This window comes from Pseudomonas sp. NFACC46-3 (assembly GCF_900114515.1).
In the GTDB taxonomy this organism is placed as follows: Bacteria; Pseudomonadota; Gammaproteobacteria; order Pseudomonadales; family Pseudomonadaceae; genus Aquipseudomonas; species Aquipseudomonas fluorescens_Q.
Window position 1 is genome coordinate 123,129 of sequence record NZ_FOTH01000006.1, and the last position, 86,594, is coordinate 209,722.

Annotated in this window: 98 protein-coding genes and 1 pseudogene (1 of these 99 only partly in view); 47 read left to right on the plus strand and 52 right to left on the minus strand. The window is 58.4% G+C overall.

Translation table 11 applies throughout. The features are described 5' to 3' along the window. From BM300_RS09400 to BM300_RS09455, 12 genes are all read right to left on the minus strand, one after another. Positions 1 to 109 carry the 5' portion of a phage tail tape measure protein gene (locus BM300_RS09400; RefSeq protein WP_092462638.1) on the minus strand. Its footprint begins 2,435 nt before the window's first position, so only the first 109 of its 2,544 coding nucleotides appear in the window; it begins with the start codon at positions 107 to 109; the stop codon falls past the left edge of the window. Beyond that, positions 99 to 218 (minus strand): GpE family phage tail protein, encoded by a 120-nt coding sequence (locus BM300_RS09405; protein WP_072344080.1) that lies wholly within the window; start codon positions 216 to 218, stop codon positions 99 to 101. The genes BM300_RS09400 and BM300_RS09405 overlap by 11 nt, the downstream gene beginning before the upstream one ends. Positions 219 to 226: 8 nt before the next feature. Next, complete coding sequence (locus tag BM300_RS09410) at positions 227 to 556, minus strand: phage tail assembly protein (protein WP_060741291.1); 330 nt, start codon at positions 554 to 556, stop codon at positions 227 to 229. 26 nt (positions 557 to 582) lie between these two features. Further along, entirely contained in the window at positions 583 to 1,098 is a 516-nt protein-coding gene (locus BM300_RS09415) for a phage major tail tube protein (protein WP_092462640.1), read from the minus strand. A gap of 23 nt (positions 1,099 to 1,121) precedes the next feature. Further along, a complete protein-coding gene (locus BM300_RS09420; protein ID WP_092462642.1) occupies positions 1,122 to 2,291 on the minus strand; it encodes a phage tail sheath protein in 1,170 nt (389 codons plus the stop codon). A 129-nt stretch (positions 2,292 to 2,420) separates the two neighbouring features. Beyond that, positions 2,421 to 2,780: a DUF6124 family protein gene (locus tag BM300_RS09425; protein WP_060741294.1), complete on the minus strand. Its 360-nt coding sequence runs from the start codon at positions 2,778 to 2,780 to the stop codon at positions 2,421 to 2,423. A gap of 401 nt (positions 2,781 to 3,181) precedes the next feature. Beyond that, positions 3,182 to 3,610, minus strand: coding sequence for a tail fiber assembly protein (locus BM300_RS09430; RefSeq protein ID WP_092147467.1), 429 nt, complete (start codon positions 3,608 to 3,610; stop codon positions 3,182 to 3,184). Between the two features lie 2 nt (positions 3,611 to 3,612). Then, positions 3,613 to 4,842, minus strand: coding sequence for a phage tail protein (locus tag BM300_RS31345; RefSeq protein ID WP_256575817.1), 1,230 nt, complete (start codon positions 4,840 to 4,842; stop codon positions 3,613 to 3,615). Then, complete coding sequence (locus tag BM300_RS09440; RefSeq protein ID WP_092462644.1) at positions 4,820 to 5,449, minus strand: phage tail protein I; 630 nt, start codon at positions 5,447 to 5,449, stop codon at positions 4,820 to 4,822. Before BM300_RS09440 ends, BM300_RS31345 begins: the two co-directional genes overlap by 23 nt. After that, the gene (locus tag BM300_RS09445) at positions 5,446 to 6,357 is read right to left on the minus strand and encodes a baseplate J/gp47 family protein (protein WP_092462646.1); all 912 of its coding nucleotides are present in this window, start codon (positions 6,355 to 6,357) and stop codon (positions 5,446 to 5,448) included. Before BM300_RS09445 ends, BM300_RS09440 begins: the two co-directional genes overlap by 4 nt. Beyond that, on the minus strand, positions 6,354 to 6,698 hold the full coding sequence (locus tag BM300_RS09450; RefSeq protein ID WP_092462648.1) for a GPW/gp25 family protein: 345 nt from the start codon (positions 6,696 to 6,698) through the stop codon (positions 6,354 to 6,356). The genes BM300_RS09445 and BM300_RS09450 overlap by 4 nt, the downstream gene beginning before the upstream one ends. After that, complete coding sequence (locus tag BM300_RS09455) at positions 6,695 to 7,267, minus strand: phage baseplate assembly protein V (RefSeq protein ID WP_092462650.1); 573 nt, start codon at positions 7,265 to 7,267, stop codon at positions 6,695 to 6,697. The genes BM300_RS09450 and BM300_RS09455 overlap by 4 nt, the downstream gene beginning before the upstream one ends. A 144-nt stretch (positions 7,268 to 7,411) precedes the next feature. Here BM300_RS09455 and BM300_RS09460 point away from each other — a divergent pair, with 144 nt between their 5' ends. Both BM300_RS09460 and BM300_RS09465 read left to right on the plus strand, forming a co-directional pair. Then, on the plus strand, positions 7,412 to 8,110 hold the full coding sequence (locus BM300_RS09460; protein ID WP_092147272.1) for a hypothetical protein: 699 nt from the start codon (positions 7,412 to 7,414) through the stop codon (positions 8,108 to 8,110). A gap of 545 nt (positions 8,111 to 8,655) precedes the next feature. Continuing rightward, on the plus strand, positions 8,656 to 10,065 hold the full coding sequence (locus BM300_RS09465; RefSeq protein ID WP_139232350.1) for a hypothetical protein: 1,410 nt from the start codon (positions 8,656 to 8,658) through the stop codon (positions 10,063 to 10,065). Between the two features lie 16 nt (positions 10,066 to 10,081). Here the strand turns inward: BM300_RS09465 and BM300_RS09470 are convergent, their stop codons facing one another. From BM300_RS09470 to BM300_RS09500, 7 genes are all read right to left on the minus strand, one after another. Continuing rightward, complete coding sequence (locus BM300_RS09470; protein WP_092462704.1) at positions 10,082 to 10,540, minus strand: phage virion morphogenesis protein; 459 nt, start codon at positions 10,538 to 10,540, stop codon at positions 10,082 to 10,084. Next, the gene (locus BM300_RS09475; RefSeq protein WP_092147276.1) at positions 10,537 to 11,013 is read right to left on the minus strand and encodes a phage tail protein; all 477 of its coding nucleotides are present in this window, start codon (positions 11,011 to 11,013) and stop codon (positions 10,537 to 10,539) included. Before BM300_RS09475 ends, BM300_RS09470 begins: the two co-directional genes overlap by 4 nt. Positions 11,014 to 11,037: 24 nt before the next feature. Continuing rightward, positions 11,038 to 11,250, minus strand: a complete 213-nt coding sequence (locus tag BM300_RS09480; RefSeq protein WP_092462654.1) for a tail protein X — start codon at positions 11,248 to 11,250, stop codon at positions 11,038 to 11,040. Next, a complete protein-coding gene (locus BM300_RS09485; RefSeq protein ID WP_092462656.1) occupies positions 11,250 to 11,711 on the minus strand; it encodes a head completion/stabilization protein in 462 nt (153 codons plus the stop codon). The genes BM300_RS09480 and BM300_RS09485 overlap by 1 nt, the downstream gene beginning before the upstream one ends. 104 nt (positions 11,712 to 11,815) lie before the next feature. After that, on the minus strand, positions 11,816 to 12,514 hold the full coding sequence (locus BM300_RS09490; RefSeq protein ID WP_092462658.1) for a phage terminase small subunit: 699 nt from the start codon (positions 12,512 to 12,514) through the stop codon (positions 11,816 to 11,818). Between the two features lie 10 nt (positions 12,515 to 12,524). Beyond that, the gene (locus tag BM300_RS09495; protein ID WP_092462660.1) at positions 12,525 to 13,532 is read right to left on the minus strand and encodes a phage major capsid protein, P2 family; all 1,008 of its coding nucleotides are present in this window, start codon (positions 13,530 to 13,532) and stop codon (positions 12,525 to 12,527) included. Between the two features lie 19 nt (positions 13,533 to 13,551). Continuing rightward, complete coding sequence (locus tag BM300_RS09500) at positions 13,552 to 14,382, minus strand: GPO family capsid scaffolding protein (RefSeq protein WP_092462662.1); 831 nt, start codon at positions 14,380 to 14,382, stop codon at positions 13,552 to 13,554. A gap of 138 nt (positions 14,383 to 14,520) precedes the next feature. Between BM300_RS09500 and BM300_RS09505 the strand changes: the two genes are divergently transcribed. Both BM300_RS09505 and BM300_RS09510 read left to right on the plus strand, forming a co-directional pair. Beyond that, positions 14,521 to 16,275: a terminase ATPase subunit family protein gene (locus tag BM300_RS09505; RefSeq protein WP_092462664.1), complete on the plus strand. Its 1,755-nt coding sequence runs from the start codon at positions 14,521 to 14,523 to the stop codon at positions 16,273 to 16,275. Next, positions 16,275 to 17,297, plus strand: a complete 1,023-nt coding sequence (locus BM300_RS09510; protein ID WP_092462666.1) for a phage portal protein — start codon at positions 16,275 to 16,277, stop codon at positions 17,295 to 17,297. Before BM300_RS09505 ends, BM300_RS09510 begins: the two co-directional genes overlap by 1 nt. 307 nt (positions 17,298 to 17,604) lie before the next feature. On the opposite strand, the gene BM300_RS30125 is transcribed toward BM300_RS09510, so the two are convergent. Both BM300_RS30125 and BM300_RS31040 read right to left on the minus strand, forming a co-directional pair. After that, positions 17,605 to 20,508: a TrlF family AAA-like ATPase gene (locus BM300_RS30125; RefSeq protein WP_139232351.1), complete on the minus strand. Its 2,904-nt coding sequence runs from the start codon at positions 20,506 to 20,508 to the stop codon at positions 17,605 to 17,607. Positions 20,509 to 20,680: 172 nt separating this feature from the next. Continuing rightward, the gene (locus BM300_RS31040) at positions 20,681 to 20,830 is read right to left on the minus strand and encodes a hypothetical protein (RefSeq protein ID WP_170862039.1); all 150 of its coding nucleotides are present in this window, start codon (positions 20,828 to 20,830) and stop codon (positions 20,681 to 20,683) included. Positions 20,831 to 21,752: 922 nt separating this feature from the next. On the opposite strand from BM300_RS31040, the gene BM300_RS09525 reads away from it, so the two are divergent. From BM300_RS09525 to BM300_RS09535, 3 genes are all read left to right on the plus strand, one after another. Further along, positions 21,753 to 22,952, plus strand: a complete 1,200-nt coding sequence (locus BM300_RS09525) for an MFS transporter (protein ID WP_092462672.1) — start codon at positions 21,753 to 21,755, stop codon at positions 22,950 to 22,952. 258 nt (positions 22,953 to 23,210) lie between these two features. Beyond that, on the plus strand, positions 23,211 to 23,693 hold the full coding sequence (locus BM300_RS09530) for a nuclear transport factor 2 family protein (protein ID WP_092348526.1): 483 nt from the start codon (positions 23,211 to 23,213) through the stop codon (positions 23,691 to 23,693). A 140-nt stretch (positions 23,694 to 23,833) separates the two neighbouring features. Then, a complete protein-coding gene (locus BM300_RS09535) occupies positions 23,834 to 24,061 on the plus strand; it encodes a zinc ribbon domain-containing protein (RefSeq protein WP_092225085.1) in 228 nt (75 codons plus the stop codon). Between the two features lie 13 nt (positions 24,062 to 24,074). On the opposite strand, the pseudogene BM300_RS09540 reads toward BM300_RS09535, so the two are convergent. Beyond that, a pseudogene (locus BM300_RS09540) lies at positions 24,075 to 24,353 on the minus strand (GNAT family N-acetyltransferase); the annotation flags it as partial. A gap of 280 nt (positions 24,354 to 24,633) precedes the next feature. Here BM300_RS09540 and BM300_RS09545 point away from each other — a divergent pair. Further along, the gene (locus tag BM300_RS09545) at positions 24,634 to 25,263 is read left to right on the plus strand and encodes a hypothetical protein (protein ID WP_092462674.1); all 630 of its coding nucleotides are present in this window, start codon (positions 24,634 to 24,636) and stop codon (positions 25,261 to 25,263) included. A gap of 74 nt (positions 25,264 to 25,337) precedes the next feature. Here BM300_RS09545 and BM300_RS09550 read toward each other — a convergent pair whose 3' ends face one another. Then, positions 25,338 to 26,270, minus strand: a complete 933-nt coding sequence (locus BM300_RS09550; protein ID WP_092462676.1) for a helix-turn-helix transcriptional regulator — start codon at positions 26,268 to 26,270, stop codon at positions 25,338 to 25,340. 564 nt (positions 26,271 to 26,834) lie between these two features. On the opposite strand from BM300_RS09550, the gene BM300_RS09555 reads away from it, so the two are divergent. From BM300_RS09555 to BM300_RS09600, 10 genes are all read left to right on the plus strand, one after another. Continuing rightward, a complete protein-coding gene (locus BM300_RS09555) occupies positions 26,835 to 28,166 on the plus strand; it encodes an MFS transporter (protein ID WP_063324965.1) in 1,332 nt (443 codons plus the stop codon). 102 nt (positions 28,167 to 28,268) lie between these two features. Then, positions 28,269 to 28,967, plus strand: coding sequence for a fumarylacetoacetate hydrolase family protein (locus BM300_RS09560; protein ID WP_092462678.1), 699 nt, complete (start codon positions 28,269 to 28,271; stop codon positions 28,965 to 28,967). A gap of 21 nt (positions 28,968 to 28,988) precedes the next feature. After that, positions 28,989 to 29,747: an SDR family oxidoreductase gene (locus BM300_RS09565; RefSeq protein WP_063324967.1), complete on the plus strand. Its 759-nt coding sequence runs from the start codon at positions 28,989 to 28,991 to the stop codon at positions 29,745 to 29,747. Positions 29,748 to 29,941: 194 nt separating this feature from the next. After that, entirely contained in the window at positions 29,942 to 30,898 is a 957-nt protein-coding gene (locus BM300_RS09570) for a 2-hydroxyacid dehydrogenase (protein ID WP_092348517.1), read from the plus strand. Positions 30,899 to 31,042: 144 nt separating this feature from the next. Next, positions 31,043 to 31,330, plus strand: coding sequence for a type II toxin-antitoxin system Phd/YefM family antitoxin (locus BM300_RS09575; protein ID WP_092462679.1), 288 nt, complete (start codon positions 31,043 to 31,045; stop codon positions 31,328 to 31,330). Beyond that, on the plus strand, positions 31,320 to 31,631 hold the full coding sequence (locus BM300_RS09580; RefSeq protein ID WP_063324970.1) for a type II toxin-antitoxin system RelE family toxin: 312 nt from the start codon (positions 31,320 to 31,322) through the stop codon (positions 31,629 to 31,631). Before BM300_RS09575 ends, BM300_RS09580 begins: the two co-directional genes overlap by 11 nt. Positions 31,632 to 31,635: 4 nt before the next feature. Further along, a complete protein-coding gene (locus tag BM300_RS09585; protein WP_092147325.1) occupies positions 31,636 to 32,274 on the plus strand; it encodes a helix-turn-helix domain-containing protein in 639 nt (212 codons plus the stop codon). 181 nt (positions 32,275 to 32,455) lie between these two features. After that, entirely contained in the window at positions 32,456 to 33,037 is a 582-nt protein-coding gene (locus BM300_RS09590) for a hypothetical protein (RefSeq protein ID WP_063324972.1), read from the plus strand. Positions 33,038 to 33,086: 49 nt separating this feature from the next. Further along, positions 33,087 to 33,650 carry a GNAT family N-acetyltransferase gene (locus BM300_RS09595; protein WP_092147329.1) on the plus strand — a complete coding sequence of 188 codons (564 nt, stop codon included), beginning with the start codon at positions 33,087 to 33,089 and terminating at the stop codon, positions 33,648 to 33,650. A 94-nt stretch (positions 33,651 to 33,744) separates the two neighbouring features. After that, positions 33,745 to 34,146, plus strand: a complete 402-nt coding sequence (locus BM300_RS09600) for a PaaI family thioesterase (protein ID WP_092147332.1) — start codon at positions 33,745 to 33,747, stop codon at positions 34,144 to 34,146. Here BM300_RS09600 and BM300_RS09605 read toward each other — a convergent pair. Further along, positions 34,139 to 34,468, minus strand: coding sequence for a DUF2834 domain-containing protein (locus BM300_RS09605; RefSeq protein ID WP_092147334.1), 330 nt, complete (start codon positions 34,466 to 34,468; stop codon positions 34,139 to 34,141). The two genes, BM300_RS09600 and BM300_RS09605, sit on opposite strands and share 8 nt — an antisense overlap. Before the next feature lie 117 nt (positions 34,469 to 34,585). Between BM300_RS09605 and BM300_RS09610 the strand changes: the two genes are divergently transcribed. From BM300_RS09610 to dapF, 3 genes are read left to right on the plus strand one after another with little or no spacing between them, the layout of a single operon-like run. Beyond that, positions 34,586 to 35,392, plus strand: coding sequence for a helix-turn-helix domain-containing protein (locus BM300_RS09610; RefSeq protein ID WP_092147476.1), 807 nt, complete (start codon positions 34,586 to 34,588; stop codon positions 35,390 to 35,392). A gap of 20 nt (positions 35,393 to 35,412) precedes the next feature. Next, positions 35,413 to 35,778: a VOC family protein gene (locus BM300_RS09615; RefSeq protein ID WP_092147336.1), complete on the plus strand. Its 366-nt coding sequence runs from the start codon at positions 35,413 to 35,415 to the stop codon at positions 35,776 to 35,778. Beyond that, positions 35,769 to 36,572, plus strand: coding sequence for a diaminopimelate epimerase (dapF, locus tag BM300_RS09620; RefSeq protein WP_092147339.1), 804 nt, complete (start codon positions 35,769 to 35,771; stop codon positions 36,570 to 36,572). Before BM300_RS09615 ends, dapF begins: the two co-directional genes overlap by 10 nt. A 185-nt stretch (positions 36,573 to 36,757) precedes the next feature. Here the strand turns inward: dapF and BM300_RS09625 are convergent, their stop codons facing one another. Continuing rightward, positions 36,758 to 37,318, minus strand: coding sequence for a nucleotidyltransferase family protein (locus tag BM300_RS09625; RefSeq protein ID WP_092225176.1), 561 nt, complete (start codon positions 37,316 to 37,318; stop codon positions 36,758 to 36,760). A 101-nt stretch (positions 37,319 to 37,419) separates the two neighbouring features. Between BM300_RS09625 and BM300_RS09630 the strand changes: the two genes are divergently transcribed. From BM300_RS09630 to BM300_RS09655, 6 genes are all read left to right on the plus strand, one after another. Then, positions 37,420 to 37,941, plus strand: coding sequence for a GNAT family N-acetyltransferase (locus tag BM300_RS09630; RefSeq protein WP_092147342.1), 522 nt, complete (start codon positions 37,420 to 37,422; stop codon positions 37,939 to 37,941). Positions 37,942 to 38,006: 65 nt separating this feature from the next. Further along, the gene (locus tag BM300_RS09635) at positions 38,007 to 39,104 is read left to right on the plus strand and encodes a sterol desaturase family protein (RefSeq protein WP_092462681.1); all 1,098 of its coding nucleotides are present in this window, start codon (positions 38,007 to 38,009) and stop codon (positions 39,102 to 39,104) included. Then, positions 39,101 to 39,916, plus strand: coding sequence for a suppressor of fused domain protein (locus BM300_RS09640; protein ID WP_092462683.1), 816 nt, complete (start codon positions 39,101 to 39,103; stop codon positions 39,914 to 39,916). The genes BM300_RS09635 and BM300_RS09640 overlap by 4 nt, the downstream gene beginning before the upstream one ends. Before the next feature lie 81 nt (positions 39,917 to 39,997). After that, positions 39,998 to 40,612 (plus strand): alpha/beta fold hydrolase, encoded by a 615-nt coding sequence (locus BM300_RS09645; RefSeq protein ID WP_092348561.1) that lies wholly within the window; start codon positions 39,998 to 40,000, stop codon positions 40,610 to 40,612. A gap of 97 nt (positions 40,613 to 40,709) precedes the next feature. Next, a complete protein-coding gene (locus BM300_RS09650; RefSeq protein ID WP_092348502.1) occupies positions 40,710 to 41,333 on the plus strand; it encodes an SMI1/KNR4 family protein in 624 nt (207 codons plus the stop codon). Between the two features lie 249 nt (positions 41,334 to 41,582). Next, positions 41,583 to 42,035 carry a hypothetical protein gene (locus BM300_RS09655; protein WP_092147354.1) on the plus strand — a complete coding sequence of 151 codons (453 nt, stop codon included), beginning with the start codon at positions 41,583 to 41,585 and terminating at the stop codon, positions 42,033 to 42,035. Positions 42,036 to 42,538: 503 nt separating this feature from the next. On the opposite strand, the gene BM300_RS09660 is transcribed toward BM300_RS09655, so the two are convergent. From BM300_RS09660 to BM300_RS09680, 5 genes are all read right to left on the minus strand, one after another. Further along, on the minus strand, positions 42,539 to 43,201 hold the full coding sequence (locus BM300_RS09660; protein ID WP_092147357.1) for a hypothetical protein: 663 nt from the start codon (positions 43,199 to 43,201) through the stop codon (positions 42,539 to 42,541). 607 nt (positions 43,202 to 43,808) lie between these two features. Further along, the gene (locus BM300_RS09665; protein ID WP_092348499.1) at positions 43,809 to 44,495 is read right to left on the minus strand and encodes an HD domain-containing protein; all 687 of its coding nucleotides are present in this window, start codon (positions 44,493 to 44,495) and stop codon (positions 43,809 to 43,811) included. A 34-nt stretch (positions 44,496 to 44,529) separates the two neighbouring features. Further along, positions 44,530 to 44,919, minus strand: coding sequence for a hypothetical protein (locus BM300_RS09670; RefSeq protein WP_092348496.1), 390 nt, complete (start codon positions 44,917 to 44,919; stop codon positions 44,530 to 44,532). Between the two features lie 63 nt (positions 44,920 to 44,982). Then, positions 44,983 to 46,038, minus strand: coding sequence for an alpha/beta hydrolase family protein (locus BM300_RS09675; RefSeq protein WP_092225132.1), 1,056 nt, complete (start codon positions 46,036 to 46,038; stop codon positions 44,983 to 44,985). Between the two features lie 98 nt (positions 46,039 to 46,136). After that, positions 46,137 to 46,814: a phytanoyl-CoA dioxygenase family protein gene (locus BM300_RS09680; protein ID WP_092348493.1), complete on the minus strand. Its 678-nt coding sequence runs from the start codon at positions 46,812 to 46,814 to the stop codon at positions 46,137 to 46,139. Between the two features lie 144 nt (positions 46,815 to 46,958). On the opposite strand from BM300_RS09680, the gene BM300_RS09685 reads away from it, so the two are divergent. Next, positions 46,959 to 47,582, plus strand: a complete 624-nt coding sequence (locus tag BM300_RS09685) for a hypothetical protein (protein WP_092348490.1) — start codon at positions 46,959 to 46,961, stop codon at positions 47,580 to 47,582. A 657-nt stretch (positions 47,583 to 48,239) separates the two neighbouring features. Here the strand turns inward: BM300_RS09685 and BM300_RS09695 are convergent. Continuing rightward, positions 48,240 to 48,518: a short-chain dehydrogenase gene (locus BM300_RS09695; RefSeq protein WP_092348484.1), complete on the minus strand. Its 279-nt coding sequence runs from the start codon at positions 48,516 to 48,518 to the stop codon at positions 48,240 to 48,242. A 566-nt stretch (positions 48,519 to 49,084) separates the two neighbouring features. On the opposite strand from BM300_RS09695, the gene BM300_RS09700 reads away from it, so the two are divergent. From BM300_RS09700 to BM300_RS09725, 6 genes are all read left to right on the plus strand, one after another. Then, the gene (locus BM300_RS09700) at positions 49,085 to 51,274 is read left to right on the plus strand and encodes a GAF domain-containing hybrid sensor histidine kinase/response regulator (protein ID WP_092147375.1); all 2,190 of its coding nucleotides are present in this window, start codon (positions 49,085 to 49,087) and stop codon (positions 51,272 to 51,274) included. Between the two features lie 90 nt (positions 51,275 to 51,364). Further along, positions 51,365 to 51,616, plus strand: a complete 252-nt coding sequence (locus tag BM300_RS09705; RefSeq protein WP_256572267.1) for a hypothetical protein — start codon at positions 51,365 to 51,367, stop codon at positions 51,614 to 51,616. Between the two features lie 374 nt (positions 51,617 to 51,990). Continuing rightward, positions 51,991 to 52,398 carry a glycine zipper domain-containing protein gene (locus BM300_RS09710; RefSeq protein WP_092462685.1) on the plus strand — a complete coding sequence of 136 codons (408 nt, stop codon included), beginning with the start codon at positions 51,991 to 51,993 and terminating at the stop codon, positions 52,396 to 52,398. A 421-nt stretch (positions 52,399 to 52,819) separates the two neighbouring features. Continuing rightward, on the plus strand, positions 52,820 to 53,026 hold the full coding sequence (locus tag BM300_RS09715; protein WP_027911463.1) for a hypothetical protein: 207 nt from the start codon (positions 52,820 to 52,822) through the stop codon (positions 53,024 to 53,026). Between the two features lie 87 nt (positions 53,027 to 53,113). Continuing rightward, positions 53,114 to 53,497 carry a hypothetical protein gene (locus tag BM300_RS09720; RefSeq protein WP_092147381.1) on the plus strand — a complete coding sequence of 128 codons (384 nt, stop codon included), beginning with the start codon at positions 53,114 to 53,116 and terminating at the stop codon, positions 53,495 to 53,497. 255 nt (positions 53,498 to 53,752) lie between these two features. Next, a complete protein-coding gene (locus tag BM300_RS09725) occupies positions 53,753 to 54,448 on the plus strand; it encodes an HAD-IA family hydrolase (RefSeq protein ID WP_092147384.1) in 696 nt (231 codons plus the stop codon). 69 nt (positions 54,449 to 54,517) lie between these two features. On the opposite strand, the gene BM300_RS09730 is transcribed toward BM300_RS09725, so the two are convergent. Next, on the minus strand, positions 54,518 to 55,264 hold the full coding sequence (locus BM300_RS09730) for a 3-oxoacyl-ACP reductase family protein (RefSeq protein ID WP_092462687.1): 747 nt from the start codon (positions 55,262 to 55,264) through the stop codon (positions 54,518 to 54,520). Positions 55,265 to 55,389: 125 nt separating this feature from the next. On the opposite strand from BM300_RS09730, the gene BM300_RS09735 reads away from it, so the two are divergent. Beyond that, positions 55,390 to 56,313 (plus strand): LysR family transcriptional regulator, encoded by a 924-nt coding sequence (locus BM300_RS09735; RefSeq protein WP_092147390.1) that lies wholly within the window; start codon positions 55,390 to 55,392, stop codon positions 56,311 to 56,313. A 47-nt stretch (positions 56,314 to 56,360) separates the two neighbouring features. Here the strand turns inward: BM300_RS09735 and BM300_RS09740 are convergent, their stop codons facing one another. Both BM300_RS09740 and BM300_RS09745 read right to left on the minus strand, forming a co-directional pair. Beyond that, entirely contained in the window at positions 56,361 to 57,089 is a 729-nt protein-coding gene (locus BM300_RS09740) for an aspartate/glutamate racemase family protein (protein ID WP_092462689.1), read from the minus strand. A gap of 60 nt (positions 57,090 to 57,149) precedes the next feature. Further along, a complete protein-coding gene (locus BM300_RS09745; RefSeq protein ID WP_072343910.1) occupies positions 57,150 to 57,890 on the minus strand; it encodes a phosphoadenylyl-sulfate reductase in 741 nt (246 codons plus the stop codon). A gap of 174 nt (positions 57,891 to 58,064) precedes the next feature. On the opposite strand from BM300_RS09745, the gene thrH reads away from it, so the two are divergent. Further along, positions 58,065 to 58,682, plus strand: a complete 618-nt coding sequence (gene thrH, locus BM300_RS09750) for a bifunctional phosphoserine phosphatase/homoserine phosphotransferase ThrH (protein WP_092147396.1) — start codon at positions 58,065 to 58,067, stop codon at positions 58,680 to 58,682. A gap of 142 nt (positions 58,683 to 58,824) precedes the next feature. Here the strand turns inward: thrH and pabB are convergent, their stop codons facing one another. The 4 genes from pabB to BM300_RS09775 form a co-directional block, all read right to left on the minus strand. Continuing rightward, positions 58,825 to 60,168 (minus strand): aminodeoxychorismate synthase component I, encoded by a 1,344-nt coding sequence (gene pabB / locus BM300_RS09755; RefSeq protein WP_092462691.1) that lies wholly within the window; start codon positions 60,166 to 60,168, stop codon positions 58,825 to 58,827. 285 nt (positions 60,169 to 60,453) lie between these two features. Next, complete coding sequence (locus tag BM300_RS09765; RefSeq protein WP_013693958.1) at positions 60,454 to 61,440, minus strand: alpha-L-glutamate ligase-like protein; 987 nt, start codon at positions 61,438 to 61,440, stop codon at positions 60,454 to 60,456. Beyond that, a complete protein-coding gene (locus BM300_RS09770) occupies positions 61,440 to 62,972 on the minus strand; it encodes an osmotic stress tolerance membrane protein RloB (RefSeq protein WP_003204068.1) in 1,533 nt (510 codons plus the stop codon). The genes BM300_RS09765 and BM300_RS09770 overlap by 1 nt, the downstream gene beginning before the upstream one ends. Before the next feature lie 5 nt (positions 62,973 to 62,977). Continuing rightward, the gene (locus tag BM300_RS09775; RefSeq protein ID WP_072348736.1) at positions 62,978 to 63,514 is read right to left on the minus strand and encodes a retropepsin-like aspartic peptidase RloA; all 537 of its coding nucleotides are present in this window, start codon (positions 63,512 to 63,514) and stop codon (positions 62,978 to 62,980) included. 280 nt (positions 63,515 to 63,794) lie between these two features. Between BM300_RS09775 and BM300_RS09780 the strand changes: the two genes are divergently transcribed. From BM300_RS09780 to prpF, 5 genes are all read left to right on the plus strand, one after another. After that, the gene (locus tag BM300_RS09780) at positions 63,795 to 64,505 is read left to right on the plus strand and encodes a GntR family transcriptional regulator (RefSeq protein ID WP_063325003.1); all 711 of its coding nucleotides are present in this window, start codon (positions 63,795 to 63,797) and stop codon (positions 64,503 to 64,505) included. After that, complete coding sequence (gene prpB, locus BM300_RS09785) at positions 64,502 to 65,386, plus strand: methylisocitrate lyase (RefSeq protein WP_047228278.1); 885 nt, start codon at positions 64,502 to 64,504, stop codon at positions 65,384 to 65,386. Before BM300_RS09780 ends, prpB begins: the two co-directional genes overlap by 4 nt. 41 nt (positions 65,387 to 65,427) lie before the next feature. Then, on the plus strand, positions 65,428 to 66,555 hold the full coding sequence (prpC, locus tag BM300_RS09790; protein WP_092225152.1) for a bifunctional 2-methylcitrate synthase/citrate synthase: 1,128 nt from the start codon (positions 65,428 to 65,430) through the stop codon (positions 66,553 to 66,555). Positions 66,556 to 66,660: 105 nt separating this feature from the next. Beyond that, the gene (gene acnD, locus BM300_RS09795; RefSeq protein ID WP_092462693.1) at positions 66,661 to 69,252 is read left to right on the plus strand and encodes a Fe/S-dependent 2-methylisocitrate dehydratase AcnD; all 2,592 of its coding nucleotides are present in this window, start codon (positions 66,661 to 66,663) and stop codon (positions 69,250 to 69,252) included. Between the two features lie 42 nt (positions 69,253 to 69,294). Next, a complete protein-coding gene (gene prpF, locus BM300_RS09800; protein ID WP_092462695.1) occupies positions 69,295 to 70,488 on the plus strand; it encodes a 2-methylaconitate cis-trans isomerase PrpF in 1,194 nt (397 codons plus the stop codon). A 112-nt stretch (positions 70,489 to 70,600) separates the two neighbouring features. Here prpF and BM300_RS09805 read toward each other — a convergent pair whose 3' ends face one another. The 10 genes from BM300_RS09805 to soxR all read right to left on the minus strand — a co-directional run bounded on the left by BM300_RS09805 (position 70,601) and on the right by soxR (position 78,009). Then, positions 70,601 to 71,494 (minus strand): metal ABC transporter solute-binding protein, Zn/Mn family, encoded by an 894-nt coding sequence (locus BM300_RS09805; RefSeq protein ID WP_092225158.1) that lies wholly within the window; start codon positions 71,492 to 71,494, stop codon positions 70,601 to 70,603. Beyond that, positions 71,495 to 72,394 (minus strand): metal ABC transporter permease, encoded by a 900-nt coding sequence (locus BM300_RS09810; RefSeq protein ID WP_003204050.1) that lies wholly within the window; start codon positions 72,392 to 72,394, stop codon positions 71,495 to 71,497. Further along, a complete protein-coding gene (locus BM300_RS09815) occupies positions 72,394 to 73,146 on the minus strand; it encodes a metal ABC transporter ATP-binding protein (RefSeq protein ID WP_072348744.1) in 753 nt (250 codons plus the stop codon). Before BM300_RS09815 ends, BM300_RS09810 begins: the two co-directional genes overlap by 1 nt. Then, positions 73,143 to 74,072, minus strand: a complete 930-nt coding sequence (locus tag BM300_RS09820) for a metal ABC transporter substrate-binding protein (protein ID WP_072348746.1) — start codon at positions 74,070 to 74,072, stop codon at positions 73,143 to 73,145. The genes BM300_RS09815 and BM300_RS09820 overlap by 4 nt, the downstream gene beginning before the upstream one ends. A gap of 35 nt (positions 74,073 to 74,107) precedes the next feature. After that, positions 74,108 to 74,683, minus strand: a complete 576-nt coding sequence (locus BM300_RS09825; protein WP_092348472.1) for a DUF6162 family protein — start codon at positions 74,681 to 74,683, stop codon at positions 74,108 to 74,110. Continuing rightward, positions 74,680 to 75,006: a hypothetical protein gene (locus BM300_RS09830; RefSeq protein ID WP_063325011.1), complete on the minus strand. Its 327-nt coding sequence runs from the start codon at positions 75,004 to 75,006 to the stop codon at positions 74,680 to 74,682. Before BM300_RS09830 ends, BM300_RS09825 begins: the two co-directional genes overlap by 4 nt. Continuing rightward, on the minus strand, positions 75,003 to 75,545 hold the full coding sequence (locus BM300_RS09835) for a thiamine pyrophosphate-binding protein (RefSeq protein WP_092225164.1): 543 nt from the start codon (positions 75,543 to 75,545) through the stop codon (positions 75,003 to 75,005). Before BM300_RS09835 ends, BM300_RS09830 begins: the two co-directional genes overlap by 4 nt. Continuing rightward, entirely contained in the window at positions 75,542 to 76,756 is a 1,215-nt protein-coding gene (locus tag BM300_RS09840) for a PepSY-associated TM helix domain-containing protein (protein ID WP_092225166.1), read from the minus strand. Before BM300_RS09840 ends, BM300_RS09835 begins: the two co-directional genes overlap by 4 nt. A 233-nt stretch (positions 76,757 to 76,989) precedes the next feature. Beyond that, on the minus strand, positions 76,990 to 77,451 hold the full coding sequence (locus BM300_RS09845) for a VOC family protein (RefSeq protein WP_092348463.1): 462 nt from the start codon (positions 77,449 to 77,451) through the stop codon (positions 76,990 to 76,992). Positions 77,452 to 77,556: 105 nt separating this feature from the next. Then, positions 77,557 to 78,009 (minus strand): redox-sensitive transcriptional activator SoxR, encoded by a 453-nt coding sequence (gene soxR, locus BM300_RS09850; protein WP_072348756.1) that lies wholly within the window; start codon positions 78,007 to 78,009, stop codon positions 77,557 to 77,559. 96 nt (positions 78,010 to 78,105) lie between these two features. Here soxR and BM300_RS09855 point away from each other — a divergent pair, with 96 nt between their 5' ends. The 5 genes from BM300_RS09855 (at position 78,106) to BM300_RS09875 (ending at position 82,751) form a co-directional block, all read left to right on the plus strand. Further along, positions 78,106 to 78,471, plus strand: coding sequence for an antibiotic biosynthesis monooxygenase (locus BM300_RS09855; protein ID WP_092348460.1), 366 nt, complete (start codon positions 78,106 to 78,108; stop codon positions 78,469 to 78,471). Positions 78,472 to 78,587: 116 nt separating this feature from the next. After that, a complete protein-coding gene (locus BM300_RS09860; RefSeq protein WP_092147440.1) occupies positions 78,588 to 78,854 on the plus strand; it encodes a hypothetical protein in 267 nt (88 codons plus the stop codon). 102 nt (positions 78,855 to 78,956) lie between these two features. Further along, positions 78,957 to 79,571, plus strand: coding sequence for a LysE family translocator (locus BM300_RS09865; protein ID WP_072348762.1), 615 nt, complete (start codon positions 78,957 to 78,959; stop codon positions 79,569 to 79,571). Positions 79,572 to 79,730: 159 nt separating this feature from the next. Continuing rightward, entirely contained in the window at positions 79,731 to 80,897 is a 1,167-nt protein-coding gene (locus BM300_RS09870) for a cysteine desulfurase family protein (RefSeq protein WP_092462697.1), read from the plus strand. 45 nt (positions 80,898 to 80,942) lie between these two features. Next, on the plus strand, positions 80,943 to 82,751 hold the full coding sequence (locus tag BM300_RS09875) for an aminopeptidase P family protein (protein ID WP_092147446.1): 1,809 nt from the start codon (positions 80,943 to 80,945) through the stop codon (positions 82,749 to 82,751). A gap of 9 nt (positions 82,752 to 82,760) precedes the next feature. Here BM300_RS09875 and BM300_RS09880 read toward each other — a convergent pair whose 3' ends face one another. Together BM300_RS09880 and BM300_RS09885 are read right to left on the minus strand one after the other, a co-directional pair. Further along, positions 82,761 to 83,351: a 2-hydroxychromene-2-carboxylate isomerase gene (locus BM300_RS09880; protein WP_092462699.1), complete on the minus strand. Its 591-nt coding sequence runs from the start codon at positions 83,349 to 83,351 to the stop codon at positions 82,761 to 82,763. A 32-nt stretch (positions 83,352 to 83,383) separates the two neighbouring features. After that, the gene (locus BM300_RS09885; protein ID WP_072348769.1) at positions 83,384 to 84,112 is read right to left on the minus strand and encodes an SDR family oxidoreductase; all 729 of its coding nucleotides are present in this window, start codon (positions 84,110 to 84,112) and stop codon (positions 83,384 to 83,386) included. Positions 84,113 to 84,202: 90 nt separating this feature from the next. Here BM300_RS09885 and BM300_RS09890 point away from each other — a divergent pair, with 90 nt between their 5' ends. Further along, positions 84,203 to 84,772 (plus strand): TetR/AcrR family transcriptional regulator, encoded by a 570-nt coding sequence (locus BM300_RS09890; RefSeq protein ID WP_018600292.1) that lies wholly within the window; start codon positions 84,203 to 84,205, stop codon positions 84,770 to 84,772. Between the two features lie 6 nt (positions 84,773 to 84,778). Here BM300_RS09890 and BM300_RS09895 read toward each other — a convergent pair whose 3' ends face one another. Both BM300_RS09895 and rhtA read right to left on the minus strand, forming a co-directional pair. Then, positions 84,779 to 85,060, minus strand: coding sequence for a hypothetical protein (locus BM300_RS09895; protein WP_014337379.1), 282 nt, complete (start codon positions 85,058 to 85,060; stop codon positions 84,779 to 84,781). A 168-nt stretch (positions 85,061 to 85,228) separates the two neighbouring features. Beyond that, positions 85,229 to 86,119 carry a threonine/homoserine exporter RhtA gene (gene rhtA, locus BM300_RS09900; RefSeq protein ID WP_072348772.1) on the minus strand — a complete coding sequence of 297 codons (891 nt, stop codon included), beginning with the start codon at positions 86,117 to 86,119 and terminating at the stop codon, positions 85,229 to 85,231. Positions 86,120 to 86,594 lie beyond the last annotated feature (475 nt).

The window sequence follows — 86,594 nt, forward strand, 5'->3', positions numbered from 1 at the left end:
CTTTCAATGCGCGAGCGGTGGCGGTGCTGCGTTTGTCGATCACCTTCAAAGGGCCGCTGGCTTTGTCGATAGCGCCCAGCAGCACGCGCAGTTTTAAGTCATTGCCCATCGGTGACACTCCGCGCCCGGGCGCGCTCGCGCCACGCCATCAGTTCTTGCAGGCCCAACGGGTCCATGTCCGTCGGTGCCCAGTGGAAAACCACGGCCAGGTCGGCCATGGCATCTTCTACGCAACGAGGGAGGCATCCGCCTTCACCGACTTCTGCAACAAAAAACCAGAGATCTTGCTGCCACAGGCGAGCAGGTCGGCGGGGTCCATGCCAGCGGCTTCCGGCGCGGTGATGCTTGGGTTGCTGATACGCGGCAGGATCTTGATCAAGGTCGCCACGTCCATGTTCAACAACTCGACCAGGTGCACACCGCGCAACTCGCCGGCCTGTGGTTTACGCAAGGTGATGCTGTCGATCAGGGTCTTTCCCCGGATGATCGGCGTATCCAGGGTGACGCTGTTGTCATCCTCTGGCGGCAGGGCTGTGAGCGTTTCTTCAGTCTTCATGTAAGGCTCCAAGGTTTAGGGGCAGGTCAGATGCCGAGGGCTCGGCGCTGTTTTTCCAGCATGTCCACGCCGTCCACGATTTCTATGAAATTGAGCAGGTCGATTTCGATGATCTCTTCGTTGTCGATGATCAACTTGTAATAGCTGCAGGTGGTGGTGATGCTGTGCTCGGTGTCTTCACCGGGTTGCGCTTCACCCATCTCAATCGACTCATGGCGGCCGCGCATCACGATCTCCACGGCGCTGACGGCCTCGGTGTCGTCCTGTTGAAAAGCGCCGCTGAAGCGCAAGGCAATGCCCGAAGCGTTGACGGCACCGAATTGTTTGAGGGCGATCAGATCCAGGCCGCCGGTCTTCCATTCGAACTGAATACCGTCGTCCGAGAAGCCAAGATCAGCCTTGACCGGGCCGTTCATACCTCCGCCGCGATAGCCTTCCATCTTGCGGCCGAGCGGGGGCAGGGTGACGGTCTTGACCACGCCCAAGTAGCTGTTGGCGTCGTTGAACAGATTGAGGTTCTTGAGTTTGCGGGGCATGGCCATGGCAGGGCTCTCCGTTGCGCGGTTCAGCTATTGATCTTGTTGGCGAAGTCCATCAGATAGCGGTCGGTGATGCGCTGGCGCAGCGTGAGGTCTTCCAGCGGTGGGACAGGGGTGTAGTCATAATCGAGGAACAGCTTGCCGGCCTTGAGGGTGTTCTTGCCGTTGGCGTCGTCTGGAAACCAGCACTTGCCACCGATCAAATAGCCCGTGCCGATCAGCTCGCGGAACTTGGCATTGATCCCTTCGGTGATGTCGCGCACCAGGGACGCATGCAGCGGCTTATCCACCGCCCACATGTGCGCCTCGGCCATGGTGTCGGCGAGGATCTGTGCCGTGCGGGTGTAGTTCTCGAAGGCGAACAGAGGGTCATTGCTGGTGGTGCGGCTGCCCCAAAAGCGAAAGCCGCCCTCGTTGATGAGCGTGGTGACTTCATGGCTGTTGAGGTAGTTGGCGTCGGTGGCCGGGTTTTGCAGATCCCAGAACACGTCGGCGCTGATGCCGGTCACGCCGTTGACGGCGACGTTGGACAGGGTCTTGTGCCAACCCACTTCCTGATCGATCTTGGCGCGCAAACCCAAGGCGCGGGCCACGGCCGAGGCGGTCACCGTGGCGTTGTTGACGGTGTTCCAATTCTGGAATTCGGGCCAGATGACCATCGCTTCACGGGCGCCGAAATTGGTCCGGTAAGCGGTCACCTCTTCCTTGGTTTTGCAGCCCCAGGCGCTGACGTAGGCGAAGCCGTGTACCTGCTGAGCAATAGACACCAGGGCGGTGGCCACCGGCAGGCTGTCCAGGCCTGGCACACCGAGGATGCGCGGCACCATGCCGACGCGGGCCTTGGCGGCGAGCAGGGCTTTCAGGCCGGTGTATTTGCCTTCGGCGGTGGTGGTGCCGATCAGGGCGCTGGTGGTCTCTTCCTCGGTGGCGCCTTCCTTCACGCGCACGACAATGGTGTAGGGCCTGGTCTGGTCGGCTATGGCCTGTAGGCTGGACGCCAGGGTGCCCGTGGTACCGGCTTTGCCGATGGCGGTTTGAACGTTGGTTAGCAGGACCGGCGTGTCGAAGGGGAAGATGCCTGCATCGGCGTCGTCGGCCGTGCAGACCATGCCGATGACCGCGGTGGGGATGGAACGAATGGGGCGGGTGCCGTCGTTGAGTTCGATGACCCGCACGCCATGGAGATAATCGGTCATGGGGTGCCTGTGCAGTGTTTGAAATGACACTGCACAGGCTGCCGCGCTTGCACCGATTGGGCGAGCCGATGGCCTTGTAGGCAGGGGGGCTACAAGCCTCGGCTAACCCTTTCGGTCACGGCCCCATTGCTAACGCGGATCGACGATATCCAGCGCACGATTGGCCAGCAGTTCGCTCACCTCAATGACTTGCTGGATACCCATCGCAACATGCCGGCGAGAACCTTCAAGATCGAATGCCAGATCGCTGATCATGGCATTGGCTGACGCCAGGTTTTCGCTGAGGTTGGCGAGTAGGCTTTCAGTGTCGATGCTTTCGACGACAGTGAAGAGCTGATCCGCTGCTGGTTCTTTCTTGGGTTTGGCCTGTTCCGGCTTCAAATAATAATTAAGCGCCCGCTCAGTGGCTTCGTGGAATTTTTCCGGATCGAGGCTTGAGTAGGAAGAGGTGGGATCTGATTCCGGGGGATTGGGTGTGACCTTGAACATGGTGAATCTCCTGACCTGATTGGGCCACCATGACTTGTCGCTAAGCAAGTTAGGGTGGCGGCTGTACGCAGGTTAGCGAACCGGGGGTACAGGAGCCCGGCAGACCCGAAGGTCTCCCGCGCACAGCCACCATTACAACAATCGCAGATTGGAATATCTGCAATGAGATCAGGAGCGCTGATGCAACCGTACCGATTCGGGTCGCTAAACCCGATCACTGATGAGCAGTGACGGAAACCAAGCTACCGGTACGGACCAGGGCACACAAGCGGGCGGATTCTGTCTTAGTTGTAGGCAAAGGCGCAAGGTAACGTAGCCTTGGGATTGGGATGTGGTGTTTCCGAGTATGTAGCTGTAGGGCTCGATACCTACCATCGTGTGAACATAAAACAGATTGGTGTTTATTGGCTCTGCACAGCCACCCATGTCGGTGGCGAAGGGCGATGTTCCGAGCTGGGAAAACCGGGTGCTACGGGCCAGTCTCGCAGGGCCTGGACATAGTTCAGCAGCTCTGTTGATTGCTCGTCGGTGAGGGTTGTTGGCCTTGCTGAATCTACCTCGTCCCGGTGGCGCTCGCGCAGCCAGCGCATGCTGTGGATTTGAGCATCTCGCCATAGGCGCTCAATGACTGCCAACTGCTCCAGCGTTAATGGAGTTGGATCGATCAGAATCGGCAAACCCATGGCGTCATGGCTACGCACTTTGCCTGGGGTGGGATTGCCGATCACCCGCTCATAGCATTCGTCTGAGATATCCACTGCGTCAGATGGAATGTCCGGATGGAAACCGATGATGTAACTGGTTTCGGTACTTTTACTATATTTGCGCACGCTCATTTTCCTATGCAGATAAATTGGTACCAGACTTGAAAGTCGGGGGCCGCCACGCCTGAGCTGCTAATCGACCGTACCTGCACATTGGTACTACTCAGAGTTTTATTGTAGCGATTAACGACGACCGCTTTTTCGGAGGAGGTTGATATTGAGGTCCCGAAGTTTGTACTTGGAAAGGCTATTGGCAGGCTTACCTGAGTCTCGCCTGCTCCTGCGGGGATATCGCCGTTAACCCACTGGATGACTAAGCCGCCAAGCCAAGTGGGGAAAATGATGTAGCCGTTTGTGTGGAAGGATGCAGCAAAGCCCCATCGCATCGTTTTCGGAGATACCGCCACGGTATCAAGCTTCCCGGCATCAACTTCTGACTGGGAAGCCAATCGTTTGGGCGCATCGTTTTGCGTCACTTGCCGAAATGTGAGTGCTGTGGTGTTCAGCTCAATGACATCGTCTGTAGTCAGCTGCCAGATCGTGTCGGCTTGGACAGTGCCTTGCTCAACGGACACAACGAGTGCCGAGGTGACCTTGGCGCCGCTGTCGGCATCCGGGGCTCGTCGCCAAGCCCCTGTAGAGGCTATGTAGAGGCCGTTTTCCTTGGCCGACTTCTGGTCTTTTACCAACACGCGGTCGCCTGCAATCACTGTCACGCCATCAACTTTCTGAAGGCCCGTCAGCTTGATATTGGCCGTGGTGGCTACGCGAGCCGACGGCTTATGATCGAGCTTGTATAGCTCTTCTTGGATCTTGTTATCCACATACTCGCGAGTCGCAAGCACTACCGAGGGATCGATCTTCAACTGAATATTCGCGGTCCCAGTGGTGATGATGTGCATCCGCACCACCTGGTTACGACCGGTGCCTTGTGTCAGCAGAGGTTTATAGCTGGGCGCTGCATTTCCAACGGCGCAAAACACGCCGTCTTTGTCTTCAAGCGCCAACTCGCGCACCCACCAGCCGCCCACGTCAGGCGGCAGCACCACCTCAGCGATCAGAATGTTTGGGTCCGTTGGGGAAACACGCAGTTGATTAAGCTGGGCGCGATAGACCTGGTTGATCAATTGTGTTTGCGTCGGGCTCGGCACCGGGTCGGTGCCATTGGCATCACCGATCAGCATGTACTTTGGCTCCCAAGGAATTCCAAGGGCTTCGCAATTGGTTTTCTTGGCAGCGCCAAGCTCGGTCAACATACCGCCGAAAAGCGTTTTCTCATTCACCATGGGGATACACATCCAGTTCATCGAGGGTGTAAATGGTCAGGTTGCTGTAGGCCTGGATGTCCACATGGATGTCGGGATTGCTCCAGGGATACACGTCGATCTCATCGCCGTCGTAAAGGGCGACGCCGACGAAGTCGTCCAGTTGGGTTTGCAGAATGATGTCGAGGCCGATCAGGTGTCGGGTCAGCGGCTTGGCGTCGTCGATGAGCCATACCAGCTCCTGGTACATCGCTTCGGTGATACCGCTTTCGAGCACACCTATTTTTAGCGTGAAGGTTGCCCGAGGGCCTTCAGGTTCGGTCTGCCACCACTCCACGATGTCGATCAAATACCCCAGCGGCTCGACGACACGGCGCAGCGAGCCGAGGGTGCCTTTGCGCGAGTGGATGTAATAAGCGCTGCGGATGGCGGCACGCTTGGCCGCTTCGCTCCACTGGCTATCCCAGCGATCGACTGAGCAAGCCCAGGCCAGGTAGGGCAGTAGCGGCAATGGGCACAGGTCGGGGTTGTACAGGGTGCGCAGTGGAATAGGGACGCGCTGGATCTGGGCCAGTGCTTGCGCAGCTTGCCGCTCCAGCGGTGTCGAATTGCTCGGGAGCAGCGGCGTGTCGGCGATCATTCAACACCCCATGCCAGCTCAATGCTCGTGCAATACGGCGCCTCGTAGGGCGTTGCAACGATATCGACCCAATCCTGCAGCACGACTTTGCGCACGCCCTCGACATGCAGCGAGGCGTGAATGATCGATTCAGACACTTCCAGGCCCAGGCGACGTCGCTGATGCACGAAGCTGAATAGCTTCGCGTTTGCTGCCGTCATACTCAGCTCGTTTTCAGGTCCGAAGGATGATGGGAACAGTCTGGCCTTGACCTGGTAAGGGATGATCTTGGCGCTTTGCACGGTCAATCGGTCGCCTACAGGGCGCCTGTCATCGTCGCTGAGGTAGGTTTTGACGGCGGCGAGGAGGGCGGGTGGAGCGCTGCCGTCGCCGAGTATCGATTGCACAGTCACTACCGCTTCAGCCGGCAATGGGCTCTCGGCAGTGGCATCGGCGACTTGGCCGTGAGCCGACCGGGCATGAAAGATGTAGCTGTTGCGCGGGCCCGCGGTGCTTAATCCTTCCCACGCCATCTGCGCCCGTTCCCGCAGGCTGTCGTCACTCTCCATCTGCAACGGAATCGGTGGCATGACGGACGGCTTGGCGGCCTGAATAATCAAGCGCCTGACGTTGTAGTTGGCGGCTAGGTTGTCCAGGTCGGTGCCTCTGGCGAGGGCGAGCATGTTTGCCGTAGAGGCTTCATTGACCCGTTGACGCCAGACCATTTCACGGTAGGCATTCTCTTGGAGCAGTTTGGTCAATGGCTCCGATTCCAGGTTGAGGCGCGTGGCAATCTCGGCGCGCTCTTCGACGGGCCATAGGCTGATGGCGTAGGCCTTGCGCTCGGCGAGGATCTGCTCGTAATCGATCTGTTCGACCACCTGCGGCGCTGGAAGCTGGCTCAGGTCGATGGCAACAAACGAACTCACGCACTACCCCCTAAGTGCAGGGGCACGCTCAAACTCAGCGACTGATTGCTATCGACAATACTGCCTTCGATGTCCAGTGACGCCTGGCCTTGCAATGTGATGCCTAGAAACTGCACGCGGCTGAGGCTGATGCGCGGTTCCCAGCGCATCAGTGCGATAACCGTGGCGGCGTACACCTGCAAGCGGGTGATGTCGTTGAATGGATGGTCCACCAGGTCGGGTAGGAGGCTGCCGTATTCGCGGCGCATCACACGGGTGCCGAGGCGGGTGCTGAGGATGTCGCTTATTGATTGAGCGATGTTTTCTTCAGCGGTGAGGGGCGCGCCGGTGTATCGGTTCATATGGGCTTCCCCGTCATGCCACTGCCAGGCGTGACGCCGCTGTGCGGGTGGTTTACCAGGCTGATGCCGGCTGCAATAACATCCTTCGAGACGGTGATCTTTCCGGTGACTTTCTGGTTGCCGGTTTGGGTGTAATTGCCCTTGTGTGTGATATCGCCGATCAGGTTGATGCCGCCGGGGCTGGTCAGGGTGGTGGTGCCGCCATCGGTGAGGGTGGCGTTGAGTTGGTGGGCGATGCTGTCGTACTCAATCACCGTGCCGTCGCGGTAGGTGTAACGGTGCAGGCCTTCGCGGTCGCCGTTGGCTGGGATGTGGTCGCTGAATAGGCCGGTTAGGACTACGCCGTTGGAAAGTTGGCCGGAGGGGCTGAAAAGCAGAACCTGTTCGTTTTCTGTAGGAGGGTTCCACTCGCGGTCGGCGCCAGCGCGTAGGACGATCCAGGGGAGCCAGGCGGTGGTCAGGGTTCCGGTTTTGACTCGCACACGTGGGGGCTTCATCTGGACGGCGGCGATGGTGCCGTAGCGGATGAGGTTTTCGATTAGGCGGGTAAGGGTGGGTAGGTCGTTCATGGCGCCGATGGTGGCGCTTCAGGTGAACTACTGCAGCATCGACTCATTGTAAGAGGGATGCGCACAATCGCACTTATCTAACGAACAGAGCTAGAGATAACACCTATACTCCATCATCCAAACTGTATTCTGTAGGCAGATGGTATGAAAAAACGAGAGTCTAAAGCGCTAGCTAAAGAGATAGTAAGCGATGTGCCTGTTGCTGATTATGCTGAGGCATTAATTGATGCTTTTGTAGAAAGTGACATGCTTAAAGAGGTTCCTATTGTATCCACCGTTTTTGGCATGTCAAAAGCTTATCGTAGATTTAAGGGGGCTAGATTTAAGCAGAAAATAAAAGAGTTCTGCGAGTCAGCCGGAACGTACTCGGATGCGGAAATGAAAGAATTTTCGTTGATGCTCGAAAAAGAGGGAAAGAAAGATGAGCTTGTAGTTGAGCTTATAGAGTTTGTCGAGAAGGTGGACTCGGAACAGAAGGCGAAGATTCTAGGTGGGGTCTTTCGTCGTCTGGTAAAGAAAGAAATTACCCTTGCGCAGTTTCATGATCAAATAAGAATTACTAATGCGATGATGCTTGTGGATATTTTTCATTTTATGCACGGCTATCATAATGATTATCTGCTTCAGGATGGGTTGGGGGATATTCTATTGGTTCTGCGAATGTCTAAAAGAGAGATATCACTTGCTTCTCGAAGTAAAAGCATGCTGAGTAGTGAGACGGTTCAGTATGTTAAAACGTCTTTTGTACTCACCGGTGTGGGTGAGTGTTACTTGGAAAGCTTACATCAGGTTTATCTCGATAAAATACAACCTGAGCATCTGTTTGTACGAAATGGTAAGTAGGAAGTGTTTTTATTGCAGGACTGGTCATAAGAGATTTATCTCTAGTCTTCCTGAGTCCAATGTTACGCCGTTCTCGTTTCTTTGGATTTCAAAAGCTCGCAGTGCGAAGCTTCTGAAGGGACCGCACTTTATACTACAGGCATCTCTGTCACCGGTGCTGGGGATGCTCCTGTCCTAGGGGGCGGTTGCTTCAGGCGATGACCCCTGCTGCCTTACACTCTAGGGCATGGTCAATTCACGCTGAAATCATGACGGGTTGGTTTAGCCAATAGAGGCGCTCGTACAAGCCAACACTATGATTATTGACCAGTTTTTTAGCCTCAGAAAAATTATTTGCTAGCGGCAAAATGATGGCTATGCTCATTTTTAGGAAAGAATTCAAAACTATAATGGTGGTCGTAGGTTCTAGGCTTTTGCTCATGAGATAAGAGCTGGCTGAATGTGCGTTTTACGAAGTAGATATAAAGCAGCAAATTCGAGACATATCTCTAGTTTCGTTATTGTCTTTTTAAATAGTGATTGTTGAGATGGTTATAGGGGTGTTTATGAGATTTGTAGTCGGGTCTGCTGGTTTTGTGATTATTGCTACTATATTGAGCGGCTGCTCATTTTGGTCTGCAAAGGAACACCCAATTCAATTGTCATTTGAAGATTTAGGAGCGGATTATGAGTCGCGGGGGGATGCTCAGGGCCACGAGAACAGAACATCCGTGAACATTACTGGCCTTTCATTGCCAATATCTGCGGGTCAAACTGTTACCTCCCCTGGAGGAGAACTTCCCGATTTATTAGCTCTCCCTATCTCTGCTCAGTGCTCAAAAATGGTTGTGACAAAATTTAATACAGACGCGGTTTATAGCGATGTGGTTGGCATTAAAGCCGCGCTAGATGGGCTTGCAGAGCAGGCAGTTGAAGTCAGCGTGGCGGACGTTAAGTTGACTTTGGCTTCTATTGGGTTGTCCAAGGTCAAAGGAAAAACCGCCCAAGAGGCAGGAGCTGATCTTCAGCTTTCATCAATAGCCAAAAGTATAGGGGCCAAGTCGGTGGACGAAGCAGGGCTGACGGCTGCACAGTCAGATGCTTTAATGGCAAAATTGGTCGCGCAAGACAAAATTAAAACTTCTTTGACGGAGCTCAGAAATCTTGGTGGAAAGAAAAATATTGTTGTTGCTCGATGGTCAGGAGCCACACAAACTGAAGGGGGGTTAGGCGTTGGATCTATCATTTCTGCTGATAGTAAGACGTCCTCAAAACAAACAGGTTATGTGGTCTTGGCGGGTATTCGCGATACTTCAATTCGGCTCGGAAAAGACTTTATAACGCGAGTTCAGGTGGAGAAGAAACAGTACGAAGATAATAAGGATTCTAATGATATTGAAACAATGTTCGGAGATCCTTATGTTGTTTTGTTTACGCGGGCGGCAAAATATGTCGCTTATAGCGAACAGGTAGACATGAGCGTTGCCTTGGCTGCAAAGCTCAAATTAAGTCCTGAGCAGTTGACAGCAATCGGTGGGTCGGGGGTTCTTGATCTCTTAAAACAACAGGAACTTTCTTTGGGGTACGCGATTGCCTCTGCTTTGGCGGCGGCAAATCAAGGTAGTCTCTCTGAACCTAGTAGGGAAGAGTACGAATATAGATTTTGGGCTCGTGAAGTGCGCTCTAAGGCGATAGAGGAAGAGCAGAAGCGGTTACAGGGGTATTCCATCATTTATCATAATAGAGCAACAATAATACAGGCTAGGGAGAGAATCGATGCTGCCTCGCCAGAGGCAAACGAATGTATGCATGTCGTTCCAAAATCAGGTGCGATAGTGGATGTTGGGGTTGAAAGGTTAGGAACAGAATTTTGCCTTCCCGAACAGACTAAGGGCTGGAGTGATTTGAATTGGCTGTCATGGAAGCCTATGGTGAATCGTTGTATCAATTTGGCAGAGGATATACTGCAAAGATAGCGCTATGGGCTGCATCTCAAATACTGAAGATTGTTAGCAGAGTAGCCCCAATTAATTCAATTTCACCTTTCGTTAAGCCTAAGATTTCACGTTGTTTATAGCGGACCATTGGTGCATCCGGTTTAGCCCGGTCCTTCAATCCGTATTGATGTACCCTCGCAATGCGGGCAATGCGTCCTGTGAACCCGATACTGATTGCGTAGTTATTGCCTTTGGCTTTTAGAAAGTTTGAAGTGCGCATCTTCTGGAACATCTGGGCCTTCTGCTTCACTCGTTCTTTTTTCTTTCGTAAGTTTCGCTGCTTTCGCGGTGTGTACTTGCTCTTGTCCGGATTGCGCTGGGCAATGATCCTTTGTTGCTGACTGCGTCGTAGGGCTTGGCCGATGCTGCGGGCGAGTTTGCTTCGTGCGGCCGGTTCAAGTTGGCTCAGTAGACCTGAGGCCCAGTCTTCCAGCGCTTCTTGTCGGTTGGTCACTTCGGTATGACCCATTCGCTACTGGGACTCTGGGCACTGGGTATCCACGCCGGGTCGAGAAATGCGGCAGTGGGCTGAGGTTCACCAGGGTGGCGGATAGTTGTGTTGCCGTCGGCGTCTCTCCCCACGATCACACGTTCGCTCAGCGACAGGGTCAGGCTGAGGTCCACCTTACTGTTGTCCAGAATGTCGGCTTCGAACTGGATGCCCTCTGCGGACTTATTCAAGTTCTCAAGCAGATCCGCTTGATTCACTTTCAACCAGCCCAGCACCGGCAACATAACGCTGTCGGGATGGCCGGCGAAGTCTGTGAGGATCACCTGCAGATCAAAGCTGTACTCGAAGGACAAACTGGCCGCGGCGGTGCAGCGGACCTTGCCGTTGTCGATGAAAATCATGAGTCGGTCGGGGTTGTGCTTGAGTTCGCCAATGGTGGCGAGCAGGTGAGTGCGCAGGCTTTCAGGTTTGTTCATGAGGTCTAGGTCTTGTAGAGGGCATTAGTCCCATAGATTCACCATCTGCCGCTGTGGTGCGGCCGTCTGGGCTTCGGGCATTTGCACGGCAAGGCCTTGGGGCAGCATCGGCCCGTAGTCGGTCAGGCCGGGGTTAGCTTGGAGTACCGCCTCGGTCACGCCAGCTGTGCGACCGTAGTGACGCCAGCAAAGGGAATCGACGGTGTCGTTTTGGTGGGCGCGGACGGTGACCTTCATCAAATCAACTCTACGGTGGTGCGATTGATGCCGAGAAAGTCACGCACCGCCCAACGCAAGTCACGGCGGTAGTCGTCGATGTTTGGCGTAAGTTCTTCTGCGTTCTGGTGTCCGCTGTTTGTGGAGTCATAGAAGCGGTAACGCTCGCAAACTTCGGCACCGGTAGCAGCCTCGATGGCGCGGCGGTAGAGGTGTACCAGGACCAGTACGTCGTTGATTCGCTCGCCGGGCATGTCGACAAGTTTCGTATAGCCGGCAGCTTGTTGGGTGGCTCGCCATTCGCTTAGCTCGCGGTTGACGCTGATGGCGGCTGCAACCGCGGCGGTTTCCAGGCGCGGCGCGGTGACGCTTGCGTCGATCCGCAGCGTGGCACGCAACTGATCCAAGTCGATCGCGGGCCAGAAGGCATCGGTGTTGATATGGCCGCTGGCGACGGTGCCGCCGGCTATGAATCCGCTCATGGAACAGCACTCAAAGATAGGTCGCCGGTGGTCAGGGCTTCACGTTCAGGAGGAGCTGCCTGGCCGATCTGCCCCGAGCCGGCGGGGTGCGTGGGGACGCTCGGTTAGCCGGCAGGGCCGGCACGTTTGTTGAGCAGGCGTTCGGCCCGCTCCAGATCTTTCTTGCCACCGCAGGCGTCGTGCAGAGCGATGGCTTTTTTCAGCAGATCCACGCCGGCCTGAAGTTGACCGGGGTGGCCTGGGACTTCTTCGGTGATGCCTTCCAACGTGGCGCGGCCCATGGCGAGAAACAGCTTGGCGCGGGCCTGGTCGGGCATGTCTTCGGCGTCGGTGAGTTCGGCGGTGCGATGTAGGATGGCCAGGTCGAACGGTTCGCCGATTTTCTGAGCCTTGAAGGCCGCTGTGGCGACCTCTTCAGCGACCAGGCAACCCAAGGTGCGGGCGAAGCGGTCGGGCATGACCATTCTGTGCTTCAGCACGTAGGTCGCAATGTCGAGGCCACCGGTGAAGTCGCTGGCATCGAAGCGCCAGACCATGACGGTGGTCATCACTTCGTCCTGGGCGCCTTTGCCACCTTCCAGCACACCTTGCACGTAGGATTCGTAGCTTGGCAGTAGCTGGCGTTTGAGTTCGGCCTTGCCCTGGTTGGACTGGACCTGTTTCAGGCGCAGGCGGTCTTGCAGCAGTTGGTTGAGCTGGTGCTCGTAGGCCGTGGCGCCGGCCATAGTCTGGGTGGGGTCTGTAGCCGCCGCTTCGACGGCAGCCGTTACACGTTCAAAGTGGTGACGGCAGGGGTTGGTCATGATGGCCGCCTCAGCTCAGGGTTATGTTTTCGGCCAGGGCGGCGCAGCCCAGGTCTTCGATGACGTAGCTTTCGTTGACCGACTCGAAGTTTTCGATGCGGTCGCGCTTGGCGTTGTCGACGACGGTGCGGCGGCGGGTGCCTTCCTGCCAGTACAGCGACAGGTTGTCGAGGCGAGTGACCATCAGGCCGCTGGCCGGGAAGTGTGGTACGCGCACGGCCGGCAGGTTGCCAAGGCGCTTTTGACTGGTGACGATGTCGGCAGCCAACACTTCAGTTGGTGCCTGCACTGTGTTGATGATGGGGAAGTACTTGTCGGCCAGCAGTTGGCGACCACAAATCACCACTAGCTCGGTGTCTTCCTGATACCAGGGTTCGATGAACTCGTTGACCATGCTGACGACCAGGGCGTCGATATTTGCGAAGTCCTTGTTGGCACCGATTTCGATTTTACCGCTGCCGTCTTTCACTTCGGTCATGACCCGGGCAGGGTTTTCCTCGCGCATTTTTTGCAGCCAGCCGATGTTCACGTCTTGCAGCAGTTTGTTGATGGTTGGATTGGATGTCGCGGCGCGGCTGATGCCGTTCCAACCGATCATGATTCGGTTGAGGGCCTGGGCCTTGATGATGGCGTCGCGAATGCGCGCTTGGAAGTCTTTGAACTTGGCCCACTGGTCCAGCTTCTGGTAGCGAATTCCGGTGTCGAAGTTGGTTTGGGTGCAGTTGTATCCGCGGTCGTCCAGGCCGCTTGGATCGCGTGGTTCACGGTCTTTGACAGTGGTGTCGGTGGTGCTGGCAATGGTGCCGTCGATGCTGATCCCGATCTTCTCCCCCGACTGTTCCGATACGCCGTAAATATTGATGGCGCTGAGAAAGGCGCTGGACTCCTGGATGCGGGTTTCCAGTGTTTGCGCAACGCTGGGGTCTGCGGTGAATTTGGTGGTGACGTCAGCCACTCCATGCAGTTGCGCCAGTTGCTGCAGGTAGGCGTTGAACAGTACTCGGGTGTCGTTACGCATGTTGATCGTCCTTGAAGAGTCAGCAGTCGGTCATGACCTGGTTACCGCCGCCGGATACCTGGGGGCGCGTTTTCTGGTTGGGATCCTGGGTGGTGGAGAGCTGGTTTTTCAGCTCGGTCAGTTCGGTGCTGACTTGATCGAGTCGGGTTTGCAGCCCCTTGGAGAATTGCTTCTCGGCGGCCAGTTGGTCGGGCAAATCCTTGACGTGTTCGGCGATGGCTTCGACCGCCTCACCGATCTGGGAGAACTCGCTGTCATCCCTGGCCTGCTTGCCCGTCAACAGCGCCTGCACCTTGTTGAATAGCTGGGCGCCGATGCTCGGCTTCTCGTCGATCTCCTCGAATTTAAGCTCGGTCTCGACCGCCTCGGTGAACATGGAGGTCGCGGAATAGTGACGGTCCTGGAACGGGCTGGATTCGGGCTTCTGTGCTGAGAACGCCAGGACGTCGGTGCCTAGGCTGGCGGGTGAGTCGGTCACGGCAAGGCCGACGATGTAGGCCTCGCCCGTGTCGGCAAAGCTCTCGTCGATTTCGATGGAGGTGTAAATCTTCTGCTTAGCCTTGTTCATGGCAATCAGGTCGTTGGTAGGTTCGACCTTCGCGAACAGCGCCAATTTCTTTTGACCGTTGACGTCCACCTCTTCAGCTTTTACTGCCAGTACGTCGCCGTAGGCCTTGAAAGGGCTGTCGGGCAGCAGGCTACGGAAATGCTCCAGCCAGATACGGGCGCCGTAGGTGGACGGGTTGAAGTTCTTGGCGGCCTGTTCCAGCCAACTGCGTTTGATGGTGCGCTTGTCCGAGGTGGCGCCTTCGATGGCGACGCGGAACCAGTTGCTGCGGTACTTCTTCATGCCGGGGATTCTCAGTGCGTTGCAATGAGGGGCATGGTCGGCATGGGCGCGAGCGGCGGCAACGGGGCGGGACTGTAGCCGGGGAGGGTACAAGGAGCGGCACTATTGAGTCGCCGCTGCGGGCGGCAGCATCTCGGTATGACGACCGCCTTGCTGCCCATCGATCCCCGACGCCAATCCAAGTTCCTGTACTGGATGGGTTGGCGCGTCTGCGAGATCGCCGAAGCGACGGGCGAGAAGGAGAAAACGCTACACAGCTGGAAGGCCCGCGACAAGTGGGACCGGGCCGACAACGTCGAGCGTATCGGCGGTGCCCTGGAAGCACGTCTGGTGCAGTTGATCCTCAAGGACAACAAGACCGGCGGCGATTTCAAAGAGATCGATCTGCTGCATCGGCAGCTTGAGCGCCAGGCCCGCATTCAGCGTTACCAGGATGGTGGTACCGAAACCGACCTCAACCCGAACCTCGCCAAGCGCAACGAGGGGCCAAAGAAGAAATCTCCGAAGAACGACATCAGCGAAGACCAGATCGAGCTGCTGCGCGAAGCGTTCATCGACGGCTGTTTCGACTACCAGAAAGACTGGTACCGGGCCGGCAACCAACGCACCCGCGTCATCCTCAAGAGCCGGCAGATCGGCGCCACGTACTACTTCGCCCGCGAGGCGTTCATCGACGCCCTGGACACCGGCCGCAACCAGATTTTTCTGTCGGCCTCGAAGAACCAGGCCTACCTGTTCCGTGGTTACATCCAGGCCTTCGCCCGGGAAGTCATCGGCGTCGAGCTGACCGGTGACCCGATTGTGCTGCCCAACGGCGCCGAGCTGTTTTTCCTCGGGACCAACGCCCGCACCGCCCAGGGCTATCACGGCAATTTCTACTTCGACGAGTTCTTCTGGACGTTCAAGTTCGAGGAGTTGAACAAGGTCGCCTCGGGCATGGCGATGCATAAGAAGTGGCGCAAAACCTACTTCTCCACGCCGTCGAGCATGGCCCACGAGGCGTACACCTTCTGGACCGGCGAGCGCTTCAACAAGGGCAAGCCCGCCGCGCAGCATACCAAGGTTGATGTGACCCACGGCGCGCTCCAGCAGGGGCGGTTCTGTGAGGACCGGCTGTGGCGCCAGATCGTCACCATCCTCGACGCGGAGCGGGGCGGCTGCGATCTGTTCGACATCGAAGAGCTGCGCCGGGAGTACAGCCCCGAGGCGTTCGCCAATCTACTGATGTGCGAGTTCGTCGATGACGGCGCGAGCATCTTCCCGCTGTCGGTGTTGCAGTCCTGCATGGTCGATAGCTGGGTGGAGTGGGCCGAGGACTACAAACCGTTCGCCATGCGCCCGTTCGGAGACCGCCAGGTGTGGGTCGGCTATGACCCGGCCGAGACGGGCGATTGTTCCGGCCTAGTGGTGGTCGCACCACCACTGGTGCCGGGCGGCAAATTCCGTGTGCTCGAGCGCCATCAATTTCGCGGCATGGACTTCGCCGCCCAGGCGGCTGCCATCAAGGGCGTTTGCGACCGCTACTGGGTGACCTACATCGGTATCGACGTCACCGGCCTGGGCAGCGGCGTGGCCCAGCTGGTGCGCCAGTTCTTCCCGGCGATGACCACCTTCAGCTACTCGCCCGAGGTGAAAACCCGCCTGGTGCTCAAGGCCTACGACGTGATCCACAAGGGGCGGCTGGAGTTCGATGCCGGCTGGACCGACATGGCCCAGTCACTCATGGCGATTCGCAAAACCATCACCGCAGGCGGTCGCCAGTTCACCTACACCGCCGGCCGCAACGACAACACCGGCCATGCCGACCTGGCCTGGGCGCTCTTCCACGCATTGCAGAACGAACCGCTCGAAGGGCAGACCGCTGCCAATACCGGGCGGATGGAGATTTACTGATGACCGAACAACTTGCCAGCCAGGAGCTTTTGCCCGCCGCCCTCGATGTCGCCAGTGCGGGTACTCAGGTGTTTAGCTTCGGAGAGCCGACGCCGGTGTTGGGTGGGCGAGAGGTGTTCGATTACCTGGAGTGTTGGTTCAACGGACGGTGGTATGAGCCGCCTTTGTCGCTTAATGGCCTGGCCCGGTCGGTGGGGGCGAGTGTGCATTTGCATTCGGGGTTGATGTTCAAGCGCAACCTGTTGAGCAAGACCTTTATCCCGCATCCGATGCTGTCCCGGGCGGCTTTTGAACAGTTCGCCTTGGATTTTCTGTGCCTGGGGAATGGATACCTGGAGAAACGCCGTTCGGTGCTGGGCAACACCCGGCAACTGGTGCCGTCGCTGGCGAAGTACATGCGGGTTGGGACGGAGGGGCAGTTCTACCAGGTGCAGGGCTGGAAGAATGAGCACGCGTTTGAGCCCGGGAGCATCTTCCACCTGCGCGAGGCGGATTTGCACCAGGAGATTTATGGGTTGCCGGAGTGGGTCAGTGCTTTGCAGTCGGCGTTGTTGAATGAGTCGGCGACGTTGTTTCGGCGCAAGTATTACGAGAACGGCAGTCACGCCGGGTTCATCTTGTACATGACCGACGCGGCCCAGACGGAGGTCGATATTGACGCGCTACGCAAAGCGCTTAAGGAATCGAAAGGACCAGGAAATTTTCGCAATCTGTTTGTGTACTCTCCGACTGGCAAGAAAGACGGAATTCAGCTGATCCCCGTCAGCGAGGTAGCGGCGAAGGATGAATTTAACTCGATCAAGAATCAGACCCGCGACGACGTGCTGGCCAGTCTTCGAATACCTCCGCAGCTATTGGGGATTGTGCCGCAGAATGCAGGCGGGTTCGGATCGATTAGGGAGGCGGCTCTTATATTCGCTGCAAATGAGCTGGAGACAATTCAAACAAGGATGATGCAGGTTAATGATTGGGTTGGAGAAGATGTTCTAGGTTTTTTTCCCCTAAATTATGATCAATACTGATTGAAGAGGGGGTATATATAATTATAATATGATTTTGGCTGAAAAATGGACCTTTTCAGCTCTTGTGGATCTATGGGGGGGCTTCCTTTTCGTAAAATAGGCAGTCTAGGCGACGTAGAGCATTTAATTGCTGCTGATATAGTAATGATCGCGTCTTGGATCGCATGCTTACCCCCCCTCTGGGGAAGAGCTAATCTAAAGCCGCTAGTCGAAAGTATCTTTTTTGTTTTTTTGTTCAATTTTCTTATCTTTTCAGCTCTTTAACGAGTGATATTGATGGTCCCGTCATGCGCTTGTTCGACATGGGCTAGATTTTAAAGCCGTATTTTAGTTCTCTTTCCTTAAAAGCCTTAACTCCTCCCTCGAGAATCTCACATACATGTTGTCGGATCCCCTGGGATCTCAAGAGGCCGCTTAGCTCCGATGACTCATAAGAGCATTCTAAACTTCCGCTGAAATAGTCGAACCGATGGTTATCTACAGCTGTATCCGATTGTTGGCCTGCTTGGTTTGCTACAATTACACATTCTGCATCAGCGGCCACCACCAGATTCGCATTGTGAGTGACCATGATTATTTGGCGCGTTCTTTTTTTCTGTCTCACGAAATCTTTCAGTTGGTCATAGATAGTTCTGTTGTCGAGGTTGTCTTCTGGTTGGTCGATTAAGATTGGGTGTGAGGCGTTGCTTAAATGCAGGATAAGATTCAATAGAACCAGTCCGCGCTTGCCTGGTGACATGGTTGCAATATCGTCGCTTTTGTAGTGGACTACATAATTTATATAAAAGCAGTTGCTATAAAGTTTTTTTATTACATCTATGTCTTCTATGCCTTTGCGAGTGGCAGGAATGTTAATTTTCTTGTTGTAGTTTGCAAGTGTGCTCGCAATGCGCTCTGCATGTGTATTGACATCAAAGTTTAGTTCGCCGGTAGGTAGTATTAGGTCACCCAATAAGGCGGTCATGTTGCCGCGACGATCAAATAACAGAGAGAATTCGTTGAATTTATCTTCATGCAAAAGGACTTCAGCTGATACAGCAATGTCATCCTCGAATTGGTAGTCCGGTTTTGAGGTTTCGTTAGCGTAATCGGTGTAAGCTTGAATAAGTTGGCTGTAGAGGTCGCTTAGCTCCTGCTTGCAATCTAATCCTTGTGATTTGATTGATGCTTGTTTTTCAGCGATATCATCTAGCTGTTTTAGTTTTCCTTCTTCAATTTTTAGTTTTTTGGTTGCGAGATCTAGTGTTGCTTGATCTGTGATTTTAACCAAAAGTGGCTGAAGTGCTCTATCGATATCGGTGGACTCAATCGCTACTTTCGTTTTTAATGTTGGTATTGTCTGGGTGTTGGAAGACAGTTCCTGCTTGAAACTTTCAATTGCGCTGAAAAGTTTTTGCTCTAAAGAGTTGAGAGTGTTGGTTGCGAATGTTGAGTCGCTTGGTAAGTCTATATCTCCAAGTATAGAGTCTTTGAGGTTTTGAATGTGAGCATTAGATCTATCTGTGATAGATGCTACTATTTGCTCACTTCCGGTTTCAATTTTTAAAAGGATGGCGTCCCGTTTTTCAAGGCTTGATTTACGGGTCGATAACCGCCTGTATTGTTGTTCTTCCAAGTCTGAGAATCCAGATCGATCGCGCAAAGTTTTAATTTCAGTTAGTAATCGTTCGATTTCGGCCGTAATTGCGGGACGGGTTCCAATTGCTTCTGCGTCCTTATTTAAAAGGCCGTACTTGGATCTGAGTTCAAAAAAAGAATCAATTTTTTGATTTATATCTTTACTGGTTGTGACTATTTTTTTCTCTTGAGTTTCAGAAAATTGTTGGTATGTGGGGTGCTGTAGAAGTATGTCTTGAACTAAAGTATTGAGTTGGGATCTGCCATCCTCTTCGGCCAAATGATTGATGTAGAGTTGAGGTATATATGTGATTGGTTTTTTTTCTGCGGCCTCTGAAAGTCGGCTTATTTCACCGTTAGACCAAAGAACCTCAAAGTCTAGATAAGGTAAGCCATTATAGGTTGAAGATTTTGAGAGGTGTATTTTACTATCGACCTCATCTGCATTTATTGCTCTTGCAATATGATAGAGTAACAGTGATTTGCCCGATGATTTTCCTCCGATTATCGTATTCAGGTCTGGATTTAGCTCCTGCCAGTTCTCGCTGAATAGTCTCGGCTGTACTTTGTTTATAAACCGTACTTTTTCAATTGTCTGATAAGGGCTTTTTTGCTGTGGTGAGAGCTCTTGAATCGCAACCCTTGAGCTAGGATCATAAATTACCTGTTTTAGACCGGAAAATGTCAAATCTCCCTTAATCCACGTATACCTATTTAGAGCAGGTTTAAATAGCTCATCCCATATGTGCGCGTCTGAACCCCATAAACACGCTTTAACAGCTCCGAATTCTTTTATGAAAGCGTCTTTGTCTTTTCCTCCGAGAAGAAATGCAGCAGTTTTTTGGTTGGAGGAAAATATGAAGTGAGCTTGTTTTATAAGGTTCTTCCGTACATTATGCCCTTGTGAGTTCCAGTTAACATCGCTAAGGTCTTCATCGCATGGAAGTGCTGTCAGATATCTATCTCTGAATGAGGCATTCTGATTGAGAAGCCTCGATATTTCGTCTTCATCTACAGATGCACACATCATTCCTACAAACAATGCACTGCCACTTGATTCGAATGCAGGGTGTTCTGCAATTAGACGCTGACCAAGCTCTTCAAGATTAGATCTCGTCAAAGGGCGACGTTCGATTTGGCTGCCGGCGGTAGCGTTGAAACAGATCTGAAGTTGCGAAATAAAATCGCTTTCGATTTTTTCCACAGGGATTTCGTTGGACAATATAACGTGGTAGTTTACTTTTCGATTCCAAGAAAGATCGGTTTCCTTGCCGATGACAAGTTTGTTGATGCGAAACTCTATGTTAGGAAAAACTTGGATTTCATTGATTGCGGTTAAAGTTTCGGGATCAAACAGCTCCTGCATCTTGTTTGGGTTATCTAAATAATCCCGTCGAAGAATTTTGTAACCCTCTGGCAAATAATAGTCTGTAACTCCTATCGCGCTAACTCCGGCTGCAATGGCTCTCGTGAAAAGCTCGGTTACATATTTGTCCCAATCTTGGCCAAATTCACTCCTGAGTACCGACGCTGGGGTATGCACGTGAAGATCCCACTTGCGCCATTCCGATCCTTTTGGGTAGGTCTTAAACACTTCAGTTCATCCATTTGAGAGTTACAAACCGTTGAAAATGGCCGTGCTAGTCGGTCAGTGGTGAGTGGCATTGAGCCATAAGACCATTGAAGCCGATTTTTAAGCCTATGCATATGTGAAAATCACCTAGGTGCAATAATTTGTCTGGAATGGCGAGACCATGAGCCGTTCCTCAATGAAACCGTTTGGTCGTTTGCATACCTAAAAAAGACTGGCGCTCTTTACACCCGTCGAACGTATCAGCCAGATCTTTTGAACCACCCAAAGGGGCGGCTTTTCGTGCCGACAGATCGTGTAAAAAAGGGACTTCATAAGCGGTCATTAGCGCGATTCTCACTTGGCGCGCGTCGTCATCCCCCCACCACGCCTCCGGTCTAAATGCGTCCTTTATTCTGCAGTCCTGCACATAGCTGAACGGGATCAGGGCTGGGCGTTGCCGTTATGATCGTGGAGAGCAAAAAGCCTGCGAATCCCTGCGAAGGGTAGCGGCGTCCGATGGGACCCCCAAGACGTGGCTTGTTGCCGAGTGCGATTCACCATCAGACGCAGGGTCGCAGTCGGAAAAAGGTAAGATGGTGATTCGGAAACTATCACATCGACAATCCTCCATATTCATTGGCTTTGCTGGATGATCTCGGGAAGTAACTTTGAGTAAGGATAGAAGTGTTATCTTCGTAAGTGATTGATTTATATTAAATTATAAAAAATAAAAATCACTTGTTTGAAAGGTAATTGCCTTACTTTCACACTGCTTGAAAATTACCTTGCACCAGTCCTTTACAGCCCAGTGAAATCTAGCTCTCAGGTAGACTAGAGAATCGAGTTACCAAAATGGCTCATTTCCGACGCCGTTCCCAAAAAATGCATAAAGCCCTATATGGCAAGCTCGCTTCCTGTTGCCACATAGATTCCATGGGACTGCCATGGGAACGTTTGCGCGCAAACTATCGGCCTGAAACCCTTATAAACCGGGATCAGATTCGCTGAAAATCGCGATCGGGTGCTTTCGAATCTCTCCTTCACCGCCAAATTCGATACACACAAAACCCCTGGTTTCCCAAGAAAACCAGGGGTTTTGTGGTTTCTGCGGTCTGAAAAAATGACGATAGGGGCAATGGCCCCCAGGTGATACGCCGGCAGTGCAAAAGGTGTGAATTTCCTAACCTTGACTCCGCCACCCAAATGACTATCCCCCCATGTAGCCGTGCTACAAAACGGCCTGTTCAACGCGTGGGAAAACTCCGATGCCACCGCTCTCCAACGGCAGGCCCTCCAATCGATTTGGCCTGTTTTGCGTAGCCAGTTTCCTTCTGTCCATTTCTTATGGCGCCACTTTCCTGGTCTCGCTGCTGGTGTCCTCCCTGGGGGGAACTGAGCGCGATGCAGGGCAAGTCTTTGCCGTTGCCATGACGAGTACTCTGGTCGCGGTGGTCGCCTCGGGGCATTTGATGCAGCGCGTAGGCGCTGCACTGTGCGTGGCCCTTGGCGCTGTGTTTCTGGTCATTGCGTCCATGGGTTTTGCGCTGCTATCGGACCTTGGTATCGGTTTGTTGGCCTGCGGTTTGATGCTGGGGATCGGCTGGGGACTGTTTTACACGGTTGGGCCCATCATGGTCGCAGCGATGGTCGAGCCATCCAGGCGGACTCATTGCTTCGCGCTTTTGTCGGGCAGCATGTTGACGGGGATCGGTAGTGGCCCTCTTTCAGGCAAGTTGGCCAGCTCCGTTGGGCTCCCCATACAGACGGCTTTCTTCTTTGCCGCCGCAGCAGCATTGTTGGGTGGGCTGTATTTTTGGTGGCTGAGAACGGGCTTTGCCGAAGTGGAGCGCCGCTCTGGCGATAAGGCTCGGATGGGGCTGAGATCGGCGACGGATGTGCTGCGCTCACGTTCGGCGTTGTCCATTTTGATGGTGGGGCTGGGCGGCGCGATCTTTGGCGGCCTGGGCAGTTTCCAGACCAGTTATGCCGCCAGTCAGGGACTTGATTACTCCCTGTTTTTCGTCGGCTTCATGGGGGCGGCTATCGCTTGTCGGTTGTTGATTGCCGGGTGGGTGGTCAGCCGTGACCCTCTCGCGACTTCTTGCCTGTTGACCACGTTGATGTTGGTCGCCGTGACAGGGTTCGGTGTGTGGGTCCATGACAGTCTGAGTTATGGGGTGACCGCCGCCTTGCTTGGGGTCGGTTACGGTCTCAACTATTCAGTCATCAATGGCCTGGCTGCCAACGAGGCGCCACCTGGGCTGACCGCACAAGCGCTGCTGCTTTTCAGCCTGTCCTACTTCATTGGCGTATTCGGGTTTCCCTTTATCGCCGGCAAGCTCATCAGCAGCACGGGCGTGAATGGGATGCTGCTTAGTGTCGGATTGATCGCTCTGCTTGCCTGGGCCTTGAGCGTCAGTCGCTGGCTGGCCGGGCGGTTCTGGAAACCAGCCTTCTCTGAATGAAAAATTCTCCTCAGGCGTGCGATAGCTTCCGGTGGGCGGGGAGATTGAGCACTGGGGCAAGAAGGTCGCGAAGACTGAAGGCAGAAAGGCACGGCAAATTGTTTGATGGACGGCTGCCCGTGGAGCCTCGCCACTGGACAGCATCAGGCAACCTCACAGCAGTATCGGGCAAAGGTTTCTGGGCACATGCCGTTAAGGTCCTCTTGGAAGAGCGTCTTATCAACTGCATGGCTGTGAGAGAACATCATGACCCGATGGATGAATTTTGCTTGGCGCGTCCAGGCGCTTGCACTGTCTTTAATATTGTTTACGAACAACGTCTGGGCTTCGGAAAACACCCAGCACGCGAATGCGACGCTGGTCCGCCAGGCGTTCATTAACTGGCAGCAGGGCAACGGCACGGCGTTCGATCTGCTGGCGCCCAATGCGAAATGGACCGTGGCCGGGACGAGTCCTGTTTCCGGTGTCTATAACAGTAAGGCTGAGCTGGCCCAAGTCGTGCGGCCGATTACCGCGCGACTGGCAACACCAATTGTCCCCACGGTGCAGAGCATCGTTGCTCAGAATGATGTCGTGGTTGTGCTGTGGAACGGAACAGCCACGGCGCTTGATCACAAGCCCTACAACAACACCTACCTGTGGCACATGACCTTCAAGAATGGTCAGATCATTGAAGTCACAGCCTTCCTGGACACCTACGTGCTGAACGATCTTATCCAGCGCGTAAAACCCCCACAGTAGTGCTGGGCTATCTTGTTGGCAGTGAAGCAGTTCGCTTTTCCGTGGCGTGCTCTCCAAAAGGTTTACTCGATTCAGAACAAAAACCGGAAATGCGTGGTCTTTGTCAGTACCCCAAGTTCGTCTCTCCCTGAGGTCGCACAATGAGTCTGATCGATTGCCCTGAATGCGCTTCCAGAATTTCCGACAAGGCCTACGCCTGCCCACATTGCGGCAATCCTTTCCGGGAGCCGAGTTTCCGTCTGACTGAGAAGAACGTGGGACAGATTGCCGGGGTGACCGGCGTCTGGCTCACCGCGCCGTGGATCGCGCGGATGGTCTTTGGTGTGGTGGCCGTGGTTGCGGTGGCGGCGGTGTTGATTCTGCGGTGACTGTGTCGATTGGCTAGCTAGCCGGGCCCGTCGTGCAAGCGCTCTGCCGAACATAATAATTGTCGAATTCACTGCTTTCGACGAATTGGAAACCGTGGCGGATGTAAAAGCGATTCGAGGCGCTTTCCTTAAGGGCACCCACCCTGAGTGGGAGCGCGGCCGCATCCGCTTCCTTGAAAATATGACCGAGAACAGCAGCGCCTATTCTTGAGCCTTGCGCGCAGGGCCTGACATACAAGTGGTCAATCAAGAGCTCATTGTTGAGGGGCCTGACCACAACGAACCCAACCCGAACAAGTCAGGTGATCCAGAATGCAAACCGATTCGCCGCTTTGGCGAGAAAAAGTTCGCGTTCACAGGCCATATGGATGACTTAAGCGAAGCGATGAATTTGATGCGCCGTGTAAGTCCCGCCACGTAAATCTTTACTCTGAAAAGGGCTGCCGTTCCACTGTCCGGCCACTCGTCTCCACTGGATCCATGGCCTGGCGCCATCATCCACCGTGTCCTAGTCTTTCCTGGTCGGCAGGACCACATCGATACTCATTGCACGGTGTCCAGGGAGTCATGGAATGGCGAACAAGAAAGGAACTGAGTTGGTAGCGGGTTTAGAGACAATCACCGGAGCAGCAGGGATTTTCGGAATCTGTTATTCAATACTCACCTGGAGCGGTGTAGGAAAAGGCTTCAGTCCCTTCAGTTTTGGTGCTTGGAAAAAAACACTGGGCAAGCTTGTCGAAGATGGGCATGCCACGACCTTTCTCATCGACGGCAGAAACATCACCATGACGGGTATCAGTGATGACGGATGGGTATTCAATACAGGGACTCTTGGCTCCACCGACTGGGCTCGTGCCACTGGCAGCGCGACCACTTATGTCTATTACATCGGTGTGAATAAAGCTTTCGTGAAAAAGTATCGGAAGCTTGAAGCCAAGCTAAAAAAAACCAAAACCTCCTACGATGCTTTCTGGCCCAATCTCCCGACTGCGAAAACCCAGTACCAGAACTGTGTGAGCCATAGCCACTATCTGATTTCCGAGCTGGGACTTGCTCACTGGGGTAATACCGTCAAGGGCTGGTGGATGCCGTCGGCGAGTAATTGGGTGGATTGGTTTAAAAGTTTCGCGCCTGTGCAGCGAGACGGATTCAGCTGGAAATACAAGAGGTTCGACGGCATCAACACGCACATTCCAGGTTAGGCGCAGCCTGGAATAGTTGGCATAAAAACGGCTCGTTGACTGAACGAGCCGTTTTTCCATAGCCGACAGACTCATCACGTATTCAATGCCAATTGCGGACTGTCCGGATTCAACTGCTGTCGCCTGAACTGCCCCGGCGGCTGTCCATGTATCTGGCGAAAACGCCTGGAAAAATAGGCCTCGTCGGCAAAACCGCACAACCTCGCCACTTCGCCCACTGGCCGTGTTCCATTGAGCAAGTAATTGCGCGCCGCATGCATCCGGCGTTCGAGTACCAGTTCGGTGAAGGTCTTGCCGATTTCCTTGCGCAGCCAGTGGGTCAGGTACGTCGGTGACAGGTAAGTTGCCGCGGCCACCTTGATCAGGTTGAGGTCGGGGTCGGCGATGTTCTTGCGCAAGTACTCGGACATCCGGCCCAGCGCATCGCGTCGGCTGACTTCGGCGGCGTTCTCTTCAGCCAAGCGCTTGAGCGGCTCGGCGTACAAGGCGCAGACGCTGCCGATCAGTTGCAGCAACAAGCCCTTGAGCATCTCGCGGGTGCCGAACTGACGGTTCTGGTCCAGGCCACGCATCTGCTCGATCAGCGCGCAGGCTTTGGCGAAATCCTCATCCCCCAGAATGAAGTCCAAGTGTTCCTGGAAGCGGAACGGTGACAGTTCCGGCGCCAGCAGAATCGAGACCTCTTCCAGGTCCATCGGGTCGCACTGCAGATGCGGCAGCAGGAACGTCTGGGAAAAATTGATCACCATGAAGTTGCTCTCGGCCGGGTGCGGAATCACATGCACGCGGTGGGGCAGGATGAAGGCCAGGGTGTTGCGCGGAAACGGACGTTCGACGTCGCCAATGTGTTGCACGGTATCGCCGCCAAGGTTGATCTGGATCTGGAAGTATTCGTGGCGGTGCGGGCTGGTTTCGGCGCGCCGACCCTTTTTGTCGCGGATGTAGAAATCCGTCAATTCGCTGCGTTGCTGCATGACGTAGGTGGGGACTCGGCTCGGTGATGACATCTCCTGGGAATCCTTTGCGGTGCATGACGGTGATGACGATTGTGACTGTGCATCTTGATGATTTTCAAGGAGTCATACGATGACGAAGCTGTTGGCGTGAATTTTCTGTCTCTTGAAAATGGAGGGCGCTTGTCCAAAAACGATAAATTTTATTTTCATAATTTGTGTTTTAAAAACAAACGTTTAGGTTGATCTTAGAAAGATTATGAAAAAAAGCACCCATCTGATTTTTTTGGACAGGTTCCTTTGATGCGGTTTTAAACGGGAAAAATGATCTAACAGCTCAGTTGATTTTGAATGGTTGTACGACCACTGTTGAGCCACGCAACCCGTCTCTCCATCCAAAAACAATCAAAAGGTGCGCACATCATGAACCTGTTCCTGCTTCACGCCGACCCTCCCGATTGCTCCTGCGACAGTTCCTGTTGCAAGGCCTCTTTGAACACCTGACACCGGCTGTTCGCGCTTCTCATTCCTGTAGCGATTGTTCTGCCCCGGCATCGAGGGCATTGATTTCGGCTGCTCGTAAACATTTCGACGCTTCTAACAATAACGAGGTCCACCATGTCGAACTCTCACACCTCCCAAATTGCCAGCGCCCGGGACGCCGCAGTACCAGAGCGTCTGCCGTCGCGGCGGCGTTGGTTCATGCTGTCGTTGCTGCTGATCGCGACGATCATCAACTACATCGACCGTGTGAATATCTCGATTGCCGCGCCGTTCCTCGCCAAGGACCTGGGCCTGGACAAGATCGAGATGGGCCTGATTTTTTCGGCGTTTGCCTGGACTTACGCGATCGCACTGGTGCCGGCCGGCTTCATCGCCGATCGCTTCGGTTCCCGGTTCACCTACGGGGTGTCGCTGATCAGTTGGTCGACCGTCACCGTGTGCCAGGGCTTGGCCACGGGCTTCGCTTCGCTGTTCGGTCTGCGCCTGGCCGTCGGCGCGATGGAAGCGCCGGCGTTTCCGGCCAACAGCCGGGCGGTCACGGTGTGGTTCCCGGCGCGTGAACGGGGCCTGGCCAGCAGCATTTACGTCTGCGGCCAGTACTTGGGCACGGCGCTGTTTACCGGTGCACTGCTCTGGCTAGCCACCACTTATGACTGGCGCCATGTGTTCTACAGCACCGGCGCACTTGGCATCGTCTTCGGTGTGGCCTGGCTGTTCTTGTATCGCGACCCGATGAACTGCAAGAAAGTCAGCAAGGAAGAACTCAAGTACATCGAAGCCGGGGGAGGGCTGGTCAAGAGCAGCCAGGAGCGCACCCGCTTCAACTGGCGGCAGATCGCCGAGCTGTTCAGCTATCGGCAGGTCTGGGCGATTTGCATTGGCAAGTTCGCCAGCACCTCGGCGCTGTACTTCTTTCTCACCTGGTTCCCCACGTACCTGATCGAAGAGCGTCAGCTGACCATGATCAAGGCCGGGATCTTCGCCGTGCTGCCGTTCGTGGGCGCGACGGTGGGCATCCTGCTCGCCGGGATCGTGTCCGACCTGCTGATCCGTCGCGGCTACTCGCTGTCCTTCGCCCGCAAGTTGCCGTTGGTGGTCGGGTCGATGCTGGGCATGTCCATCGTCCTGGTGAATTTCACCGATTCGAACGTGATCTGCATCGCCGTACTGACGATTGCCTTTTTCGCCCAGGGCATCGCTTCGTCCTCGTGGGCGGCGGTGTCGGAAGTGGCGCCCAAGGAACTGATCGGACTGACCGGCGGGATCACCAGCCTGGCGGCCAACATCGGCGGGATTGTCACCCCCATCGTGATTGGCGCAATCGTCCACAAGACCGGCTCATTCGCCTTGGCCTTCTGGTTCATCGGCGGCGTGGCGCTGATCGGCACCTTGTCCTATTCATTGCTGCTCGGCCGCTTGTATCGCATTGAACTCAAGGCGCGTTGAGCCCGGAAAAAAGCTGTTTTTCTCCAACACGAGGCGGCATTCCTCCAACTTCGCCAAGGATTGCCGCCGTACGCTGACCCTTCCAACAGGACTTTTATCAGGATGAACATGCCCGAGTATGTCTTTACCCCGGACTTGCCAGTGACCCTGCCGGTTGTTGGCAGCCCGCAGCGTTTTCCCGTCGGCCGGGTCTTTTGCGTCGGTCGCAACTACCCCTGGCCTGATACCCAGGGTGAATCCCGAGTGCCACCGGTGTTCTTCATGAAGCCAGCCAGTTGCGTGGTGGAAGCGGCGGGTGAGGTGACGTTTCCATCGGTGACCGAGGAGTTCGCCCACGAAATCGAATTGGTCGTGGCCATCGGTGAGGGTGGCGCCCACATCCCTGAGAGCCAGGCGTTGGCTTATGTGTGGGGCTACGCGGCGGGTCTGGATCTGACCCGGCGTGATGTCCAGCGCGAGGCCAAGCGTAACGGTTTGCCGTGGGAGGGCGCCAAGGTGTTTGACGGCGCCGCGCCAATGACCGCCATCGTGCCGGTCTCCCGGGCGGGGCACCCCGATGGCGAGTTGTGGCTGAACGTAAACGGCCAGGAGCGTCAGCGCGACAGCCTCGACAGCCAGATCTGGTCGGTCAGTGAAGTGATCGCCCGCATCTCCCAATCGGTGGCGCTGCGGGCCGGTGATCTGATCATGACCGGCAGCCCGGCAGGCGTCGATGTGCTGCAGCCGGGTGATGTCGTCACGGCTGGCATCGACGGTATTGGCGAATTGGAAATGCGCGTCGGTCCGCGTTTGTCTTACTGAATTCGAGAAAGGAGAACCCACATGTCCAACGCATTGAAAGTGGCTTTGGTGACTGGCGCCGGCAGCGGGATTGGCCGAGCGGTGGCCCTGGGCCTGATGGAAGACGGCTACACACTGGTGTTGGCCGGTCGTCGGCCAGAGCCCTTGCAGGCATTGGCCGAGTTGGCGGCCAGCCAGGGGCGCGAAGCCTTGGCGGTGCCCACTGATGTACGCGACCCGGTCAGTGTCGATGGGCTGTTTGCAACCATCGCCGAGGTCTACGGACGCCTGGACGTCGTGTTCAACAACGCTGGCGTCAATGCGCCCGCCGTGCCGCTGGATGAGCTGACGTTCGAGCAGTGGCGAAACGTGATCGACACCAACCTCAACGGCGTTTTCCTGTGTGCCCGTGGTGCCTTCGGCCTGATGCGCCGGCAACAGCCCCAGGGTGGACGGATCATCAACAACGGTTCGATCTCGGCCCACACTCCACGACCGTTCAGCAGCGCCTACACCGCCAGCAAACACGCGGTGCTGGGGTTGACCAAATCCCTGGCCCTGGACGGACGTGAATACAACATCGCCTGCAGCCAGATCGACATCGGCAACGCCCTCACTGAGATGTCCGTGCGCATGACCAAGGGCGTGCGCCAGGCCAACGGCAGCATCGCGGTGGAGCCGATGGTGGACGTCAAGCATGTCGCCGATGCGGTGCGCTACATCGCCGGCCTGCCGTTGTCGGCCAACGTCCTGAACATGACCGTCATGGCCACGGCCATGCCATTTGCCGGCCGCGGTTGAGCCTGCGTGCCGTTCAGTTTCGAAGGTGTGCATTCGTGGCGAGGGAGCTTGCTCCCGCTGGGCTGCGTAGCGGCCCCCGTTCTTTTTATGAGCGCTTCGCACTCAAGCGGGAGCGAGCTCCCTCGCCACACACTGATTCGAGCACGCCTTGATTGCGCTTGAGTTAGTTTTTCCTATTTCGATACGAGGTCTACATGAAGCCAGAAGTCTTGCAACTCAGCCCGATCCTGATCCCTGAAATCAACGCCCGGCTCAACGAGCTGTTCACGGTGCGGCGCTATTTCGAACAGGCCGACAAACAAGCCTATCTGCAAGAACACGGTGCCAATATTCGCGGTGTGATCACCGGAGGGCATACCGGCATCAGCCAGGCGCTCATGGCCCAACTGCCCAAGCTGGAAGTGGTGGCGGTCAACGGCGTGGGCACCGATGCCGTGGACCTGGCCTACGCCAGGGATCGCGGAATCCGCGTGACGGCCACCATCGGCGCGCTGACCGAAGATGTCGCCGACCTGGCGATTGGCCTATTGATTGCCGTGTGTCGCGGGCTGTGCACCGGTGACCGTTACGTGCGCTCCGGCCAATGGCCTCACAGCCCGACGCCATTGTCCCCGCTGCCATTGGCCCGGCAGGTGTCCGGCATGCGCATCGGCATCGTCGGCATGGGCCGGGTCGGTCGCGCCGTGGCTACCCGCGCCGCCGCGTTCGGTTGCCCGATCAGCTACACCGACCTGCAACCCATGAGTGACGTGAACCACACGTTCGTCGCCGACCTCAAGCAACTGGCCCGCGACAGCGACGCCCTGATCCTCGCGGCCGCCGCGGACAAGGCTGAAGCCATCATCGATGCCGAGGTGCTGCGTGCCTTGGGCCAGGGCGGGTATCTGATCAACGTGGCGCGAGGCAAACTGGTCAACGAGGTCGACCTGGTGGCGGCGCTGACCGCTGGTGAAATCGCCGGTGCGGCGCTGGATGTGTTTGTCGATGAGCCGCATGTGCCTGAGGCATTGTTTGGCAATGAGCAGGTGGTGCTGCAACCCCACCGGGCGAGCGCGACGTTGCAGACCCGCACGCGGATGGGGGAGATGGTGGTGGCGAGTCTGGTGGATAGTTTTGCTGGGAAGGTGCCGCAGGGGTGTGTGACGGGGTGAGGCGCAAGAGTTGCGGCTTCGCGGGCCAAATCGATGAATGTGAGCTACGGGGCGGAAGATAGGTCTCAGGTGTGCAACGGCTGTGCTTGCTCGATCAGCCAATAAAGACCAAAATAACGACCTATTTAAGCGAGAGCCGCCTCCATGCAAATCATTTTGGCTGATGTGGCCGTCAGCGTATCCGAACTCAAAAAGAACCCCTCAACCGTCCTGAGCGGCGCCAACGGCGCGCCAGTGGCCGTGTTGAACCATAACCGTGTTATGGGCTACATGGTCCCGGCAAGTGTCTACGAGGCGATGGTTGATCGCTTGGAGGAGCTGGAACTGGCGCAAGTGGTAAAGGCACGCATCGAGGCCAACGAAACACCTGTTCGGATGTCCCTTGATGAGCTCATTGGCGAGGCTGAGGCTGATATCGTCAATGGGCGTTGATTATGATGTCGAGTGGGATCCGAAGGCCCTCAAGGAGCTTAGAAAACTGGACGGTGCCATCCGTCTGCAGCTTCTGAAAAAACTCCAGTCCCGGCAGAGCAACCCGCGAGTGCCAGCCGATGCGCTTCATGGAATGAAGGATTGCTACAAGATCAAGTTGCGTGGGGCTGGGTATCGACTGGTGTACCGCATTGAGGAAGAGCGGATTGTCATTCTGGTGGTAGCGATTGGCAAACGGGAGCGCGGCAACGTTTACGATTCGGCCAGGAGCCGGGCTGGTATGCAAGAAACAAAGGGGTAAGACGATGAGCGCAGCCCGGAACGACTTTCAAACCGTGATCGCAACGCTTGGCGAGCTACATGCGGTACTGGATCGCCTGCGCGGTGAGTTTGTGCATGGCATCAAGACCCCTGCCGATTATGAGCGTGCGACCGACCTGCTCGATGCGCTCACCGACGGACGCGAACTGAGCAAGACTGAGGCGAAAATTCTCGTTGAGCTCGAGGAGGAAATCCTGGCCTACCAGCGCGACTCCGAACAGTTTCGCGAGTCGAATGCCGCTTTTGAGGCGACCTGCACGCCTGTGCAATTGATCAAGGATCTGATGGAGACGCTCGGGCTCACCGGTTCGGACCTCCCTGAAATCGGTGATAAAACGGCGGTATCCAAAGTGCTCAATGGCGATAGGCCTATCAGCCACAAGATGGCGTATGCGCTGGCGGAGCGGTTTGCGATGGAGCCGAGTGCTTTCTTGACCGCGACCTCAGCAAAGGTGGCGGCTCATATCGAAACTGTTCCTCTTTCCGTTAGCGCTTCAGGCCATTACGTTTTGCACGAGGGCTCTCCGATCGCATGTTCAGTGGAAGAGGCCGGTGTCGGTGAGTACAACGTGGTGACTTCGAAGGGCCATAGAAAGACAGCCAAAGAGCCGGACAAGGGATAGGGCAATCATCTGCTGAAAGGGGCAGGATTGGTTGTCGATTCACGGAAGTTCAGGATGACACGCGTTTCGATACCTCGGCCATTGCAGCCAATCCCCGAACCCTCTATAAAATCCCGCGCTGGCATCGCGTTCTTCTCGACCGTCGTTGGCCCTGGATATCTGACCCGCATGGAGCATCATCGTGAGCCAATCGCCGCACCCCCTCAACTCCCGAACTGACATTTGCCCGCGCATTACGTCCCGCGTCCTGCGATATACCTGGAGCCTCACCTTACTGACCCTGCTCACCGGCTGCGGAGCGCTATCGGACGTCCGCTCTTTTTCCACTCCCTACTCAACGCCTGATGGTGGTGAGACCGCCCGCTTGCGGGTGATCAGCGATGGCATGGTCAGGGCTGTACCCAAGTCCGATTGCGTGGACTTCCGCCTGCCGGGCGCGGGCGTCATGGTGGCGTTCCGCGATGGCTACGCCAATCGCAACGGCGAAAGCCTGGGCATGCCGGATGACGACAAACACTCGTCTTCCACGGTCATGACTGAGCTGCTGGTGCCTGCCGGGCAGCCCATTGCCTTTCATTACATCGGTGCTCAATGCTACAACATGTTCAGCTTTGTCCCTAAGGCAGGGGAGGATTACCAGCTGGATGCTGCGGGGCGTTATGAGTGTGAGGTGAGGCTCAAGCAACTGCCTGCGGCAACGACACAACTTCCCCGTTCATTCTTGAAGGACAGCAAACTCTGCAGGGCGACGGATAACTTTTAGCATGGAGGGTTTTCCAAGGACGCCATAACGTTGAAAAAGGAGTTTCATCATGAGCCCCATCCCCACGTTCCAAACCCGCCGCCTCATCCTCACACCCCTTGAGCTGACGGATGCACCGGCGATCCAACGGCTATTTCCCCATTGGGAAGTGGTCCGTTACCTGGACAGCCGCGTGCCCTGGCCTTACCCGGATGACGGCGCGCTGACGTACGTGCGCGACCATGCGCTCCCGGCTATTGCAGCCGGGCGCGAGTGGCACTGGATGATCCGCATTGCCGAAGAACCGACACAGAGCATCGGCAGCATCAGCCTGTACGACCAGCCCGGCAACAACCGTGGTTTCTGGCTGGCGCCGCAATGGCAGGGAAAGGGCTACATGCGCGAGGCCTGTGAAGCGATCAATGCCTATTGGTTTGAAAACCTTGAACGCCCCGTCATGCAAGTGCCCAAGGCGGTGGGCAACGAGGCTTCGCGCAAAGTTTCGGAGCATGAAGGCATGCGCCTGATCGGGACGCAGCAGGGGGAGTTTGTCTGTGGGTCGTTGCTTAAGGATATCTGGGAAATAACGCGTGAGAATTGGCTTGAGAAAAAGTCCGCGTTGGGATCGAATTGAGCAGAGTCAAATGGGTCAAGTCGCCTGTAAACGACAATTCAACACGGTCGTCGTCAGGATCTATCTGTCGGGTTAACGGATAAAGGAATGTGAAATGGATATTCCACAGGGTTTCAGGCCGTTATTTCGTAGCAGCCCTTTTCTTGACTTACTTGGTCCCTTTTATTATCGGGAAAACTCCGAAGGTTTTACCGTTGGGATTCGGGTGGAGGAGAAACACACCAATGCGCGTGGAATCGCTCACGGAGGATTGTTCATGGCGCTGGCTGATATCGCGCTGGGCTACAGCGCTGCGTTCTCGAAAGATCCGCCTCTTAAGCTCGTGACGACCACGATGACTACTGATTTCGCTGGCTCCGCTAAGATCGGCGATTGGTTGGAGGCTGCCGTAGATATTCAAAAAACCGGTAGTCGATTGGTGTTTGCCAATACCTATATCAGCGCTGGAGAGGAGCGCGTGGTTCGAGCCAGTGCATCTTTTCTGGTGCTCAGCTAGGTGGAGGCTGAACTGGCGATTGACGTCCAAATCCGTTAACGACGATGTACAACAGCGGACCGATTGATACGAAGATCGCCGTGATCAGGAAGTAAGGCAGCAACGAGGTGAGCGACCTGCCTTTCGAACGTGTGTCCCGGTACATCCAGATGCACGCCATGCTAGCGAGCAGATAAAGGTCGATGACTACCTGCGCGGTGTCCGGGCTGGACATGAGCCTGACGCCGAATTCCAGGAGCGATTGCTCGGCGAGAAACACAGTACTCGCCGTGTAAATTGAAAAAAGCAGGAGCGCGACAAGTGCAACGTAGGGTCTTTTCACTTTACCTCCTTGGACTCGTTCATGGGGCAATAGAGGTAGGCTAGTGATTTGACCGTCATGGTTTCAATGACCTCTGAGGTCATGGACGCCACTCACCCGCAATGCCAGAGTCAACGGATGACCAGTCGACCTTTTTCTCGAACAACGCCACCAACCTCGGCCGGTGCGCAACTGCGTCACTTGCGCCAACAGGCCGGGCTGAGTCAGTTGGACTGTGCACTGATAACAGGGTTATCTCAGCGTCACCTTAGTTGCATCGAGACGGGGCGCGCCAAGCCAAGCCCTGGCACTCTGCATAACTTGTTGACTGCCCTGGATGTACCTTTGGAGCGATGCAACGACATCTTCATCGCCAGTGGTTATGCCCCTCGCTACGAAACGACGCCGCTCACGTCGTCGTCAATGGAAGTGGTACGTGATGCCATTAATCATGTACTTCACGCCAATAACCCCGCTCCGGCGATTGTTCTGGGTCCCCAATGGGACATCCTTGCAGCCAACACCAGCGCGGGTGTTCTGTTCGATCTGGTGGGTCTTGCCAGGGATGCGCCTGATGGGCTCAACCTCTTGGTGACACTGCTGCAACCCGGTGGCTTGGGCGATCATTTGAGTAACGCCGAGGAAATAAGATTAGTGGCCTGGCAACGGGCGTCTCGGGAAGCCTTGAGTAATCCCGCGTTGGCTGAGATTCTGAAGAGTCTGCCGGCCCCACACAGCTCTGCGGCGCTGGTTAACGAGCTGCCTCCGCTGTTGCTGACGCGAGTCGACTCTCCCCACGGTGAGCTGAAGTTCATGTCAACGTTCACAACCTTCGGCATGCCGCTCGACATCACCATGAGCTCATTGCGTATCGAACATCTGATTCCTGCCGACGCGAAGACCTGGGAGGTGATGACTAAGGCATATGAGCAGGCACAACACTAATAATGATCAAGGAAGAACCCATGCAGCCGTCACTCAATCGAATCATGTTGTATGTCCGGGACGTTCAAGCGACCTGCGATTTTTATGAGCGTCATTTCGGTTTTACCAGTCAACGAAAAACCGATGACCGCGTCACCGAATTGAGCCCTGCAAACGGTGGCGCGATCCTGATGGTTCACCCGGCAGGTAAGGCCGTTAAAACAGGGCAAGTCACGGTAAAGCTTGTCTTTGATCTTCAGGACGTCGAGGGTTTCAAGGCCAAGTGCCTGGCCCAAGGCCTGAGGTTTGGCGCTACGCACAGGGCGGACGGTTACTCTTTCGCCAACGCCAAAGACCCTGACGGTAATTCGATTTCCATCTCCAGCAGGGCGTTTGCATGCCGCTGAACTTTCAAAAGATGCATGCCAATGGCGATGATTTCGTTATCGTCGATTCGCGACATTCGGCCAACCCGGTGACGAGTGCCATGGCCCAGCGAATGGGGGATCGGAACCGGGGTGTGGGCTTCAACCAACTCGCGGTGTTGCTCGATTGCGACGATGCCGATGCCCGCGTGATGTTCTGGAACGCGGATGGCTCCGCGCTGGACGTTTGTGGCAGTGCGACGCGGGGTGCGGCGGCTATGCTGATGCGCGAAGCAAATGTTGCTTCGGTAGCGCTGCGCACTAACCGAGGCCTGCTGACGTGCGAGCGTACCCCAACCGGCGACATTTCCGTCGACATGGGTGTGCCGCTTTTCCACTGGTCGGACGTTCCTTTGGCCCAAGAGCTGGACACCGCTGTGTTGCCACTTGCCGGCGCTCCAGCCGCGTGCAGCATGGGAAATCCGCACTGCACCTATTTTGTCGATGATCTGGCAACCGTTGATATCGCGACCATCGGCCCAGCCATTGAAACCAACGCGCTGTTCCCACTCAAGACCAACGTTCATTTCGTCCAGATCATTGATCGCACGCATATTCGCTTGCGCATCTGGGAACGCGGGGCGGGTATTGCGCTGGGTTCGGGATCTTGCTCGTGTGGCGCGGTTGTCAATGGGATTCGTCGTGGTTTGTTGGACCCGCGCGTTGAGGTTGAATGTGATGGTGGAAGCGTGACGGTTCAATGGGACGGCGTGGGCGCGGTCTTTCTTATCGGGCCGGTGGAAGTGAGTTTTTCGGGGATGATGAGTCAGGGCTGAGTCGGTAGGTGTTTCAATCCTGGAGCAGGGATTTGCAACACGTTCCGTGGCGAGGGAGCTTGCTCCCGCTCGACGGCGTAGCCGTCGTAGACTGGTTGATGCCGTTTGTCTGGAAGACCGTTTGGGGGCGGCTTCGCCGCCCAGCGGGAGCAAGCTCCCTCGCCACAGGATTATGGCGGTTTGCATCATTTCTCCATAATCCTGAGCCACGGCCAGCGAGCCTGATAACTTTTCGCCTTCTCATCGAACAAATCGGGCTGGGGGTTCTTTGGATTGATACGAAGAACACCTTGCTCGACGTCGTCCAGGCCATAGGGCGCATAGACCTCACCGGTCTCAACATCCAGTCCAATACACGTACCGGCAACCAAGTAACGATCAATGCCATCCCTGGCCGACTGAAGTTGAGGATAAGGCTTGCCAAACCGCCGACCGTACCAAAGATGGACGCGAGCCTGGTTCTTGATCTCGATGTTGACGTCGAGGTCCTGGAAGACACGCTGGGCGGCGTTGATGACTTCGTTCTCGGCTTCCCAAGACAGATCAGGGTCGAAGTAAAAAACGTCGTAATCCTTCACGCCCCAAGCCGGTGGCCGTTGTGACTGATGATTCCAGACGGCTTGGAACAGGCAGCCAGCGGTGAGCATGCATTGATTCAAACCGAGTGAGGGTAAGCGCGAGGTGATTTGCGCGTTGATTGGATTGGCCATTGCTATCCTGACCAAACGTTCGACCGTCAATGTCATATTCATCCTTTTGGAATCGGTCCGGTCCTGGCGCCCCGACAGATGTTTGAGCAAAATCAGGTGAGCCAAGGCACCCAGTACATAGATATCAAGGACGCCCAATGATATTGCAAAGCAGGCCAGTGATGGCTGATGACATCAAGACCCTCTGTAACTTTGCGCAGGACGCTCGGGAACTGTTCCATATGTTCCCGAAAGCCCAATACCCTCTGACTGAGGCTCAGTTGGCTGAGGCTATCGCCCAACGATTCGATTCGACGGTCATCGAGGCTGGGAACCGTGTCGTTGGTTTTGCGAACTTCTATCGGGCCGAAAAAGATGGGGTTTGCTGTATCGGCAATGTCATCGTTGCCCAAGAGGCGCGAGGCAAAGGCGTTGCCAGTTTTCTTGTGGAAACGATGACGGCCTTGGCGTTCGACCGCTATGACGCCACTGAGGTGCAGGTATCGTGTTTCAATGAAAATACGGCGGGCTTGCTGCTTTATCCAAAGCTGGGCTTTTTGCCCTTTGCTGTCGAAGAGCGAGTTTCTCCAGATAATCGTAGAACCGCACTCATCCATATGCGTCGTGTTAGATCGGGCCGCCCCTGGGTTCTTTTGAGCGGTCTCCCAGAAAATGCCTGAAAACCCAAGCCCATCCCAACGCGACTGATTTACAATGCCGTTCCTTCGACAGAGAGCGGCCGTTCGTGGATGCGTTTTCCCTTGTCTATCAACACCTGGGCGCATGGGTAATCGAACCCGTCACCCAGCAGTTCCTCGGCATTTTCAACCTGAACGGCCGCCTCGGGGTCTTGTTTCTCTGCGCCTCCTACGGTGTCGCCTATGGCCTGTTCCGTTTCAGAAAACACCGCGGCCTGACCGATGCCCGTTCGTTCTGGCAATTCATTGGCGGCAATCAGGTGCATCTGCACCGTTCGGCACTGCTGGACTATCGCTACTACTTCGTCCGGGCGATTCTCAAGATTGCCTTGGTGTTGCCCATTGTTCATCTGGTTGATCCGTACATCCTGCGCTCCGGGGATTACCTGGCTTTTTTCAGCAACCTCTGGGGCGCGCGTCCGCGTCTGGGGGAGAACCTTTCGCTCGCCTTGCTCTATGGGCTGGGGGTGTTCCTGGTGAAGGATTTCGTCCACTACTGGGCGCACCGGGCGTTTCATTCGCGCTGGCTCTGGGCGTTTCACAAGGTGCATCACTCGGCGCCAGTGCTGGTGCCGGCTACGGCCAGTCGGGTGCATTTTGTGGAAAAGATCGTCGAGAAGCTCGGCATCACCGCCTGCATGGGCCTCTTCGCGGGCGGCTTCTGGTATGTCTGTGGTGGTGAGATCAGCCGCTACACGTTGTTCGGTGTGACGTACCTGGTGTTCATCTTCAATAGCCTGGCGGCCAACTTGCGTCACACCCATGTCTGGTTGTCCTTTGGCCCGGTGCTGGAACATGTGCTGAACAGTCCGGCCCAGCACCAGATCCACCACAGCGATGCACCGCGCCATTTCAATCGCAATTTCGGAGTCAACCTGTCGCTGTGGGACTGGATGTTCGGCACGCTCTATGTCACCCGCTCGCAGCCCGAGCACTTGCATTTCGGCACCGGAGAACAGGACCACGCGCGTTACCTGACGGTGTATAGCCTGATTGTCACGCCTTTCGTTGAAACTGCCCGCAAGTGCCTGCCCGCGTTTTCATATCAACGCCAACACGCCACAATGCGCCCAACGCCTGCCCTTGGATCAGCGAATGCTGACACAGATGAGGCTCAGCGAAAAACCAGCAAGGAACGCCCATGAATTTTTTCAAGAAGCTCTTCGGCTCATCGAAAGCCCCTGAAACCCAAGACGACCAGCCTGCACCGCAACCCCATGAGCTTGGCGACCTGACCGAGGCTGAGGCCGCCAATCTGGCCGTCCGGGAAGCTGGCGCAGCGTGCCTGGATCGTCATTGGAGCGCTGTCGGCACGGTCGAGCGGGATGTCCTTGCCTACCTGATCAGCCCGACCTTTTCCGGCGGCCCGTACTGGCCTTCGACCCGCCAGGCCTACCGCGTGGTGCGCCGTGGCGACGCGATCATCCTCGCCACTGAAGGCCTGTCCGATCCATTCGATGATACGGAAGGAATGGGCAACGGTTTCGAGATGGAATTGTTTGTCGAAACCGCGAATATCCCCGAGCACGCCTATGGCCCCGTGGGAGAGGTCGATCCGTTCAAACGCAGCTGGGCATTCGAGTTGTTGGAGCACGTCGCCAAAACGGTGGCCGACGCGGGCGGCATCACCCATCAACTCGACCAGCACGGGGCGCTATCCCTTGAGCTTCCCGGGCTGAGCCAATCCCATCACATGAGCGATCAACTGCCCAAGCTCTTCGTGACCGATGACGACTCCACCGGCGTTCTGCTCGGCGCCCCGGCACCGGATTTTCCTACCCAACTGGATGACATGCCCTTGTCTCCGGTCAGATTGGTGCCGGTGGTATTGATTACGGCGGCGGAGCTGGAATACGTGCGTTCGGGAGGGCGAGCGGCGCGGGAGGATCTGGTGAGTCGTTTGAAGGCGGCGGGCGTTGGGCATATGAGCAGCCTGCATCGGGCGAGTGTGGTGTGAGGCTGGAGCCGGTCATTGAACCTGCTGGTATCCCTTTGGCCTCCTGCTGACTCTTTCAATCCCATTTTCAAGGACGAACCCGTGACCGCATCCCCCGCCAAACTCATCTTCTTGCCCGGCGCCTCAGGCAACACCCAATTCTGGCATCCGGTGGCTGAGCGCTTGGCCCACCTGGCGCAGCCAGTTCATATCGGCTGGCCCGGCTTTGGAGACACACCGCCCATGCCTGGCGTGACCGGCATGAGTGACCTGGTGGCGCGTGTGCTGGCCGAGATCGACCAACCCACAGCGCTTGTGGCGCAATCCATGGGCGGTATCGTCGCGGTGCTCGCAGCACTTGAACGCCCTGAGCTGATCACCCACCTGGTGCTGACCGTCACCTCGGGCGGGGTGGACATGTCGGCGCTGGGCGCATACGACTGGCGCCCGGATTTTGCGGCGGCCAACTCGACACTGCCGAGTTGGTTTCTCGACGACCGCACCGACCTCACATCCCGCTTGGTCGAGTTGCGCATGCCGGTCCTGCTGCTCTGGGGCGACGCTGATCCGATCAGTCCCGTTCGCGTCGGCCAGTACCTTGCCCAACTGTTGCCCCGCGCTGAACTGCACGTTTTCCCTGGCGCCGATCACAACCTGGGCTTTACTCACGCAGATGAGGCAGCGAGGCTGATCGAGAGACATCTGGCCAGCGAGTGAGCGCAGCACTTGCCGCTTGTTATCGATGCGTCGGACTGATTGTGCGACGCGGTGTGTTTCAAGACCTCTAGGGTCCCAATACCTTTTCGAGACAACAATGACTGACTACCGCGGACTCATCCTCGAAGATACCCGTGAAGGCGCCACCGACCGCGCCATCGCGCAACTGGAAGCCCGCCTGGGTGCCCGCTTGCCGGACGACTATCGCCAATTCCTCAAGACCTGCAACGGCGCCTACGTGGAATACGATGTGCTGGCGACCCTGGCCAATGGCGACGAGGAGCTACTGAGTTTTTCACTGTACGGGCTGGACCCGGACAAAGAGTATGAATCCAACCCCTTCGAACTGGAGCAACTGCGTGCGCAGCCCGGCTTCCCTGCAACGGGATTGCTGCCGATCGGTCGCGACGGCGGCGCGAGTATCTTGCTGCTGGACCTGCGGGAAGGGCGCCAGGACGTGGCGGCGATGGTGGCGGGCTTACCTGCCTGGACTGGGCGCCGCCAGCAGGGCGATGAGTACGTGGTGCTGGCGGATTCTTTCAATGGCTATCTGGATTCGCTGCATTTATCGGAAGAGCGGATCCAGGAGCATATCAATCACTTCATGATCAGCCCTGAGAGTATTGAGGCGACGTTGGAGTGGTTGGATAAGGGGAGCCCGGGCTGGCGGGAGCGGTATCGGGAATTGTGGAATGCGAGGGTTGTGGATCGGTTGATTTGAAGGCTGAGTGGTGGGTGAATTTCGCTTTTATGGGTGTAACAGTAGGCCCCTTTTGGATCGAAAGCAGCCGGTCATGACTGACCGCTTTCGGACAAAAGCGGTCAGTCATTATTTGAAAAAAACCGGGGTGGCTCAAAGGTTATGAGCCACGATGGATATTTTGGAAGCTTCGCCATCTCAAGAGTAATCAAGGAGGCTGGAGTAAAATAAAATTGATGTGCTTATTCATAGTTGGTTGATGAGGGCTGCATGGATAATTTTGAAGGGGTAGACGAGCAATTGCTGGCGCGTCGCAAGGCTGGTTTCGCAGCATTCACGTCCGAGCGCCTGCCGGTGCTCCATGATTTCTGCAGCAGCTTGGGGTTTGAACAACCTCACGAGGTCTTGAACACTCCTTGGAGTTTTTTGGCTCAATTGGACAGCGGTTTTCGAAGTGCAGTGATTAGCCAGGCCAACCGTGTATGGTTCATTACTCGTATCGGTTACTACATCGGCGAGTACCTGGCGACACAGTATGACGGGTATTGGCAGATCGACGAAGACCCGGCGTCGCCGACCTTCGCACGTTATGTGGTCGGCGGTTTTTCCCTCGACGGGGTGACCACGCCAATGATCGATCCAATGGAGATGGCTCGGGTGTACGCCGATACGCCCATACCCAGGTCCCTGGCTGAGGAAATTGATAAAGTGTTGGTCAGGTAAACGTGATGACTGAGGATTGGAGCCTGAAACACGCAGCCAACGAACGTGCACCAGCACCGGAACTTCGGTTCACTTGATTGAGTAGCGCAAGGCAAGTGATCTGCGCCGCCTCTTTGCAATAGGCCAGTCGCGGGTCCTGATGCTCGATCAGGTAAATGCTGATCGGCAGAGAATTGCGGGGGCTTCGCCCGTCAGGCGGCAGATCAACTGTGAGACCTAGCGCTTCAAGACCGGTACCAACAGCATATGCCGTTTCGCCCCGCCTTCGCTCAGTACCACACACCGTTGGACACACGTAGCAGGGGGGCAAGGGGGGCGCCGGTTTTTGCTGTTCTGCCGGTGCCAATCGTAGGGGCTGTACTCCGCGAGACAACCACCGTCGTCTACGACTTCAGCCCAAGGCCGCTGATGGCCGATTGCTGTCTATTGGGACGAGCAACAACCCAAAGCGGATATTGGCAAGTTGCGAGTGTTAGCCGGCTCGGTTCCTAGTGGACACACATTCACCGCATCCAAGCACGAAGAGCTTCGAACTCGGTTGGGTTCGGATGGCGTAGTCGGGCGGCTAACGATTCCTCTTCTTCTTGAGAGATGAAGGCTTTGACAATTTTCGAGATGCCTCGAGGGCCAGCCTGGTAATTTATGGCGACACACTGTCGACTAAACAGGGCCTGAAGAAGCGCATAGTCTGCGGGCAGCAAAGCCGTTTCGATCAATGCCACTTCACTTTTCAGTGCGATACTGAAGTCCATTTGAGGCGGTAGCCAAGATAAGTCCGTAGCGACGCGCACGTATTCCCTTGTCACGAACGACGAGATATCGGCATGGGTAAGTGGGGATGGCTGAGCAAAATGAAGTACCTGAGCAATCCCCGAAGTCCCGTTTTCCAATCGAACCAGGCAGTAAGGCTCACCGCCGCCTGTAGCCGCAAAGGGAAGAAAGGTTCGACCTTGCTGGTCATCAGGGTTAAGCCACTCATTGATTTCTCGTTCTGCTTCTTCGGCATCGAGCCAGTGAAAATCTACAAGGCTACTCAGTGCAGCCTTTGAAGGGGGGGTATGCGCAATTCCCATGAGTGCTGCGAGGCGTTCTGGAAATTCAATGTCAATTCTGTGTGCAAGATTTTGAAAGGCTTCGACGACTGCTACAGCTTGTCCATAATTCAAAGTAGAAGAATCTCCATATCTGATCGCAGCGTAATCGAAGTCTGGAATTTAAATCAACGCCCTCGATTTCCAAACTTGACGTGCTGTCCATGTGAACCGCCATTGTCGGTGCGCTCGCAGGATCCTACAAAGCTACAGCTAGAGGTGCAAGCACCCTAAATCCACTGACCGCTTTTGGCCGTATGCTGCCTATCGCTAAGGCTCGCAATCGGCCAAAAGTAGTCATCCGATCTCGTTTTTTAGCTATCTTCTGGTCATGCGAAATGACCCACCCTTCGATTTCTTCAGAGGTCGGTCCATGAATTCGAATCTTACAATCTCAAATTTTTTGGGTCCGTGATGTGGGGATTCACCTACAGGTCTGATGCAGCGTTGCAGGGCGGTCTGGGATACCCCTTAGCAAATTTGACCGACCTGATGGTTGCCACTTTTTTGAATCAGGACATCGCTGTCACGCAGATGCTTCGTAGATGCTTATAGAAGCAAAGCGCCGCATAAAAGAGCAGGAACGAGATGGGAGCGAGTACTTTGAGGGCCAGCTTCTCGAAGCCATGAAGAGCGTGCAGTCAGGGGAGTAAGTTATCCCTTCGCCGCTTGAATCCAGTCCTCAGTCGAGACGTTCGATGGCGCGTGCAAGATTTGCGCGTGCCTGCTGCTCGAATGCGTCGAAGTACGCCGCAGTCGTATAGATGCGCTCGCGCGCCAGGAAGCCTTCAAGGACCTGGCGCCGTTTTTGGCGGTACACCGGCAGGGGCACAAATTGGTACTCGCGGCGAATTTGTTGGTCGTATTCCTCGAACCGTTCGAACGACGCTCCAAGGATCGCCAGATCCGTGTCCACCAACACCGCTTCGTCTGTCGATGCCGGGGCGCCGTCGTGTCGCGTCACCATGATCAGGTTGTAAAGCCTGTGTCTCGTTTCATCGCCCAGGCCACTATCACGTGCCACGTGGTCCAACCATTGCGCACTGCGCAGTTCGTTGTCGCTGCGAAGGGGGTCGTAGATCGCATCATGGAACCATAGTGCGAGGTCGATTTCGGCGGGGGCCTGGCACGCCGCGTTGACGAATCGGCGCACTTGAAGGCATTCCTTCAGATGCTGGAGGTTATGGTAGGCGCGGTGCGGCTCGCAGTAGTGTCGAATGGGTTCTTCGTATGTCTCGCGTGACACGCGTACGACGCCAAGCTCCGCCCAGACGCGAGCCCAGGCGTCGAAACCCGTGACATCAGCCGCGTCTAGGTCGCCGTGTGTGCTGGCCGTGAATAGACCGTTCTCTTCTGGCGAACCCGTCATCGTTTCTCCTGCGCTTCAAAAATGAAAAAGGTATTTATTGGGCATCACCCGCCGGTTCATCTTCGACATCTTCCGGTGGCGCTCCGTAAGGTGCGCCAATCTCGACCCGATCAGCCTTTACCCAACCGGTATAGTCGTCGCCGCTCTTGGCGATGAAGTTCACTTCCAGCCACGATTCATCTTCAAGGCTGGAGTAAACGGTGAGAGAGTCGCCGGGTATTACGAAAATCTTCTTATTGGCACAGGCTTCATCTGGCGCTTCGTGGAAATACAGGCGCCCGGTACCAATGACCTTGCCTTGCACTGACGGATGAAACTCAGGCACCGTTCCGGAGATCTTTTCCGCCAGGGCAGAACAGTTGACAGCGGCCTGGCTCAGGCTGCTGAAAAGGCACAGGCACAATACGCTTGAGCGCAGGTACATCTTGGCGAATTCCGTTTGGGGTGGAGGCGTAAAGGATAGTTCGAACACTGCGCAGGTGATCGGTTACAAACTGCCTTTTTTGTCTGCAGGTGATTGCGCCAGAAACTCCGCTATCAGCGATGCGACCTGCTGCTGAATCACCTCCCGAGCACGACCGCCATCACCATCCCGACAAATGATCTCATCCCCCGGCACTTCCTCCTCAAGCATTTCCTCCGCCCCGGGTTTACACATCGACATGAAGCTGAAATGGCTCGCATCGCTGATTTCGATGTAACGGCTAGACGCTGGGGGCAGGCGCTTGGCCAGGTTGGCAGATTCCAACTCAGCGGGAAGTTCTTGCGACGGTACTCCGGCAGCGATCACCAGAGCGGGGACAGGCAGCGCGGCCAAGCTTTTATCGGTCAGGCCCCGTGAAAGGCCGAGGTCCAATGTCACCACCGCAGTGACGCGTTTATCGCGCCAAGCGGCGGCCAGTTCGGCCTTTGATTCAGCGGTGCTGGCGGGGTTCATCTGTTCGTAAACGGTGCAGCTGGCTAGCTGCGGGTGGGTTTTACAGTCTTGGGCGAAGCGCTCTGGGTCGAAGCGAGCGCCGCCGATCTCCAGGGCCGTCCAGCCTCCGAGTGAATGGCCCACGGCTGCAATTCGACCATTGGCCACCCGGCCAAATTTTTCAGGCTGGGTCGTGACCGCATCGATGGCTCGACGCAGATCAACGGGCCGCAGCCATAACTGCGCCGCCGCTTGGGGGCTGCGGTCATGGGTGGTGCTGCCGGGGTGGTTGACGGCGGCGACGATGTAACCCTTCTGGGCCAACGCACTGGCCAGCCAGATCTGGTTGCTCCAGTTACCCCTGTATCCGTGAGAGAGCACCACCAATGGATGTTCGCCGGCCGTTGGCGGCGCGTTACGCACGGCAGACGCGCCGACAAATACCGCGTTATCGGCGATCAGTTGCGCGGTTTCGGTCGTTGCGCCGGGGTACCAGACGACCATCTCCAGTGCGCGGCCATTGTGCGGATCCGGCAGGGTGGAAGATTGGAAACCGATGGGGTTCTCGCCAGCCAATGCGGTTGTTGTCAGGCAGGCCAACAACAGGGCGCCGAAAGCTGTTTTCAATGTCGTTTCTTCCTTGATTAGACGAATGGGGGGCGATGAGCACGGGCATTAAAGCTCAGATTCGAACCGCTGCGCATGATTTTCATCAACCCGAGAAACTAGTCCCCGAAAGCAAACTCCGACGGTGCGAATCGGTCGCTGGTGTCCATACGAATATTGCGCAGCGCCACGGTTTCCAAGTGTGACGCGTAGAGCGACTCCGAGAAATAGCTGATCAGAATGGAACGACGGCGTGCACCGATCACGTTCAGGCTGCCTGCATGCACCAGATCGACATCGAACACCAGGATGTCACCGGCAGAGCCTGAAAGCTGTATGGCGCCTGACTCGTCATTGAAGTCGAAGGGCGGGGCATCCGGCTCGGGGCGGTGGCTGCCGGGGACGATCCGTGTCGCGCCGTTTTCGGGGCCGTAATCGTCGAAGAAAGCCAGGGCGATGACGATGTCGCCTGGCCGTTGGGCTGACAAGTCGCGGTGCAGTTGTTGGTGACCGTTACCCGCCAGGGGCTCGCGGCCTTCCACTTGGGAGAGGAAGAACCGCTCGCCGATCAACTCACCTGCCACAGCCAGTAGCTGGGGTAGGCGACACACGGCCTGAATCTTTGAATCATCGTCCAGCATCGAATAGCGCCAGTCCATGCCGCGGGGCACTGGCCATTGGTCCGACGGTCGCACGCCTGCATCGAACACGGCACGAAGGTCGGCCAGCCACTCGTTCGGGATTGCTTGACGGAGCAGGGCGTAGCCGTCTTGGTGGAGTTGTTTGTGGTCAGCCATGGTTCGTCCTTGGGCGGGCATTTGGAAGGCTAGTCTGTAAACCAAAGTGGGACCACCCGACATTGGTAAAGGACGGCGACCAGAGACAATCCCGGTAGGTTTGCAGTTATCATCCAGCCACCATCCAAGAAAAGGACTTCACTGATGAAGCGTTTGTTCGCCTGCACCCTCCTGACACTGGCCGTCATCGGCTACGCCAACGCCGACCAGAGCACCTTCGAAGAAACGAACCAGTGTTCGGAAGATATCGATTGTCAGGGCGATTTCATCTGCAAAAACGGCCAATGCGACAGCCCTCAGCTCCAGCGAAGCCCTGTTGCAAAAACCACCGCCAAGACTCAAGCCGCACCACCCGCGCCTCCGGGTGTTGCCTATCAACCGCTGCCCGTCAATACCGAGCGTGCCGGACCTTTCACGACGCAGACTGAGGCGATGGCAACTGCGCTGAATTACCAATCGCGAGCGGGTGTGATGAACGTCATGGAATCCATCGTCGAGCAGGCCGAGTACACCGGTTATGTGACGATTGAAAAGGCTTATACGTTTGGTCCGAACAAGTATGTTCTGGTGGTTTCCACGGGGGAGGGTGGCAATGCTTGCCCGGCGTCGACCTATGTATTCAGTTTCGACACCCAGGCCGAGCGCGTTGATGGCAAGCGTGAAGTGGACGGGTGTTCTGAGTTGGTCGAGGCCATGGCGGAAGGGAACAAGCTCATGGTCAAGAAGGAAGGCGCTGCGACTGTTGTTTATAACGGGATTGTCGAGTAGTTCAGGTCGACGATGCACCGGTGGCGAGGGAGCTTGCTCCCGCTTGAGTGCGCAGCGCTTACAAAAGGGGCCGCTGCGCAGCCCAGCGGGAGCAAGCTCCCTCGCCACAGTTGTGTGTTCACAGCTTTGGTGTTGGCGGTGTCATGAGGTTCAGCATTAAAAAGTCCGCGTTGCCAATGAAGAGGTCTGCCCGACGCTGACCAATCCGAATAGCGCACCATCAATCACGCCGTACACAACCCCGTGGCGAGGGAGCTTGCTCCCGCTGGACTGCGCAGCAGTCCTGAAACCGGCGGATGCGATTTGCCTGGTTCGCTGCGCCAAAGTCTTTGGGGCTGCTGCGCAGCCCAGCGGGAGCAAGCTCCCTCGCCACAGTTGTGTGTTCACAGCTTTGGTGCTGGCGGTGTCATGAGGTTTAGCATTAAAAAGTCCGCGTTGCCAATGAAGAGGTCTGCCCGACGCTGACCAATCCGAATAGCCCACCATCAATCACGCCGTACAAAACCCCGTGGCGAGGGAGCTTGCTCCCGCTGGACTGCGCAGCAGTCCTGAAACCGGCTGGTGTGATTTGCCTGGTTCGCCGCGCCAAAGTCTTTGGGGCCGCTGCGCAGCCCAGCGGGAGCAAGCTCCCTCGCCACAGGTTGTCGGCGGGCAGGCTTATAGGGGGGAACCTGCCGGTGCCGCATCCAATCTTCGGGCAATCACATCCATCACGTCGCACCCATCACGCAGTGGGATGCAGCACAGTTGTGCGAGGTCCTGAAGGGTTGCGGGATCGATGGTCAATTCATCACGCATCGCCAGATTCTCCAGGAATTGGGTGGCGGCACGGATTCGATAGGCGGCTGAGTCGAGCAGGATGTGTAGCGGGGCGGTGGTATCGACGTAGAGGGGTTGATCGTCGGCGTTGCTGGTAAGGCCCATATATCGGTTCATATCAATTCCTTGTGTCATGAATGAACTGCCACACTTTGTCGCCAAACAAAGGGTGGCAGCTGTACGCAGGTTGGCGAACCGGAGACACAAGGAGCCGGCAGACCCGAAGGTCTCCCGCGCACAGCTGCCATAAAGCAGTTTCTGTGAGCACGAGTGTGCTTCTGCCACAGCAGAAAACACCGTTGCAATTGTGTCAATCGAGTCGCCAAACCCGGTCGCCATCTGGGCGACGCGAAGACTATAGTCACCGCCGCAAAAAATACGCAAGGGATTGATAGCGAAGGGGATTCCCAATCATGTGTAGGACGTTGCCACAGCCGTAAGTATCTGAGCTATATGTCTTACAACTGAGCAAGCCCCTCACTTACATCGGGCTAAATCCCAACGATATGTAGGATATTTCTGTAGCCTCACCGCCCGTATCTGCCCATTACCCCCCATTTGCCCCCCGACGCCTCCCACAATCCAATCGCGCATTCCCATCCGGCGCGGGATAATACGGCCCTGCTTGGGGTCATAAGCGTTTCCCCCTCGTTGGTATTGGCGTCTCAGAAGGATCGAACGCAATGACAGATTGGCTTCAGAGCTCTGGAGAAATGGCTGAACGGGTTCGGCGCCATCCCTGGGGGGACACGCCGCTCGGGCCGCCTTCGCAGTGGCCTGATGTGCTGAAGACCACCGTGGCCCTGAGCCTTGCCTCGCATTTTCCCCAGGCCATCGTGTGGGGGCCGGACCTGATCACGTTGTACAACGACGCGTTCCTGCCGATCCTTGGCAGCAAGCCCGAGGCGCTGGGGCGGCGGTTCGATGAGGTGTGGCGGGAGGTCTGGAGCGATATCGGGCCGATCGTGCGCGCGGCCTTCGATGGGCAAGCGACCTTTATAGAGAACTTCCCCCTGGTCATCGAGCGCGGCGGCGGTCCCGAGCAGGCTTATTTCACGTTCTGCTACAGCCCCATCCGTGACCAGTTCGGCAAGGTCGTGGGCATGCTGGATACGGTTACCGAGACCACTTCCACGGTGTTCATGACCCAGCGGCTGGCGGTGCTCGATGCCATCGGCAATGCCGTGGCGAATGCCACCGACCCGCAGAGCATCATGGCAGCCACCACACGGATCCTGGCGGCGCACCTGAACCTGTCCAATTGTGCTTACGCAGACATGGATGAGGACGAAGACGGCTTCACCATTCGTGGTGATTGGGCCAGGGTGGGGTCGCCCCATATCCTTGGGCATTATCGACTGGCTGATTTTGGCCGACTGGCGGTCACTAACCTGCGGGCCGGCAAGCCGCTGGTGATCAACGATAACCTCAAGGAACTGGCGCCGGAGGAAGCAGCGACGTTCCAGGCCATTGGCATCGCGGCCACCATCTGCGTGCCGTTGATCAAGGGCGGCCGATTGACCGCGTTGATGGCGATCCACGATAAAACGCCGCGGGTCTGGTCATCCAACGACCTGGCGCTGCTGATGGAAGTCACCGAGCGATCCTGGGCCCACATCGAGCGCGCCCGTGCCGACGCTGCCGTGCGTGAAGGCCTGGCGGCCCTGGCCGAATTGAACGCGACGCTGGAAGAACGGGTCGAGGAGCGCACCACGCGCTTGAAACAGACCGAAGCGGCGCTGCGCCAATCGCAAAAACTTGAAGCCATCGGCCAGCTCACCGGCGGCGTGGCCCATGACTTCAACAACCTGCTGACCATCATTCGCTCGTCGGTCGACTTCCTGCGCAAGCCCAGCCTGTCCGAGGAGCGTCGGCAACGCTACATGACGGCGGTATCCGAAACCGTGGAGCGCGCCTCCAAGTTGACCAGCCAGTTGCTCGCGTTTGCCCGGCGCCAGCCGTTGAAGCCGCAAGTCATCGATGTGGGCAAGCAAGTGCAGAGCCTGGGGGACATGCTGCAAACCGTCACCGGGGCGCGGATCCAGGTCCACGTCGAGTTGTGCGATCGGCCCTGTTACATCCGGGCGGATCTGAGCCAGTTCGAGACCGCGCTGATCAACATAGCCCTCAATGCCCGGGATGCCATGAATGGCCAGGGCACGTTGTGGCTTAGGCTTAGTTGCGGCGGTGGCATGCCGCCGATCCGTGGTCATGCCGGGGCCGGGCAATCCTTTGCTGCCATTGCCCTGGCGGACACGGGTACCGGTATTGACTCGCCAGTGCTCGAGCACATCTTCGAACCCTTCTTCACTACCAAGGAGGTGGGCAAGGGCACGGGGCTGGGCTTGTCCCAGGTGTTTGGCTTTGCCAAGCAATCCGGTGGCAACGTCGATGTCTCGACCGTGGTGGGTGAGGGCACGGTGTTCACCTTGTACCTGCCGGAAGTAGCGCCCGAAAAAAGCCATGAGCCTGTCCGGGAAGAACACACGCATCTGCTGCCGGAAAAGGGCAAGCGTCGGGTGTTGATCGTGGAAGACAACCTGGAGGTGGGGCGTTTTGCCAACCAGATCCTTCAGGACCTGGGCTACGAGACCGCCTGGGCGACCAACGCCGAAGAAGCGCTGGAAATGGTCGGCCCGGATGCGATGGCATTCGACGCGATATTTTCTGACGTAATGATGCCGGGGATCAGCGGCATTGCCCTGGCCAGGGAACTGCGCCAGCGGCGCCCGGATTTGCCGGTGGTGCTGACTTCTGGTTACAGCGAAGAGTTGGCCCACAGCGGCCATGAGGGCTTTGAATTCTTGTCCAAACCCTATTCGGCCGATCAGGTTTCCCGGGTTTTAAACAGGACGATACTGGGGGCTGAATGAGTGTTTCCTTATTGAAACAGTGAGTTCCATTCGTCGGCCAAGGGCTTTGTTGAATCAACAGTCTGTTGATGACCGACTAGTCTCATTGTCGTGAAGGTCGATATTTTCAGGCAATCGGTTGTTGCCGGTATGGGCCTCGATGAAAGGGGAAAGGCAATGGGAGCACCGTACAGCGAGGAGAACACTGCCGCGTATCCGATCAATGAAGGGTTGCAGTGTGGCCAGTCGGCCTATCATGCAGACTTCGGTGACGAGCCGATCAAGTCCATCAGGACAAAGGTGGCCAAAGTGCAGCGAGGGGAGAAGGCCAAGTTCTTGCCCAGGGTCCCGGTCAGAAAGTGACGGTGGATCATGGTAGGGGAGCTTGCTCCCGCCGGGCTGCATAGCAGCCCTTTTTTTTGACAGTTTTTACCCTCCTGGGTGGGAACGTCGCCAGGGACGCTCCGCGTTCCGCTTCTGGGGTCACTACGCAGATATTTTTCATCTTTTCTCAACGGGCGATTTCTTTCACGTTTCTTTCACAAGCAAGTACGTACTCTCAGCTCATCCGTTAGAAAGCAGTACCTGCCCGTTTCCCCAGCGGGCTTTTTTTTGCCTGTCATAAAATAAACCGCCGTTTCGTTGTCCAACCGTCATGGCTGACGCTGTCTGGCGTAAACTCGCGCCCGCGCGCACCGGCCATTTCTCCCCGATGCGGCATTTTTGAGGTTTCTATCATGCGTTTGACTTTGTCCACCTTGGTACTGGGGTTGGTGGTTGCCCAGGGCGCGATGGCTGCCGGCGACGGTACCGCCGCGGTCGGCGGTGGTCTGGGCGGTGTATTGGGCAACGTGGTCGGCCAGCAGATGGGCGGCAGCACCGGCGCCGCGATTGGCGCGGGCGTTGGCGGCGCAGCCGGCAGTGCGGTGGGCGCTCGCAAGGGCAGCCGCACCGAAGCGGCCATTGGCGGTGGCTTGGGGTCGGCCGGTGGTTCGGTTGTCGGTAACCGCCTGGGCGGCTCCACCGGCTCCACCATCGGCGCAGGCATCGGCGGCGCGGCGGGCGGCGCGTTGGGTAGCAACCTGTCCAATGACAACGACCGTCATTCCAGTGGCAAGTACAAGCACAAGAAAAAGCATCGTTAAGCGGATGCTTGGATGAAGAGACGTGGCCTTGTGCCGTGACGCTGTTCATCTGGAAAAAACGGCGCTTCTTTCAGAAATGGGAAGCGCCTTTTTTTGGGCTTCTTTTGGTTGAAAGTGTACGGACCGGACACATGGTTGACGGGTGTGCGGGGACATGGTTGACACTTTCCAGCGAGCCGCCGTAACGGCGGAACCATAAGCGGCCGTTACCACAAAAACGGATATACACTCCAACCTGCCCCCCCAAAAAAACGGCAAATCAAAATCTCCGGAACGATTGCCATCCCCCCGCTTCGAACACATACATCCATCAACAATTGCGAGGTGTACCATGACGCCGCAAACGCAAGGCCAGGAAGAACAAGACTCCTCGGGCACGCCTGTCGTCAATGACCCGGGCAATGAAGACCCCGGGTCCCTGATGGATGACGCTCAGGTTCCCTTGATCGAGGAGGATGAAACCCCGGAATACCCGCTGCCTTCGCCCACCAACTCCCTGAGTCGCGACCAACGTCCGCCCGATGACGATGCGGGCGTCGAGCAGGTACCCAGCGACGATGAGGATGTCGAAGCGACCCCGGATGACCCGGACATCGCCGGTGACGATGCCTCCGGCAAGCCGAGCTGATCGCGGGCCCGTCTGTCGATTCAGTGGCACCATCGTCCTGCCACGCGTGCCACACATCAGGTAAGGATCTTGAAAAGGAGACTCACCATGATGAAGTCCAACATGACAGCGCTGACACTCGCCGGGATTCTTTCGCTCAGTTCACTGGCTGCCTTGGCAGAATCTTCGGGCGGCACGCCCCCCGTGGACAAGGGCGGGATGCCACCTTCCTCAGAAATGGAGGCCGGCTCCAATTCCGGTGCCAACGGTAACGCCTTGCCCCCGGGCTCCGTGAGCGGCGGGAACGGCGGCGATGCCAACGGCAGCAGCACCAGCCCCGGTACGGGTAGCGGTTCGATGAGTGGAGGCAGCACGATGGGCGGTGCCGACGCCGGCGGTGGGACCAACGGAGGAACCGGTACCAGCGACAGCGGTGGCAGCTCGGGCGGCAGCAGCTCGGGGTCGGGCGGCTCCGGCAGCTCGGGACAATAACCATCCCTTCACACCCATCCGCTTTCTGTGGCGAGGGAGCTTGCTCCCGCTGGGTTGCGAAGCAGCCCCCACGATCCTACGGTTGCTGCGCACCCGAGCGGGAGCAAGCTCCCTCGCCACGACCCCATCCATGGATTTCCCATTGCCGGTTCCAAGCCCCCTTCGTTATCCTGCTGAATCCTTTAAGGCGAACACGCTGCCCTGGCCGCACCTGAGCCATCCCTGGAATGTTGTGTTGATAACGGATCAGATGCGATGAATACACCGCTGAAAGAGTTTGGCCCGATCAAAGCTGTGATTTTCGACATGGATGGGCTGTTGCTGGACACCGAGGGGATCTACACCGAGGTCACGTCCATCATCGCCGAGCGCTACGGGCGCACGTTCGATTGGAGCGTCAAGCAGAACATCATCGGGCGTGGGGCCACGGACTTGGCCAATTACGTCGTCCAGGCGCTGGAGTTGCCGATCACCCCCGAAGAGTTCCTGGTCATCCGCGAGCCCTTGATGCGCGAGCGCTTTCCTCACGCCCTGGGGATGCCCGGTGCGGAGGAGCTGGTGCGGCATTTGAAAGCCCACAACGTTCCGATTGCGGTGGGCACCAGTTCGTCGAGCCCTACGTTCGCACTGAAAACCACCTTGCACCGGGACTGGTTCGCGCTGTTCGACTTCATCGTGACGGCGGACGACCCCGAGGTCGGCGCGGCGAAACCCGCGCCGGATATCTTCCTCACCGCTGCCCGGCGCCTGGGTGTCGATCCGCGCGATTGCCTGGTGTTCGAGGATTCGCCGTTCGGCGTAACCGCCGCGAAAGCCGCCGGCATGACCGCCATCGCCATTCCGGATTCGGCCATGGCGGATGAAAAATACGCCCACGCCGATGGGATCATCCGCTCCTTGAAAATGTTCCAGCCGAGCCTTTGCGGTTTGCCGGAGTTAGAGTGGGCCTGACACCGGCGCGCTACACAGCAAAATGCCGGTCATGGTTAAAGCCATGACCGGCTTTTTTTTATGCCTGGATCAGGCGCCGAAACCACCGTCGATGGTCAGGCTGGCACCGGTGATATAACCGGCTTCCGGCCCTGCCAGGTAGGCGACGAAGCTGGCGATTTCATCGACGTTGCCGTAGCGCCCGACAGCCATCAGCGACAGCAGGCTGGAGGCGAAGTCGCTGTCGGCCGGGTTCATGTCAGTGTCCACCGGGCCGGGCTGCACGTTGTTGACGGTGATGCCGCGTGGGCCGAGGTCACGGGCCAGGCCTTTGGTCAGGCCCACCAGCGCGGCTTTGCTCATGGCGTAAGGCCCGCCGCCAGCGAAGGGCATGCGGTCGGCGTTGGTGCTGCCGATATTGATGACACGGCCACCTTCGCCCATGTGCCGCGCTGCCGCCTGGGTGGCGACGAACACACTGCGCACGTTGACGGCCAGGGTCTGGTCGAAATCTTCGAGTTTGAATTCATCCAGCGGCCCCATGGCCAGCACACCCGCGTTATTGACCAGGATATCCAGCCGTCCAAAAGCTTCGACGGTGGCGGCGACGGCGTTACGAACGGCGTCGGCGTCGGCGCTGTCCGCCTTGATTGCCAAGGCCTTGCCGCCCGCTGCGGTGATGGCGTTCTGCAGTTCTTCTGATTTTGCGCCAGAGCTGACGTAGGTGAAGGCCACGGCGGCGCCTTCCGCGGCAAGGCGTTTGACGATGGCGGCGCCGATGCCGCGAGAACCGCCCTGGATCAAGGCGACTTTACCGTTCAGTGCTTGGGTATTCATGATGTTCTCCAAAAAGTGCCGGGGCGAGGTGCCGCGGTGATGGAGCGAGTATCAAGAAGGTGCCGTGGGCTGTGTAGACCGTCATTGCTATAGTCTGTCTAAACTAAAAGTTTAGAGTGAGGCTCATGGAGACCTTCAACAGTATCGAATGCTTCGTGCGCAGCGCCGAAGTCGGCAGCTTTGCCGAGGCGGCGCGACGTCTGAGCGTAACCCCGGCCGCGGTGGGTAAAAGCGTCGCCAAACTGGAAGCGCGAATGGGTGTACGCCTGTTTCAGCGCAGCACCCGCAGCTTGAGGCTGACCGAAGCCGGCCAGTTGTTTCTGAGGGAAGTCGGCAGCAGCTTCAACACCATCCAGAACGCCGTCGCCAACCTGGCCAGCGCCGGTGGGCAACCGACGGGAACGCTGAAGGTGAGCATGGGCACGGCGTTCGGTCGATTGTATGTCGTGCCGCTGCTGGGGGAATTTCTGCGACGTTATCCGGCGATCAACCCGGACTGGCATTTCGATAACCGCCAGGTAGACCTGATCGGCCAGGGGTTCGATGCCGCCATCGGCGGTGGTTTCGAGCTGCCCCAGGGCGTGGTGGCGCGCAAGTTGACGGTGGCTCATCGGGTGCTGGTTGCGTCAACCGACTACCTGCAAACCCATGCCGCGGTGACAGAACCGGAAGATTTGTCACAGCATCAAGGCATCCTGATTCGTTCACCACAAACCGGGCGCGTGCGTTCCTGGCAACTGACCAGCCGTAATCGGGAACACAGCCCGCTGACGCTCAAGACGCGCATGACCATGAGCGATTCGGAAGCCGATTGCGCGGCGGCCACCCAAGGGCTTGGCATCGGCCTGGTGAGCATGCCGATCGCCGTTCCCTTCCTGGAAAGCGGGGCACTGCAGCGGGTGCTGCCGGACTGGTACGTCGACGACGGCAACATCTCCATCTACTACGCCGAACACAAGCTGTTGCCAGGCAAGACCCGGGCGTTCGTGGATTTCATCATCGAGCAGTTTGCCGAGCAGGGGTTGGCGCGGCGGTTTAGTGCGGTTTGAGCGGGGCACCAGACCGACTCGGGACACTTCGGTCCAAGCCTGTGAACTCACCGCCCAAACCGCCCCGGCCAGCCAATGATGGTCTTGGGCCGAGGCGTCGCGTAGGTGCGCACTTTCGACGTCGACAACCCCAGCCGCACCAGCGATTCAGCAATGGTCACCGCCGCCGTCACGCCATCGACCACCGGCACGCCGGTGCGCTGGCGGATCTGCTCGTCGAGCCCGGCCATGCCGCCGCAGCCCAGGCAGATCACTTCGGCCTTGTCCTGGCTCACTGCCAGTTCCGCCTGTTGCACGATGGCATCAATCGCCCGTTGCGGGTCCTGCTCAAGCTCCAGCACCGCCAAACCACTGGCCCGTACCGAGGCGCAGCGGTCGAACAGGCCGGACAGCTTGAGCCGGTCTTCGATCAGCGGCACGGTGCGGTCCAGGGTGGTGACCACCGAATAAGCGTGACCGAGGAACATGGCGGTACTGGCGCCGGCATCGGTGATGTCCACCACGGGCACGTTCAGCAGTTCTTGCAGACCTTCGCGGCCATGCTCGCCGTAGCCGGCCTGGATCACCGCGTCGAACGGCTCGTCGTAGGACATCACCCGGTCCATCACCGCAATGGCCGCCAGGTAACTTTCAAAATTGCCCTCGATGGAATCGGCACCGAAATGCGGCGTGAGCCCGACGATTTCGGTGCCCGGCGCGGCCACGGCCCGGGCCTGGCGGGCGATGGCCTGGGTGATGGATTCGGTGGTGTTGACGTTGACCACGAGAATTCGCATGAGCTGTCCTTTTCGATGCAAAATAAAGCGGCCCCAGGCTTCCGCGGTGCTGCGGTTTTTTCAAGCCTTGGATTTGCTGATGATATTCCCGGCGTGCAGCCCGCATTCTTTCTGCGTGGCTTCTTCCCACCACCAACGGCCTTCGCGCTCGTGCTGGTTTGGCAGCACCGGGCGGGTGCAGGGTTCGCAGCCGATGCTGATGAAGCCGCGTTCATGCAGGCTGTTGTAAGGCAGCTCGAGCATGCGGATGTAGCCCCAGACTTCTTCGCTGGTCATCTGCGACAGGGGGTTGAACTTGTACAGGGTGCGCTCCGGGGTGGAAAACGCCGTGTCGATTTCCAACACCGCCACCTGGCTGCGGGTGCCGGGGCTCTGGTCACGGCGCTGGCCGGTGGCCCAGGCGCGGACATCGGTCAGTTTACGTCGCAGGGGCTCGATCTTGCGGATGCCGCAGCACTCGCCGTGACCGTCCTTGTAGAAGCTGAACAGGCCTTTTTCCTTCACGAAGGGTTCAAGTTTCGTGTAGTCCGGCGAAACCAGCTCGATGTCGATCTTGTAGTGCTCGCGCACCTGATCGATGAAACGATAAGTTTCCGGGTGCAGGCGACCGGTGTCGAGGCTGAACACCTTGACGTTCTTGTTCAGTTTCCAGGCCATGTCCACCAGCACCACGTCTTCGGCGCCACTGAACGATATCCACAGGTCGTCGCCGAACTCGGCGAAGGCCAGCTTGAGGATGTCCTGGGGGGACTTGTTGGCATAGGTCGTGGCGAGTTCCACGACGTCGAACGATGGGCTCATCAGGGCGGTTTCCTACAGGTCGGTGGCGCTGGGCGCTCTATATGGGGCTGATGGTAACAAAAGCTGTCGGGGCTGGCGCGCTCCTGTGCGTTGCGCAGGCTTCGACGAATGGCTAGAGTCGGCAGGCCTTTTGTTCGCTCAATCGATAAACATCAGAAAAAATGGGAGTGTCTTGTGGAAATTGCCTGTCTCGACCTGGAAGGTGTGCTGGTCCCGGAGATCTGGATCGCCTTCGCTGAAAAAACCGGGATTGACTCCCTCAGGGCAACCACTCGGGACATTCCCGACTACGACGTGCTGATGAAGCAACGGTTGCGCATCCTCGATGAACACGGCCTCAAGCTTTCCGACATCCAGGAAGTCATTGCCACCCTCCAGCCGCTGGACGGCGCCATCGAGTTCGTCGACTGGCTGCGCGAGCGCTTCCAGGTGGTGATTCTGTCCGACACGTTCTATGAGTTTTCCCAGCCGTTGATGCGCCAGTTGGGCTTCCCGACATTGCTCTGCCATCGCTTGATTACCGATGACAGCGGGCGGGTGACCGGCTACCAGTTGCGTCAGAAAGATCCCAAGCGCCAGTCGGTCCTGGCTTTCAAGAGCCTGTACTACCGGGTGATTGCGGCGGGGGATTCCTACAACGACACCACGATGCTGGGCGAAGCCGATGCAGGGATTCTGTTCCATGCGCCTGAGAACGTGATCCGTGAATTCCCGCAATTCCCGGCGGTGCACACGTTTGCCGAGTTGAAGCAGGAATTCCTCAAGGCCTCGAACCGCAATCTCAGCTTGTAAACCAGAGCGTGTTGTTGATCGTTCCCACGCTCCGCGTGGGAATGCATCTAGTGACGCTCTGCGTCACAAGCGGACGCAGAGCGTCCAAGGGGCGGCATTCCCACGCGGAGCGGGGGAACGATCAGTGAGGCCTAGGAGTTGTTCAGAGATTCTGCAAGGTTTCCAGCAGCACTTTCACCTTGGTAATCGACTCCTGATACTCGGCCTCCCAGTCCGAGTCCGCGACAATCCCGCCGCCGCCCCAGCAGCACACCTGTCCATCCTTGACCAGCAAACTGCGGATGGCGATGGAGCTGTCCATTTCCCCGCGCACGTCCAAGTACAGCAACGAGCCGCAATACAGGCCGCGTCGGGTCGGTTCGAGTTCGTCGATGATTTGCATGGCACGGATTTTTGGCGCGCCGGTGATCGAGCCGCCGGGGAAGCTGCCGGCGATCAAGTCCAAGGCGTCCTTATCCACAGCCAGTTCGCCGGTCACGCTGCTGACCAGGTGATGCACATTCGGGTAGCTTTCCAGGCTGAACAGCTGCGGCACCCGCACCGAGCCGATGCGGCAGGTGCGGCCCAGGTCGTTGCGCAGCAGGTCGACAATCATCAGGTTTTCCGCCCGGTCCTTGGGGCTGGCCAGCAGCTCGGCGGCGTGGGCCGCGTCTTCGCTGGGGGTTGTGCCGCGGGGCCGGGTGCCCTTGATCGGCCGGGTTTCCACCTGGCCTTCGCTGACCTTGACGAAGCGTTCGGGGGACAGGCTCAGCACGGCGCCGCCATCGGGCAGGCTCTGGAAGCCGGAAAATGGTGTTGGGCACGCCGCCCGCAGCGCTTGGTAAGCGGTCCAAGCGTCGCCCTGGCAGGGCGCGCGAAAGCGTTGGGCAAAGTTGACCTGATAGCAGTCGCCGGCCTGGATATACGCCTGGATGCGTTCGAACGCCTGTCGATAGGCTTCGGCGCTGAGGTCGGGGGTCATCGGTCCTTCGAGGCTGAAGACGCCAACCGATGCCGCAGTCGGTTGGCTGAACAGCGCGATCAGGCGCTGGCGTTCGTCTTCGCCACAATGAGGGTGGAAGACCAATTGGCTGGTGCCGGCCTGGTGATCGCTGACCAGCGCCCAGTCGTACACGCCAAAACGCGCGTCGGGCAGTTGCAGGTCGTCCTTGGCGTGGGAGGGCAAGGTTTCGAGGTGTCGGCCAAAGTCATAGCTCAAGTAGCCGATCACGCCGCCAGCAAAGGGCAATTGCACTGTGGTCGGTAGTTCCGCGTCACCTAGCTGCGTCAGCTGAATGCGCAGGCGTTGCAGGAAATCGCTACCGCTCTCGTCGGGCAACACGGCCAGTTGTTCCAGCGGCCAGGCACTGAGCAAGTCGTAACGCCCGCGTTCCGCACTCGGCCGGCCACTGTCGAGCAGCACGCTACCGGGGGCATGACGGATCGCCGCGAAGTACTCGGCGGGGTTGGCGTGGTAGGGCAGCGGGTATACGGAGCAGGTTGGCATGGGCGGGGCGGATCAGCCGTTCAGGCGGGGGAGCGATTGTAATCCCCTGTAGGATTTGCTCCTAGGGGGATGTCGGAGATGAGCACGTCAGTGGCTGTCGAAAATATTCGGGTGTGAATACCTTGTGGCGAGGGAGCTTGCTCCCGCTGGGTTGCGCAGCAACCCCCAGGCAGTTGAACGCGGTCAGCCTGATGCACCGTGGTGCCGGGTTTGGGGGCGCTTCGCACCCCAGCGGGAGCAAGCTCCCTCGCCACAGGGGCAAACTTCAAACCTCAGTTTCAGCCCTCAGCCTTCAACCGGCGGAATATGCCCAAACAACGCCTGGGCAAACGCTACGCGCTCTTCCACGGTTTCGGTAACGCCGCGGGCCTTGAGTTCTTCCAGGTGGGCTTCCACTGCGTGGGTGCGCAAGGTCAGGCCGCAGTCGTTGGCGATCTGGATGTTCAGGCCTGGCCGGGCGTTCAGTTCCAGGATCAACGGGCCTTTTTCCTGGTCCAGCACCATGTCGACGCCGATGTAGCCCAGCCCGCACAGTTCATAGCAACCGGCGGCCAGTTTCATGAAACCGTCCCAGTAGGGCAGTTGCACGCCGTCCACCGCGTTGGTGGTGTCGGGGTGTTTGGTGATGATGTTGTTCAGCCAGGTGCCGCGCAGGGTCAGGCCCGTGGCGAGGTCGACGCCCACACCGATGGCGCCCTGGTGCAGGTTGGCCTTGCCGCCGGACTGCCGGGTTGGCAGCCGGAGCATGGCCATCACCGGATAGCCCATCAGCACGATGATGCGGATGTCCGGCACGCCTTCGTAGCTGATGCTCTTGAAGATTTGGTCCGGCGTCACGCGGTACTCGATCAACGCCCGGTCACGGTGCCCGCCCAAGGAATACAGGCCGGTGAGGATGCTGGAGACATGGTGCTCGATTTCCTCATGGCTGATGATCTTGCCGGACACCGTGCGGTAACGGCCTTCGAAGCGGTCGGCGATGACGATGATGCCGTCGCCGCCAGCGCCCTGGGCCGGCTTGATCACGAAGTCGGTGCGCCCGCCGATGATCTCGTCGAGCTTGTCGATTTCCTTTTCGGTGGAGATCACCCCGTACAGCTCCGGCACATGAATGCCAGCGGCAATGGCCCGTTCCTTGGTGATGATCTTGTCATCGACGATGGGGTACAGGCTGCGCTTGTTGTACTTGAGCACGTAATCGGCGTTACGCCGGTTGATGCCCATGATGCCCCGGGCTTCCAGGGCCTTCCAGGTCTTCCAGAAGCCGAACATCAGGAGTCTGCCTTGAGGAAGGCCTTGAACCGCACCAGCTCGGTCAGGCGGTAGCCGCGATAACGACCCATGGCCAGCATGAAGCCCACCAGGATCAGCAGGATCGCTGGGAAGGTGAACACGAAGTACACCAGTTCCGGCACGCTCATGATCAGGTGCGCCAGGGACGCGGCGAACAAGGTGCCGATGGCGACTTTCATCGCGTGGCCGGCGCCGCGCTCTTCCCAGGTGATGGACAGGCGCTCGATGGTCATGGTCAGGATCACCATCGGGAACAGCGCCACCGACAGGCCGCGCTCCAGGCCCAGCTTGTGGCTGAACAGGCTGATGGCGGCGATCAGCACCACCACGAACGTCAGCACCACCGAGAGCCTTGGCAGCATCTGCAGCTTGAGGTGCTCCAGGTACGAACGCAGCGACAGGCCCAGCGTGGTGATCACCGTGAACAGGATGATGCCGAAGCCCAACTGGGTTTCACGGAAGGCCAGGGCGATCAGCACCGGGGTGAAGGTCCCTAGGGTCTGCAGGCCGATCAGGTTGCGCAGGATCAGGATCACCAGAACGCCGATCGGGATCATCACCATGATCATGAAGGTTTGCTGGGTCTGCAGCGGCAGGCCGTAGAGCGAGTATTCGAGGAAGTTGGCGTCGGTGTTCTCGTCCGTCAGCTTGGCCAGGCGAATGGCGTTCATTTCGCTGTTGTTCATGCTGAAGGTGACGGTGGCTTTCTTGCCGCCATCGACGGTGATCAGGTTTTCATCGCCGGTCCACCACAGCAGGCGGTCGGTGGGCAGGCCCTGTTCGCCGGTGTCCGGGTTGAAATACAGCCAGTCGGTGCCGTTGAAGCTGCGCAGCCACAGTTCAGGTGTCTGCGGCTGCTCGGCCACCAGGCGGATGGTGTGGACCTTTTCCACCGGCACGTGGGCGATGGACAGCACCAGTTCGACGATGCGCGCCTTGTTGGCCGAGGACGGGTCGCCGGCCAGCAACAGCTTGACGTTGTCGTCGTTGAGGTTGTTGACCCGTTTGATCGCTTCGCTGATGAACGTCTCGACGTCGGCCGAATGCTGGCGGATCGGCGCGAGCAGGGCTTCGGCGGCCAGTTTCTCCGGGCCTTCGACGGCGATGCTGTCGCGGAAGGTCGGGCCCTTGACCTTGGTTTTCTCGGCACTGTAGCGCTTGGTCAGCACCAGGCGGTAATACAGGGTCTGGTTGCCCTTGGCCCGACGGGCCGACCACGTCACCTTGCGGTTACCGTCGACCCGGTTCACCGCCACCCCGTAATTGTTGGAGATGAAGCTTTCGTTGAGGCTGACGTAGTCGCGGCTCAGGGGCGGCACGAACATCTGGATCTTCACCGGATCCTTGGCGTTGGGCACGAATTCGACCTTGGCGTCGATGTTCCACAAGTCGTCGGTGGCGTCTTCGGTGACCGGGATGCCGAGCACGAAAATCTGATAGGCCGTCACCGACAGGCCCAGCACCACCAGGATGGCGATCAGCATTTTCAGATGGAGGGTAAGGGAGCGCATTGGAATTACTCTGCGGTTTGAGCGGCATTGGCGCAGGCGGGTTTGCCGGCAGCGTATTTAAGACTGGGGTCGACCAGCGCATCGAAGCGCTTGAGCGCCTCGGAACCGATCAGCAACGGGTATTGGAAGGCGCTGCGGTCGGTCAGGTTCACTTCGATGCTGCGCAGGGCCGAGCCCATGCAGATGTCCAGTTCGATGACCGGCCGGGCCGTGTATTTCTTGCCTTCGTCCGGGTCGTAGTCACCGGCGCGGCGCTTGATCTTGCTGACCCGGGCCAGCGGACGTTCGATGGGGTGCGAGTGGGCCGCGTCGATGGCCAGGTAAAACCGCACCCAGGATTCGCCATTGCGTTTGAAGCGCTTGATGTCCCGGGCGCTGAGAGAGGCGGTCTTGGCGCCGGTGTCGAGCTTGGCGGCGACTTCCAGGTCGATGCCCTGCAGGGCGGCGTATTCGTTGAGGCCGTACACGGTTTTTTCACCCGCCACGGCAAGCCCCGGCAGGCACATGAAATAAAGAGCAGCGGTGAAGGGCTTGAGTGTCATAGATCCTGGTGCGCAGCGTTCCGTTTATCGGTTCAGGCCCTGGCATTACTGCACAAGCTCCCTGGGCAGCCTTCCCTATAAAAGCAGAGCGGCAAATCGCGCGGCATTCTAGCACGGTGGTTTTCTGACGCCACCGCTGGCCGGACGCTACGACGCATTCAAACGAGCGGTTATGGCGGGTGAGCTTATTAGACGATTGTCGACAATATTGATTTTTTCTTTGACGTTAACGCTGCTATTGGTTAGTTTTTGCCATATTGATTTGCAAGGTGTCGACAATATGCTCGATCAGCTCGAAACCCCGGTGGTGGCCCAAGACGATTCGGAGACGCTTTCCGAGAACGTCTTCCGACGTATCCAGGCCGCCATCGTCAAAGGCGAGATCGCCCCCGGCAGCAAGATCTCCGAGCCCGAGCTGGCGCGCACCTACGGCATCAGCCGCGGGCCGCTGCGCGAGGCGATTCATCGCCTGGAAGGCCAGCGCCTGCTGGTGCGGGTGCCTCACGTCGGTGCCCGGGTGGTGTCGCTGAGCCATGCCGAGCTGCTGGAACTCTACGAAATCCGTGAATCCCTCGAAGGTATGGCCTGCCGCCTGGCGGCCGAACGCATGACCCTGGAAGAAATCGACGAACTGCGCCGGGTGCTGGAAACCCACGAGCGCGATGCGGCGTTCCAGGCCGGGGTCGGTTATTACCAGCAGGAAGGCGATTTCGACTTCCATTACCGGATCATCCAGGGCAGCGGCAACCGCACCCTGACGCAAATGCTTTGCGGCGAGCTGTACCAACTGGTGCGCATGTACCGCATCCAGTTTTCCACCACGCCCAACCGTCCGCGCCAGGCCTTTGCCGAGCACCATCGGATTCTGGACGCCATCGCCGACCGCGACGGCGAACTGGCTGAATTACTGATGCGCCGGCACATCGGCGCTTCCAAACGCAACATCGCGCGTCATTTCCAGGACAGCGCCACTGAACGAGGTGAGTCATGAGCAACAGCACTCCAGGCCAGCGTTTTCGCGATGCGGTCGCCAATGAGCATCCGCTGCAAGTGGTGGGCACCATCAACGCCAACCACGCGCTGCTGGCCAAACGCGCCGGTTTCAAGGCGATCTACCTGTCCGGCGGCGGCGTGGCGGCCGGCTCCCTCGGCGTGCCGGACTTAGGCATCACTGGCTTGGATGACGTGCTGACCGACGTACGGCGTATCACCGACGTGTGCGACCTGCCGCTGCTGGTGGACGTGGACACCGGCTTCGGTTCCTCGGCATTCAACGTGGCGCGCACGGTCAAGTCGATGATCAAGTTCGGCGCCGCGGCGATTCATATCGAAGACCAGGTCGGCGCCAAGCGTTGTGGCCATCGTCCGAACAAGGAAATCGTCTCCCAGCAAGAGATGGTCGACCGCATCAAGGCCGCCGTCGATGCCCGTACCGATGACAGTTTCGTGATCATGGCCCGTACCGATGCCTTGGCGGTGGAAGGCTTGGAGTCGGCCCTGGACCGCGCCGCCGCGTGCATCGAGGCCGGTGCCGACATGATTTTCCCCGAAGCCATCACCGAGCTTGAGATGTACAAGCTGTTCGCCAGCCGCGTGAAGGCGCCGATCCTGGCCAACATCACCGAATTCGGCGCGACACCGCTGTATACCACCGAGCAACTGGCCGGTGCCGACGTGTCTTTGGTGCTGTACCCATTGTCGGCTTTCCGGGCCATGAACAAGGCGGCGGAGAACGTCTACACCGCGATCCGCCGCGACGGCACACAACAGAATGTCATCGACACCATGCAAACGCGCATGGAGCTTTACGATCGCATCGACTACCACACCTTCGAGCAGAAGCTCGATGCGTTGTTCGCGGCGAAGAAGTAAGGCGCGACTCCCCTACAAATTCAAGAAAATGGAGACAGCAAATGGCCGAAGCAAAAGTACTCAGTGGCGCCGGGCTCCGTGGCCAGGTGGCCGGGCAAACCGCATTGTCCACCGTGGGCCAATCGGGTGCCGGCCTGACCTATCGCGGCTACGACGTTCGCGACCTGGCGGCAGATGCGCAATTTGAAGAAGTGGCCTACCTGCTGCTGTACGGCGAGCTGCCGACCCAGGCACAGCTGGACGCCTACACCGGTAAACTGCGCCAGTTGCGGGATTTGCCCCAAGCCCTGAAAGAGGTGTTGGAGCGCATTCCCGCCGACGCCCACCCGATGGACGTCATGCGCACCGGCTGCTCGTTCCTGGGCAACCTGGAACCCGAGCAGGATTTTTCCGAGCAGCATGACAAGACCGATCGCCTGCTGGCCGCGTTCCCGGCGATCATGTGCTACTGGTATCGCTTCAGCCACGAAGGCCAGCGCATCGAATGCGTGACCGACGAAGTGTCCATCGGCGGCCATTTCCTGCACTTGCTGCACGGCAAGAAGCCGAGCGAGCTGCACGTCAAGGTGATGAACGTGTCGCTGATCCTCTACGCCGAGCACGAATTCAACGCCTCGACCTTCACCGCCCGGGTTTGCGCCTCCACGCTGTCGGACCTGTTTTCCTGCATCACCGCGGCCATCGGCTCGTTGCGCGGCCCGTTGCATGGCGGTGCCAACGAAGCGGCGATGGAAATGATCGAGCGCTTCAGCTCACCGCAGGAGGCCATCGAAGGCACCCTCGGCATGCTCGCGCGCAAGGACAAGATCATGGGCTTCGGCCATGCGATCTATAAGGACAACGACCCGCGCAACGAGGTCATCAAGGGCTGGTCGAAAAAACTCGCCGATGAAGTGGGCGACACGGTGCTGTTCCCGGTGTCCGAAGCCATCGACAAGACCATGTGGGAGCAGAAGAAGCTGTTCCCCAACGCCGATTTCTACCATGCCTCGGCGTACCACTTCATGGGCATCCCGACCAAACTGTTCACGCCGATCTTCGTCTGCTCGCGCCTGACCGGCTGGGCCGCCCACGTGTTCGAACAACGCGCCAACAACCGCATCATCCGACCGAGCGCCGAATACACCGGCGTCGAACAGCGCAAGTTCGTGCCAATCGAACAACGCTGAGCTGGAGGGTCCGCGCTATTACCATGATCGTTTCCACGCAGAGCGTGGGAACGATCATGGTCGTGGCAAGCGCCTTTCTGAAACCACCGTGACCGAGTCCTGACGATGAACACAGAATTTCGCAAACCGCTGCCCGGCACTTCGCTGGATTATTTCGACGTTCGCGAGGCGGTGGATGCCATCCGCCCCGGCGCCTACGACGGCCTGCCGTATACCTCCCGCGTGCTGGCGGAGAACCTGGTGCGTCGCTGCGACCCGGCCACGCTGCGCGAGTCGCTGCTGCAACTGATCGAGCGCAAGCGCGACCTGGACTTCCCGTGGTTCCCGGCCCGCGTGGTGTGCCACGACATCCTCGGCCAGACCGCGCTGGTGGACCTGGCTGGCCTGCGCGACGCCATCGCCTTGCAGGGCGGTGACCCGGCGCAAGTCAACCCGGTGGTACCGACCCAACTGATCGTCGACCACTCCCTGGCGGTGGAAAGCGGTGGTTCCGACCCGCAAGCCTTCGCCAAGAACCGCGCCATCGAAGACCGGCGCAACGAAGACCGCTTCCACTTCATCAACTGGACCAAGAAGGCCTTCAAGAACGTCGACGTGATTCCGCCGGGCAACGGGATCATGCACCAGATCAACCTGGAAAAAATGTCCCCGGTGATCCAGCAACGTGATGGCGTGGCATTCCCCGATACCTGCGTCGGCACCGACAGCCACACCCCTCACGTCGATGCCCTGGGCGTGATCGCCATCGGCGTCGGTGGCCTGGAAGCCGAAAGCGTCATGCTGGGGCGCGCCTCGTGGATGCGCCTGCCGGAAATCATCGGCGTCGAGCTGACTGGCAAGCTGCAACCGGGCATCACCGCCACCGACATGGTGCTGGCGCTGACCGAATTCCTGCGCAAGCAAAAAGTCGTCGGTGCCTGGCTGGAGTTTTTCGGCGAAGGCGCCAGTGCCCTGACCTTGGGGGACCGCGCGACCATTTCCAACATGGCCCCGGAATACGGTGCGACGGCGGCGATGTTCTACATCGACCAACAAACCATCGATTACCTGAAGCTCACTGGCCGTGAAGACGACCAGGTGCGACTGGTCGAGACCTACGCCAAGCAGGCAGGCCTGTGGGCCGACAAGCTCAAGGGCGCGCAATACGAGCGTGGCCTGACCTTCGACCTGTCGTCGGTGGTGCGCAACATGGCCGGCCCGAGCAACCCCCACGCCCGCGTCGCGGTGTCGGACCTGGCCGCCAAAGGCATTTCCGGGCAGTGGGACGATGTGCCGGGGCAAATGCCCGACGGCGCGGTGATCATCGCCGCCATCACCAGTTGCACCAACACCAGCAACCCGCGCAACGTGATCGCCGCCGGCCTGCTGGCACGCAACGCCAACCGCCTGGGCCTGGCCCGCAAACCGTGGGTCAAGTCGTCCCTGGCGCCGGGCTCGAAAACCGTGGCGCTGTACCTGGATGAGGCCGGCCTGACGTCCGAACTCGAGAAGCTGGGCTTCGGCGTGGTGGCGTTCGCCTGCACCACCTGCAACGGCATGTCCGGCGCGCTGGACCCGGTGATCCAACAGGAAATCATCGACCGCGACCTGTACGCCACCGCCGTGTTGTCGGGCAACCGCAACTTCGACGGACGTATCCATCCGTACGCCAAGCAGGCATTCCTCGCCTCGCCACCGCTTGTGGTCGCTTATGCCATCGCCGGGACCATCCGCTTCGACATCGAGAAGGATGTATTGGGCGTGGTGGACGGACGGGAAATCCGCCTCAAGGACATCTGGCCGAGCGACGAAGAAGTCGACGCGGTGGTCAAGGCCTCGGTGAAACCGGAGCAGTTCCGCCAGGTGTACATCCCGATGTTCGCCATCCAGGAAGACACCGGGCCGAAAGTGACGCCGCTGTACGATTGGCGCCCACAAAGCACCTACATCCGTCGTCCGCCATATTGGGAAGGCGCACTGGCCGGTGCGCGACCGCTCAAGGGCATGCGCCCGCTGGCGGTGCTGCCGGACAACATCACCACCGATCACCTGTCGCCGTCCAACGCCATCATGCTGGACAGCGCCGCCGGTGAATACCTGGCGAAAATGGGCCTGCCGGAAGAGGACTTCAACTCCTACGCGACCCACCGCGGCGACCACCTGACCGCGCAACGCGCCACCTTCGCCAACCCGAAACTGTTCAACGAAATGGTCCAGGAAAACGGCAAGGTCACGCAGGGCTCCCTGGCCCGGGTCGAGCCGGAAGGCAAGGTGATGCGCATGTGGGAAGCCATCGAGACCTACATGGAGCGCAAGCAGCCGCTGATCATCATTGCCGGCGCCGACTACGGGCAGGGTTCGTCCCGGGACTGGGCGGCCAAGGGCGTGCGCCTGGCCGGTGTCGAGGCGATCGCCGCCGAGGGTTTCGAGCGCATCCACCGCACCAACCTGGTGGGCATGGGCGTGTTGCCGCTGGAGTTCAAGCCCGGTACCGATCGCAAGACCCTGGGCATCGATGGCAGCGAAGTCTATGACGTGATCGGCGAGCGCACCCCGCGTGCGACGCTGACGTTGGTCATCACGCGCAAGAACGGCGAGCGCGTCGAAGTGCCGGTGACCTGCCGCCTCGATACCGCTGAAGAAGTGTCGATCTATGAAGCCGGGGGCGTGCTGCAACGCTTTGCCCAAGACTTCCTTGAATCGGCGGTTGCCGTCTAAATCACAGCCGCGGACACCCGGAGTGTCCGCTTGAGGAGCATCATGGCTCACGCACCGCAAATCAGAATTCCCGCTACCTATATGCGTGGCGGCACCAGCAAAGGCGTGTTCTTCAACCTGCAAGACCTGCCCGAAGCGGCCCGTGTCCCAGGCACCGCCCGGGATGCCCTGTTGCTGCGGGTAATCGGCAGCCCCGACCCGTACGAGAAGCAGATCGACGGCATGGGCGGCGCGACGTCCAGTACCAGCAAGACTGTGATCCTGTCCAAGAGCACCCGAGCCGACCACGACGTCGATTACCTGTTCGGCCAGGTGTCCATCGACAAGCCGTTCGTGGACTGGAGCGGCAATTGCGGCAACCTGTCGGCAGCGGTCGGTTCATTCGCTATCAGCAGTGGTTTGGTGGACGCTGGTCGCATCCCACAGAACGGCGTGGCCGTGGTGCGCATCTGGCAGGCCAACATCGGCAAGACCATCATCGCCCATGTGCCGATCACGGACGGCGCGGTGCAGGAAACCGGGGACTTCGAACTCGACGGCGTGACCTTTCCGGCGGCCGAAGTGCAACTGGAATTCATGGACCCGGCGGCCGAGGAAGAGGGCGGTGGTGGCTCGATGTTTCCCACCGGCAATCTGGTGGACGACTTGGAAGTGCCCGGTGTTGGCACCTTCAAGGCGACGCTGATCAACGCGGGGATCCCGACGATTTTCATCAATGCCCGCGACGTCGGCTACATCGGCACCGAGTTGCAGGGCGCCATCAACGGCGATCCCAAGGCATTGGCCATGTTCGAAACCATTCGCGCTCATGGCGCTCTGCGCATGGGCTTGATCAAGCACCTGGACGAAGCCGCCCAGCGCCAGCACACACCGAAAGTGGCGTTCGTCGCGCCGCCGGCGGACTACGTTTCCTCCAGCGGAAAAGCCGTCGCGGCCGGGGACGTTGATCTATTGGTGCGGGCACTGTCCATGGGCAAGCTGCACCACGCCATGATGGGCACGGCGGCGGTTGCCATTGGCACGGCCGCTGCTATTTCCGGTACCGTGGTCAACCTCGCGGCCGGCGGCGTCGAGCGCAACGCGGTGCGTTTTGGCCACCCGTCCGGCACTCTTCGCGTCGGCGCCGAGGCCAGCCTGGTCAACGGCGAATGGACCGTAAAAAAAGCCATCATGAGCCGCAGCGCGCGGGTGTTGATGGAAGGGTTTGTGCGGGTGCCGGGGGATGTCTTGAACTGAGTCGAAAAAGCTGTGGGAGCGAGCTTGCTCGCGATGGCGGAGTGTCAGCCAACATCGATGTTGGATGTGCTGGCCTCATCGCGAGCAGGCTCGCTCCCACAGGGGATGGCCGTCAGCCTTCCGTCAGCGCGGTAACGACCAGCCCCACATTGCTTTCCAGCTCCGTCACCGGATCGGTCCCATCGGTGCTGAGCACCAACAACTGGCTGCCACCCTCGGTGATGGCGGCTTTCAGCGCCTCCGAAGGCTGGCGATGGTGCAGCACCAGCGCCACGTCGTTGTCTTTCAAGGTCGCGGTCAATTGCTTGAGGGCTTCGGCTGTCCAGTCGGCGTCGGGCCGGGTATCGGTGCTGATGGCGTCCAGGTTGAGCCCGCTGATCAGGTAGCCGAAATGCTCGCTCAAGCTGACCACGCTCAGGTTGTCTGCGCTGGCGAGGCGTTTTTCGCTATCGGCGCTGAGTTTGAGCAGGCGCTGCTTCAGGGCCGCCAGGTTGGCGTCGATCTTCGGTTTGTCCGCCGGGGCCAGGCGCACCAGATCGGCGGCGATCACGTCGGCCATGCGCCCCAGGTTATGACTGGCCATCCACGGCTGGCTCGCCAGGCCGTCGGCCATGCCCGGTTGCACGGCGATACCGGGCAGGGCACCGTCCACCGGGCGCGCGGCATCGACTTCGACGATGCGAATATTGCTGCGTCGGGCCATGGGGTACAGCGGATCGTCCGGCCACAGCGAGCGCAGGCCGATGACCCCGTCAGCAGCGCTGGCCAGTTTGCTCAAGGCCGGCGCGCCACGGCCGCTGAAGTAGGCGCTCTGCCGGGTGCCGGGCAGATTGGCGGGCGCGGCCCGCTCCAGGCTGACCTCGGTGCCCTTGAGCAAGGCTTCCCCCAATCCATAGGTGACTGGCAGCGATGCCAGCAGACGAACCTTTTCGCCGGCGAATGACGAGGTGATGGCCACGCCGCATAACGCGACGGCCAGGCTCAGTTGTCGCAATGAAAAAACCATTTATCCAAGATTCCCTTTGAGGCTGGGGACGACACCGCGGGCGATGGCGCTCAGGGCGAAGGCGATGCCGGCCACCAGGATGATCGCGGCACCGGATGGGATCGGCAGGTCGAACACAATCGGCGCGAGGATCCCGCACAAGGTGCTGGCGGTGGCTATCAGCACTGAACACCAGAAAAAGCCTTTCAATGATTGGCTGAGCAGGCGAGCCGCCGCAGCCGGGATCACCAGCAACGCGCCCACCAGAATGGCGCCGATGACTTTCACTGCCGCCACGGTGATCAGCGTCACCAAGATCACGAACAGGTAGTCCAGTGTCTTGACTGCCACCCCGCGCACTGCCGCCAGTTGCGGGTTGAAGCTGGCGAGCATGATGCGGTTGTACAGCGGCAAGGCCAGGGCCATCACCAGCGAGCCGACCACCGCCAGCACCAGCAGGTCATTGCCATTGACCGTCAGCACCGAGCCGAACAGTACGTTTTCCAGGATGTGTACATTGATCTTGCCCGCCAGGATCAACAGCAGGCTGGCGCCCAAGGCCAGGGACACTGACAGGAATACGCCGATCAGCGTGTCCGGCGCCAGGCCGGTGCGGTTGCGCAGGTAATTGAGCAGGATGCCGAACAACAGGCAGTAGCCGAACAGGCTGCCGTAAGGGCCGGTGTAGGGTTCGCCGAGCAGGATGCCGATGGCCACGCCGGTCAGCGCCGCATGGCCCACCGCCTCGGAGAAAAACGCGAAGCGCTTGACCACCACCAGCGTGCCGAGACCGCCCAGCACCGGGCCGATCAACAACCCGGCCAGCAACGCATTGACCACGAACCCGTAGGCCAGCGCCTCGGGCAGGTAACCGGACGAGGCCCAGCCCTGAACCATCAGACGAAAGGCTTCATAACTCATCAGGCAGCGCTCCCGTTCGTGCGCGGATGGGTGGAAAACAGCGTCAGCAGGCGTTCTGGCGTCAGGATCTGGCGGGGCGGACCGTCGAATAGCACGCGACGATTCAGGCCGGTGACACGGTCGGCCAGGCGCCCGACGGCTTCCAGGTCATGTTCGATCCAAAGCACGGTGATTCCGGCTTGGCGCCAGTCCTGCAGCAATTGCTCGAATACCTGGATACCGGCCTCATCCAGGGCCGACATCGGTTCATCCAGTACCAGCAGTTGCGGCGAGGGAATCAGCCCCTGGGCCAGCAACACTCGCTGGCGCTCACCACCGGACAGCGCGCCCATGCGCCGCTTGCGCTTGTCCTGCATGCCGACCCGCTCCAGGGCCTGGCCAATGGCCCCAGCGTAGTGCTTGCTCAAGCCGAGAAAAGCCGGTCGCCGCTGACACATCGCCGCCATGAAGTCGTCCACCGTCATGGGCAGGCCCCGGTCGAACTCCAGCGCCTGGGGCACGTAGCCGATCACCCCGGGTTCGCCTGGCCATTGCAGGCTCAAGCGTCCCTGGTGTGGCATCTGCCCGAGCAAGGTCTTGATCAGCGAACTCTTGCCGCCGCCATTGGGGCCCACCAAGGCATGGATGCTACCGGGTTCCACCTGAAACGCCACGCGGTCGAGAATGGTGGTGCGGCCCAGGTTCAGGCTGACATCGGCGAACTCGATCAAGGGGCCGACGTGTCGCAGAGTGAGGGTTTCCTGGACGGTCATGCGCCAGACTCCTGGATGGCCCGGACCACGGTGTCGAGGTTGCCGGCCATTTCCTTTTCGTACTTCTCGGGGCTGTAGTCGCCGTAGGAAATATGTGAGAGCGGGTACAGCTTCACGCCCGATTCACGCTGGATGGTGTCGACGTAGGTGGACGGGAAATCCATCTCCGAGAAGATCACCTTCACGTCCAGCTCGCGCAGTTGGTCGATGGTTTTCTTCAATTGGCTGGGGCTTGGTTCGATGCCATGGGCCGGCTCGACCACAGCGGTCACTTCCAGGCCGAATTCGCGCAACAGGTAGTCGTAGGCGGCATGCACCGTGGCGACCCGCAACTCGGCGTTGGGGGCCTGGGTCAGCTTCGCCAGGGCCGCGGCGCGCATCTGCCGCAGGCGCTTGCCGTAGGCGCGGGCGTTCTGGGTGTAGGCCTTGGCGTTGTCCGGGTCGAGCTTGCCCAGCTCTCGGGCGATGTTATTGACCTGAGCGATGGAGGCGCTGATGGACAGGAAAGTATGTGGATTCACGACCTTCCCCGCGCCACGAGCCGCCGTGCCGGTGGCAGCCAGCAGGGGCACGTTTTCATTGGCCTCGATTACTTTCACGTTCGGGGTTTCGCTGGCGGCGATCATGCGGTCGGCGAAGTCATCGTGACCCACGCCGTTGAGCACGATCACGTCGAGGCCGCTGATGCGCTTGATGTCCTCGGCCCGTGGTTCATAGGCATGGGGGTTGAAACCGGCCGGGATCAGCGGCACGACCTCGGCCTTGTCGCCGACGATGTTGCTCACATAGCTGTAATAAGGGTGCAGGGTGATGCCGATGCGCAGACGCTTGGCTGTTTCGGCGCTCACCGGCGAGGTGAACAGGCAGGCCAGCAGGCCGATCAGCAGCAGGCGCAGCAAGGGGCGGCGTTGGGATGCAATAGGCATGGGCAAACGGTCTTCTCTCGAATGAAGGCGTGGGGTCAGTGCCGGTGCTGGCGGGTTACGCCGGCATCGAATTGCGCGACGATCTGTTGCCAGCCGGTGGCGGACAGCGTCGCATCGTCCAGCGCGGTGGGCGTCGCTAGGCCGGTTCCGCGGTTGAGCCAGATGTCCGGGGCGGCGTCGGACGCTTCGCCGATACGCATCAGAAACGAGCCGGCCACCGACGGATTGGCACTGGCGCCGAAGTAAGCCCGGTTCTGCAGTTGTTGCCAGGCGTGGCCGCCCCGGCTGACGGAACTGGCGTCCTGGGCGAATGGCGCGAAGCCTTCTTCGGCCAGGGTTGGCGGACTGGGCAGGGTGGGTTGGTCTTCGCGCAGCAAGCGAATTTCATCCAGGGTCACCCGCAGGTCGGCGTAGATGCCTTGCTCGGCGGCGCTGAGGTCGCGGCGGGCGTCGAGCTGGTTCGAGGCCAGGTGAGGCGTGTCCTCGGCTTTGCCATGCCAGGCCACCACAGACCCGGCGACCACCACGATGACCAGGCAGAGCAGCAACACATACAGGGTTTCATGGCCCGCACCCGCGGGGCGGATGACTTGAGTCGTGGCGTTGCTCATGGGGCCTCGATGTCGGCTTGGTCGATTTCCACCACGTGGCCGGGGCCGGCGTCGAAGAGCACGTAGAATTCGGCGTTCGGTTTCTTGAAGGTCAGCTTCGAGTCGGCGCCGAGCTTGCCCGGGACGAGGATGGTTTCGTCATAACCGATCACGTCCAGGGTCACTCCGGGTGCACCGCTGCCGTCGGAAAAACCTCCGGTGCATTGGATCTGCTCGGCGTCGATGGCCTTGCATTCGCACATCGGGTTGTGGGCCAGGGCACTGGTGCTTGCACCTGCGCAGAACAGCAGCGCCAGGCCCTTGGATAAAGCGCGGAGGGTCATGGTTTGGCTCCTTGGTTCTTCAGCCAGGCAACGGTGGCCGGGGAGGCCTGGCTCAGGGGAATGGAGGCCTGATGCATCGAACCGTCCCAACCTTCGAGGGTTATCCACAGTTCGGCATCGGGCTGGGTCTTTGGTGGAACCGGCAACAAGGCGCCCATGCGATAGGGCGAGCCAAAGAAAATCACCCCGGCGGCCCGCAGGCTGCGGGGCTTGCCGATACGCAGGTAGGTGGCCTTGACCTGACCGATGCAGCTTTGGCACAGGGCGGCGTTGAAGTGTTTCATCGGCCCGGCAGGCCCTTGGACGCGGGGGGCTTCGTTGCGAAATTCGGCCAGGCGCAGGCTCCAGGGACCGACCTGGACTTCACCGACTTCCCGCTCGCCGAGCCCGGCATCGCCGCGAAACAACGACGCCTCCGAGAAATACTTGGGCATGAAGCCCAGGGGAATCAGCAGCAACAGCACGTTGAGGTGAAAGCGCCATTTGTGCCAGAACAGGCTCAGGCGTGACGGTGGCGAGGCTGTGTTGGACGGGTTCACAGGTTGCCCTCCGGCGATTCACGCTGCATGGACGGCTGCAATGCCCGGGCAGCCCGGGCTTCACGTGCAGGTTTTTGGCTGCGCTTGAACGCATTGGCAGTGGCCAGGGCGGTGCGTTTGGTCCAGATCAGCAACCCGCTGAGGACCATCATGCTCAGGATCAAGCCGAAGAAGAACCAGATGAGTTTGATCCAGAGGCCGCCAAAATCCCCGGTGTGCAGTGGGCGCATGGACTCGGTGACGAACTCCAGCGTCGTGCGGTCCGACAGCAACCGCGAGGCCGCCACGTCACCGTTGTAGGGATTGATGGTGGCGGTCTGGTACATCAGCGGGTACCAACCACGGCCGCCGACTTCCAGATGGCTGTAGGCGTTGCCGGGCAGGCTGACAAAGCTCGCTTCCAAGCCCGGGATGCGCTGCCGGGCGATCTCGATGGCCCGGTCCAGGTTCAGTTGCGGCGGCGCAACGCCATCGACGGACAGCGGCACGCTTTCCCGGGCGACGACCGGGATGACTGGGGCGCTGGAGATGGAAATCTGGTTGTCGGACAGCAAGGCTTCGATCAGGAACCAGGTGCCGGTGACGGAGATGACCGCGATGAACCAGATCGACCAGATACCGCTGAGCCGGTGGAAGTCGCCCCAGAAAATGCGGGCACCGTGGCGGATACGCAAGGTTGGACGGAAAAAGCCTTTCCAGAAGCGCTTGTAGACCACCAGCCCGGTCACCAGGGACGCCAGCAACGGTAGCCCCAGGAGCGACACCAGGTACCAGCCCCAGCTGTAGCCGTTGGTGAACGGCACCAACCACCATCCGTGCAGCGCGCGGGTGAAGCCCCTGAAATTGAACGCCGGTGCCGAGCCCTGGATGACGCCGCTGTACGGATTGACGTAGACCGTGTCGGGGCGCCCGTCGGGATAGGTTACCTTGGCCTCAAGCGCAAAATGTGACTCGTCCGGACGCGCGATGCTTTGCACCTGGGTCTGCGGCTGGGCGTGCTTGATCGCAGCGATCACCTGGTCATAGCTGAGCAGCGGGGCATCGTCCGAGGGCTTGCTGGCGCGCATGTCGGGGTTGACCAACCAGACGATCTCCTGGCTGACCACCGCGAGGGTGCCGGTCACGCAAACGATGAGCACGAAAAACCAGATGGGCAGGGCCAGCCAGCTATGAACCAGGAACCAGAGTTTGGAGCGGGACTTCTTCGACATGATTGAACGTCTTGATTCGATGAAAGGCTCGGTATTACGGGCTTCGCAATACCCCTGAACCCTGAAAGGCCGGCCGTGGCTTTTGCCGACGCGGCCTGCTGCATCTAATTAAGACGAACGAGCGAGTGAAATCCTGAAGGAGAAGATGAAAGAAAATGTTTCGCGTTCAAATGTTCACGACGTGTGGCGAAGGAGCAGGCTTCCTCGCCACAGTCGGTTGGCCTTAGAACACGTCAGCCTTGTTGTTGGAACATCTCCCTGGCCCGTTGCTCGATCTGTTCCTGGCTCAGATCTTCCTTGTGCGTCGCCAGGAACCACAGATGCCCATAGGGATCTTTCAAGGTGCCGGTACGATCGCCGTAAAACTGGTCCTTGACCTCTGAAATCACTGTGCCACCAGCCGCAATGGCCTGGGCAAATGCGCTGTCCACGTCTTCGACATATAAATGCAGGCCGACCGATGGCGATTTGTCCGGGTTGCTCAGTGGGCCTTGGTCGCAAGGCGTGCCGAGCATGATAGGAAACCCGTTGATCCGCAGTTCGGCATGCCCGATGCCTCCGTCGGGCATGGCCAAGCGCATGACCTCGGTGGCATTGAAGGCTTTTTTGTAGAAGTCGATGGCTTCGGCAGCTTTTTGAATGCCCAGGTAGGGCGTGATGTTATGGAAACCTTCGGGAATGGCTTTGACACCCATGACGGTTCTCCTTGTTGTTATGGGAGGCGAAGAGAGTCTTCGTCGTTTTGCGCCCATCCACTATAGGTCAGCCGCCGTGGACGGGCTCATGTCCCGACGAACGCTTCACGGCTGCTCCAGCAGGTGAGCCCCTGGCCCGTGTTTGCCCAGCACGTCGCCCTGATTGCGCAGCGGGCAAGCCTCCATCGACAGGCATCCGCAGCCGATGCAGCCGTTGAGTCGATCACGCAGCGCCACCAATTGGTTGATGCGCTCGTCCAGGTCCCGGCTCCACTGCGCCGACAAGGTCTGCCAGTCGGCGGCCGTTGGCGCACGGTTGTCCGGCAGGTTGTTCAACGCCTCGCCGATCTCCGCCAAAGGAATACCCAGGCGCTGGGCAACCTTGATCAGCGCCACGCGGCGCAATACTGCCCGTGAGTAGCGACGTTGGTTGCCCTGGTTGCGCGTGCTTTTGATCAGCCCCTTGGATTCATAGAAGTGCAGGGCCGTGACCGCCACGCCGCTGCGGGCGGCCACCTGGCCGACGGTGAGTTCCTTGTGGATATCGATCTGCGTCATCGCTTCGATTCGCTGCTTGACCTAAAGTTAACTTTAGGTTTTACCCTGCACGCGTTCGGGTCGCAAGATCCGCCTTACGTGCAGAGGGGACCTTTCATGCAATCACCAAGGAACAACCGCAGTTTCACCCAGTTGATGGAATTCGATATCGAACCGCAATGGCAGCAGGCGCTGGTAACCGCCTTGTCGGAACAAACCGAGCGCCTGGCTCGGGACCACCCGGGGTTCCTGAGTGCCAGTATCCAGGCCAGCGAGGATGGTCGGCGGGTGCTCAACTATTTGCAGTGGCAAACCCGCGAGGCAGGCGAGGCGGCGCTTCAAAGCTTCGAAACGGGCGAGCGGGATTTCTGGTGGCTGATCCAGGCTCATCGAGCCAAAGCCGTGACGTTTGGCTCGTTCCAAGTGCTGCACAACATCGAGCGCAGTCTGGACAACGCGTTGCATTGCCAGTTGGTCGACTGAGTGCAGCGGCTGATCCGCAAAGGCAATAGCCACTATCGAGAGGGTTGATTTCTGCCGCGCAGGGCTGGCGGGTAGCCTTTGTTCATCGCCCAACTCCAGAACACCGGACACTTGCCATGAACCGTACCCTTGCTGTTTTGCTGCTGTTGACCGCCACCCTCCTGGGCGGTTGCGCCAGTTCTTCCCCGGAGCTGCGCCCCTACACCGCCGACGAGACCCGCGAACTGGCGCTTGAGGCCTTGAATCGCCGCGGCCTCTCGTTCGATGAGTACCACGCGAAAAAAGCCGAGTTACTCGGTTCGTCGCAGAAAAACGTGGGTTTCGACGATCAGGGCCAGATGAGTGCCGAGCGGGTCGTGCAACAGCCAGGCCGGTCAAGTTGAGGGACTGTACTGCTTAAAGTTTTGCCCAACTGTCCGTGGGTTTGCGCCAAGGCGTGGGGTAGGGTCGTGACTTGACTGACCGCCCTGATGGACTGACTTGAAATGACCCTTTCGCTTGACCTGCTGCTGGGCTTCGCCCTGTTTGCCCTGGTGACCTCGATCACGCCTGGCCCTAACAACACCATGTTGTTGGCCTCGGGTGTCAATTTCGGTTTCAACCGCACCATTCCTCACATGCTGGGTATCACCTGCGGCTTCTTTTCCCTGGTGCTGGCGGTGGGCCTTGGCCTGGGCGCGGTGTTCCAGACTTATCCACTGCTGTATACCGCGCTGCGCTACATCGGCGCGGCGTATCTGTTGTACCTGGCGTGGAAAATCGCCCACTCCGGTCCGGTTTCGGAAAGCCAGCCGGCAGACAATACGCCGATCAGCTACTGGGGCGCGGCGGCGTTCCAATGGGTCAATCCCAAGGCCTGGATCATGGCCATCGGTGCCATCAGCACGTACACGCCACTTCAGGGTTATTTCTTCAACGTGTTGGTGATTGCGGCGGTGTTTGCCCTGATCAACCTGCCAAGCGTGAGTCTGTGGGTGGTATGCGGCAGCCTGTTGCGCAACCTGTTGCGTGATCGTCGCTGGTTGCGCCTGTTCAACTGGGGCATGGCGCTGCTGTTGGTCGCTTCGCTGTATCCATTGTTGCTCGAAAGCATCAGTTGAGGGCTGAGCTTCGCCGCGATGCCTGCTAAGCTCGCTGTTCAGGAGCGTTCCTACGCACTTTTAAACGAAGTCCGACTTCTTTAAGGTCTTTGATCAGGTATTGCTAGTCTCGAACCCAACGAGGGCGCCTGATCCCGGAGCAGGCTCTGCGAGTTTCCTATGAATAAACGTCCTTTGTATTTCGACTACGCCGCCACCACGCCGGTGGATGAGCGGGTCATCCGGGTCATGGTCGAGTGTCTGGGCTTTGACGGCAACTTTGGCAACCCGGCTTCCAGTTCCCATGCCTTCGGCCAGGAGGCTCGGCGCTCGGTAGAGCGTGCCCGCCAGCAGGTGGCGCAACTGGTCGGGGCTCAGCCCGAACAGATCATCTGGACGTCCGGCGCTACCGAGTCCAATAACCTGGCCCTCAAGGGGGTGGCCCAGGCGCGCGGTGGTTCCGCCGGCCATGTCATCACCAGTCTGATCGAACACAAGGCGATTCTCGATACGGCGCGCCAGCTTGAAGAGAGCGGCGTCGCGGTGACCTGGCTGGCGCCGGACGCCGAGGGCCTGATCAGCCCGCAAGCGGTTCGCGAGGCGTTGCGCGAAGACACGTTCCTGGTGTCGCTGATGCTGGTGAACAACGAGTTGGGCACTGTCAACGACGTCATCGCCATCGGCGAGATCGTTCGCGAGCACGGTGCGCTGTTTCATGTGGACGCAGCCCAGGGCGCCGGGAAGGTGCAGATCGACCTGTCTCGTTGGCCGGTGGACCTGATGTCTTTTTCCGCGCACAAGATCTACGGCCCCAAGGGCATCGGTGCGCTCTACGTCGGCGAGCGTGCCCGGCCACGTTTGTCGGCACAGATTCACGGCGGTGGGCATGAAGGTGGTTTGCGCTCCGGGACCCTGGCGACCCACCAGATCGCAGCCATGGGCGCCGCATTCGAACTCGCGGCCGAGGCATTCGACGAAGAACTCGCTAAAATTGCCCGGTTGCGCAATCGTTTGCTTGAGCCGCTGCGGGCCTTGCCCGGTGTGCGTATAAACGGCAGTGCGAGCCGCCGGATTCCCCACACGCTGAGCCTGACCTTCAACGAAGGTGAGTTCAACCCGGCGGCGTTGAGCGCATCGATTGCATTTTCCGCCACCTCGGCCTGCAATTCGGCGCAGAACAGCCCGTCCCACGTGCTGCTGGCCCTGGGGCACGATGCGCGCGCGGCCGGGCGAACCATTCGCCTGAGCCTGGGCCGCTTTACCACTGAACAGGATATCGACGAGGCGGTGCGGCTGATCCAGGCGGCGTGCGCGACTGCGCCGGCGTTCTGGGCCACGACCCCATAAGCCGTTTTCGGCATCGAACAACAATATCAATGAGCAGGAGAAACAATGAGCACCGAGCCTTTGTCCCGTGGACTGGTTCCCCAGCGCCTGGCCAAAATCCGCCAACTGATGAGCCGAGAGGGCATTCATGCGCTTCTGGTGCCATCGGCCGACCCGCATCTGTCCGAATATCTGCCGGGCTATTGGCAGGGGCGGCAATGGTTGTCGGGCTTCCATGGCTCGGTGGGTACCTTGATCGTGACGGGCAGTTTCGCTGGCGTCTGGGCCGATAGCCGTTACTGGGAGCAGGCCACCAAGGAACTGGAGGGCAGTGGTATCGAACTGGTCAAGCTCATTCCCGGCCAACCCGGCCCCTTGGACTGGCTGGCGGAACAAACGCCTGAGGGTGGGGTGGTCGCCGTCGACGGTGCGGTCATGGCCGTGGCATCGGCCCGAACCCTGGGTGGCAAACTTGCGGAGCGCGGCGCGCGGTTGCGTACCGACATCGATCTGCTCAAGGAGGCCTGGAGCGATCGCCCAAGCTTGCCGGATCAGCCGGTCTATGCCCATTTACCGCCCCAGGCGACCGTCAGCCGGGTCGAGAAACTCACCAAGCTGCGCGAATCCCTCAAGGAGCGTGGTGCCGACTGGCATTTCATCGCCACGCTGGATGACATCGCCTGGTTGTTCAACCTGCGCGGCGCGGATGTGTCGTTCAACCCGGTGTTCGTTTCCTTCGCATTGATCGGCCAGCAACAGGCGACGCTGTTCGTGGCCCTGGACAAGGTTGACGCAGCGCTGCGTGCCGTTCTTGAACAGGACGGCGTGACCCTGCGCGATTACAGCGAAGCCGCCGCCGCTTTGCGTGAAGTGCCGGACGGTGCGAGCCTGCAGATCGATCCGGCGCGGGTGACGGTCGGCTTGCTGGATAATCTGGGCAGCGGCGTGAAGCTGGTCGAAGGTCTCAACCCAACGACGCTGGCCAAGTCCCGAAAAAGCCTGGCCGATGCCGAGCACATCCGTCGGGCCATGGAGCAGGATGGCGCGGCGCTCTGTGAGTTCTTCGCCTGGCTGGAAGGGGCCTGGGGGCGCGAGCGCATCACCGAATTGACCATCGACGAGCACCTGACCGCCGCCCGCACGCGCCGGCCGGACTTCGTCTCCCTGAGTTTCAACACCATCGCCGCCTTTAACGCCAACGGCGCGATGCCTCATTACCACGCCACGGAAGAAGCCCATGCGGTCATCGAAGGTGATGGCCTGTTGCTGATCGATTCCGGCGGCCAGTACTTGGGGGGCACCACCGACATCACTCGCATGGTGCCGGTCGGCACACCCACTGCCGAGCAGAAACGAGATTGCACGCGCGTGCTCAAGGGCGTGATTGCCCTGTCCCGGGCCAAATTCCCACGGGGCATTCTTTCGCCGTTGCTGGATGCCATCGCGCGCGCACCGATCTGGGCGGAGCAGGTGGATTACGGCCACGGCACCGGTCATGGTGTCGGCTATTTCCTCAATGTCCACGAAGGCCCGCAGGTGATTGCCTATCAAGCCGCTGCCGCGCCGCAAACGGCGATGCAGGTTGGCATGATCACCTCCATCGAGCCGGGCACTTATCGTCCCGGTCGCTGGGGTGTGCGTATAGAGAACCTGGTGTTGAACCGTGAAGCCGGAAGCAGCGAGTTCGGCGAGTTCCTTGAGTTCGAAACCCTGACCCTGTGCCCGATCGATACCCGCTGCCTGGAACCTTCTTTGCTGACCCAGGACGAAAAAGACTGGTTCAACGCTTACCACGCCGAGGTTCAGCGTCGCTTAGGCCCGTTGCTGGACGGTGACGCACTGCAATGGCTGAACACGCGAACGATGGCAATTTGAAGTAGAGGATCAGGCAAGGGCTTCACGGACGAAGTCCAACCGATCCTGGCCGAAGAACAACTCGTTGCCGACAAACATGCTCGGGGCGCCGAACACGCCTCGTGCGACGGCTTCTTCAGTGGCGGTCTTGAGGGCTTGCTTGACCTGCTCGTCGTTCGTCAGGGCCAGCACATAGTCGGCGTCGAAACCGCCTTCGTTCAGGACTGCTGCGACGGTCGTGGGGTCATTGAGGTTGCGGGCGTCCACCCAAAAGGCGCGGAACAGGCAATCGACGAAGGCCTCGAAGCGTTCAGGGTGGCCCAATTGCATGCCAGTCACCGCGCGCATCAGTTGCAGTGTATTGATGGGGAAGTGTGGATTGAACTTGAAGGCGACCCCGTAGCGCTTGGCGAAGCGATTCAGATCCTTGAACAGGTAAGGATTCTTGGCCGGCACTGTCGCTGGTGATGCATTGCCGGTTGCTTTGAAGACGCCACCCAATAACATCGGGCGATAGATCAGCTGGCTGTTGGTCTGCGCGCACAGCGTCGGCAACTGGGTGTAGGCCAGGTACGTGGTCGGGCTGCCGAAATCGAAGTAAAACTCCACCGATTTGCTCATGGGATCTGCTCTCTTGTTGTGTGAGGGGAGGTTTACCAGCGTTCGCTCCAGGGCCGCAGGTCCAGTTCGAAGGTCCAGGCGTCGCGGGGTTGGCTGTGCAGGTACCAGTAATTGTCGGCGATGTGTTCAGGGTTCAGGATGCCGTCCTGATCCTTGGTGGCATATTTCTCCGGGAAATTATCGCGGATGAAGTCAGTGTCGATGGCGCCGTCCACCACCACGTGGGCCACGTGAATATTCATCGGTCCCAGCTCACGGGCCATGCTCTGGGCCAGTGCCCGGATGCCATGCTTGGCGCCCGCGAATGCGGCGAACCCCGAAGCGCCACGCAATCCCGCCGTTGCCCCGGTAAACAGAATCGTCCCGCGCTGGCGCTTGACCATGCGCTTGGCCACTTCCCGTGCATTGAGAAAGCCTGAGAAACAGGCCATTTCCCAGATCTTGAAATACTTGCGTGCGGTTTCTTCGAGGATGCTGCAGGGGACGTTGGCGCCGATGTTGAACACAAAGGCTTCGATCGGGCCGATCTGGTTCTCGATTTGCTCGATGAGTGCGATCACGTCGTCCTCTTTGCGTGCATCGCAGGCAAACCCGTGGGCTTCGCCGCCTTGGGCGCGGATTCCATCCACCAGGGGTTCGAGTTTGTCGGCGCTGCGACGGGTAACACAGGCAATAAAACCTTCCTGCGCAAAGCGTTTGGCAATCGCTCCGCCGGTGGCATCGCCTGCGCCAACAACCAGTACGACCTTCTTGTTATTCATGGTCAGCCTCATTGGTAAACGATCGTTAACTAAACGGACGTTATGCTAAGATCCGGCAAGCGTCAAGGTGAGCAATCAGGGGCAGGAACCGTGCGATATTCAGCCAATCACAAAATGGAAACCCGCGAGAAACTGCTCGCCAGCAGTGCCGTCTCTGCCAAGAAGTCGGGTTTCTCCACGGTCGGCGTCGATGGTTTGATGAAAGCTATCGGGTTGAGCGGCGGTGCGTTTTATAGCCACTTCTCATCGAAGGATGAGCTTTTCAAGGCCATTGTTGAGCGGGAATTGGCCCAAAGCCTGGATCGTCTGAGTGGCGACGGTGCGATGGACTCAATGAAGCTGGAGCGCTGCCTCAAGCAGTACCTGAGCATGAGCCACGTTGAGCAGCCCGAAGCAGGGTGTGCGTTACCGGTGCTGGGTGCCGAGATCGCGCGATCGGATGTCCAGGTGAGGGAGGCGGCGCAAACGTGGATCTGTCGTTTGCACGAAAGCTGGGCGCGGATATTGGGAAGCGACAGTCTGGCCTGGGCAATCCTGTCTCAATGCGTGGGAGCATTGGTGGTTGCGCGGATGCTGGTCACGCCGCAGGTCCAGCGTGACGTCCTCAAATCCAGTCATGAGGAGATTAGGCGCCGAATGGCCGAGCAAGGGCTCGACTGACGTGGCCTATTTACAGATGACGATCATGCTGCGGCTGGTATAGCCAGCGGGGTTGAGCCCGAAGGGATAATCCCCGGGCTCCTCGACGGCGTCGCCGGACTTGGCAATGACCTTGTAACCCTTGGGAGCACATGAATTGGCGGCGCTGGCGGCGCACTGATCCCAGGATGAGGACAGGCCGGAGCAGTTGATGTGCAGGCCTTTCTTGCCGCGCTTGACTTCAGTTTTCGATGTTGCCGCACAGCCTGCTACTGCAAGTACGGCGATCAGTATCAAAATTCGTTTCATTCCCGTCCTTATAATCGTCGTGGATCTTGTGTCCACGTACGATTGTGTTCGCTCTTGCTTGAAGCGTTCATGACGTCCTGTATGAAAAAATCCATGTCTGACATTGGGTTACCGGTCTAAACATGGCCTAAATGCGGGGCAAATACCAGACCTTCGTTAAATCCTGCTTCAATCTGCCGCGACGGCAGGCTTCGCAGTGTTGCCCATGGTCATCGTTGCGCCGACCGACGCGAGGATGATGCAGGTAATGGCGAGCCATTGGGCCAAGGACAAGTACTCCTGCAGAAAGACTAGCCCCGACAGGGCCGCGACTGCCGGTTCGACGCTCATCAGAGTACCGAAAGTGCGGGCTGGCATTCGGGTCAGGGAGATCATTTCCAGGGTGTAGGGCAGGGCCGTAGACAGGATGGCGACGCCGATGGCGATTGGAATCAGGCTCGGTGTGAGCAGTGCGGCACCCGCGTGCACGATACCAATCGGTGCGACGAACAGAGCGGCGATCATTACCCCCAAAGCGGCGGTTTGTACGCCATTGTCCGCACCGGCTTTCTGGCCAAACAGGATGTACAACGCCCAGCAAACACCTGCGCCCAGCGCGTAGCCGGCTCCAAGCAGGTCAATACCGGCATTGGTCGCACCGGTCGGTATAAGCAGAAGCAGGCCAGCGACTGCCAGGGCGATCCAGAGAAAATCGATTGCCCTGCGTGAGGCGTATATGGCGACTGCCAGGGGGCCGGTGAACTCCAGTGCTACGGCAATGCCCAGTGGAACGGTACGAACCGACATATAGAAGAGAAAGTTCATGCCGCCCAATGCCATCCCGTAAACGATCACGGTGCGCAGGGATTGGGCGGTGAGCTTGGCGCGCCAGGGACGTAGCAATAACAGCATGATGAGGCTGGCAAAAATGAGTCGCAGCGTTGTTGTGCCCTGTGCGCCCACTACAGGGAACATGCTTTTGGCGAGGGAGGCTCCCGATTGAATGGAGGCCATGGCTATTAATAGTAGGGCAACCGGATACAGGGTGGCGGCCAGGCTGCGATGTGGAGGGGGTGTCATTACGAAGTGTCGTCCAGAATAAAGGCGGGGGGCAATGTTGAGCAGTATATTGCGCATATGCAGCGATTCCGTCTATATACCGGGCAGATTTAAGTGTCATGTCGGGCTAAAGATAGAAAAATCAAATTAAGGGTTGACGGCAGATTCTGGAAGTCTATAATTCGCCCCACTTCCGGCGCAGTCGAAACGGAAAACTCCTTGAGATTCAATGAGTTAAGTAGGTTTCGAAGGTGCAGGGCTTCAGTTCATCGAGGTCCGGAAGGAGCAGGTGGAGCGGTGTTGTTTGGCTCTATCGGCGGTTCGATCTTCTCGGTCGAAAGCGGTGAAAAAGAGGTGTTGACAGCAGCGAGTAACGCTGTAGAATTCGCCTCCCGCTAACGAGAGATCGGAAGCGCAAGTGGTTGAAGTTGTTGATGTTTCCGAAGCGAAACTTTGAAAACTTCTGAAAATAACCGCTTGACAGATACACGGGGCG

Coding starts and splice junctions, on each gene's coding strand:
- BM300_RS09405 (WP_072344080.1), bottom strand. CDS start 218: ATGGCCGACCTGGCCGTGGTTTTCCACTGGGCACCGACGGACATGGAC.
- BM300_RS09410 (WP_060741291.1), bottom strand. CDS start 556: ATGAAGACTGAAGAAACGCTCACAGCCCTGCCGCCAGAGGATGACAAC.
- BM300_RS09415 (WP_092462640.1), bottom strand. CDS start 1,098: ATGGCCATGCCCCGCAAACTCAAGAACCTCAATCTGTTCAACGACGCC.
- BM300_RS09420 (WP_092462642.1), bottom strand. CDS start 2,291: ATGACCGATTATCTCCATGGCGTGCGGGTCATCGAACTCAACGACGGC.
- BM300_RS09425 (WP_060741294.1), bottom strand. CDS start 2,780: ATGTTCAAGGTCACACCCAATCCCCCGGAATCAGATCCCACCTCTTCC.
- BM300_RS31345 (WP_256575817.1), bottom strand. CDS start 4,842: ATGTGTATCCCCATGGTGAATGAGAAAACGCTTTTCGGCGGTATGTTG.
- BM300_RS09440 (WP_092462644.1), bottom strand. CDS start 5,449: ATGATCGCCGACACGCCGCTGCTCCCGAGCAATTCGACACCGCTGGAG.
- BM300_RS09450 (WP_092462648.1), bottom strand. CDS start 6,698: ATGAACCGATACACCGGCGCGCCCCTCACCGCTGAAGAAAACATCGCT.
- BM300_RS09455 (WP_092462650.1), bottom strand. CDS start 7,267: ATGAACGACCTACCCACCCTTACCCGCCTAATCGAAAACCTCATCCGC.
- BM300_RS09460 (WP_092147272.1), top strand. CDS start 7,412: ATGAAAAAACGAGAGTCTAAAGCGCTAGCTAAAGAGATAGTAAGCGAT.
- BM300_RS09465 (WP_139232350.1), top strand. CDS start 8,656: ATGAGATTTGTAGTCGGGTCTGCTGGTTTTGTGATTATTGCTACTATA.
- BM300_RS09475 (WP_092147276.1), bottom strand. CDS start 11,013: ATGAACAAACCTGAAAGCCTGCGCACTCACCTGCTCGCCACCATTGGC.
- BM300_RS09480 (WP_092462654.1), bottom strand. CDS start 11,250: ATGAAGGTCACCGTCCGCGCCCACCAAAACGACACCGTCGATTCCCTT.
- BM300_RS09485 (WP_092462656.1), bottom strand. CDS start 11,711: ATGAGCGGATTCATAGCCGGCGGCACCGTCGCCAGCGGCCATATCAAC.
- BM300_RS09490 (WP_092462658.1), bottom strand. CDS start 12,514: ATGACCAACCCCTGCCGTCACCACTTTGAACGTGTAACGGCTGCCGTC.
- BM300_RS09495 (WP_092462660.1), bottom strand. CDS start 13,532: ATGCGTAACGACACCCGAGTACTGTTCAACGCCTACCTGCAGCAACTG.
- BM300_RS09500 (WP_092462662.1), bottom strand. CDS start 14,382: ATGAAGAAGTACCGCAGCAACTGGTTCCGCGTCGCCATCGAAGGCGCC.
- BM300_RS09505 (WP_092462664.1), top strand. CDS start 14,521: ATGACGACCGCCTTGCTGCCCATCGATCCCCGACGCCAATCCAAGTTC.
- BM300_RS09510 (WP_092462666.1), top strand. CDS start 16,275: ATGACCGAACAACTTGCCAGCCAGGAGCTTTTGCCCGCCGCCCTCGAT.
- BM300_RS31040 (WP_170862039.1), bottom strand. CDS start 20,830: ATGACCGCTTATGAAGTCCCTTTTTTACACGATCTGTCGGCACGAAAA.
- BM300_RS09525 (WP_092462672.1), top strand. CDS start 21,753: ATGCCACCGCTCTCCAACGGCAGGCCCTCCAATCGATTTGGCCTGTTT.
- BM300_RS09530 (WP_092348526.1), top strand. CDS start 23,211: ATGAATTTTGCTTGGCGCGTCCAGGCGCTTGCACTGTCTTTAATATTG.
- BM300_RS09535 (WP_092225085.1), top strand. CDS start 23,834: ATGAGTCTGATCGATTGCCCTGAATGCGCTTCCAGAATTTCCGACAAG.
- BM300_RS09545 (WP_092462674.1), top strand. CDS start 24,634: ATGGCGAACAAGAAAGGAACTGAGTTGGTAGCGGGTTTAGAGACAATC.
- BM300_RS09550 (WP_092462676.1), bottom strand. CDS start 26,270: ATGTCATCACCGAGCCGAGTCCCCACCTACGTCATGCAGCAACGCAGC.
- BM300_RS09555 (WP_063324965.1), top strand. CDS start 26,835: ATGTCGAACTCTCACACCTCCCAAATTGCCAGCGCCCGGGACGCCGCA.
- BM300_RS09560 (WP_092462678.1), top strand. CDS start 28,269: ATGAACATGCCCGAGTATGTCTTTACCCCGGACTTGCCAGTGACCCTG.
- BM300_RS09565 (WP_063324967.1), top strand. CDS start 28,989: ATGTCCAACGCATTGAAAGTGGCTTTGGTGACTGGCGCCGGCAGCGGG.
- BM300_RS09570 (WP_092348517.1), top strand. CDS start 29,942: ATGAAGCCAGAAGTCTTGCAACTCAGCCCGATCCTGATCCCTGAAATC.
- BM300_RS09575 (WP_092462679.1), top strand. CDS start 31,043: ATGCAAATCATTTTGGCTGATGTGGCCGTCAGCGTATCCGAACTCAAA.
- BM300_RS09580 (WP_063324970.1), top strand. CDS start 31,320: ATGGGCGTTGATTATGATGTCGAGTGGGATCCGAAGGCCCTCAAGGAG.
- BM300_RS09585 (WP_092147325.1), top strand. CDS start 31,636: ATGAGCGCAGCCCGGAACGACTTTCAAACCGTGATCGCAACGCTTGGC.
- BM300_RS09595 (WP_092147329.1), top strand. CDS start 33,087: ATGAGCCCCATCCCCACGTTCCAAACCCGCCGCCTCATCCTCACACCC.
- BM300_RS09600 (WP_092147332.1), top strand. CDS start 33,745: ATGGATATTCCACAGGGTTTCAGGCCGTTATTTCGTAGCAGCCCTTTT.
- BM300_RS09610 (WP_092147476.1), top strand. CDS start 34,586: ATGACCAGTCGACCTTTTTCTCGAACAACGCCACCAACCTCGGCCGGT.
- BM300_RS09615 (WP_092147336.1), top strand. CDS start 35,413: ATGCAGCCGTCACTCAATCGAATCATGTTGTATGTCCGGGACGTTCAA.
- dapF (WP_092147339.1), top strand. CDS start 35,769: ATGCCGCTGAACTTTCAAAAGATGCATGCCAATGGCGATGATTTCGTT.
- BM300_RS09625 (WP_092225176.1), bottom strand. CDS start 37,318: ATGACATTGACGGTCGAACGTTTGGTCAGGATAGCAATGGCCAATCCA.
- BM300_RS09630 (WP_092147342.1), top strand. CDS start 37,420: ATGATATTGCAAAGCAGGCCAGTGATGGCTGATGACATCAAGACCCTC.
- BM300_RS09640 (WP_092462683.1), top strand. CDS start 39,101: ATGAATTTTTTCAAGAAGCTCTTCGGCTCATCGAAAGCCCCTGAAACC.
- BM300_RS09650 (WP_092348502.1), top strand. CDS start 40,710: ATGACTGACTACCGCGGACTCATCCTCGAAGATACCCGTGAAGGCGCC.
- BM300_RS09655 (WP_092147354.1), top strand. CDS start 41,583: ATGGATAATTTTGAAGGGGTAGACGAGCAATTGCTGGCGCGTCGCAAG.
- BM300_RS09665 (WP_092348499.1), bottom strand. CDS start 44,495: ATGACGGGTTCGCCAGAAGAGAACGGTCTATTCACGGCCAGCACACAC.
- BM300_RS09670 (WP_092348496.1), bottom strand. CDS start 44,919: ATGTACCTGCGCTCAAGCGTATTGTGCCTGTGCCTTTTCAGCAGCCTG.
- BM300_RS09680 (WP_092348493.1), bottom strand. CDS start 46,814: ATGGCTGACCACAAACAACTCCACCAAGACGGCTACGCCCTGCTCCGT.
- BM300_RS09685 (WP_092348490.1), top strand. CDS start 46,959: ATGAAGCGTTTGTTCGCCTGCACCCTCCTGACACTGGCCGTCATCGGC.
- BM300_RS09695 (WP_092348484.1), bottom strand. CDS start 48,518: ATGAACCGATATATGGGCCTTACCAGCAACGCCGACGATCAACCCCTC.
- BM300_RS09700 (WP_092147375.1), top strand. CDS start 49,085: ATGACAGATTGGCTTCAGAGCTCTGGAGAAATGGCTGAACGGGTTCGG.
- BM300_RS09710 (WP_092462685.1), top strand. CDS start 51,991: ATGCGTTTGACTTTGTCCACCTTGGTACTGGGGTTGGTGGTTGCCCAG.
- BM300_RS09715 (WP_027911463.1), top strand. CDS start 52,820: ATGGATGACGCTCAGGTTCCCTTGATCGAGGAGGATGAAACCCCGGAA.
- BM300_RS09720 (WP_092147381.1), top strand. CDS start 53,114: ATGATGAAGTCCAACATGACAGCGCTGACACTCGCCGGGATTCTTTCG.
- BM300_RS09725 (WP_092147384.1), top strand. CDS start 53,753: ATGAATACACCGCTGAAAGAGTTTGGCCCGATCAAAGCTGTGATTTTC.
- BM300_RS09730 (WP_092462687.1), bottom strand. CDS start 55,264: ATGAATACCCAAGCACTGAACGGTAAAGTCGCCTTGATCCAGGGCGGT.
- BM300_RS09735 (WP_092147390.1), top strand. CDS start 55,390: ATGGAGACCTTCAACAGTATCGAATGCTTCGTGCGCAGCGCCGAAGTC.
- BM300_RS09740 (WP_092462689.1), bottom strand. CDS start 57,089: ATGCGAATTCTCGTGGTCAACGTCAACACCACCGAATCCATCACCCAG.
- BM300_RS09745 (WP_072343910.1), bottom strand. CDS start 57,890: ATGAGCCCATCGTTCGACGTCGTGGAACTCGCCACGACCTATGCCAAC.
- pabB (WP_092462691.1), bottom strand. CDS start 60,168: ATGCCAACCTGCTCCGTATACCCGCTGCCCTACCACGCCAACCCCGCC.
- BM300_RS09765 (WP_013693958.1), bottom strand. CDS start 61,440: ATGTTCGGCTTCTGGAAGACCTGGAAGGCCCTGGAAGCCCGGGGCATC.
- BM300_RS09770 (WP_003204068.1), bottom strand. CDS start 62,972: ATGCGCTCCCTTACCCTCCATCTGAAAATGCTGATCGCCATCCTGGTG.
- BM300_RS09775 (WP_072348736.1), bottom strand. CDS start 63,514: ATGACACTCAAGCCCTTCACCGCTGCTCTTTATTTCATGTGCCTGCCG.
- BM300_RS09780 (WP_063325003.1), top strand. CDS start 63,795: ATGCTCGATCAGCTCGAAACCCCGGTGGTGGCCCAAGACGATTCGGAG.
- prpB (WP_047228278.1), top strand. CDS start 64,502: ATGAGCAACAGCACTCCAGGCCAGCGTTTTCGCGATGCGGTCGCCAAT.
- prpC (WP_092225152.1), top strand. CDS start 65,428: ATGGCCGAAGCAAAAGTACTCAGTGGCGCCGGGCTCCGTGGCCAGGTG.
- acnD (WP_092462693.1), top strand. CDS start 66,661: ATGAACACAGAATTTCGCAAACCGCTGCCCGGCACTTCGCTGGATTAT.
- prpF (WP_092462695.1), top strand. CDS start 69,295: ATGGCTCACGCACCGCAAATCAGAATTCCCGCTACCTATATGCGTGGC.
- BM300_RS09805 (WP_092225158.1), bottom strand. CDS start 71,494: ATGGTTTTTTCATTGCGACAACTGAGCCTGGCCGTCGCGTTATGCGGC.
- BM300_RS09810 (WP_003204050.1), bottom strand. CDS start 72,394: ATGAGTTATGAAGCCTTTCGTCTGATGGTTCAGGGCTGGGCCTCGTCC.
- BM300_RS09815 (WP_072348744.1), bottom strand. CDS start 73,146: ATGACCGTCCAGGAAACCCTCACTCTGCGACACGTCGGCCCCTTGATC.
- BM300_RS09820 (WP_072348746.1), bottom strand. CDS start 74,072: ATGCCTATTGCATCCCAACGCCGCCCCTTGCTGCGCCTGCTGCTGATC.
- BM300_RS09825 (WP_092348472.1), bottom strand. CDS start 74,683: ATGAGCAACGCCACGACTCAAGTCATCCGCCCCGCGGGTGCGGGCCAT.
- BM300_RS09830 (WP_063325011.1), bottom strand. CDS start 75,006: ATGACCCTCCGCGCTTTATCCAAGGGCCTGGCGCTGCTGTTCTGCGCA.
- BM300_RS09840 (WP_092225166.1), bottom strand. CDS start 76,756: ATGTCGAAGAAGTCCCGCTCCAAACTCTGGTTCCTGGTTCATAGCTGG.
- BM300_RS09845 (WP_092348463.1), bottom strand. CDS start 77,451: ATGGGTGTCAAAGCCATTCCCGAAGGTTTCCATAACATCACGCCCTAC.
- soxR (WP_072348756.1), bottom strand. CDS start 78,009: ATGACGCAGATCGATATCCACAAGGAACTCACCGTCGGCCAGGTGGCC.
- BM300_RS09855 (WP_092348460.1), top strand. CDS start 78,106: ATGCAATCACCAAGGAACAACCGCAGTTTCACCCAGTTGATGGAATTC.
- BM300_RS09860 (WP_092147440.1), top strand. CDS start 78,588: ATGAACCGTACCCTTGCTGTTTTGCTGCTGTTGACCGCCACCCTCCTG.
- BM300_RS09865 (WP_072348762.1), top strand. CDS start 78,957: ATGACCCTTTCGCTTGACCTGCTGCTGGGCTTCGCCCTGTTTGCCCTG.
- BM300_RS09870 (WP_092462697.1), top strand. CDS start 79,731: ATGAATAAACGTCCTTTGTATTTCGACTACGCCGCCACCACGCCGGTG.
- BM300_RS09875 (WP_092147446.1), top strand. CDS start 80,943: ATGAGCACCGAGCCTTTGTCCCGTGGACTGGTTCCCCAGCGCCTGGCC.
- BM300_RS09880 (WP_092462699.1), bottom strand. CDS start 83,351: ATGAGCAAATCGGTGGAGTTTTACTTCGATTTCGGCAGCCCGACCACG.
- BM300_RS09885 (WP_072348769.1), bottom strand. CDS start 84,112: ATGAATAACAAGAAGGTCGTACTGGTTGTTGGCGCAGGCGATGCCACC.
- BM300_RS09895 (WP_014337379.1), bottom strand. CDS start 85,060: ATGAAACGAATTTTGATACTGATCGCCGTACTTGCAGTAGCAGGCTGT.
- rhtA (WP_072348772.1), bottom strand. CDS start 86,119: ATGACACCCCCTCCACATCGCAGCCTGGCCGCCACCCTGTATCCGGTT.